Source organism: Emticicia soli, from assembly GCF_037860775.1.
GTDB lineage: Bacteria > Bacteroidota > Bacteroidia > Cytophagales > Spirosomataceae > Emticicia > Emticicia soli.
Window position 1 is genome coordinate 1 of sequence record NZ_JBBEWC010000006.1, and the last position, 115343, is coordinate 115343.

The following is a 115343-nucleotide window of genomic DNA, read 5'->3' on the forward strand; positions in this document are numbered from 1 at the left end:
ACAAAAATCAAAAATATAACGAAAATTATACTTTTTCACTTGTTTGAATCATAGAAATCGCGGTAGAAAGTTTAAATTACCTGATTACTAAAATCCCGTAGGGATGGTATATTCAATAATATATCATCCCTACGGGATTTTAGTTTCTACTTTAGCATTATTTTCTACCAATATAACATCCCTACGGGATTGAGCGCATTGAATCTATATAATTCTTACTTCAATACCCTTCTCCCCCATCAATACCTTTCAGAATAGCCACGCCTGATGATGTACCCAATCGCTCGGCCCCGGCATTAATAAATGCAATGGCCTGCTCATAGGTTTGTATCCCGCCTGAAGCCTTTATTTTTACATTTTCGGGCAATATCTGCCGCATGACTTCTACCTGTGCTAAATCGGCTCCTTTGGGGGCAAAACCTGTTGATGTTTTCACAAAATCGGCACCGGCTTCTTCGCAAATCTCACAGGCAATGCTTAAATCAAAATTATCTAGGTATGCCGTTTCGATGATTACCTTCAGCAGGGCATCTTTGCTATGCACCAGTTCGGCCATTGTTTTTATTTCTTCTTTCACCGTCAGGTAGGCCATTGATTTAAAAGCATTGATATTCATTACCATATCAAGCTCATTTGCACCATCAGCCAATGCTTGCCCGGCTTCTGCCAGTTTTATAGAAGTAGCATTATAACCCAACGGAAAACCAATAACCGTACAAACTTTTGCCTCGCTATACACCAGTATATCTTTCACAAAGCGCACATAGTGCGGCGGCACGCAGGCTGCATAGAAGTTATGCTTATAAATCTCTTCACACAACTTCCTGAAATCCATTTCGGTAGCCGTTGGTTTCAGTAGCGTATGGTCTATATATTGGGTAATGTTCTGCATTTTTAATGATTGGGTTTTAATTTTAACCACTGAGTTGCTCGGAGCGACCGACGCTCGGTTTTACACAGAGTATCACAGAGTATTTTATTAACGCTGTGATAAATGTTCTCAAAAAAACATCTTATCAGCCAAACGAAAAGTATTACAATGTGCATCCACAATATCGGCAATGCGTGGTGAATAGCCACCGCCCATCGAAACCACTATTGGTAACTTATGCTGTATTGCTTGCTCAAAAACAAAGGCATCACGGCGCTTGCAGGCATCCATCGATACTTTCAGTTTTCCTAGCTTATCAGATGCCAGAATATCTACACCCGAAATATAGAAAATAAACTGCGGTTTTACTTCTTCAATCAGCTTTGGCAATGTTTTGTAGAGCGTGCCAAGATACTGCTCGTCTTCGCAATACGTAGGGAGTTCGATATCTAAATCTGATTTTTCTTTTTTGAGCGGATAATTCTCTTTGCCGTGCATCGAAAATGTAAAAACCCTTGGCTCGTTTTCAAAAATAACCGCCGTGCCATTACCCTGATGCACATCTAAATCAACTACCAGAATTTTGTTTACAAGCTTATTTTGGAGCAGATAATTTGCCGCTACGGCTACATCGTTCAGCAAACAAAAGCCCTCGCCCCTATCGGCATAGGCGTGGTGCGTTCCTCCGGCAATATTCATCGAAATGCCCGATTCGAAAGCAAAAGTACAGCAATCAATTGTACCTTGGGTAATTATCCATTCTCGCTTTACCAACATTTCCGAAATCGGGAAACCAATGCGGCGTTCCATTCGGACATCAATCCGTAGGTTGAGCAAATCATCTACATATTGTTTATCATGCACACCCAACACCCATTTGGTACCTACCGAAGCAGGCACAAAAAAGTTTTCGGCCGTACAAGTGCCCTCGTACAACAATTGTTCATGAATCAATTCATACTTCATCATCGGAAACCGATGCCCTTCGGGCAACGGATGCGTGTAGATAGAATCATAAGCTATTTTAAGCATAGAAACTATTTAAAAAGGCGGGCGTCTAATGAGTATTTCCCGGGTCCTGTCAGAAAAATAGCAATAAAACCAATAAGATATAATAAAGACTGTTCTTTATCACCGAGCGGGTCTTGACCATGAATCACAAAGGCTATTACCAGCATACAAACAATAAGTATGAGGGCCGACAAGCGGGTAAATAAACCAAGGATGAGTAATAAAGCGCAGAAGAACTCTGCAAAAATGGTAAGTGCCTGCGAACCAGCAGGACTTATATGCAAAGGGTCGGGGAAGTCGTGGTCGCCTGCCAGAAAACTCTGCAACTTATTATAGCCGTGTGGAATTAATAATAAAGCGAAGCCTAGTCTTAAAATAAAAATGGCTAAACTTACCTGATTTGTTAGCACTATCGGTTTAAAAAACTTTTTAATCATTATTCAGTCTACTATTTAACTTCTTCAAAATCAACATATTGCCCGCCCTCGTAGCCACCTTTTTTGTCTGACTGCTGAGTTGGTTTTACTTTGATATCACCTTCTTTTCCACGCTGTTTTTCCATTATATCGTTATAGCGTTTTTGCTCTTTGGCAATTTGTTTACCTACCAACAGGTTGAACAGGAAGTTTCTGAACACCGGTACAAAAACTATCAGTAAGAGAAATATGAGAATGTATTTAAACATGACCTTAGTTCCCGTACGGGGAATTTAAAATAAAACTAATAAACTCTACAAATGTAATTTGTTTATGTAAAGATAATACAATCAATCACAAAAATTAATTCCCTATGCTTTACGCTTAAGAAACCCCTATCAGCTTCAATAAAATATTTAATGTTGAGGGGTCGCTTGGGCGAACGGCATCAGGCTGAACAATTGTTCCGTTTTTGTCGATTATCATATAACGAGGAATACCATTGATTTGGTATTTTTTTACTACTTCCGAAGCCCAACCACCTTCCGAAAAACCGTGGTCTCCGTTGTCTAGTTGTAGCTTTTCAACAGCATTTTTCCAGTTAGCAGGGTCATCGTCAATCGAAATATACAAAAACACAATGTTTTTCTTCTGCTTATCAGAAAGCGAACTATGTAGTTTTTTAGAGAATGGGAACTCCTGACGACAAGGCCCACACCAGCTTGCCCAGAAGTCGACATAAATAACTTTGCCTTTGTACTTGGCAAAATTAAACTGCTTGCCATTCATATCGGTCAGCACAGGGTAATCGCCTGTGTTAAGCAATTCTTTCTTGCTCTGCCCTTTTTCTTCTTTCTTTTTGCTGGCAACTTCTTCTTTCTTATTCAGTGTCTCCTGACAATGGCTTATCAGCAATTTACGGTAGCCTTCGGCTGAAACCTGACTAATCCAGTATTTAGCCGCTGAGGCTGTAATGCGCCCACAATTATCGTACATCAATTGTGAGAGTGTATAATCTAAAACTTTGCCTTTCAGGTATTTTAATGCATAATTGCTTTTGTCTGAAATGGCCTTCACTTGGTCAGCGTATTTTACAAACTTTTGCTCTTGCGAATTGAAATAGGTAACAAAAAACGGCAGGAAATTACGGTAACTCTCTGAAATCAACAGACTTTCGTCTTGTATCTTTTGTGGGTCTAAGTCTTCAATCATTACCGATGGCAACGAAACCACACGTGCCAGTTTGGTATCTTGGTTACTTCTGATGATTGAATAGGCCAGCAATAAATGCCAGTAGTTCCAGCGGATATTGCTTTCTACAAGTTTCTGGAAATCGGCTAAAAGTTTATCTTTTGCAGGATAATTATTCAGAAAACCCAATTGTTTTTTACGCTCATCGTATAGGCTCATTTCCCAATCATCAACATTGGTAGCCATGAGTTGCTTATAACGTGTATTTTTTTGGAACAACTCCGGGAATTGTTTTTTGAACTCAGCCATAAAAGTCTGGCTTTCCGGCGCTTGCATCAGGCCGTTGAGTTTACTAATCAGTTCGGTTTCACCCGATTGAGCAAATATATCTGTACTATCACCCTCTGAAAAGCCGATAGTTTGTGCCGAAGACAAAACGGGTATCAGTAAATATAAGAGTATTCTTTTTAGCATAGCGTTGGCATGTTAAATTATCTTGTCGGTTTCACTCAAAATAGAATAACAAATTAACGAAAATCTACGCCAAAGATTGAGAAGAATTGAATAAAATAAACTTACTACACCAAACTCCCCTCAACTTCAATCACTCTAAAATCGTCCTTATTGGTTTCGCAGGTTGGGCAGGTGTAGCTATCAGGTAGGTTTTCGAAAGGCACGCCCGCTGGAATATCATTCAGCAAATCGCCGAAGTCTTTGTCATAAATGGTGTAACAGCATGGGCATTGATGCACCAATTTTGTACTTGGGCTTTGTATTGCATCAAGCTTATGGTCGTCTTTTAGTCCGGCGGCTTTTATCTGGTTTTCGGCTATCAGATTGTTGTATTTCAATACGCAACGTCTTAATTGCTCGCCAACATTGAAGCGCCAAACCCCTTGGGCAAAATACTTTTTGGTACGGCCATTAGGGTTGAAATCTTCGGTGTACGAAATATCATAAACTTCATATAGCGGAATAAGATTAAAGAGTTTAAAGCTCCGTTTCATGAGCATTATTGATGCATAAACTTCTGTTCGTGGGCGGGTTTTGATACCAAAGCACAAGCCAAAAGTGCGTAAATCAATGGCATCGAAACCTCGCACAATAGCAGCTTTTAAACTTAGTGCTTCGTCTGAATCATCTTCTACCTGCCAGTTAAGTTCGTTGGCAGCGTGGCGCACATTGATATTAAATTCTGATAATACATTGCTCCATTTCCAGCGGTCGGTTTCTTGGATGCCTTTAATTATCAGCGATTTGAATGGCGTAAGACAAATCTCCCCTATTTTGGTTTCTTGGCACAGCGCACATATTTTTATCAGAAAATCGACCGAAAAAGATTCGTTCCTGCGATAAATGCCCAGCCACGTTTTTTTTCCATAACGGTTGAAGCCTTCATAATAAGGCAAACTGAAACGGGCAGGTACAAGCTCGGTTTCGATAGGTGCAGAAATGGCTATAGGCAGGTTTTCGAGCAGGCTTTCAATGGCTTTGTTTTCTGTGTGCTCATGCACCAATAGTTGCTCTTCTAAATGCTGACAAACCTTGGCAATTTCGTTCGAAAAAACCAGCCGTTTGAAACTCACCAGTTGGTTGCTTTTAGGAATACGCACATACAAATACCAGAAATTGGGCGTAGGCGAAGCGATAAAGTTAAGATGCCCCGAAAAAAACGGGCTAAAACTCTGGTCGGCATCAGAGATATTAATTTTTAACTGCGGACGGTACTCAAACGTATCCTGAATATCTTTGTAGATACCCTCTGTGAGCCAGTTGCCTTTCTGAAAAACCTCTTCGGCCACGTAAGAACTCACAATGTTGGGGTACTGATTACTATCGACCTGAAAATCGACACCCAGCGATTCCATTGCTTTACCAAATGCCTTCCCTAAATTGTGCGGCACATAAAACAACATTTGCTGGCGCAGGCCAAAACGCACACTTTCCACTTGTGCACGTCGGGCTGCTGTCAATATCTCTTTCATTTCGGCAGGCGATGCAATACCGCCTTTGAAATTGATTCGAATCAAATAGTAATCATGCATAATAAATCTGTTTAGTTTTCGCAGCCTCCAATGCCACTTAAAAACACACTGCCGACATCAACCCTGAAACCCGGCTTGAGTAAAATATGCTTTTCGGCTTTATAAATAACATTGGCCCCCGAGTAAATCAGGTTATTGGCCTGTATCGTTTTTGCGCCCTTAATACTTGCATTGCCACTTATCGGATTAGTGATAATATAAGGGTCGGCAATTGAAATGACACTTTGCTTACTTGTGCTTCCCTGCGGATTTCTGGTGGTAAGTGTTACGTTATAATTACCTGCCGTTGCATACTGATGTACCGGATTCTTTTCGGTAGAGGTAGTACCATCGCCAAAATTCCAGAGGTAGGTCATAGGCTCATTAGCTGATTGATTCTGAAAGCTGAACTTTCTCAAACAATTGTCAGACTGTATCGCCAGAAAATTACTGACTGGTGCTACCAGTTTAGGCAAGGTAACTTTCCATAGGTTAGCCGCTAAATCTACCACATAAATCACGTTGCCCACTTTTTCGGCATCGGTGAGTTTTATAAAACCCGTAATGAGCCTTTTGGTACTTACTTTATAATTGTTGCTAGCGGCATCATACACCAGTTTTAGCTGGCATAAATCACCGGCTCTGTCTTCGTCAGGCAAGTAACCGCCTTCTCCTTCGGGCGAATAGGCGAGCATAAAGCCCGAACCCGTGTAAGGCATTTGTAAGGTACTATCAATATCAAAAACCAAACCTGAGGGCGAGCGGTGCCCTGTAAAAGTTGTTATCTCCGCCGATTGATACATAGTTCCTGTTGATGGATTGCGAACCCAATTGGCATCGGGACCTATGTTTTTGATTGGCTCAACAAACGTAACGCCTGATGGCCTTGCCGGATAACCGGGGTCGTTATAGAATATATTTCGGGCAAGGGCATCGGCAGGTATCAGTTTATCCTGACTTGCATTGTAGGGCGTGTACTGCATAGGTGTATCGTTCCCGCCTATTCGCCACGGAAAACCGTAGTGTTTATCTTTTTGCAACCAGTTCATTTCTTCAGGGTCGTCTCTGTCGCCAGAGTTCTCAATGCCAAACAATCGGTTTTCGCTATTAAAAGCCATATCAAACTCATTTCGCACGCCTCGGGCAAATACAAAACCGCTGTTGGTTAACGCAGTTTCATCATTTGGAAGTTGAATATTTGTAGCATTGATAGGAATACGGAATATCTTGGCAGTGAGCGGCACTTCTCTTAAACCAATATAATTACCTGAGTTTTTTACCTCGCCGTGGTCGGTACGAGACCCGCTGGCTATATAAACAGAATCTTTGTTGGGCGACAAACAGATTCCGGCAAAGGCGTGGTCGAACAAAGTGCCTGACGATGGATAGACATCTGTTTTCAGCATGGTAGTCCATTGGCGCTCTCCGTTAGGCAAGATAGTACATTTCTCAACTACGCCATAGCCATCAGAGCTGTTTTCGTAGTTATGATTCCCGACAAGAATAAATGTATTATTATAAAAAACCATCCCCTGCAAATAGTTAATTTGGTGTTCGTTAGGCGGCAGAAAGCCACTTTCTTCGCCTGCTACGCCGTTTACAATCGGCACTTTAAAAACCCAGCCGTCAATATTACAGGTGTATAAAGTATTGGTGGCAGGGTCGTGTACAACCCGAACGGGCAAATGCCCCAGTTTCTTAAAAAGACTTATACTTACATCTGATTGTGTGGGGGTAATGGCCGACGGCAAAACGTCTTCGCCTTTTCCGCCTTTTTTGTATTCGTCATAAGATTTTTCTTGTGCACAAGCAATTAGATTAATAGAAGTCATTAGTACCAACAAGGTGTTTTTCATGCAGATAAGCGTATTTGTGTGAACACAAATTTAATTAAATACTGCATATTCAAAAGCATTTGCGCCGCTTCTTTATTAAATATTAAGCCTTATGCAGGCGCTATTTCTGCTGTTTTTATGCGCTCTAATACGCTTTCCAAAATCAATTTCACCTCAGGTCTACAAGAGCCGCAGCCCATGCCTGCGCCTGTTTTCTGGCATAGTTGGGGCATATCGTGGCAGCCGCCTGCAATGGCATTTTCGAGGTTGCCCTTGCCTACATTGTTACACGAGCATACTAGTTTACCAATTACAGGCTCAGCCGCTTTGCCTGAGCGCAACAAAGCCAGGCGTTTATCTGACAACTCAATGCCATTACTTATTAAATCTTTAAACTCCAGAAACTCCGACTTGTCGCCAATCAGTATTGCTCCTACCAATCGGTCGTTGTGAACAATGCACTTTTTGTAATAATGCTTGGCTTTATCAATAAACACAATCTCTTCGTAGCCTTCTCCACCCGACGGCACCTCAGCCATACCCAAAGAACAAAGATTAAGGCCATGCATTTTAAGAATATTCATCGATAGACTCCCCTGATAATAGGATGATAAATCGCCTGCCATAAACTTAGCTACAATAGCTGCCTGCTGCTCGGCAGCGGCCGTAATGCCCCACATTTGCGTTTCCCACTCGGCAATTTCACCACAGGCAAAAATATCAGGGTCAGAGGTCTGCATGTAGCTGTTTACCACTACCCCTCTGTTGCAGACCAATCCGGCACTCCGCACCAGTTCGATGTTAGGCGTTGTTCCTGCTGCTACAATCAGGGCATCACAATTGATTCTGACACCTGTTTTTAAACGTACACCTGTGATGCGTTCGCTACCGTAAACTTGCTCTACTTCGTCGTTATAATAGACATCAATGCCTCTGGCTACTATTTCCTCGTGCAGAATATCGCTGCCCAGTGCATCTAGTTGCCTATCCATAAAGCGGCTGCTACGTTGTATTACCGCCACATTTACATCAATTTCCCGCAGCGATGCCGCCATTTCTAAACCCAGCAAGCCACCGCCCACAATTACGGCCTGATTTCCGGCTTTTATATAGGGCATTAAATCATCGGCATCGTGGCGGCTGCGCATATTAAAAACACCACCGATGCGTGGGAAGTTTTTGGGCATAAACGCACGGCTTCCCATGCCTAAAAACAGTTTATCGTAGCTGTGCTCGTTGCCATTGCTATCAACCACCACTTTATTTTTTCGGTCGATGTGTTCAATACCTATGCCTTTATTTACTTTGATGTTTTTCTCTGCAAACTCGGCATCTTTTAGTTTTACTAGCTGCTCCCATGTTTGCGTACCACTGATATAGTCAGGCAGCATTACACGGTTATAGAACGGGTGAATTTCTTTTGAAAACACCTCAATTTCATCAGTTTGATTTAAGCTACGGTATGTTGAAATAAAACCTAAACCAGCCGAACCTGCGCCTATTACAATGATTTTTTCTTTAGGTTTTTGATATTTCACCACCTCAACCGCCGAATATTTAAAATCAGGCTCTTTCGATTTCGGGTCGACCAGATTATTTGTCAGGTTATTGGCACGTCCAAAATCATTGCCTAGTACTCGCCCCCAGTGCATAGGTAAAAACACATTGCCGGGCTTTACCTCATCGGTTAGTTTGGCTTTTACCTTTACGCTTCCTCTTTTGCCTTTTATTTCTACAATGGCTTCGTTTTCAATGCCTCTTTCTTGGGCATCGTGCGGATGAATCTCCAAGAATGGCATCGGGATATGCTGTTTTAGCTTGTTCACACGCCCTGTTTTGGTCATAGTATGCCATTGGTCTCTGATACGGCCAGTAAGCAGAATCAAGGGAAAATTGTTATTGGTTGATTCCGATTCGTTGGCATCGGGCACGCCATGAATCTTGGCTCTTTTGTTGGCTGTATAAAATTGATGGTCTTCAAACAAACGAGCAGTTCCTTTGGCATTCCTATCTTTAGCCGGATACGGCCATTGAACCGTATTCTGCTTAAGCAAATTGTAGCTTACGCCTGTTACATCAATGTTTGTGCCCTCGGTTGTACGTGTGTATTCCTGATAAATTTCGCCAAAGTTTTTATAGTTGAAGTGTGCCCCCCAACCCATCTTTTCGGCAAATCTGCAAATGATTTCAGCATCAGCTAATGTTTCGCCCGGTGCTTCACCAATCTTGTGCAGATAAGACACCCTGCGCTCTGCGTTGGTCATGGTGCCCTCTTTCTCTGTCCAGGCGGCGGCAGGCAATACTACATCAGCAAACTTGATGGTGTCAGTTCTGCTCGAAATATCCTGTACTACTACAAAGCGTGCGTTTTTCATGGCGGCTTCGGCCATACGGGCATCGGGCAGGCTCACCATCGGATTGGTGCAAGCTATCCAGATAGCTTTGAGTTTACCGCTTTCAAGTCCTTTAAACATTTCGGTAGCTGTAAGTCCCATTTTATCTGATATTTTAGTACCGCCCCAAAAGTTTTCCATTTCGGCTCGGTGCTCAGGATTCAGAATATCACGGTGCGATGCCAACATATTTGCTAGCCCACCTACCTCACGGCCACCCATTGCATTGGGTTGGCCTGTCAGTGAGAATGGCCCGTTACCCGGTTTACCAATCTTACCTGTAATTAGGCTCAGGTTTATTAAAGAAAGATTTTTATTTACACCAATCACCGATTGGTTTAAGCCCATTGTCCACATAGATAAAAAGCCTTTGGCTTGGGCAATCCAATAAGCTGCTTTCTGAATATCGTCTACAGAAACACCACATATCAGCGCCGATTCTTCGAGCGTGCGCTCAAAAACTTTGGCACTTAATTCTTCGAAACCATCAGTATGATTAGCTATAAAATCATTATCAATCCAATTGCGCTCTATCAGTACCCTTGCAATGGCATGGTTCAGCGTTACGTCTGTACCCGGATTAATCTGTAAATGTAGGTCTGACGACGTAGCCGTTTGTGTACGGCGTGGGTCAACGGTAATAATTTTTAAATCAGGATTTGCCGCTCTGTGGGCTTCTACCCTACGCCACAGTATCGGATGACACCACGCAGGGTTCGCCCCCTCTACCAATATACAGTCTGACGCCTCAATGTCATCATAACAAACCGGAACGGCATCTTCACCCAACGATAATTTATAAGCCACCACCGCCGACGACATACAAAGCCTTGAATTGGTATCGATGTTATTAGACCCAATAAAGCCTTTCATCAGCTTATTCCACAAGTAATATTCTTCTGTAAGGCATTGCCCAGATACATAAAAACCTACCGAATCGGGGCCATATTTAGCTATAAAAGTTTTAAAAACTGCGGCTGTGCGTTCCAATGCTTCGTCCCAGCTTGTTTGTTGCATGGGCATACTTCGGTTCATACGCATTTGTGGATACAGCAGGCGGTCGGTCTTGTCGTTTACTGTATAATGCAGATTCATGCCCTTAGAGCAAAGCATACCTCTATTTACAGGATGCTCTTTATCACCCTCTACATGAATCCTGCCATTGCCGGTATCTGTTACCACAATTCCGCAGCCCACCCCACAATAACAGCACGTTGTTTTATATTTTTTTAAGCTATTCATTATTATAGGGATTTAACCCCACTCCCCAACCCCTCTCCCCAACAGTGGGGAGAGGGGCTTTATCTCCCTTCCCCACTGTTGGGGAAGGGTCGGGGATGGGGTTTTTAATTACTATTATTAAAAAATCAACCCACCATCACACCAAATCCTCCACCAAAACAGGCTTCTCAACCTTCTCTTTGGCACCGAATTTTGTAACGGCAATCAGCAATGCTGCTCCTACTGCCGCTATGCCTATGTACTGAAAGGCATCGGCGTAAGTCAGATTTTCAGATTTGAACAGAAAGCCCATGAGCATACCGCCAATGTTGCCGCCTGCGCCCACAATACCAGCTACCATGCCCACATTTTTTGCATTAATGAAAGGCGTAAGTGCATAAGTAGCGCCATTAGCCATTTTCAGAAACAGCGCAAAAACTACCATTGAAACAATAGCGAAAGGCAAAGAAGCTGCTCCGGCGAAGAACACAAGCCCGATGCCCTCAATGGCAATCAATGCGGCTAGTAAACGGCCTTTGCCTGTTAAACCATTCTTTTTACCTACTTTATCGGCCCAGATACCCCCTAAGGCACGGGCAAAAATATTCATGAAGCCAAACAAGCCAGCCAGCAAACCTGCCATCTTCTGGTCGACACCGAAATTATCTACAAAGTGTAGTGCCGCCACGTTGTCGAAAGTAATTTCCATACCAAAACAAATAGAATAAGAGATAGCCAAAGCCCATACACGCCAGTCTTTTACAACCGCCATTGTATCGGGTTTATCTTTTTGCGCTACTTCACGACGAATATCCTCGTAGTTTCCGGCAGGTGTATCTTTTGTAAACTTGTAGTACAAAAAAGCACAAATTAACAGCAAAGTACCGGGCACAATCATAGCCAAACGCCATGCCTCGCCCTTGGTATAGCCAAGCCCTACAATACCTGCAAAAATCACAGGCATAAGCATATTGGTGATACCTCCGCCCAAATTCCCCCAGCCTCCGGCTACGGCGTTGGCTGTGCCCTTAATACTTGGGGCAAACATTACCGACGTATGGTATTGGGTAATTACAAACGATGCGCCTATTACGCCGATAGCTAAACGGAACAACAAAAAGGTTTCGTAACTATGCGCCAAACCCACCAGGTACACCGGAATAGCACAAATCACCAGCAAGGCCGTGTAAGTTTTGCGTGGCCCCCAGGTGTCGCATAAACGACCGATAATTAGACGTGCAACAATGGTGGCCGATACAGCCGCAATCAAGGTATTCCCTACTTGCGCCTTAGTTAAACCGAGGTCTTCCCTGATAGTAGGCATTAAAGGTGCCAGCCCGAACCAGCCGAAAAAACACATAAAGAATGTAAGCCATGTAACGTGAAACGTACGCATTTGTACGCTCGAGAAATCAAAAATATTTAGTTTTTCTAATGGTTTGTTTATAGTCGGTTTCATGATTTTCTTTCGTTTAGATAAATGAGAGAGATGATTATTTTTTGGCAGAAGCAAAGAACTCAGGGCGGATATTGAGCATCAGATAGCCCCATTGCCCCGTTTTACGGGTTTTATCCATCGAGTTTTGCTTTACATATTCAAGGCTGTTGTTGCCTTGCATCAGGGCGTAGCCTGCTTCAATGCTCGTAAACTTATTGAGGGCATAATTGAGCACTAAATCGTATTCTAAACCCAGCATTGGGCTGATTCTGGCGCTTGCAGGCGCATCGAGCATTTTGTTGGGCGTAGCAGCCGCCAATGCAAAATAATGAATATCAAGCGTGCTCGTAAGGCGTTTGTTTACGTGCTTAAACTTGAAGAAAGCATCTTGCAGCCCACCTGCCGGCGCCCCCGTGCCAACATAAAAATAATCCATATAGCCCCAGTGCTTATGTGGCGTGCCATAGAGTGGGTCGAAACGATGCGTTTCACCTGCTTTTTGCTTAAAACCATCATTGCCCGAAAGCACTTCATACCCCGGCCCGAAGCTCAATGCACCTCGCTGAATCATGAAATTAGCCCCATAATGGTAAGCACTTTTAATACTTAGCCCGTCACGGTCTTTGCCCGATTGCAAATAGCCAAATACCTGCCATTGTACTTTATTCAGCTTATTAAGGCTATTGCTACCCGTGAGCATTGCCCCATAAGTAAGGCGTGAATTTACGCCCGTCTGGTCGTAGCGGCGGCCATACGCATAGCCGTTGGCTGCATTACCGATACTGTCTATACGAAATTTTGAAAAATCATCTTTGAAAAACAAAACCGACAATTTGGTCTGTTGAAACTTGCGAGCCAGATAAGCCATCTGAAAAGATTTGAACTGCTGGTTCTGCCCGTTGGTACTTACGGCATTCAGCAAAACAGGTGCACCATTTTTGCCATTGGTAGGTAAAAACCCGGCAGGTGTATTAAGGCTTACACCTTTTGATGATAATACAGCCAACGGCACATTGCCGCCAACATAATAAGTACCATTTACACCAAATCCATCTGAATTCTGGTTGAAACCGCCGCCTATGTCTAATAACCAGCCCTTGTGTTGCGCTTTAAGCAATGCGGCATCGAATCGGCGGGCTTGTTGCAGCCAGTCGAGATTACCCAGCAGACGCACGTCGTCATAAACTAATTCCTGACGGCCGATTTTTAAGGAAAGATACTGTAAAGCCTTGAATTTAATGCTAGTATCGGCTGCATTGGCCAATACAAGCTCGGCCCAGGCTTCGTGCACGCCTAGTCGGGCACCATCGTTGCTTGAAATAGAAGAGGCATCTTGTCCCCACACCCGAATATCCTGTACCGATACACCCATCGTGAGTCTATCCCATTTGTAGCCAAAGGTAAGACGAGTACGTTGCGAAGTAAAAGCGGCTGGTTTGGCGTTTATCAAAGCCAGATTCCCTAATCCGTCTCTGATTTCGGTTCGGGTTCTGAGTTGGCCCGTTAGAGAAAATTGTGAATAAGAAACACCGCCAAAGAAAACAATGAAGAAAAGTGCAAGTGTAAATTTGCGTAATAGATTTTTTTTCATTTGCTTTGATGTTGAATTGTGAATAAATACCTACGTTTTGCGATTCATTGCCGATTCTGATACCCCCATATCAGGTCGGCTTTTTTGTTGGCCGAAAATCAGAGCCCCCACTCCGACAATCGACGTTTATCTGTGCTTTTGTTGCTTTTTTCCTACGTTTGCATCTTGTTTTGAATTGTTTATTGTTTGAAATACCAGCGAAATATAATACTTTGATAGCCCCCACTATCCAAATATTATCTAAGTAAAACTACTCATTTATTTGATAATTTTCTTTAGCTATTCAAATGTAAAAAATAATATTTTATACTCAAAATCATTTTATACATATTTTAGCCATTTTTTACACTTTTAATCAATATTCTTTTAAATCTGAAACTTGTTTTCGGAAAAATACAATTTCACACAAGAAAACAAGTCATTTTTTAAACCACAAAACCACATTTAACACATTTTCCTCAAAAGACAACCTACCTTTCTGTATCTATAAAAAATACAATTACCAAAGCCTATATCAATAAGTATTAAGGAGTCCTTTTAGGAAATATAAATTGATGAAGAAAGAAGAAAACTCACTACTATAGGTTTACCTCAGGGCGGCATACTTAAGTAGTGAGTCAATTAAAAAACCTGACAAATAAGCGTATGTAATAAATCTAATAAACTCTTGTAAACTAAGCCAACAAATGTTCGTCATAAGCAGCTACGTAGTCGGGGTGCAGGCTAACTACCTCGCCAATAATAATAACGGCAGGGTTGCTAATACCTGTTGCCTCTACATGTGCCTCAATGCTTTGTACCTGGCCAAACAAAGATTTTTGCCGTGTAGTTGTGCCATTCTGTATAATGGCAATTGGCGTTTCTTTTTTGCCGTTTTCGCTAAAAATCTCTACTATTTCGGCTAGTTTGCTCATACCCATCAGTATTACCACCGTTGCCGACGACTGCGCAGCCAGCTTTAAATCATTAGGTAAAAGGCCATCGCTGGTGTGTCCCGTTACTACCCAGAAACTACGGGCAATGTCTCGGTGTGTAATCGGAATCTGGTTCACGCCTGCCACGCCTACACTGCTTGATACCCCCGGCACTACTTCGGTTTCAATGCCAAAAGCACGGGCATATTCAAGCTCTTCGTAGCCCCGCCCAAACACAAAAGGGTCGCCCCCTTTTAAACGAACTACATGCCCGAATTTAAGGGCGTATTCCACAATCATCTGGTTGATTTCAAACTGTGCATAAGAGTGCTGCCCTTTGCGCTTGCCTACATTTACTATAATGGCGTTTTCGGGCACATACTCCAACAGCGAATGATTAGCCAGGGCATCGTATAAAACTACGTCGGCTTTTTGTAGTGCTTTTATCCCTTTGAGTGTAATGAGTTCGGCATCGCCTGGACCCGCCCCCACGAGTGTCAGTTTCGCTTGCATTTTAGTTATTTATATTTATCCGTAAAAATAAAATTGCATTAAAGCAAAAAGCATATATTTACATATACTCAATAAAAGTAGAAGATAATTTTATCAATACAAATATTTTCAGAATAATATTCGCATAAAATCAAATAATTCAAAACTAAAATAAGAAAAATACAATTAAGTATAAATACTCAATTTAATGAATAGTATTTTTTTGATAATTAATAAAAAACTATCAAGAATCTATGTATTTACATTGGAAAAAGTGTTTTTTTACACTAATTTTCTATGGAATCTGACAGATAAGCCTCGTAAAAATGCCTACACTCGAACAAGAAGTTACCCAGCGCCTGACAAAGTTTTATATACTTGCCCTGACAGCGGTAGCCGTGCTTTCGATAACGGGACAAATACTCATTCAGCAGTCGTTGAAAGATACACTCAACGATGCCCACGTGGTAAATATTGCCGGGCGCCAACGTATGCTGAGCCAGCGTTTATCTAAAATGGCTATTTTGCTGACCAATGCCGACAGGTTTTCGGAAGAGGCTCGTTTCTACCGCCGAGAGTTTGGAGAAACCCTTACGCTCTGGCGCAAATGCCATGAGGGCTTTGTGAACGAAAATCTGGAGACTGAAAGGCATCTGTTGGTGAAAAACTCGGATAAAATCAACAAGATGCTTCAGGAATTGGATCCTATTTTTCTGACAATCAAAAGCAAACTTGAGTTGATTCTGAATAACGAGGAATTTGACAAGAAGCAGGTTTTAGACGATATACTGATAAATGAGCGGCTTTTTCTGAACAAAATGGATAGCATTGTGTTTCAGTATGATTTGGAGTCGGAGCAGAAAGTAAACAGGGTCAGGAGCATTGAGTTTTTCTTGTTTTTTCTGACAATCGCCATTCTGATATTAGAGGGCGTGTTGATATTTAAGCCCCTGACCGAGTATATAAAGAAGGTAATAATAATGCTTACCGATTCGGAGCAAGCACTGCAACAGAAGAACCTAGAATTGAGCATTTCTAACCAGAAATTGCTAGAAATGCAGAAGAATCTGGTGAAGATTACGGAAGAGAAATATGAGTTGATGCGCAAAGAAGACAATGTGCGCTCGAGCGCATTAATGGAGGGACAGGAAGAAGAACGCCGCAGGCTTTCAAGGGAGCTACACGATGGCATAGGCCAAATGCTTACCGGATTAAAACTACACAGCGAAAAGCTAAAGAACATACCATTTGCAGATGATAAACAACGCAAAACCTTTGAACAACATAATAAACTGATTGAAGAAACCATAGAAGCAACAAGGGTTGTATCGTTCAACCTGATGCCTCCTGTTTTAAGCGACTTCGGCCTATCGGCGGCTATACGCATACTGGCTGAAAATACGCAACAAGCAAGTGGAATATTAGTGTTGTTTGAAAGCAATTTCGACAAAACAAGGCTTAATAGTAACCTAGAAGTAAACCTATACCGAATAGCGCAGGAAGCACTCAATAATATACAGAAACACTCGAAAGCCACCGAGGCTAAGGTTGTTTTACAAAAGCATAAAACAGCAGTTGAATTAAGTATAAGTGATAATGGTGTGGGATTTGAGCAGACAGGCGTAAAAAAAGCAACTATCATCAACAACGGACTATCTAATATGCAAACCCGTGTACACCTGTTGGGTGGACAAATAAAAATACAAGCAAAATCAACAAAAGGAACCCTGATAACTGTGAAAATACCGACCCAATATGGCAAACAAAATTAAACTGATGATTGTAGATGACCACGCAGTAGTGCGCAAAGGCATCATAAATCTTTTGGAAGACGAAGAAAACATTGAGATTGTAGGCGAAGCGGCTGACGGCGTGGAAGCCCTGGAAGGCATCAAAGACCTAAAACCAACCATTGTGCTGCTCGACCTATCAATGCCCCGCATGACGGGCTTTGAAGTGGCTAAAATTATCTCACAGAAACATCCAAATGTACGGTCACTTATTTTCTCGATGCATAACAATCAGGAATACATGGTGCAAGCCGTAGAAAACGGTGCGATGGGCTACTTGTTGAAAGATACCAGCAAAGAAGAAATTCTGAAAGCCCTTGATACAGTGGCGGCTGGCAACAAATACTTCCCTCCAACGGTTTCAGCCATGATTATCGACGGGCTGCTCAACCAAAAGAAAACCGGAGGCGCAAGTGCCAAAAAAGAAACTTCGGCTATCACAAACGTATTATCAAAGCAAGAAAAAGTAATACTCAACTACATTGTAGAAGGTCTGAACAGCCAGGAAATATCAGAAAAACTCCAATTGAGTGTGCGCACGGTTTCAAACCACAGAGCAAATATCTTGCGTAAAACCCAAGTTAAAAATACGGCTGAACTGGTTAGGTTGGCGGTGGAGTAAACCCTACCTGAAATTAACCCCAATACGCAAACTATATTTATCCATGTGGTAAGAAAATGCATTTCTGCTTGATTGTTGGCCGTTGATAGCATACGCATAAGCGGCCTCTATCCAGAATATCTGGCGGTGATTTACCTGCTTGCTCAAACGATACCCCGTGTAGGCATCAAATACAGGCTTTTCGCTAAAGCTGCTGCCTGCCTTAAAGCCCAGAATCAAATCGTGCATTGGTCGTATTTTATACATCAGGTCGTTTTGTATTTCAAGCACGTGCCATCGTTTTGATTCGGTCCTTGAATCATCGATGTTTACGTACCCGAATGTATTGTTATCGAGGCGTATAGTTTGCTGGCGGCCCGTAAATACATTATACTTGAAATTAGACTGGGTTGAGAAATAACTCAAACCAACTCTATAATTCATTCTTCTGATTTTAAGCGGATACACCGCTCCGGCTTGCACAGCCCAACCTACCCTACCGCCATTATTAGCCGCATTAAACTGGTTGATAGGCATAGTAGAAATCACCCGATAATAGTTTAACGAGGGCGTAAGCGATACATACAATTCGCTCGGCGCTTTAAAGAAACTTTCTTTTTTCTCTTCAGGTTTATACTCAGGCTCAGAAGCAATGGCAGTATTAAACGCTATCTCATTATCAAAAACAGCAGGATGCCCCGCCAAAGACGATAATCCCGAAAGTCTTTTGTTTTCCTCAGTTTGTGTTGGTTCAACTGCTTCCTTATCACTGGTTTCAGTAGTGTTTAGTGGTATGTGAGTGCTGTTATCAGAGTTTTCAACAGCTATTTGATTGGCTGATGTGCCATTCGATGATATTTGCGGCTTATCGGTTTTCTGTTTTGTGCCTCTTTGTGTATTTTGTGCTACAACTGCTTCGTTTGTACTGTTGAGTTTATTTGAAGCCTTATTTAGCTTTTGTTTATTTACTGTACTTGCAATGCTCGTTTTCTCCTTCTCTTCTACGCCTGCATAATCGCTTGTCTTATTCTTATCATTTCCAGCCCTTAGTGCCGCTGTTTCGGCTTGGCTAGTATAATCTCTTCCTAAACCTTCATTGGCTTTCTCAGGCTCGTTTTTTGTACTTTTCTGCGCCTCTTGGTTTTCTGAATCAGCATTGCGTTTTGATGTATTCTCTTTTTTACCAGCCAAATCTGTTTGCTGATTAGTGCCGTAAAACTCATACGCCACATAGCCCACCAACGAAAACAACAACAAAGCAGCAGCCAATCCCCAACGCCAAAGTCTGTAAACAGGCGTAGCAGGCGGAAGATGTGCCTCTATATTATCCCAAAGGCTATCGTCTGGCATTCTGTCAAAATCATCTGAATGATTCTGGAAGAGTTCTTCTATTTTATCTTTAGGCTTGTTCATTACTCTTAAATATGATTCATTTTTACCGAATTCATCACATTAAAACCCTTTTTTTTTAATTTTTCTTGTATATACTTCTTCGCAAAAAATAATTGCGATTTCGATGTCCCCTCGGCAATCTGTAATTGGGCTGCAATTTCGGGGTGCGTGTAGCCTTCCATCACATACATATTAAATACAATTCTGGCCCCGTTGGGTAATTCAGCAAGCACAGTGTTCAGTACCTCCATCAGTTCCTTGCTGGTTAATTGGTTCAGAATCTCATCGTGTGTATCAAAAGGCAGCAATACTTCGTCGCTTAGGTTTTCTACATCGTCAAATGTTACTTTTTTGCGGTAATGATTAATGGCAGTATTCACAATAATTCGCCGCACCCATGCCGACAAATCTTTGGCGTCTCGCACCTCTTTTATATGCTTAAATACCTTGATTAGTGCTTCCTGAAAAATATCTTCGGCGTCTTCTTTGTTATTTGCATAACGCCAGCAAACGCCAAAAAAACGACTTTTATATCGCTGATAAAAAGTCGCCTGCGCTTTGCGGTCGTTCTTCAAACAACCTCTGAAAACCTCCTCGTCAGTAAGCAAATCTAAATATTCTTAATACGAACTTGTCTGTTATTATTTTTCACCGAATTATTAGAATTCAAGAAATAAGCGCTCTTTAATTTTTTATAATATAATTTCACAGGGTGCGCAAAGTAGAGACAGGGCAGTGCCCTGTCTCTACAAAATCAGGCGTTCCAAAGAACGTTTATTTCTTGAATTCTAATAATTCGCTAGTACTAAAATCATAAAAAAATACTAGACAAGTTCTAAGTTTAACATATAATCATTTTATCGATACAGAAACTTTAGCCTTTACAAAATCTGTCTGGTTACGATACAATCCATAAGAAAAAGTATCATCTCCTTTAAACCCTTTATCGGCCTGATACAAAATAATGGGCGTATCGAAACTCGTAGAATCAATGCTTACCTTGCCATGTTGTGGCGGCAACACAATTCTGAGCCTTGCCTTGCTGTATAATGAACAAATAACATCGTTCTTCAAAATATCAATCGCTATGTTCGAGCCCTCCACATAATTGGTAATACTCAAATCATCGTCTTTCAAGCCTGTGGCGCAAGCAGCAGGCTCAACAATCGCCAACTCAACAGGGGCTACCGGATTTTTGTTGTTCGAGATATTTATCCGGTACAAAAACATATCGCTGCCTATATAATCTTTTTCGGGTATATAAATAATCGACTGCCCTTGTACGCTTACTATGCCATGCTTTGGCTGTACCTCAATTTGCACGCCCCCTATGGTGGTACAGGTTTTATCGTTGGCCGTAACATTGAGCGAAATGGGCGTCGATACCTCCACCTCTGCCCTATCGCCAATGGCTCCGGCATAGCAAGGTAAATCTTGTATCGAGGGCAGAATCATAATCTCCACTTGTTTATCGATGGTAGCCCCTGCTGAGGTTTTTCCTCTCAAAACCAGATTATCTCGGTTAACACTGCTTGTACTTGTGAGTTTATAATACACCAAACCATTATCAGTAAATTTTGCCTCGCCATACATGGGTTCTCGCAATATACTAACCTGACTGGCGTTTTCGAGCCCCTGCAAAGAGGTAGGGTTTATGGTTATGGCCTCGGTGGTTGTATTAAATACATTGTTGGGGTTTTCTACCGGTGCCTGGCTTGCTTCATCAAATTTCAGGTTATCGCACGCACCCAGCCCAAAAGCAAAAAGCCAGAAACTCAATAGCACTTGTGTTGTGATTGTTTTCTTTAAAAATATATGAACACTTTGAAACATGAAAAACAAGGTCTTTTTTAATGATGACACCAAAAACAGAATTGAGGTTTAAATTTATTTCAACTTTTTTGTAAAAATAGGCCACCTATTACATTTATTTATATTTATTCTGCATTAAGTACAATTACCAAAACAGAAGCGTAAAATTTATGATTTTTGCCAAATAAAAATTTGTATATTAGAAATACATAAGTATATTTGACAAGAAATTAAGTATTTATACTCAATTTCTTTAATCAATTAACACCATTTTAGCTCTGTATGGGGGAACGTCTTAGCTAAAAATGGGCAAACGTAGGTAAACATAATTCAAAATGACAAACGGAACTAAACGCCGTATCGTTGTGGTGGGCAACGGTATGGTGGGCTATAAGTTTTGCGAAAAACTCATAGCCAAGGCACCTGATTTCTTTCAAATCACTGTATTTGGTGAAGAGCCTCGTCCGGCATACGACCGTGTACACCTCAGTGAATATTTTGCAGGCAAAACCGCCGACGACCTCACACTCGCGCCGCTTGACTGGTATTTCGACAATCAGATTCAGATTCACCTCTCCGACCCCGTTACACACATCGACCGTGCACGCAAAACAGTCTTATCGCATCATGGGCTTTCTGTACCTTACGACTACCTGATACTAGCCACAGGCTCTGCGCCTTTTGTGCCGTCGATTCCGGGTATTGAAAAAGAAGGTGTATTTGTGTATCGCACCATTGAAGACCTTGAAATGATGCAAAGCCATGCTGGCAAAGCCCGTAAAGGTGCTGTAATTGGTGGTGGATTATTGGGCTTAGAAGCAGGCAAGGCCCTGATAGATTTGGGTCTTGAAGAAATTCACGTGATTGAATTTGCACCTAAACTTATGCCACGGCAGATAGACCAGGCAGGCTCTGATATGCTCAAAAGCAAATTAGAAGCCCTGGGGCTAAAACTTCATTTATCGAAAAACACACAAGAAATTACAGGCAATGAAGCCATAAAAGGCATGAACTTTGCCGATGGCTCGAAACTAGATGTTGATATGCTTGTGATTTCGGCAGGAATTAAACCCCGTGACGAGATAGCCCGCCTAGCGGGTTTAGAAGTAGGCAGCAGAGGCGGTGTTGTGGTGAACAATCAACTCCAAACATCAGACCCCGATATATTTGCCATTGGCGAATGCGCCTTGCATAATCAGATGATATACGGCTTGGTTGCACCGGGTTATGATATGGCCGAAGTGGTAGCAACTAACCTCACAAAAGCATTGGGTGCAGAAGGGAAATCTTTCCTTGCCTTTGATATGTCGACTAAGCTAAAACTCATTGGGGTTGATGTAGCCAGTTTTGGCAATCCGTTTGTACAAGAGCCCGACTGCCAGACAATTGTTTACGAAAACAAATCGAAAGGAGTATATAAAAGAATCAATATTTCGACCGATGGAAAAAGCCTGCTTGGTGGTATTCTGATTGGAGATGCCGAGCAATACAATATGCTCTTGCAGACCACCATTAACAATCTGGTGATTCCGAAAGACCCCGAAGACCTGATTTTAGGCAGCCGAGGCGGCGAAGCCGACAGCGGTGCAGGTATTATGTCATTACCCGATGAAGCCCTTATCTGCTCGTGCGAGGCCATTTCTAAAGGCCGTATCTGTCACGAAATTGTAGAGAATAAAGTTACCACGCTCGACGGCATCAAGAAATGCACCAAAGCAGGCACTGGCTGCGGCGGTTGCGTGCCTTTGGTAAAAGACCTCATACAAGGCACCATGAAGGCACAGGGGATTTATATCCGAAACATTCTGTGCGAGCATTTTGATTATACCCGTCAGGAATTATTTAATCTGGTAAAAATCAATAACCTCAGAACTTACGACGAGGTGCTTGACAAATTTGGTAAAGACGATGGTTGCGAAGTATGTAAACCAGCCATAGCCTCGATTCTGGCCAGTTTGTGGAACGAAATGATTCTGCAAAAAGATAATGCCACAGCACAAGATTCAAACGATAGATTTCTGGCGAATATCCAACGTGGCGGCACTTACTCGGTTGTCCCTCGGATTCCGGGTGGAGAAATAACTCCCGAAAAACTGATTGTGATTGGGCAGGTAGCACAAAAATATGGGCTTTACACCAAAATTACAGGCGGCCAGCGCATTGATATGTTTGGGGCTCATGTAGGCGACTTACCCCAAATATGGGAAGAACTCATAGCCGCAGGCTTTGAGAGTGGCCACGCCTACGGAAAATCGCTGAGAACCGTAAAAAGCTGCGTAGGCACTACCTGGTGCCGCTTTGGTGTGCAAGACTCGGTAAGTTTTGCCATCGAGGTCGAGAACCGCTATAAGGGGCTTCGTTCGCCGCATAAATTAAAATCGGCCGTATCGGGTTGTATCCGTGAGTGCGCCGAGGCCCAAAGCAAAGATTTTGGCATTATAGCCACCGAAAAAGGCTGGAATTTGTACGTATGTGGCAATGGAGGCTCAAAACCACAACACGCACAACTACTAGCTACCGACCTGAGCAGCGAAATGTGTCTGAAATTGATTGACCGTTTTCTGATGTTTTATATCAAAACCGCCGAACCGCTTACCCGCACCGCCACATGGCTCAACAAACTGGAAGGCGGCATAGCTTACCTGAAATCGGTGATAATTGATGATAGCCTGGGCATTTGTGATGATTTAGAGAAAGAAATGCAACTACTGGTAGACAATTACCTATGCGAGTGGAAAGAGGCCGTTGAAAAGCCCGAAATACGCAAAAGATTTGTGCATTTTGTAAATGCGCCAGAGGTAAAAGACCCCAACGTAAAATACGAGCCGCTCAGAGACCAGATAATGGCCACCGACTGGAATAAAGTAAGCGCATAATCTCATTAACTCATCAAAAAACCGAACAATCATGGTACTTACAGATACAGCCACAGCAGTGCAATGGAAACAAGCCTGCCGTGTAGAAGACATACCCGAAAACGGTGGTGCTTGCGTGCTGCTTGACGGCGAACAAATAGCCATTTATAATTTTGCCCGCCGCAACGAATGGTTTGCAACACAGAACCTTTGTCCGCACAAGCAACAAATGGTACTATCGAGAGGCATGATAGGCACACAGGGTGGCGAGCCAAAGGTGGCTTGCCCCTTTCATAAAAAAACTTTTTCGCTCGAAACAGGAAAATGTATGGGCGACGAAGACTACCAGATTGCCACCTATCCCGTAAAAGTAGAAGGCAACTTAATTTTTATTGGCTTGTCAGAAAAAAAATTAACATTTCCATAACAGGCTAAGTCACTAATCATAAGGCGTTTCGGGGGTATGTATGAAAGAAAGCAAAAAAAAATTTAAACTTTTTTTTAAATATTAGTTGACACGTATCTCTAAATCGACTACTTTTGCACCACGATTTCAGACAAAGGAATCACGGCAAAATAATCCCGAATAGCTCAGTCGGTTAGAGCATCTGACTGTTAATCAGAGGGTCGCTGGTTCGAGCCCAGCTTCGGGAGCAGAGTTAAAAGCCTCATAATCAAACGATTGTGAGGCTTTTTTATTTGCAATAACCCTATTTCTCTACTCCAGTTGCAATAAACAATTGATTTTCATTTGTTTTTTACTCGAAAAAATAAATCTATCTTAGCGGACTCATTTCAAACACACCTAAACAAAATTAAATAAGTGCTAGAAGAGAAAGCGTAAAACAAACTTGGCTGGCTGTGCAACCTAAAAAAGCTACAACATACGCAATGCCTATGTGCAAAACAGGCAGCACCCAATAATTTAATACTTTTTAAAATTGCCGCAATATTAGGTAAAACCATCAGATTTATTAAAAACAAAAAATGACAAGTACAACCCAAAGAGCAGAATTGCAAGCCAGAATATGGAAAATAGCCAACGATGTGCGTGGCTCGGTAGATGGATGGGATTTTAAACAGTTTGTTTTAGGAACACTATTTTATCGGTTTATTAGTGAAAACTTTACCAATTATATTGAAGGGGGTGATGATAGCATTGACTACGCAAACTTATCAGATGATGTAATAACGCCCGAAATAAAAGATGATGCCATTAAAACCAAGGGGTATTTTATCTACCCTAGTCAGCTTTTTGTAAATATTGCCAAAACTGCCAATACCAACGACAACCTTAATACAGACTTAAAAACTATTTTTGATGCCATCGAAAGTTCGGCAAACGGGTATCCGTCTGAAGAAGATATAAAAGGATTATTTGCCGATTTTGACACAACCAGCACACGGCTCGGCAATAGCGTTGAACACAAAAATAGCCGTTTGGCTGCCGTCATAAAGGGCGTTTCAGGGCTGAATTTTGGAAATTTTGAAGATAGCCAAATCGACCTCTTTGGCGATGCCTACGAGTTTCTGATTTCTAATTATGCAGCCAATGCGGGTAAATCGGGGGGTGAGTTTTTTACACCGCAAAGTGTATCTAAGCTGATTGCACAACTGGCCATGCACAAGCAGACTTCCGTAAATAAAATATACGACCCTGCTGCCGGGTCGGGCTCTTTATTGTTGCAGGCAAAAAAACATTTTGATAACCATATTATTCAAGAAGGATTCTTTGGGCAAGAAATAAACCATACTACCTACAACCTTGCCCGTATGAATATGTTTTTGCACAACGTAAACTACGACAAGTTTAATATTGCCCTCGGTAATACGCTCACCGACCCACACTTTGGCAATGATAAACCTTTTGATGCCATTGTTTCTAATCCGCCTTACTCAATACCCTGGATTGGGGCTGATGACCCTACGCTTATCAACGACGACCGTTTTGCACCTGCCGGCGTGCTTGCGCCTAAATCAAAGGCAGATTTTGCCTTTGTATTGCATGCCCTCAATTATCTTTCATCTACAGGCAGGGCGGCTTTGGTTTGTTTTCCGGGTATTTTTTATCGGGGTGGGGCCGAACAAAAAATCAGAAAGTATTTGGTTGACAATAACTACGTAGAGACCGTTATCTCTTTAGCCCCAAATCTTTTCTATGGTACTTCTATTGCCGTAACCATTCTGGTGCTTTCAAAACATAAGGCTGATACTAAAACGCAGTTTATGGATGTAAGTGGCGAAGAGTTCTTCAAGAAAGCAACCAATAACAATGTGCTTACCGATGAACACATTGAAAAGATTATGGCCATGTTTGATACCAAAGCGGATGTTGAGCATATAGCAAAATCTGTAGATAATCAGCTAATTGCAGCAAACGATTATAACCTTTCGGTAAGCTCTTATATAGAAGCTAAAGATAGCCGTGAGAAAGTAGATATTATACAACTAAACGCAGAGATTGCCACAACCGTAGAGAAAATAAATGCCCTACGTAGCAGTATTGATGCCATTATAAATGAAATTGAAGCATGAGTGAGTTAAATAAATTATTAGAAGGTGTTGAGGTGGAGTGGAAGACTTTGGGGGAGGTTGTTGGCTATGAACAACCGACCAAATATTTGGTACAATCAAATCATTATAATGATAGCTTTAAAACACCTGTTTTAACTGCTGGTAAAACTTTTATACTTGGATATACTGATGAAACTAATGGTATTTATAAAGCATCGAAATATCCCGTTATAATTTTTGATGATTTTACAACTGCCAATAAATGGGTTGATTTTGACTTTAAAGCTAAGTCATCAGCAATGAAGATGATTTCATCAAGTGATGAATCTAAGGTATTATTAAAATACATTTATTTTTGGTTAAATACTTTACCAAGTGGGTTAGTTGAAGGTGACCACAAGAGACAATGGATTAGTAATTATTCTAATCTCCAAATTCCCATCCCACCACTCTCCGTCCAAAAAGAAATTGTCCGTATTCTTGATACCTTTACGGAGCTAACAGCGGAGCTAACAGCGGAGCTAACAGCGGAGCTAACAGCTCGTAAAAAACAGTATGAGTATTATCGTGAACAATTGTTGAGCTTTGAAGAGGGAGAAGTGGAGTGGAAGAGTTTAGGGGAGTTAACAACATTGATAACAAAAGGGACAACACCGAAAAAATACACTAAAACTGGGATAGCTTTTATAAAAACAGAAGCGTTTGATGGCTCAAATATTAATTCTAAAAAATTGTCATTCATTGATGAAGATACACATAACAAAGAATTAAAAAGGTCAATTTTAAAACATAATGATATATTGATAACAATTGCAGGAGCAACAATAGGAAAGTGTGCAATTGTTCCAAAGGAAATTTTACCTGCAAATACAAATCAAGCTTTAGCAATAATCAGACTGAATGGTGATATAAATGTAAAGTATATATATTATTTACTAAAATCAAGCTATATGGTTAAGTATATAGAACTAAATATAAAAGGTTCTGCACAACCAAATCTGAACTTAGAACAGTTAAATAATTTTACTATACCATATCCACCACCAGAAGAACAAGCCCGCATCGTTTCTATTCTTGACAAATTCGATACCCTGACTAATTCAATCAGCGAAGGTCTGCCAAAGGAGATAGAACTACGTAAAAAGCAGTATGAATATTATCGGGATAAGTTGCTGACATTTCCAAAAGATAATTTAATGGCATAATATGGGGCAATAAACCAATAATCAATCTCTCAAGTCATTCTAAACATCATGGAGAAGAAATTTCAGTTATTGAAGAAAACGAATAAGAGAGTGTTAAGTTTCTTAGTAAATGAAGTAAAAAGCGTTTACCACTTCAATACAATTGTTAATAATAGCGAAACTGAATAAAATGTCACAGTACACTACCATAGCAGAATCTAATAATTTCATAGTGCTTGAGAAATACACCAAGTATTCAGAGCTGCACGAGGCAACTGTTAGTTACCAGACCGAAGCTGCTTTGGAGAGAGAATTCATACAGGATTTAAAAAATCAAGGGTACGAATACCGCTCCGACCTCGTCACGATGGATGCCATGTTTGCCAACGTAAGAGTACAATTGCAGGCACTCAACAACATGAAGTTTTCAGACAGCGAATGGAGGCGTTTTATAGAAGAATACCTTGACAAGCCAAGCGATAACCTTGTTGAAAAAACAAGGAAAATACATGATAACTATGTATATGACTTTGTTTTTGACGACGGCCACATCCAAAACATCTACCTGGTTGATAAAAAGAATATTACCCGTAATAAAGTGCAGGCAATCTCACAATTTGAACAAAAAGGCACACAAGCCAACCGTTACGATGTTACGATACTTGTCAACGGCCTGCCTTTAGTACAAGTAGAACTAAAAAAACGTGGGGTGGCTATCCGGGAGGCTTTCAATCAGGTGCATCGCTATACTAAAGAGAGTTTTAATAGTAAAAACTCCCTTTTTAAATATCTACAAATTTTTGTTATCTCAAACGGTACCGACAGCCGTTATTTTGCCAACACCGTAGAACGAAACAAAAACAGCTTTGATTTTACGATGAACTGGGCACGGGCTGACAATACCCTGATACGTGACCTGAAAGACTTTACGGCAACGTTTTTTCAGAAAAATACCCTTTTAAATGTGCTGCTTACCTATTCGGTTTTTGATACCAGCGACACGCTGCTTATTATGCGCCCCTACCAGATTGCAGCCACCGAAAGAATCTTATGGAAAATAGTTAGTTCGTATCAAGCTAAAAATTGGTCTAAAACCGAAAGTGGTGGTTTTATCTGGCACACCACAGGCTCAGGCAAAACACTTACAAGTTTTAAAGTGGCACGATTAGCCACCCAACTTGATTTTATTGATAAAGTATTCTTTGTGGTTGACCGTAAAGATTTGGACTATCAAACGATGAAAGAATACAAGAGATTCTCGCCCGATAGTGTGAATGGTTCAGAAAGTACGGCAGGTTTAAAAAGAAATATCGAGAAAGATGATAATAAAATTATTGTTACAACTATTCAGAAGCTGAATAACCTCATGAGAAGTGAGGGTGACTTAGCCATTTATCAGAAGCAAGTAGTTTTTATTTTTGATGAAGCCCATCGTTCTCAATTTGGTGAAGCACAAAAGAACCTGAAAAAAAAGTTCAAAAAATTCTGTCAGTTTGGTTTTACCGGAACGCCCATTTTCCCTCAAAATGCATTAGGTGCAGAAACTACGGCAAGTGTATTTGGTACAGAACTGCACTCTTATGTAATTACCGATGCCATCAGAGATGAAAAAGTACTGAAATTCAAGGTAGATTATAACAATGTTCGGCCCAAGTTTAAGGGTATAGAAACCGAACAAGACGAGACAAAGTTAAGTGCCGCAGAAAACAAAACGGCTTTGCTTCATCCGGCTCGTATCAAAGAAATCTCTCAATATATTTTGCAGAATTTCAGGCTAAAGACCCATAGAAATCAAGGAAGCAACAGGGGGTTCAATGCCATGTTTGCCGTAAATAGTGTTGATGCCGCCAAATGTTATTACGACGAACTAAACCGTTTACAAAAAGGTAGCAATAAGCCCTTAAAAATAGCAACAATCTTTTCGTTTGCAGCCAATGAAGAGCAAAGTGCCATAGGGGAAATAGTGGATGAGACTTTTGAGCCTTCGGCAATGGATAGCAGTGCAAAAGAATTTCTGACAAAAGCCATCGACGACTACAATACCCTGTTTAAAATGAATTATGGTATTGATAGTAAAGGGTTTCAAGATTATTACCGTGACCTTGCCAAACGTGTAAAAAATAAAGATATTGACCTTATCATTGTAGTCGGGATGTTCCTCACGGGGTTTGATGCCCCTACACTTAATACCTTGTTCGTTGATAAAAATCTGCGTTATCACGGCTTAATGCAGGCTTTTTCACGTACCAATCGTATTTATGATGCCACAAAGACATTTGGTAATATTGTTACTTTCAGAGATTTAGAAAAAGCAACAATAGATGCCATTACACTTTTTGGAAATAACAGCACCAAAAACGTAGTGCTTGAAAAGAGCTACAACGAATATCTGGAAGGCTTTACCGACCTTGTTACAGGGAACGCACACCGAGGGTATCAGGAGATAGTAAAAGAATTAAATGAAAAATTCCCTGACCCTGATGCAATCGTAACGGAGAAAGATAAAAAAGATTTCTCGAAGCTATTCGGAGAGTACTTACGGGTAGAAAACATATTACAGAACTTCGATGAATTTACGCATCTGAAAGCACTTCAAGCCATAGAGCCACACGATACGGAAGCTATAGCAGCATTTAAAGAAGCTAATTTTATAACGGATGCTGCCTTAGCTGGCATGCAAAAGATTGAGTTGCTAGCAGAACGAACGGTTCAGGATTATCGCTCTACATATAACGATATTCGTGATTGGATAAGACGTGAAAAAAGCGGCGCAGCAGCAGAAGAATCAAAAATTGATTGGGATGATGTAGTATTTGAAGTTGACTTGCTTAAATCACAAGAAATAAACTTAGACTATATTCTTGAATTGGTATTTGAACACAACAAAAAAACCAAAGATAAAGTAGAGTTAGTAGAAGAAATTCGTAGGGTTATTCGTGCCAGTATAGGCAATAGAGCAAAAGAAAGTCTGGTTGTTGATTTCATCAACGAAACAGAGCTTGATTCGATTAAAGATAAAGTCAACATTCTGGAATCGTTTTATGGATATGCACAAGGCAAATTAAAGGTAGAAGCGTCGGAATTAATTGTTGAAGAAAATTTGAATGTAGAAGAAGCCAAGCGATACATTACCAATTCTTTAAAGCGTGAATATGCCACTGAAAATGGAACAGAACTGAACGCTATTTTGCCAAAGATGAGCCCTCTGAACCCACAGTATCTGACTAAAAAACAAAGTGTTTTTCAAAAAATAACTGCATTTGTTGAGAAGTTTAAAAACATTGGTGGTCAGCTTTAAATCATAACTCATAAGGTGTCCGGATGCGCTCTTTCTGCCATGTATCATTAGCCTGTTTGAAGCATGGCTCTGCAATACAGATTAAAGGTCTTTGCTTGATACTGAAAGATTCTTAACGGTGATTTGAAGCAAAACTGAGTTAATTTACTACTAAGTGAGTACTAAAATGACAAAAACCGATAATTAAAAACACAAAATCTGTATTGCTACTTCATTGAAACAGGCAAAGCGTCAATGGTTATGATATATGGCGTGCGAACATTAATTGGAATTACAACAGACAAAAAATTTTTAGAAGAGAAAAAATTTAGCGGTTTTGGCGATTTAGTGTAGAATATTGGTAGGGGATTTAACATTTGCATTAATGTACTAGTATAGACAGGGCAGTGCCCTGTCTATACCCAATCAGGCATTTTTCAGACTAAATATTCAGTCTATCCCCCCTACTCTGTCATAAAATAATCAAACTCCCCTCTGTTATTACGGGCGCTTACGGTTTTATCGCAGTTTTCCCATACAAAATAGTCGCCTTTTAGCGTAAATTTCCCTTCATCTCGCATAAGGTCATCGTTCAGATAGATTGGTCTGGCTGGTAAAGCATTATAAAAGCCGTCGCCTTCAATGCTATAATAATTCCCGTCTGATAATTGCACCAACACAAAAAACACCGTTTTATCTTTGTTCTGATAATGCCCTACACGCAAAGGGGCATTTCGCACACTCATACTTGGTGCATCGCAAGAGCCTTTTAGTACCTGATTCATCAATGCAGGTTGGGTGCTTATGGCATTTACGATAATAGCCCTATAAGCAAATTCCAGGTTTTTAAGTTCGTAATAATCGTCTTTAATAGGCTTAAAAATCTTCTGGTATTTTTCCTGCTCGGCTTTATCGGTAGTTACATATTTTGCATACACATAACCCATATCGTCCAGATTGAACAAGTAACTCACAAAAGGGAAATCGCTCATAATTACCTTATAAAAAGCCCCCTGTTTTTCGTTAGAATACAGTTTTAGCTCGGCAAAAGTAAGTACCTCTTTGTTGTCTCTGCCCTTGGCTCTACCAAATAGATTCATGCTGCCCAATACTTTTCCGGTTTTATCCGACGATGTTCTTACCAACAATTCGTCGGTCAGTACATAAATATAGCCCAGTTTCGAGTAAGCAATAAATTTGTAAATCGTGTATGCCGATGCAAACAACAAAAACACAACAACACCAATACGCCAGAAATTATATTTATAGCGTGGTTTTACCACTGGCTCACGGTTGACAGGCGGCCTTGGCGGCACTGTATTTACTACGGTTTTGCTGGGCGCAGGTGCTGTATTTACCACAGGTTTTTCGGCAGGCACACTTACCGGAGCTACTGCAACCACAGGCTTAGCCACAGGCACGGGTGTTGTTTCTACTTTGGCAGGTACTTGTGGTTCTGTTTTTATTGGTTCTGGCTTAGGTTCAGGGCTTGCCTCAATCGGTATCGTGATTGGTGTTGGTGGCAGAGTTTTCTCTTCGTGCCGCTCAGGTAACACAACAGGCTCAACCTCTATCACCTCGGGTGTAATCGGCCTGAGGGAATCCTGAAAATTTCTTTCTTCATACACTCCGTTCAGCTCAAACTTCTGATACAACAATTGTAGATACTGGTTCATCTGCTGGTCGTTGAGTTGGCTCAGCTTATCCAATTTATCTTGCGAAAGCACCACCTTTGGGTATTTCCGGCCTAAGAATTTTAGAAATTCAATAAAATGCGTGTGTTCAATCTTAGTCATAAACATACTATTTGTTATAGGCTAATTCGGCTAATTTATAAACAACGTCGGTAGGTACAAAAGCGTATTGCTTTTCCTGAATGCGCTCAATCATAAAATTGGCTTCCAGACTATTACCTGTGCGCTTAATGGAAAATCGCTCATCTTTTACCTCAAGCAAGCGAGGATTATCGTTATAAAAATTACTGATTTCGTTACCCTGGTTTTGCACTTTTACTACATAAGCTTCACCATCAGGCATCGAGATTGTAGCCTCGTTGCCATACACTTGCTGAATAATGTTGGTAAGGCTATCAACCTGAATACGCACCATGTTTCGGTCTGATAATTCTTCTGTTGCATCAACTTCTTCAGGCACAAAAGCCTGTGGTTTCTGCGAATAAAACCACAGCATAATACCCGTTACCAAAGCAACAAGCCCCAAGGCAATACTTATTTTTGTGGTGTTTTTCATTCTTTCATATAATTTTTAAACGATTCCGACTCCAAAATCCGGTCGATGATGATTCTATAAGTAGCCCATTCCTGATTAATAGCTTCGTTGGCCGTGAAATAAACCGTATAGAATTTATTATGTCGCAAAGGGCTTTCCATCAGATTGTTTTTAGAAATTATCAGTGCCAAGCGTTTCGAATCATTCTGTTCGCCTTCCTTAATTGTACCGGTTTTGCCGTAGAAATAATAACCTTTATACACATTCCTTGCGCCAAACAGAGCCGCTGCCGTGCCGCTGGTCATTACTTGTTCCATGCCTTTTATCACGTTGTTGGTCATAAAATCATTAAAGCCGCCTCGCCACGTAGTGCTGTCTATTTTCCAGCCCGACTCCTGTCTGCCACGTTTTGTAAGATGCAGTTCATAGTCTTTGTTCTGGCTGAACATCTTCCCATACATTTCGGTCATTTTCAGCGGTGTAATGTTATACGGCGTACCACCAAGCGTTGGGTTTTTGAGGCCATTAAAGAAGTTGGTAAGCGCATTAGGGCTTTTACGCTCGGCCTGAATAAAAAACGATTGCTCAGGGAAACTCCACAAAAAGCCGCCTAATTGTTGCTTATAGAGTGTCTGATACACCATTGTATCGGCATAGTTTACTCTGCCTCTATCTTTAATATTGAAGTCGGTTTTATCTACGTCTTCAACAATCAGCCCCAGGTTTTTATCAAGCCCCTCGGCTAGTAACGATTTCTCGTTACCAAAATAAGTGTTTTCATCACGTGAGCTTTTCGGCCAGCCTTTGTCTTTATAAGAGCGCAGGCGATACCCGACTCCTGCCATTTCTATTGCCGGAAACTGATTGGTAGAATCGTTGAGCTTGCGTGATAATACGTTCTGTATGCGGTAGCTATCATTCAGCTTGAAATCGTTTCTGTGATACGAACCCAAAAACATAATTACTGAATGATAAAAATTGCTCGACTGCCGTATGTAATCTGGTGCATTGATATTGCCGTAGTGCTCGCCGTGTTCATCTATCCAGCCTTTGCGTTTTGGCAGTTTGTAGCCGGCATACTGGCCAACCGATTCCTTTTTGTTACCGGGTAATACTTCAAACTGATTTGATGCCTGTAAAATCAGGTTTTCCCACCCTGCATTGAGCCTTGATGCCAGCGAAGCAAAAACCAATGGCTTGATTGACGACCCCGGCCCATACGACAGATGCAGCAAATTGGTATTGCCCCATTGGTCTCGCTCGTTTTTGTTATTGCTGAAAAAGAAATACTTCTGGTTCATCTTGTCAATGGCTTGCGCATTGTTGGGGTCAATCAGGGTACGGTTTTTCACAAAATCCTGCATCAACCTTATATTGCCATCGCCATCGGCGGCCATTACGGCAAACTTGAAGTTAGGTATTTTGTTAACTTTATTAGTAAAAGTCCGCACAATGGTATCACCTACTTCTTTGTTCAGTTTATAATCGAGCGTAATGTTGGCATCTTTGCGCAAAAGGGTATCGGCTGTGTATGCACTTTTAAGCGCATTGGTGTAGTGATACACCCAGAATAACCTGTCGGCCATTGGGTAAACCATGCGTTGCTTGCCATTTACCCAATAACTGCCCATAAAGGCATAATTGTTATTGTTGGCGTACGACACCAGAAAATGATTTTTCCCTTCGCTTACTTTGGCAATTTCATCAAGCGTCAGTTTGTTTACAAAGCCACTCACCTGCTGGCTAAGGATTTCTTCTTTCTGGCTCGACACAATATCAATGCCCGAATTTGTGCGTTTTACCGTATTTTCAAGGTTCATCAATACCAGAGGCACGCTGGCATCGGCAAACCAATTGTTTGGCAAAACCGCTACTTTTAATGTACCACCTTGTGAACCTGCAAAATAAGGCATTCCCCGACCTGTAACAGGCTGGTTGTAGATGCTCAAAACAGGATATTGCAGCGAATCTAGGTTCTCTTGATACAGATTACCCTTCCACACCACACGGTCTTCGTAAGGTGGTAGTTCTAAATACAGGTGCTTGTTATAAACAGACTGATAACGGTCGTCGTCGAAGCGTAGATAAATCGGACTGTCTTGTTTGAAAGCCGTTGCGGGGTTTTCTTCCAATATAGCCAGAATACTTTGTGAGTATTTATCTGATTGCTCATACAGTTCTTTATATTCTTTCGATTTAATGAGTATCGTCAGAATCTTCGATAAATCCTGCGGGATTCGATTGGTTTGGTTAAACGTCGCCCTGCTGTCTATTCTGAGCGTATCCTGAATATTGTTCAGCAAGGTATTCAGTTTATCGTTAATAGTTTCCTCGGTTTTCTTTAAGGAAATCTGGAAATTGGTTTCTTGCAGATTATTGGAACGACCACTCAACAACAAGAAAACAATGATAATAACGAAGAAAATACCCATTCTTGAGAAATCGAATGTCGGCGAAATCGTTCTGATTTTCCGCTCAACAGGTTGATTAAGTAAGGGGATAAAAAACAGCGTAAGCGGCAACAAAAGGCTTAGCTTACTGGTAAGACTCAGGAAGGGGAAATCCTGCCCGAAAAACACAAAACGGTTTGTAGAAGCCAACCACACAAAGAAACCCAGCGTAAAGACCAGAATCAGCGCAACGCTGCCATTGTAAGAAGCAGGGGCAAAACTCACAAGCCCGTTTTTATCTTTTTGGTATAACTGATAGGCTATCAGATAAAATATCATAGGCATAGCCAGCACTACCAATATCCACACGATTATCCAGTTGCCAAACTCGGCAATAATATAGCGAGGCACAACCACGTCACGGGTTTGGGTTGAATAGTTTACACCCCTATTGAAATGCGGTTTGAAATCTATGCGTTTTGAGTCATTACGGGTTTTGTTCAGGTAACTGTTAATAAACCATTGCCCCTCGGCGGTTTCTACAATTTTGCGTTCGCTGAAAGAATCATAATCGCTTTGGCTAATCAAATCATCAACTGGCTGGTATATCAGCGAGGCACGATGCACCACATTTTTCAGTTCGTTGGCTACAAAAGCATCTATTTTACTCTTGGTAAACGGAATGAGCAACAAAGCAATAGCAACCAAGCCAGCTATCAGGAATTTGCTTTTGTGCTTATTTTGCGCCAGATATACATATACCACCACAAACACAATGGCAAGCATAAACAGCGCATCACGGTAAATAAGTAGTTTATGAAAAAGTGGCTTGTAGCCTATGAATAGCACATAGATAATGAACGACAGAATACCGTAAATCCAGTAATTGCTTGGTTTCCAGAACATAGCCCAGCGGCTGCCGCTTTTGGCAATGTAGGGTTTGCGCAAGAAATTGGTGAAGACATTCTTCAACAACAAAAACAAGAGAAACAAAACGGCAAAACCCCTGTCGAAAACAGCAAAGAAGACAATGGTAACCAATGTAAGATAAAACTCATTGTTTGCCGTAAGGTAATGCGAAAACTGGTGCAGGTAATTAAGTATTTTCAGCCGGAAATTCTTTGGCACAAACACTTGTTCGTTATGCTGCTGGTTGATTTTTGCCGAAAAGAACAAATACGAAAGCAATGGAATGAAAACACCGCAGATGCGATAAATAAGGTCAATACCTGTGGCCACCAGCAAAACTGCACAAATACCCAGCACAACACCATGATACACAAGGTATTTTTGTTGCGAATATTGCATTTTAGCCAATGCACTTGTGATAGCGTCTTTCTGCCAGCGATACAAATTGAGCAGGATAATAAATACTACCGGAAGTACGAAAGTGAGCGGAACAGCAAGTGTAAAATTAATAAGTGAGAAATCGAAACGGATAAGGGTGGTTTCGAGCTCGTATTTGTTGATGTTTTCGAGCGGTGGGAATGTAGCCACACGCCACAACAATATAAACCGATAGGTAAGTAAAGCATATACAACTGCGTAAATACAGGCTTCAATGCGCTCAAGCCCATGATTGGCGTTGAAAAGCAGCGTAAATGCCAATAACAAAAACAGAATTGATAAATAGAGCAGGTTGTGCTTAAAATCAAAGCCATTATCGGCAAAATCACGCACCTTAAAAAGCCATTCATATTCAGTATTCTGTGAATGAAGTGAGAAATTTTTTCCAAAAACTTCGCTTTGCTGGTCGTTTTTAAAGTTATCGGTTAACTCACTCGTAAAACCTACGCCTGTGGGGTTCAAGGTGTAAATCATTGTTCCCGAAAAAACGTTTGAGCGGGCATTGCGCAGGTCTTCATGAAACAAGAAGCCTTCTTTCAACGACGAATTAAGTAATTGGGTATAATGATTATCCAGAAAACGAATTTGCTTTGTGCCTATTTCGGCACCATCTTTCTGAGCCGACAACACAAAGTATTGCGGAAAATCAAAATTCAATACAGCCGTTTTAAGGCTTTTAGGGTACAGGTTTTTATCGAGCGTATTGAAAAAATACTGCTTGCGGGCATTATAAAAGCCTACAAAAAAGCGCTCACCTTCGGCAATACTCGCCGTTGATTGTAAACTTGGCACTTGGCGGCCACCATCGATACTCAAAGAAAATCTATTGCTAAAAAAATCATTGGTCGGGAATAACGTAATGTTTTTTTCTTCACTTGCTCCATTCGGGCTCGCCAACAGATACGCCTCGCCGATAGTTTGCAGCATTCGCTCCAATACCTGTTTAGACTGTGCTTTTTCCGACACAAAATTGTTGTTCTCAATCAGCATTGAGTACAGGCTTTTTCCTTTCTCAATTGGTCGGTCTTTTACTACAATCTCGTCCTGATAGGTAGCAGGTATATTCAATTGCCTTAAAATACTTTTGGCACTGCATCTGATGCTTATATGATATACTTTTCTGAGGCGTTTTTTCCAGAATGGGCCTTCGTCTACGGTTTCAATATTTTTGAAATTAATACTGATACTATCGTTAGCGATGACAAAACTTTTGCGGATAGGCGTTGGAAAAATAGCATTTACAGGGGCAAAATCGCCCTCATTACCTGTGCGGCTAAATACAGGCTCAAAGTATTTTTCAAAGCTCAACACAAAGCGGCCTTCGCTGGTTTTACGGGCTTTAAAAGTACCACTTTCGTTGCTCCATAAACCATTGGCTGTACTCTTCTGCTCATTGGTCGAAAGCACCAATGTCTGGTTAAATGCTACACCTGTATTGCTAAGAGCGTGGTGGTCGGCGTTGTTGAAATAAGGCTTGGCTTCGTTGGGTTGTTGAAACTTTTTGAGTACAAATACCGAGATTAGATAAATGATAGTAAGCAAACTCACACCCAATAGTGTAGTGGTATAGCGGTAAGCCTGTAAGCGTTTGCTGTTCAGTGCTGCAATGTCGAGCAAGGGAAAACGCTTTTTAAAGCCTTCGCCATCAATGTTTTTTTCGGCAATAATAACGCCCAAGAAACACAAAGAGCAAAAAACAATGACACTACAAAAAAACAGCGAAAACAGGTTTACATAAAAATAAAGCACCACCACTAAGCTAAGTGCCAGCAGAAAAAGAATCAGTGATTTTACTTTAGGCATCCGGTGTGTCGTTTTTAATGATGTATCCGTTGATATTTACCTTCTCTAGTTCGTCCACATGGTATGCTTTCAATAACTCTATTATATGCAACACCAATTTGTTGTCGGTATTGGTAACATTGGCCGAAAAATCGATTTTCTTCAATTGGCTTGATACAAACGCCGGATTCAGCAGTTGTTGCATATTCAGTTTGTCGTATTCTACACCTTCTTTGTTTTTCAGTTTTACAAAACTCATGAAATGAAACGCCAGCGGAATCAGGTTGGCAATCAGTTTTTGTTGCGTCTCTTCATCGGCTGGATACGGCGTATCATCTTTAAAGTGACGCACAAATGGCTTGATATATGCCTCTGATATAAGCCTGAAATATTGTTTTTCTTCTTCGTGCTCAGCGTTTACCTGTGCCATGTGGCTCTGGTAGCTTTGTTTGGTTTTTTCTAGTTCGGCACTTAGCTCGCTATAATCTTTATTGAGGCTTATCTGGTCGTAGTAGCGTTGGCACAGAATATCTACTACCTCGGCATCTGTTATATCTTTGTTTTGTTTTTCTTCTACCAGTTCGGCCTTAAAGCGCTTGATTTTGTCTTTTACCAGTTTTGTTTCGCTGGCAGGTTTCTTCGATTTTTCCATAGCATATAATATAATTAGCACAAGTACAGTAACACCCAATACACCTACCAGAATCCAGGCTATTTCGCTGGAGGCAAGTGTAGCAGTATCGGCCACAGCCAATTGCGGCATAATAACCATTGAAAGCTGATGTTGCGGCAACTGAAAAACCCTGTTGATGAGGTGATTGAAAACAATACTACCATAACGGGGGTCGGCCAGGTAATACTTCTCTTTCAGGTCAGACTCCTGGCAACCTAGCAAGCCATAGATGCGGTCGAGGGCATTGCGGCTCGAATCCTGCAAGCTAAAAATGGTATCGTTGGCTACTACCCTGCTATTAAGCACAATTCCGATACTGTCGTCTTTGGTCGAAATCCTCAACGTACCGTTCTGTATCTTCCCTTGATTCTGATTAACCTTTACTTCGAAAAAAGCAGTGCGGGGCACAAAGTCGGCCTCGGCACTTGTAATTTTCAGCGTGTCGGCCTCGGCCCAACACACCATTGGTATAACTGACAATATAATAATAACAATGTTTTTTAACATCTCTGTGGCAATTTCGGTTTTATGTACGCAAAAATCAATCAGGTAAAAGGCTCATCAGATTAGCCAACTCATGGTCGGGCTCGGGTACATCTTGTTTCAAAGCCTGTATATAGTTGGTATCTATCTTAGCCGGAAATAACGAAGGTATCAGATATTGCAGGGTTACGTTATCAATAGCCGAGTTTTGCACCAGATTCGAGTAGCCTTTCACCTTGTTGTCTTTATCAAGGTTGCGGGCATAAAAACCATCTTTCGTAAAAATCAAATCTACCGATTCTACCCATTTGTTATCATAAAATATATTATCGGCCACAGTATAAAGCGTGTTACCAATCAGGAATTTCAGCGAGTCGAGCTTATCTATACGATAGCTGTTCTTGGCTTCGTCGTAGTTGTCTTGTAAGTTAGCTAAACGCAGTATAAAATCAAAAAACGCCGGAAACTTCGGTTTGCTTGTATCGGCAACAGCTACTTGCGGCTTAGTTGAAATATGAATCGGGAAACCCACCAACTCGGGATGTATCACGTAGCCATTGGTAAAAATCCCATCAAGGCAAATTGCTTTTAGCTGGCTTGCATCCTCTGGCATTTTAATAAGATTGGCCGCAAAACCCAGCTCGCTTGTAAGGCGACCTTTCAGTTTTTCGAGCAATGGTTTAAACAGAAATCCCCTACCCGTTAGCAAGATACCATCACAGTCTAACGATTTATTGGTATTACTAATAACACCCTTGATGTTTTCGATGATATTGGCCGTAATGGCTTCGCAGGCGTTTTCAATATAACCACCCCAATCATAAAATCCATCAACTTTTTCGAGCAATAGGCTCAGGGTTTGCACGGCCGCCGTTATTTCGCTACTCGCAAAATTCTTCAAGGTTGCATCGCCACTTTCGGCGGCATTCCAGTTATTTTCAACGGTGCGCTGGGCAGTATTTGATTTATTGCTATACTGAAATTTTAATGACTCTAGTTTCTCAAAAATGCGATTCATCTGCGCTTTCTCCGACTTCTCTAAGGTCTGGAAAAACGCTTTTGTGGCCGCAGGGTCGTTTGCATTTTTTATCACGAAGTCTATCATCGACTCAAAAAATGCATAGCTTATCAGGTTACCGGCTCCGGCAAAACCATTGCGGTATAACGATTTTATCTTCTTGGCATTGTTGGCACTTGTCTGAATAATCGAAAAGTCGGTAGTACCTTTACCGCAGTCGATAATGATATAATACTTGTTTGGATTAATATGGTGCAAGCCTTGGTCGAAGTACCCAAGAAAAGCCGCATCGCTCTCCGAAACCGTTACAACCTCCCAGGCTCTTATTTGCCCTTCGTAGGCAGGCGTTTGCTGTAAACTACGGAAAATATCGTTGATAACTTCTTTTGTATTAGCAACCTCATGAATACTGTAAATATTAGGCACCAGAATGGTAAAGCGAATGTAGTTTCTGAGGCTGTCTTCTTCAATTACGTGCTGGATTGTAGCTTCTATAAACGATTTCAGAATGGTTGAGTACGCCTGATTCTTGAGGTCGTCTAAACTCAAGGAACGTACCCTTTCGCCTTGTATAGCCTGAAAATCCATAAAGCGTAGAATCTCGCCATGCTTATGGGCTAGTTTCAGGTTTGAAAGCTGGTGAAACTGATTGGTAAGCGTACTGTTCAGTTCGTTGTTTTTTACCAGAAATTTAAGTTCGTCTTCGTTCTTGATAAACTTATCTTTCAGGCTGAAATTTGTTAATTTCTTTTTCAGAAAGAAAATAGACTTGATGAAGTCGGTGTTTGATTCATGCTGAATAAACTCCTGATTTCCTTCGGTCATGCCTTTGAAGTCTTTTACCATTTCGAAAAGGTTTTTCGACTTCGTTCTTTTCTGGTAATTGTGCCCTACCGGTTGATAACCACTTACTTTAAGCTGAGAAGATTCAGACCCAAAATCGAGCCCGAAATGGTGGAAACAACTGGCATGAGCCAGATAAAAATGCAATTCGCTTTGGTAGGCTTTTGCATTTACTTCATATATAAACTGGCATCTGATGAAATCTTGTTCAATGGCTCCTTCCGCAATATGGTCAATATACGAGCCCTCAATTTTAAATTCAGAAGTATTGTCAACACAGGTATATTTTACCTGCCCTAATACAAAAGAAACCTGCTGTTGCGCTGCTGCCTTTTGTGCCTTAGGCTGTACTTTGCCTGGGTTTTTCCAGTCGTTTTCTTCTTCTAGGCTTTCAGTTACAAAACTCGTATTGACCGAGCTAGATAATTTTATGCTCAGAAGAGCATTTGTTTCATCAAAAGCAACCGAAAAATGCAAGTGGTGAAGCGGAACATCGCCGGCGTTGTTGATAAGTGCCTGCATATTTTTGCTCTTATCGACCGACAGAATCGTAAATGGATTATCCATTAAGGGCAATTCTATCACAAAAGACTCAGGTTCTTGTGAAACTCTGTTTTTAAGGTCGAGATAATTCGTTCGACGCCTATTGATTATCAGCGGAAGGATATATTTCATAATAAAAGGGTTATGTCAGTTTGATTAGTAAACGTAGATTTTCCGCTATAGGCAATTAAATCAATAGTTTTTCATAAGATGTGTACAAATATAGATATATAAGCAAAGGCAGACAATTTATTGCTATTGAAAGAGATGATTTTTATTTCATAATGCTGTAATTACAAGCAATAACGAATAAAACAGAAAATATTATAATGCCCGCTTTAAATATTTTCTGTTTTCGTTTCAACCTGCACGTCATTTATCGGCTATAAAAAACAAATCTGAATTTAATGCAGTTTGGTGTGAAATTTGCTTATAGATATTATTAAGTGGTCCCAAAAGTAAGCAGATGTATCCTTTTAATCTGCATTTAGAATCAAGAAACATTTTGAATTAAGCTTTATAACTCAAAAAATTATCATTTTTTGTCATTAAAGCCTATCTCATTGTGTTTGAATTAAACTTTTATTTTAACTGTCAAACGCTTGTCTTATGCATGGTAAACCGCTTAAACCCGTTTTATTAACTAAAAATAACTTTTGCGTGAGAACTACTATACAAACTCCAAACCAGTCGACGACTGATTTACACGACAACTTACTCAGGGAAATAACCAGAGTGAGAGAATTACTAGGTATTTATAATTCATTACCTAACAATGTGGGTATTGTAAGCGCCCAAAGGCTAAAGATACATTTGGCACAGGCCGAAAAAGCCCTGCGTGACAATGATGTGATACAGATGTTACAGATGTATAGTATTTTGCAAGAGTGCCAATAAGAAGAAAAATTTCTTGAATTTATAAATGAATTGTTAGAGATACTGACAAAGTATCTCTAACAATCTCTCTACACCATTCTACCCCAACACCTCATACCGCTCTTTAATAATATTGAGGTGCCAGCGTTGATGCCCTGTAACAATAAAGCCCAATGCCAATACAGAATAAGACCCTCTGAACGATAGCCCACTTCTTTGCAGCATTTCTTCAGTAAACGAATTAAACATGGCTAAACTTGAAGCCCTTACTAAACTCAGTTCATCAATCAGGTCTTCTAGTGTTCGGTTGCTAGCGTCGGTATGTCGGGCATAAGATTCTTCATCAAAAGCCGGAAGTCGGGCGTTTTCGCCACGGGCAATGCACAATGCTCTGTAGGTCAGAATCCTTTCGGTGTCTATCATGTGTTGCAAAATATCTTTTATAGTCCATTTGTCGGGTGCATACACTTTGTCGCCTATGGCTTCCCATTTATCAAGCGGCAATTGCTTCAATTCTTGCAGACTAATGGCAAATGCGTCTTTGAGCTCAACATCGTCGGTGAGGTTGATGTATCTCTCAAAAAATTCCGGCATTGGGTAGATGTCAGTTCTTTTCATTGGTTTAATTGTTTTGTAATAACTGGTTTACATTAAACATAGCTTTTTCATAATTTCAAGATAATTGCTTCAACAACCTCATAACATGCCTTTCGCTTTTCAGCCCGCAGGCTTTGGCAATCTGGCTGTGGGTCATGTCTGGCTTTTTAATGAGTGCTTTTATCTTCTCTTTCCGAATCAGGGTTGTAAAATCATTGACCGAAATACCCGTTTCTTTTCTGAATACCCTCGTAAAATTTCGCGTACTCATGCAGGCAATCTCAGCCAAATCGGTAAGCGAGGTTTTCTGATGAATGTTTTCCTGTAGCCAGTCCTGCACCTTGTGCACACCAGAGTGTATGTGGTTTCGGTATTGTAAAAAAATACTCTGCTGAGCATGGTGGCCTTGCCTGCGCATATAAATCACTAATTCACGCGCTACCTTATACGCAAAGAACTCGTCTTCCAACTGGCTTACAATGTGCAAGGCCAAATCAATACCCGAAGTAACACCCGCACTGGTAAGTATATTGCCGTCTTCTATAAACAGAATATTCTCTACCACTTCTACATCAGGAAACAGCGTTTGCAATTGCGCTGTGCGTTTCCAGTGAGTAGTGCATTTACGGCCATCAAGCAGCCCCGCAAGGGCTAATGCAAATGCACCTGTACACACCGAGCATAAAATTACGCCTTGATTGTGCGCCATTTTGAGCCACTCAAACAAATACTGTTTTGATTTGAATTCGTCAGATAAAAGATAAGACGTTTCAGCACCCGGAATAATCAGGTAATCGCCTGCTTTGAAGCTGATTTCATCTAAAGCCTTCACCTTACCAATCGGAAGTAAGGTAGAGGTATGAATATTAGTTTCGAAGGCACAATAGTCGATTTCTATGCCAGAACCATAACATTTGGCTTCGTAAAATACCTGGTCAGCCCCTGCTAAATCGAGCAGTTGAATCTCGGGTAAAATCAGAAACACGATTTTTGTAGTAGCCATTTAGCAATATTTTCTGCTACAAAATTAGTGTAAATACTCATATTGAAACAGACAACATTATGACATTTTGAGCCAAGAATTATTTAACCGATTGGTTAATGATTTCGTAGAACGCTTGTCGGTAACTATCCGAAATCGGAATAAGGGTAGTATTGATGCGGATACGGTCTTTTTCTATCGAATCTATTTTATCGATAGCCACCATATACGACTTATGTACTCGGCAAACAATGGCTGGCGGAATCTCCTGCTCAAAATCAGTAAAGGTCTGGAGCGTCATAATTTTTTTTGTGTGGGTATGTATGCGCCTGTAGTCGCCTTTGCCTTCAATAAAAAGCATTTCGTCGAACAGTACTTTTTCGAGCCTGTATTCGGTCTTTATAAAAATAAATTTCTTGGGTGTTATAATCTCTGTTTTAGTGAAAAAACCCTGCACCCTGTCTACTGCCTGCACAAAACGCTCAAAGGTAAAGGGTTTCAGCAGGTAATCGCTCACTTTCAAATCGAAACCCTTAATCGCGTATTCGTGGTAAGCCGTTGTGAGTATTACCTGACTTTTGATATTGGCGGTCTCTAATAGTTTAATGCCCGAAAAATCGCCCAGATTAATATCCAGAAAAAGCAAATCGACCGATTGGGTTTTCAGAAAAACCAGTGCATCAATCGCATTGTCGAAAGTAGCCAACAGATTCAGAAAAGGCAGTTTCTGCACATAATTTTGTAAGCGTTCGGCGGCTAGTGGTTCGTCTTCTACTATGATACACCTAATCTTCATGAATCTCAATTGTTAATTTCACACTATAAATATCAGTGTTTTTATTGATTATGAGCGAATGTTTTTCGGGATAAAGCAATTCGAGGCGTCTCTTTATCAATTCATTCCCCAAGCCGCCAAATTCCTGTTTCAGTTCCGATACCGAATACCTGTTTATACATTCAAATACAATTTGTGCTTGGTCTATTTCAATTCGTATCTTTATTATATTCTCATTCTTTTTGTTATCGGCATGTTTAAAAGCATTTTCAATAAACGGCAGCAGTATCATCGGCGAAATCTGTACCTGTTCGGCATTACCTTCAACCTTAAAATCAACAAAGTTAGGGTTAGCCGTTCTGATTTTTTGTAGGTCGATGTACTTTTCGATATAAGCCAGTTCGTTGCGCAGAGGTATTTTTTCGTTCTTGGTTTCGTAAAGCATAAAGCGCATAATATCTGACAACTTATTGAGATACAACGATGCTTTCTCGGCATTCTTCGTTATCAGCACATCAATATTATTGAGGGTATTAAACAAAAAATGCGGGCTAATCTGTGTTTTTATCAGTGCCAATTCCATTTCAAAATTCCTACGCATCAACTCTTCTTTCCACTTCAACTCGGCATACCATCTGATAAACCCTCTGGTGAGCAAACCCATGCCGCCATTCAGAATGGCTATTATTGCAATTACAATAAGAATGGTTATGATGGCCACTATGTTCTCATTAAATACGCCCGGCCCTATGCCATAATAATGCAGCAATGTAATAACAGAGCCACTAATGAGGCTACTTACAATAGCAGTTAGAATACCAAACACAAACAAAAGCAGAATATTGCGCTTAATTAAAAATCTATCAAAAAGCAGGCTATAGAAGGTATAAAAGCCTAATATAGCCGGCAATAAAGCAAAAGCTGCCAAGAATGCCACGAATCGATAATCTTTAAAAAATAGTTGAGATTGCAGCCGTGTTCCTATCTGGAGGCATAGTAAAATAATAAATAACAAAAATAAGTACAGCCCCCAATAACCCATGTGCAGCGATACAACAACTATTTTTTTCATACCATCAGCCTTTTTCTTTTTTGTTAATAAACAACAAATAGCTCAATAAAGTAAAGCCCACAAAATAGCCTAATGCCCAATAATGGAAATTTACCTGATTTGGGCCTATCTTTGTTTGTCGGAGCGAAAAGAAATAATAAGGACAATAGCTATATGGCATTGTATAGCCATATTGCCAATTCATGGCTATTAACGAAGCCAGCAATAAACCGATACCTAAGCCCAACGGCACCAGAAAGTTTTTGAATTGCAAACTTATAAGGTATTGAAGTGCTACAATGGGCAAACAATCTAAGAAGAAAAGCGATGTGGTTTTAAACATGAACGCAAACGGCAAAGTGCGTTGGTAGAAATCGGCCCCGCCGTGTATAAGGGCAGGTATGAGTGCCGACAGATAAATGCCGACATTAAATAATACAAAAAACTGCAAAAGCATAACGATAATAACCGCAAACTTGCTAAAAAATATTACGCTCAGGCTTTGTGGTGTGGTATTGAGTTGCTTCCATGTATTGTTTTTGAACTCTAGCTGTGTAACAAGGCTTGTTGCCATTACTACGCCTAGCGGCAAAAGCAAAAGCGCCATAAACTGCCAGCTACGATTCATGAGTACATCCCAGAACATTGGACTTTTCAGCTCGCCCAGAAAATCTTTCGGATAAAAAATACCTCTTGCCATAAAGATAAGCGGAATAAAAAAACCGCCTATAAATACCAGCCAGAAAGCCAACGTACCTTTCTTTTTGAGCCATTCGCTCTGAAAACTATGTATAAAACTCTGCATAAATCAATTGTTGGTTAGGTTCATAAAAATACTCTCGAGGTCGTTTTCTATTGCTCTGATGCCATACACCTCAATACTATTAGCCACTAAGGTTTGGTTAATTTGAGCAATAGCTTGTTTCGATAATTGCGCAGCTACAATGCGCTCTTTTTCAATCTGAGCTTCAATTTTTTGTTGATGCATCAGTTGCAAAGCCTGTGCATTGTTGTTGGTATCAAAATAAATGGTAGACGCTGCATGTTGGCGTTTCATTAGCTCGGTGAGCGAACTTTCAAAAAGCATTCGGCCTTTGTTGATAATGCCTACATCGGTAACCAGTTTTTCGATTTCACCCAACAAATGGCTCGAAATAATGATAGTAATACCATGCTGCTGATTAAGCGTTTTGAGTAATTCTCTCATCTCTACAATTCCGCTGGGGTCAAGGCCATTGGTGGGCTCATCAAGAATCAATAACGACGGATTATGCAGTAAGGCAACGGCAATGCCCAGGCGTTGTTTCATACCTAGTGAAAACTGCCCTGCTTTTTTGCGGCCTGTATGGGCAAGACCCACCATTTGTAGCACTTCGGCAATACGGTTTTCGGGCGATTGGTAAACTTTTTGCCAGACTTTCAGGTTCTCAACCGCTGTCAGATGCCCATAGAGCGAAGGACTTTCGATGAGGGAGCCTATCTTGCTCAGAATCTCAATACGGTGCTTATCAAAAGCCTTTCCGAAAATCTCGATTTCGCCTTTTTGTTTTTTAATGAGCCCCAGAATCAGGCGTAATGTAGTGGTTTTACCAGCGCCATTAGGCCCCAGAAAACCATAGATACTGCCCTCGGGCACATTGAGGTTAATGTTGTTTAAGACGTACTCCTGATTCGAAAACTGGTATGATACGTCTCGTACTTGAATGCTTGTCATAATAGCTTTTTTTATGATAAAATTAATCACTAAAGCAAGCACATGTAAACAATATTAGGTCAGTAGGTCGATTTCATCGGTTAAATGGGAAGTTTGTCAGGTAAAAATCTTATGGTCTGTAAATGCTTCGGAAGTAAATTTTAAAAATAATGCAAAAAAATTACAACCATTGGGCAGCTTGTTGCATCATAAAGTAAAAACACTTTTGTGTTTTTACCACTAATAGTACCAAAACCCTTTTATGAAAAAGCAATTACTTATAACAACCCAAAAGAGCGTGCGCTCGGCTATGCTGTTTGTTCTATTCAGCTTCGTTTATACAACAATTACACAGGCGCAAAAAGGTTTTAGTTATGGGCTCAAAGCAGGCTTAAACCTGTCTACTTCTTCATACAACCGTTTTTTTACCGACAAAAAAGTGCTTAAGCCAGGTTTTCAGATAGGCATTACTGGTGAATATGGCTTTACTGATGCCTTATTTTTACAATCAGAACTAGCCTTTACAACCAAAGGGGCTGAGTATCGTGGGGCTGAATCTTGGATTGGCGGTACTAATCCACCCATAACACATTGGCGAAATATTTTTACACAAAACTATGTACAGATACCGCTTAAAGTTGCCTACAAGTTCGATGCAGGTGCCGACCTCAAACTTTTTGTTAATGCCGGAGGCTATGCCGCCTATGGTATCAGCGGGACAGACAAAACCAAAAACCGCTACACAAAGGTTGATAGACCCGATGACGAAAGTGTCGCTTATCCGTTTAAAGAAGGGGCTTTGAAGCGATTTGATACAGGCGCACTACTAGGTTTTGGTGCTGAATATAAACGCTTTACCTTAGATATTAACTACGAGCATGGGCTTGCTGATATAGGTGCGCAGCTATCTAATAGTGTCTACGATTTTGAATATCACAACCGCAATATTGCTTTTACGCTAGGGTACAGAATCAGGTAGAATAAAAATTTTACTTGCATTCCAACTATTTGCTTACGTATAGTATCATTGTATAAAACCCCATCTATCATTCATGAAAAAGCTATTACTAGGCTTTAGCCTTTTGTCATTGTTATATTTAAGCTCGTGCAAACCATCTGACCAAGATGATGTGCAGGCACTAAAAACATTTAAGGCAGAATCTATTGTTGATTTCGACTGTCTTTATAAGTCGGCTGATGTACCATTGACAATTGCCGATGTGAAGAAGGAGATTTACGGCGAATGGCAAATGAAAGGTATCATTGCTATGGTACAGTCAGACGCAGAAATACCTGATGTAAAACTGGTTATTTCACAAAAAAGTGATGGCAAACAATTGGCCGAAATCTTGAACGACGGGAAGTTGGCTTACAGCTCAACTTTTGATTTAGAACAAAATAGCCATGAAAAATTAAAATGGGTAACCATAAAGCCAGACAGAGAATATTTTAATGATAGTACCTATAATTTTATCAGAGGTAGTATCAGAATTTGTCCGGGTGAGTTACTGATTGATAACGGAATGGCATTTGATGCCCCTGCGTTTCTGTTCAGAAAGAATAAATAATTGTACGTATTAATCTATTATATAAATGTTGGGAGACTCTGTAACAGGAAGCCTCCCTTTAGTTTTTATTCGTAGCCGTTTCTCACTACCAATTCCCCACCTTTTTCAAAAGTTAGTTCAAGCATATTGTTTGCCAATAGCTTGATTGTTACGCCTTTTCTGGTCTGAAAGAAATGTGCTTTAAAAGGCAGTTTCAAACGGGTTTTGCCGCCTTTTTCGGCCACTATTTTTATGGCATCAACCTGCCCTGCCTCTTTATTGGCACTTACCAGAAAAACCCCTTTTTTGTCGAGATGTGTAAAGCTAACCTCATGCCAATCTTTAGGCAACTGAATAAACTTCAAATCAATAATTTTACCTGAAACCTGCCCAAAAGTGGTGATAGCGCTTAAAAAGGATATGCTTATGAAAGTGGCTATTTTCATGTTCTTTTGGTTTAACTGTAATGAAAAATGTATTTCCGTAGAGATACCAAGCTGGCACCTCTACGGAAACATGATACTACGGCAAGGCAAACGCTACATATCTATCGCCTGATTTGCTTTTTAGTTTGCCGCCGCCGCAGGCTATTACTACGTATTGCTTCCCGTTTATAGCATATACACTTGGCGAAGCATATCCGGCGGCTGGGAGTTTATACTGCCACAGAATTTTACCCGTTTTACGGTCGAATGCCCTGAATTGCTCATCTTTTGAGGACGCAATGAATATCAGGCCTCCGGCTGTTACGGCGCCACAACCATAATTATCTGTTCCGGTTGGTGCAATTCCCTTGGCTGTTAGCTCCGGATATTCACCCAGTGGTACTTGCCATTGGCGTTTGCCTGTGTTCATATCTATTGCGGTGAGTGTTCCCCAAGGAGGCGTACTTACCGGATAGCCGTCTGTATCATACCAACGATTATACCCCGTATGTGTGTATGGCACAGTAGATAATTTCGACTGATTGTTACCTGCCTGCGCTGTTGAGTTTTTACCTCCCAGAAAATCGATAATGGCTTTGCGGTCTTGTTCTTTTATTTGGGTAAAAGCGGGCATCATGCCTCTGCCCTTTGCCAGAATCTGTAAAATACCTTCGTTGTTGTACTTATTTGTTATGCCCAATAAGCCCGGTATTGTTCCATCGTGGTTCCCCTCACGGTCGGCACCGTGGCAGGCAGCGCAATAGGTTTGGTAAAGTTGTTTACCCGTTATACTGGCTTTGCTGGCACTATAATTAGGCGCATCAATGATTGAACTGAAAACCGGATTCTCTTTGGCCGGCACATACATAATGCTGTTTTCGTCAACGGCTGCGCCGCCCCATTGTGCGCCTCCATCACTACCGGGAAAAAAGAGTGTGCGCTCCCGACCTAGTGGTATAAACGGGCTGCCTGTATTAGACTTTTTCAGTATTTCAATAATCTCATCTTTGTTCGATGCCAAGGGGTTTACATCGGCTACCGTAAAACGCTGGCGAGTAAAAGGCTCAGGCAAAAGCGGAATAGGTTGGGTTAAAGCCGCTTTTTCTCCTGGAATCTCCGATGCCGGAAATGGCCGCTCTTCAATCGGGAAAAGAGGCTTGCCTGTTACCCTATCAAAAACAAAAGTAAAGCCCTGTTTGCTTACTACTGAAACCGCATCTATCTTTTTGCCATTCTGGGTAATGGTAAACAAATTAGGCGGTGCCGGAATATCTCTATCCCAAATATCATGGTGCACCGTCTGGAAATGCCATAGACGCTTGCCCGTTGTGGCATTGAGTGCTATTATACAATTGGCAAACAGGTTATCGCCTTTGCGGTTGCCGCCATAAAAATCAAAAGCTGCCGAACCAGTGGGGATATACACGATACCACGCTGGCGGTCGATAGCCATGCCCATCCAGCTATTAGCACCGCCAATGTTCTGATAATTTTGTTTTTCCCATGTATTATAGCCATATTCTCCCGGCCGGGGAATTGTGCGGAATGTCCAGACTTTATGCCCTGTTTTTACATCATAAGCCCGAATATCGCCTAGCAATGCCGAGGCACTTTCTGATACCCTTGTGCCTACAATCAGAATATTCTTAAAAACCGTTGGCGGCGTATTAGCCACCACATAGTCATCGGCCCCGGGGCGTTTAATTCCATCTATCAGGTTAATTTTACCATTATTGCCAAAGGTGCTTATCGGCTGCCCATCTTTTGCATTAAGGGCATACATAAAAGCACCATAGGCAAAGAAAATCCGGGCTTCTTTTCCGTCTGTCCAGTAGCTTACGCCTCGGCTGGTCATGTTAAAAGTGTCATCGTTCAGGCGGGTTTTCCATATTTCTTTACCCGTAGCGGCTTCTAAAGCAAAAGCCTGCGAGCCTGCCGAAACGCCATACAGCACTCCTTTAATAATAATCGGGTTACACTGCATCTGAGTCGTATTTTTTACGGTATCAGCTCCACCCGATGCATACGCCCATGCGGGTTTCAGATTAGACACATTTTTGGTATTGATTTGTGTAAGCGGCGAAAAATGGTTCTTGTCGGCTCCACCATTATATTCTGTCCAATCGGTGTCGGGTACATTATTGTTGGTGGCACTTAAAGCGATAAAAGCAACAATTAATACAACTGCAAGGAGTTTAAGCGAAAAAGAAAAGCGCAGTTTTCGCTTGGGTTGTTGGTTTAGTTTCATAATAAATCAGGGTAATGGCAATATGCACGCACAGTTTTACAACTAGCTGCTGGCTAGCTGGTCTGTAAGTTCATATTTTATTTTTTGTTGAATAGAGTTCTCAAAATTAACAAAAATCGAAGCATATACTACTAAATTATTCGTGTAGTTTTTAACTCGCTACCAACAAAACCATGCACTATTCTATATATCTAAGGTCAAGTATTTTGCTCGATTAAAAATTTACAAATACCCCACAAAAATTTAAAATTCCGGTCATGTACAGTGGTATCTTTTTAACGATAAGCAGTATTGTAAATGTGAGTAGAAACTAGGCAGTTTACTCACAGTTATGTGGTACTAAACCCCATACAAAACACAAAAATATTTGAGCATTAATTAATCAATTACGCCATACAAAAACTATACACTGTTGGGTGTCGGACTTTATATATACCATAAAGCCTTATAGACCAATGGGCGAATAAATCTAAATACTATGAACATCGGGGTTGACTTGGGAGGTACAAAAATTAAAGCAGGAGTTGAGCTAAACGGCTCAGTTATTAAGCAGGAAACTATTTTGCTGAAACAGAAAGATTCTCTTTCATCTACACTACAACAATTAATCGATTTAATAAAGCCGCTAATGTCTTATTCTGTGAGCAGTATCGGCATTGGCGTTCCATCGGTTGTTGACATTGAAAAAGGCATTGTGTATGACGTGGCAAATATTCCGTCGTGGAAAAAAGTAGATTTGAAAGATATTCTGCAAGAAGAATTCAATGTTCCGGTATTTGTGAACAACGATGTAAACTGCTTTGCCTTGGGCGAATGTCGGTTCGGAGTAGCTAAAGAATATCGCTCGGTAGTGGGCGTAACTACGGGCACAGGCTTGGGCTCGGGTATTGTTATTGACAACGAACTTTATACAGGTGCTAATTGCGGTGCCGGAGAAATAGGCTTATTGCCGTATCTTGATAAAAACTTTGAGTATTATGCCAGCAACAATTTCTTTGAAGCTGTGCATGGAATTACGGCGCTTGAAGCCAACATGGCTGCTGCGGCAGGCGACACACACGCCATTGGTTTATGGGAGAAATTCGGTATTCATCTGGGCGCAACGCTCAAAGCCGTGATGTATGTATATGACCCCGAAGCCATAGTATTAGGTGGCTCGCTGGCTAAAGCTTATCAGTTTTTTGAAGAAGGGATGTATCAGGAATTAAAAGATTTCTCGTTTCCGCAATCATTAAAAAGTGTAAAGATTTTACAATCTACCGACGAAAACATTGCCTTACTTGGCGCAGCGGCTTTGATTCCGCAAGAATTAAAAAATTATGCGCTAAAAGACTAAGGCGTACTTATAAACTTGGTTTCAGGCAGCTTCATCGCATTGGTTTTTGATTTTAATCACAAATGCTTTACCTTTAAAAACCTTAACCGAACAAAACACCACTCTATGAAAAGTAATACATTTATTGTTATTCTTATTCTGTTTATATTCTTTGTTATTTCTTTCCTGAGTAATATTCTCGGGCCAATTATCCCTGATATTTCCAATAGTTTCGACCTAAGCCTTGGCTGGGCGGGTTTCTTGCCTTTTGCCTTCTTTGTGTCTTATGCAGTAGCATCTATTCCGGCGGGTATTCTGGTTGAGAAATACCGTGAGAAACGTGTGTTGCTTTGGGCGTTTATGCTGGCATTTGTGGGAGCTTTGCTCTTTGCACTTATGCCTACGTTTACAATTGCGTTGGTTTCTTTGTTTATTATTGGTTTAGGCATGGCAATGTTGCAAGTGGTGATAAATCCTTTGCTAAGAGTAGCAGGAGGCGAACCAAACTTTGCTTTCAACTCGGTGATGGGACAATTGTTTTTTGGCGGAGCGTCGTTCCTTAGCCCAATGCTTTATAGCTATTTTGTACTGAATGTACACAGTAACCCTGAGCCAAACTTTATTATTTCGACCCTCAATAATCTGGTACCTGCCGATTTGAAATGGGTATCGGTTTACTGGACATTTGCTATTATTGCCATTCTGATGGTTGTGATTATATGGTTTGTGCGCTTTCCGGAAGTAGTACTGAAAGACGATGAAAAAATAGATACAGGCAAAGCCTTTAAGGAATTGTTGGCTAATAAATATGTGTGGTTGTTTTTCTTGGGAATTTTCTCTTATGTTGGTACCGAGCAAGGCATAGCCAATTGGACTTCGAAATTTCTGCAAATATACCATAATGTAGACCCTACAACTTTGGGGGCATCGGTTATATCGTACTTCTGGGGTTTGCTTACTATCGGTTGTTTTTTAGGCTTGGTTTTGTTGAAATTCTTCGATAGCCGCAAGGTCTTGATTATGTTTAGTTTAGGAGCGATTGTGTCGCTGTTAGCAGGTTTATTCGGCCCGCTTAATGTAGCTTTAATTGCCTTCCCAGCTGCCGGATTTTTTGCCTCTGTTATGTGGTCGATAACAGTATCATTAGCGCTTAATTCTGTGCCGTATCATCATGGCACACTTTCGGGCATTTTGTGTACAGGTATCGCAGGCGGCGCAGTTGTGCCATTAATTATCGGTGGCCTCGGCGATTTATTCGAACTACGCTATGCCATGTTGTTTTTGTTGCTTACCTTGGGCTATATATTAAGCATTGGTATTTGGGCCAAGCCTTTGGTAAACAATGCCACCGTAAATAGCTGGAAGGATTTGTTGAAATAGCAGAGGGCAGAGGGATAAGGGCATGGGGTGTCCGTAGAGACGACATGTTGGCGTCTCCATTGGCCTTAGAACACTTTAAAATTATATTTAAGGAATAAAACCAATAGATAAATTTCTGGTTTAGACAGACCCTTGGAGACGCCAGCATGTCGTCTCTACGAATCGGTCTGATTTATTTTAGGAATATATATTTTTAAGCCCTGCGAGCCAGAAAATAATACAAAATCAATTATATCTTTATAGCGGGAGCGAAATTTGGTGATATGTATAAGATTATTCTTTTGATTGACTTTGCCGAAGAGTATAGTAAGGCATTATTGAAAGGCATTGCTAAATACTCGAAAGAGCACGGCCCCTGGATTTTCTGCAGGATGCCTCTCTTTCAGCGTGAAACCATTGGTATGGAGGGTATCCTTGAGTGGGCACAAGAATGGGGTGCCGATGGTATCATTGGGCAGTTGTACAACGACCCTGCCGTTGAGAAATTTGTAGAGGCGGGCATACCTGTTATTGCACAAGACTTTAAAGAGCGTTTCAGAGATATTCCGAATATTACCGGAGCACACAAAGAAGCCGGAGAAATGGGTGCCGAGTATTTTTTGCGCAAAGGCTTTAAAAACTTTGCTTTTTATGGTTTCCGAGACATTGTGTGGTCGAGAGAGCGTGCCGAGGGTTTTGAAGAGCGTATTAGCAAAGCAGGATATAAAGTACATTATTTTGAGCACGTAATGGCTCGCTCCACAGAGATTTGGTACTACAAACCAAGCTCATTGAGCCAATGGCTGAAATCGCTCCCGAAGCCCATTGCCCTAATGGCCTGCGACGATAACCAAGGGCAACACATTACAGAAGCTTGCCGACATTCAAACATACGTATTCCTGAAGAAGTAGCAGTTTTGGGGGTTGATAATGATGAGATGATTTGTGAGTTTTCAGACCCTCCGCTATCGAGTATCGGGCAAGATGCTGAAAAAGGTGGTTATGATGCGGCCAAACTGCTCGAACACATGATTAAGAACGGGAGTTCGAACTATTACGATATTATCGTAAAACCTACACAGGTTGTTACCCGCCAATCGACGGATATTTATGCTACCAACGACGATTACATTGCCGCTTCACTAAAATATATTCACCAGAATATTGATAAGAATCTACAAGTAGATGATGTTGTAAAACAAGTGCCACTCTCACGCCGTGCGCTTGAAAAACGCTTTCAGTACATCACAGGTTTACCTATCTACAAATACATTTTCAATCTTCGCATCGAAAAACTCACGCAAAAGCTTCGTGAAACCGACATGACTGTATTCGAAATTGCTTTGGATATGGGCCTCACAGACAGCAAAAACATAGCTCGCCAATTCAGACAAGTTAAAGGCTGCACACCTATTGAGTATCGGAATAGGTATTTGGCGGGAAAATAAAGAATTTAGTGAATGAGTGATTGAGTGATTTATGTGGAGAATTTAGTGAATTAGCGATTGAGCGAGTTAGTGATTACTATATTGATTCTGACTTACTCAATTTTACAAATCAAGCATTTGATAATCAAAATTGAATAAGTCAGAGCCTCTAAATCAATATCACAATCACTAAATCACTAATTCACTAATTCACTAAATTTCTTACCTCTTCAAAAGCCAAACATCAGAAACCTTTGAGTGTTTGCGCCAGTTCAGGTGTGATTCTTCCGGCTCGTCGAAAGTAACGATAATTTTACCGTCCTGACTTGCGTTTAAAGGCACAATCCACTCCTTGAAAGTCTCGTTTTCTCGGTTGTATAAAATCGGGATCAATCGCTTGCCATCTACACGCAAAAGTGCCTCACCCATACCAGCTACTCTGATAATATAACGGGCATCAGACTCCAGATTATCATAAACCAGTTCAGGGTTATTCTGGAATGTCTGGGTCGATAATCTGGCACGGCTAAAGCCATTATCCCACCAGGCAATATCAGTAGCATCGTCAACGATAGTTCTTACTCTCGGGCCTTTGCTGGTGCTTGATACATCGTCATAAAAACTCCCTGCACCCGGATTCTCCCACGTGCTTATCACATTCAGCCTTGCCAATACTTTGGCATTGCTATCGGCTATCATAGGTTTTAGCTTCTTAAACTCATCTTCAAGCCACCAACGATTATTGAGCGGATAATCTACAAAATCGAGCAAACAGCCTCTTTCATAACCTTTGGCCTGGTGTTTAGGCACACTCGTTTGCAAGCCAATAGAATTGTAAAGTGTCTGGCACAATTGCTCTATCCGTTTTCTTAAATCGTAAGCAATTGGTGCTTTTTCGGCTTTCTCTAGTACTCCCCAAGCCGATGCCATTGCTTTATCGGCACCTAATTGTGGTGCTTTTGCTAATACAATATTGGCTTGTTTTTCAAGGTCTTGTTCGTAGATTAAACGTCGACGGGTGTAAGTGTCATAATACGCTCTTAAAAGCAGAATCTGCCAACGCCAGTTTTCTGTCAGTTGAGGCGTAGCTGCGGCTTCCATGCCTTTCCAGAAAGCAAAGGTAGCTTCTACCCCACCGTTTTGCGCCAATGGGCCTTTCCAGTTATTTTCAAGGGCGGCAATGCCATCGGCTATATTATCAGCCAGATTTTTGCCGAAGAAGAAGTTGCCGTAATCGACCAATATTTCTCTTACATCGGTTTGTGTATCCCAAGCCCGCATACTCCAGATTACCTTGTTAATGTCATCATGACAACCGTCTGAATAAGAAACAAAACCATCGGTAAATGCAGCGTAAGTTTTATGAATAGCTGCAAACTCATAAGGGCGAGGGTTACACGCCTCACGACCAATAGTTAAAGCATAGGCTTGGTCCCACTGACGAACCGGAAATTCGCAACGTACATTATGTGTCAAGTCAGGATATTCACGGTGCTGATAGTTTTTTGGCAATCTGAAACGGGTTTCGGCCATCGGCGGGCTACTCGGGCCAGACACTACACCCTGCAACCATGTAGGCTTATTGTCTTTCAGATACTGATAGAAATAATCTATCTGCTCTACACTGAAACCCTGCAACGAAAGCCATATTTTGCCATTTGGGTGATATTTTACCAATCGCTCATGCAAGTCTTTCAAGAACGGCAATACCTCTCTTGGGTGATTATCGCCCGGGTCGCCGCCCGGTACAAAAATATGGTCAAGGCGTGGGCATCTTTTATACAGGTCTTCGTGTAGTTTTAGCTCGGCATCACGTTTGGCTTTGTCGTGTAATTCAAAAGTTACGGGTGTCCATACCCAATAATCCTGGTCATATGCCTGGCATATTTCACTAAGTTTTACATTCATTTCACGAGCCGGAATCTTGAAATGCGGACTCGGATTTTCGTCTTCATGAAACGGGATTCCCTCTACTGCATTCGAACCAAAAATTGCCAGTTCTCTTATGTATTGTTCAAATTGCGCTACCGTCCAGGCATCATACGAGTTTGCCGTATGACGATACCCCAATTGATGCCCCCTGATAGGGTATGCAGGCGATGCCGCTACATTTGTTTTTTGCTCTAGCTGAATACTCTTTGGGCTTAAACCAGCTTTGCGCAAAACCCAGCCTGCTCCAAACAATACGCCTCTGGCGTCGGCACCGATTACCCACAAAATGCCGCCTTTATCTGTCAGTTCTGATACAACTCTGTAACCTTCGGCTTTAAATTCTTCGCTGTTTTTATCGGCACTCACCGGAATAGTTTTTCCGCCTAAATCTTTATCACTCGATAAAACAAGTGCAATGGTAAATTCATTGCTTTTAAGCTGGCCACTAACCAGTTTCAAAGCAATAGATGTACGTTTCTGAATCTCTTCCGTCAGCATCCTAACGGTAGTTTCTTTTACCGGCGACGGAATAGTATTTGAAGCAATGATATTGGCACTTTTCATGCTGATAGGCTGCCCTACTGCCGCAAAAAAGCCCAGTATTAACAAACAAGTTAGGTGAATAGATTTTGTGCGCATTTTGTTTATAGAGACATAGGTTTAGATAGATTATAACCTTGCAACCTTACAGCAGGCGTGCCACCTTTCAGGTCTTTTTTATAATATTTTACCGTAATAGTCTTACTTTCTTTTGGCGGAATAGATACGTAATTATCAGACCAGAATACCGGAGTAACGGCTTCGCTATTCGGCCCGTCGGCCAATTCAGCCTCCACAAAGAATGCTAGTTTGTCTGATGTATTGGTTAGTTTTACCGTTAGCTCAAATTCGCCTTTAGCCAGTTCTTTTACACTCTTCTCGGCTTTTACATCTGCTTTTGCCAAGGTATTTAAGCCGCTGAAATCGGCATATTGTTTTTGTGGCGTATAGAACCAGAAATACTTCGACCAATCAAGCTGGTCTTTTTGTGTAGCCAGCCAGTAAAAATTATCAGCAATGGGTTTGTTATCGGCGCTTACCAATTTCAGGTCTAAGAAGTAAACCTCGTTTTTACCTTGTAACTCAGGTACGCTCAGCCATTTTTTATGTGTATTTTCGCCCAGTTCCAATGTCTCTGTTTTTTCGAATACCAGTTTTGAGTCTTTATCAAAAAGCCTTACTTGAGCTTTTACACCTGCTAAAGCCTGACGGGTATCGTTGCTCACATGCACAGTGTGGTCGTGGTAATTATAAATAATATTTATAGGCTGAGACGCTTTTTTGGTACCATAATAAGCACCCGTAGGCATCAGGTAATAATCATACAACTGCCAATAGAACTCAGGCCAGGGCGAGTTAAGCATCCATTGCACTACCCCCGTTGCCACAGGGCGATTGATAACAAAAGACTCAAACATTGGTCTGATGGCTTCGTAGTTCATCACCTGCGATTTAAACGCCAGTTCTTCCAGATTCTTAGATTCGCCATATTTCTTATTCATGGCCTTGAGGTACACCCCTATTGTGTTGAAATCTTTACGGCCCGAGTGGTAATTCCACATCTTGTTATCGGCAGGCCATAAATCAGCAGCAGGAATCATTTTTTTGATGCTGCCAATCGGTGGAATCTGTGGCCCTGGCCCTGTTTCACTATTAAAACCAAAGGCACCGCCTAGTTTTTTATCTTCAAACCAATACACAGGCGGTACATATTCATACGGCCCATTCATTTTCATACCCGATTTTCCGCTAATGGTACTCGTAAAGTCACCAGATGAAACCAAAAACGGACGAGTAGGGTCATATTGTTTTAAAGTAGCATTATAACGTGCTTCAAGCGATGGCTTAGGCATGGCATCGCTTCCGCCTGCCCATGTAAAAATACTTGGGTGGTTACGCAGCCACTTAACCTGGTCTCTTAAATAATTTGATAGCAAGGTTTCTTCGTCAGGCGTTAGTTTTACAGCATATAAATCTACACCTTCGTTAATCGGCAGGTTTTCGTCGCCCGGTTTCATTTTCAATTCCATGCCTAGGTAATCAGGCCACTCCCATTGGCAGCTCCAACCTACCATCAATAAGATTCCGTTTTCATCGCATAAATCATATATATGATGGTTATTGCCCCAAACACCCTCAAATCTTAGTGAGTTAAGGTTCATTTCTTTCACATAGCGAATCTGAGCGGCATCTTTTTCGGGCATATATCTTAAAAACAAATCATCAACCCACCCTGCACTCTTAATTAATACCTCACGGCCATTTACTTTATATACTCTCACTCCTTTATCGTTCAAATAAGTTTCTATCTTTCTGATACCGAATTTTGTGCTTTGTTTATCAAGTAGGTTCTGATTTTCACGTACCTCCAAATTCAACGTATATAGCTCAGGGTCGCCCAAGCCATTTGGCCACCATAATTTAGGATTCTGTATCAACAACTCTTTGGTATCGGCAGGTGTAAACTTCACTTCTTTGTGCTCATGTGGTGCCAAAGTAAAGCTTTTCTTAAATTCAAGCTCGCCGATATATCCGATTACTTCTACCGTTTTTTGTTCGCTGCTATGGTTGCTTAGTTCGGTGCTTACCGTTAGCGACGCTTTTGACAGGTCTTTAGGGTCAAGGTCAGGTGCTACAAAAGTGGCGTTCATCGATACCTTACCCGAGCGTTTCAGTCTGATGTCTCGGTAAATACCCATGTAGTGGTCGGGTGGTGTTGGCGCCCAATCCACAAAACCCATGTAGAAATCTCTTACTTTTGGCGGAAATACTTCTACCAACAAAATATTTTCGCCACTTTTGGCTGCATTGGTAATATCTAAGGCAAACTGGCGGAATGCTCCAAAAAGGGTATCCTGCGATGCTACCTGCACACCATTAAGCCAGAAATTAGCCCGATAGTTTACGCCATCAACTAGCAAAGCCAGTTGTTCTTCTTTGGTATCTAAATCATCTAATTGAAAAGTATTACGGAACCACCAGTTATCTTCAAATGGCGCACGAGGAATGCTCTCAAGGTTTTTGCCCATAAAAGGGTCTTTGTAAACACCTGCTTCTACCAGTGCACCCAATACAGTAGTTGGCACGGTGGCTTTTACCCATTTATCAGGGTTAATAAGTTGTGTTGAGATTGTTTTGGCATCGGTATTTGTCTCTTTAGTAGAGGCAATGGTCCAGTTATCGCTTAGGGTACGTTCTTCTACTTTTACTTTTGGACCGCAACTAAGCAAGGAAACAAAACCTAGCAGTCCTACCAGTAAACTCCATCTTTTATTCATATCTGTTTGTGCTTGATTTATTGTTCTTGTAATACTTGTAAAAATATATTTCGGACTATTACCATGCAAAATATCTGTTGTTAAATAGCCTTTTTATGAATGCCTGAAGTAATAGTAAAAAACCTCGTTTTACCTTATTACCTGAACACATGAAAAACAAACAATTATATTTTAGTATGCTTGTAGTTGGCATATCTTTAGGAACAGCCTGGGCCGTTCGTGGACAATTCGGGCACGAACATGGTGCAGCCTGGGCTGGTGGAATTGGCTGCCTGAGCCTGCTGCTGGTAGCCAAACGAGGCGACTGGTATGGCAAATTTCTGAGTGCAACTATGGCAGGCGCTTTAGGCTGGGGCGTTGGTGGTATTATGAGTTATGGTATAGTTGTTGGATATGGCCGTGCCGATGATTTTGTGAATGCTTATTACGGCCTTATGATGCTGTTTGTGATTGGTGGCTTATACGGTTATATTGGTGGTGGGCTTTTTGGCCTTGCTTTGGCTAGCACTGCTAAAAACCCTGTTAAATGGGCTAATCTGCTTGTAGAAATGGTAGCAGGCGCTGTTCTGTTTTATTTCTTTATGATTACCGAGTTTGAGTGGTTCATGACCCCGCCACGCTCCGAAATGTGGGCGGCTTGTTTTGGTATGGCTGTAGCTCTTACGTGGTTTCTGGTGCGCCATCAGCAAAGTTCGGCTTTAAGGGTAGCCATTTTCTCGGGTTTAGGCGGTGGCTTTGGTTTTGCTTTTGGCAATTTCTTGCAGGTATTGGGGAGCGTATCGGGTATAAAATTTAATTTCTGGAATGTAATGGAATATTCGATTGGCTTCTTTGGTGGCGCAGGCATGACCTACGGCACCCTGACTTCATCGTGGGAAAAATCAGAACCTACGCAAAACAAAAGCGCGCAACTATTTCCGCTTCTAATGCTTACCCTCCTTATTCCTTATACAATGTGGCAACAGAATTTTGATGCCGAAGGTGTTTACAAATTGCTCAGTAAACTTAATGTACCAGATGGTAGCCCACTCTTTGCTTTTACTAACTGGAGTGGCCTGGTTTTAATTTTGCTTAGTACTACTATATGGCTTTATAAGTATTTTGTAAGCCAACCAAGCAGTGTAAATTATGGTTACAAAGAAGTTTATACTTTTTTTGTGGGTCATTTAAGTTTGTATATCCTCTTTAGCCTTATTGATACAGGTGCATTTATCAGCACCTATCGGATCGAACAATACCTATACGTGGTAAATCTGGTTGTAATTTTACTACTCATCAATAAAACCCAGCCTGGCTTTACAAATCGAACTAATAATGTTAACAAATGGTCGGTAAATATGGTAGCAGTAGCTTTATTTATTGCCTTGCTGGCATTGGTAGCCAGTAATTCGCACGAAGAGCTAAAAGGTGCACAGAAAAGATTTGGCGCTGAACCTGTTGAAGAGGTTGCGAAGTAAAATACAGAAGTGTCGGTGAATAAATTCACCGCCTAAAATAACAAAGGTCTTTTTTATAGTGCCCGACTTAAGTCGGGTCACATATACAATATAATTCCTTTGTTATTTTAGTCACCGAATTTATTCGGTGAAACTCAAGTTTGTTACATACATGTATTTTTTAACAGCTTACTCCAACTTGCTGATAATCACCCTAAAACCTGACGATACTCATAATGCAGCTTTTGCCATTTGCCGACCTTTGCAAAAAGCAAACTTTTATGAAATCGCTCCTTAGCACAATCGCATCTATACTTCTCATATTTAATGGTTTAAGTGCCATTTATGGCGGCTGGCACCTGATTACCTCGCCCGACGGCAGTAGTTTACAAATGCCCCTAATTATATTAGACAAAAGCCCATTTACCGATTATTACATACCCGGTATTATTCTTTTTGTGGCTAACGGTATAGCCAGTTTAGCCGTATTTGTGGCTATTCTAGTCAAACCTCGTAAATTGGCCTGGCTCATTTCGGTTCAGGGCGCAATACTCACAGGTTGGATATTGATACAGGTAATTATGATACAAGCGGTATCTCCGCTACACTTTATTTATGGTGCTGTTGGTGTGGCCTTAATTGTTGTAGGCCGACAAATCACTCAATCAAGCAGAGTCTGATATACTTTTCTTACGTAGTCGGTCTGAATGAGGTCTATACCCATTGTTGTGGCCTTTTTATAGTTGTTCGGATTATCGAGTAGCCCTAGCACGTCGGTAAATATTTTTACTTTGTGCGTATGTATTTCTGCTACCAGGTTTTCGTTCAGTATTGTCCAGCGAACATCAAAGGCATAAGGATTCAGGCGTTTTACTTTATCAGCAATTTCTTCTGCCTTGTTTAATGAAGGCATAAGTTTAGCTTTCGGATACACCTTTTTCAAAGCCATCAGGAAATCATCAGACCCATAAAAAACGGCATCTTTCAGCAGTTTGCTTGCTTTCAATTGTTCTACTAATGGTTCGGGTGCTACGTCTTTACAATCAACGTATAGATTTGTTTTGTGTTTATGGGTTTTGTTCCAATTGGCTAGCAGTTGGGTTGTTTCTTGTAATGTAGGTATTCTCTCTTCTTTAAATCGCTCGTTGTAGCCTTTCCCTGCCGATAGCTGTTTTAACTCGGCCAGTGTAAAGTTTTTCATTGGGCCTTGGCCGTTTGTTGTGCGGTTTAGTGTGCCATCGTGCAAAATAACCAGTTGGCCGTCTTTGGTGGTGCGTACATCAATTTCGATATAATCTACACCCATTGCCAACACTGCATTAAAAGTAGACAGCGTGTTTTCGGGTGCTACAATAGAGCTACCTCTGTGCGCCGATAAGCCAAGCTTATATTTTTGTTTTAATAACTGAGATGAATCTGCGCCTGTCTGACTTTTACTAATTGAATTATGAGCAGGAATAAAAGAACTAAGGGCAATACCAATCAGGAGTGAAATTGTAATAGATTTTGTAAGCGATTTCATGAATTTACTTATTGGTCGTTTTCCGACGAAGTTTTTTTGTTTTGATTTGCTTCTGCAAGAAGCTGGTTAAAATAACGCTCAAGGATAGTTGAGTATTCGGGCGACATTTCGGTTTCTCCTATACCAGCCAACAGCTCTGCCAGTTCTTCGCTGGAGAGTTTATTGTTGATTAATCTATCCATTAAATAATCAGGACGAGTTCGCTCCATGCTTATTGTTGGTTGGTATTGAATGTCACACACATTGAAATTTGTTTGAATTCTTTAAGGTGCAGATGTATTGAAATAAAGGTAGAGAGTTTTATGTTGTGCGATAAGAACCCCATCCCCAACCCTTCCCCAACAGTGGGGAAGGGAGATTAAAGTCCCTCTCCCCACTGTTGGGGAGCGGCCGCCGCTGCGGAGGGATTTAGGGTGTGGGGTTTTCTTAACCATATAAACCCTTTTACTTTCATTCTTAACTTAGTTTTATCACTACAATAGATAAGCCCCTCATCACAATACCTTATTTCCATCAACCACAAATACCCTTGTGCTTACGGTATATGTACCGCCGTTAGGGTCTTTGTATTTCAGGTCTACATAAAATGCACCAAAACCTTTGGTTGGATACGGAACCGTAACTTTTACTACAGGCTCTTTGCTCAATTTAAGATTATTGCTCAACCACAGGTTATTACGGAAATCTCGGTCTGATGAAGTTGTGTGCCAAAGTGTTGCACCCACTAAATCGTCTTGCATGGCATTAATAGCAAGTTCTACACCCTCTTTGCCATTGGTGGTTGTCCAGGTATTGGCCGGAAACTCTTTGCCCATTAGAGTTAAACCAAAGAATGCCGTTAGTGATTGGAAAGCCTGTTTGCCTCCGCCTAAATCATGGCCTGCATTTGGGGTGTAATGAATCATGTTTTTACCCGGAATCTGGTCATAATAGTGTTTGATGGCATCTACTGTCCAGTATTCATCGTTAGTACCGATAAAGATAATTTTCGGAATCGTCAGTTTTGCTCTGTAAGAATATGGGTCAACCATAGTGGTAATGGCTCTCCCCTCTTTAGAGTCAGCACCTTGCGGAATACCCAATTTAGTATAATCTTCAATCTGAATGCTGTACTCGCCATAAGTTTTAAACTGATAGTCGAGTGTTGCAGGCATATTCAACATATCAATTACCATTGGCCCGATACCTACCACACGTTTGTCGTCGATAGCACTCGATAACCAGGTTGTCCAGCCACGTTTAGAAGCCCCCGAAATCACAAATCTATTAACCGCAAAATTGTTGTTTTTCTTGGCAAACTCCTGCACGGCATCCATTGCTTTCACTGCCGACTTCACCATCGGGAACAACAAAGGCCATGTGTAATCGTTGTCTTTTTTGAAATTATGAAGTGTGTACGAGATAAGCGCATCTTCGGTCAAATCGCCGTACAAAGGCTGATTAGGCACTTGTTTAATCAAGGCAACAATGGCCTTTGTTTTTTCAGAAACCTCAGCCAGCGAAGGCCACAGTTTATCTTCTTTACTCCAGTTTGGTTGTTCGTCTTTGTTTGAGCCACCTGTTATAAACAACAAAGCACCATCGTATTGTTTTACTTTTGGCACAAAAATAGACAATTGGTGTCTCCAGGTGTATTGTCTCCATTTTTGCGAGGTAAGCACAAGGTTATACATCGTTACGTTACCTTTTGTCAATGAGTCTTTCACTTCCCATTTAAAGGTCTTGTCGCCGTTGTTGATATAACTTTTAAGGGCAGTTTCTGGCGTAACAGCGTTTTGTGCATACACACAAACCGATGTGATTACCAAGGCTGTACAAATACTAAGCAATCTTTTTAAAGTACTTTTCATAATAAGATTTTATTCGGTTAATAAAAAGAGAGATGAAAATAATTATTGAGGTTTCGGGCTATCTTTTACAAGTTTTAGGGCTTGCTCGATATAAATTTCGCCTGTCATTTCGCCGAGGCTCGTACGGCTTACGTACTCATAGCGTTTAAAACTGTTAAAATCTACTTTGGTAAGCATATAGCCAAAGGCATCGTTTGTAAGCCCGAATAAAAACGGCAGTTTGGTTGCCATATTACGTTTTACATAATACCCGATATTCGGCAGAGCTTCGCCCGGAACTGTCAGAATCTGTGCAGGGCCAATATTCAGCAAATTTAATTGCGTGCTCACTACATTTTCTTTATTCAAATCATGTTTCAGCGGAGAGTTTTTCAGAATAAAACGCATTATCTCCGAATCAACCGGAAACTCTATTTTACGAGCCACACAATAAATATCAGGGTTTGGCAGTACTGCCGCTTTGTCAACAATACGCAGGGCTTCATCAGCCAGTAATTCACCTATTCTTATACATTCTTCCCATGTATTGGCTTCTTTCTGGCCTTCGCCTTCCTTGCCATATTCCAGGCGGGTATCGGCCGTTACCATGCCTCCTTGTGCACCATTCATAAACAAAGCTATGCCCCCTGCTTTAGCCTCAATACGGTCGTACAATGGCCCGCAGAGGTCAGGACTTAATATACCTCGACCAGAGCCTATTACTTCGGGGTGAACAGCGTAGTTTACCAACGTAGCAATGGCTTTTCCTTGTCTGTTTCCGGTAGTGGCAATGGCTTGTATTACCCCACATCGAGGGTCGTACAAAGCTGGTGCGTAATAGTTATAAGCAATTTTACCTTTGGCTTCATCAACAGCAATTTTAAGAGAAGCAGGTTCTAGTTTGCCAATGGCTTCGTTTACGGCATCGGCAATTTGTTGTACGCACCAGTCGAGGTATTTTAAATCGGCCGAGGCTTTTCCGCTGGCATCAGGAAAAGCATAAGCATCGGGGCCACTATGGGTATGCGTAGCGCCGATAAGAATATTTTCGGGTGCAATACCCTTTATTAAAGCCCTTGATTTATTACCCAGTATCGATGTCCAACCCAGGTTATCTACATTTACGATAGCAATACGGGTTGAGCCTTTTTCAAAAACCATTGCCCGTGCATACAAATCGCCTTTTTTCTCTTTACTGGCTTTAGGTGTACCTATTCCACCCGAAACAGGTAACAGCGGATTTGGCGTAATAACCCGAACAGCCGCCCCTACTTTCAGGGTCTGGGCTGATGCACTGACAAGGCAATAAAAAAGCAGGCAAACAAGAAGAGCATATTTTTTCATGCGTATTATGGGTAGTTTAAATACTAAAATGCACTTTTTAGGTCAGAATCAGGTACGAAATCATTCAATTCCTCAGCCGCTTGCTCTACTTTATACTAATTGTTCTAAAGAAAGTACTATTGCGTGTAGAAACATTTTTTGAGGACACTACCCACAAAATAAAAAAGGGACAAGAGTTGCCTCTCGTCCCCTACGTACGCCAATATATACAATCAATTCTTCTCAGGTGTTTTTGGAATTTTGTTTACCAGTTGGTTGGCTTTTCCGGCTCTTTTCTTCAAATCGAAGGCATCGTACAGTTCTCCGGTTGCAGTAAAGGCTTTGTAAGTCAGCATATCTCCTTCTACCGTCAGTAATTGGAACAACTGTGTGTTACTTGCCTTACGGCTCATCCAAGGGTCGTCTGATATATCATACATTTTCGGCCCTGATACAGATACTACATATACCGTACCCGATTGCTGGCTTTTGTTAGCCTCAACCTTTACCGAGTTACTTACCATACCTCGGCCATAGGCGTGGTCGTGGCCTTGTAATATTATATCAACCTTGTGTTTGTCGATGATTGGTTTGAATCGCTTACGCAATTCTATGTTATCACGGTTTGGTTTGGTTGAATAAAACGGATAATGAAGGGTTATTGCTGTCCATTTACGAGGGTTATGAGTCAATACCGAATCTAACCATTTGGCTTGTGCATTCGCAAAATGCTCTGACTCATCTATTTCTTCGGCATTCAACGAAATCACTTTTAGGTCTGAATAGTTCACCTCGTAGCAGGTTTCTTCAAGCCCTTTTGGCCCGTTGGTAGGCAAATTATATTGTTTTCTCCATTGTGGCGATAATTTCCCTTTGCCATATTCGTGGTTGCCGGGTGTCATTACGCTTGGCACAGTAGCATGAATATACGAGCCTGCATGAAACCACTCGCCCCACTCAACATCGTGGTCGTTGCGGTTTATTAGGTCTCCGGCGTGTAACATAAAAGCTACTTCGGGCATGGTTTTGTAAGCCTCTCTGACAACTCTCGACCAATGTGATTTTACATCATTCTGGGCATCGCCAAAATATAGGAACGAAAGCGGACGGCCCGCAGTGCTTTTAGGCATACGGAACTGAAACCATTCGCTAAAATGCTTATCATTCCCTACCCGATACACATATAATGCACCCGGAGTAAGGTTATCAATAATACCCGAATGATAATTGGCTTTTATCTCAGGCTCTTCAAGGTATTTTACTTTAAGGTATTCGGTAGTAGCCTTAATAGTGCGCACATTCTTTACAAACTGTGTGCCGTCTGTAGCCAAAGCTACCTGAATTTCTCCTTTCGTAACAGTGGTATCTGTACGCCAGTTTACTGCTATTGAAGTTTCGGGCGTTGCTGTCAGATTTAGTATGATGCGGTCGGGGTGTGCTGCGGGTAACAGAACTTTTACGTCCAGATTCATGGCCACAGCGTGGTCATGCGGGTGTGAGTGGTCGTGCGGGTGTGCGTGCTCTTGAGAAAAAGCTGTGTGGAAACTACTACTACAAATTAAAAAACAAAAAATCTTGTATATATCTCTTTTAATAAAATTCATATTCGGTGAGGTTATGTGAAAAATTAGAGGCGGCCATTAAGCACCGCCCCCAATCAATTTTTAAAACAATCTACTTTTACCAAGGTTTTCCGGTGCCTTGAATAAGCCAAGGTTTCGACCAAGCACTGTTTTTACCGTCAGCCTGAGAGAAGTTAGTTACTTCCAACTTATCAAGCGCTGCGCTAGTATTTGCTTTATTAATATTTAATTCGTCTTGCATGTAATAGAATCTAACTGGTAACGCCTGACGTTTTGCAGCAGGGCCGGCTTTCAATGCCGGGAAACCGGTTCTTCTGAAATCAAACCATGATTCAGTAGCGGCTGTCCAGCTTGCAATCCATTTTTGCTCTATTACTTGTTTGATAGTACCCTCGTAAGCAACACCTGCGTTAGCAAGGTATGTGTTAGCTGTACCGCCTACACCCCAAGTATTCAAAGATGCTCTTACACCAGCTTCGTAGCGAGCTTTTGCATCACCTGCATTCCAGCCTTTAAGAGCTGCTTCTGCAAGTATGAAGTTTACCTCTGCAGCAGAGATTAAACGTGCTCTCAACAACGGACCCGATGCCGCTTTATAAATATCGTTCAGGAACGAAACGTGCGGATTGAATGAGGTCTGGCCCGGAGTTGGGTTAAGGTTATATGCCGATGGCAATGCCGAGAATGCAGTAGGAAGACCTACATACTCAGGGTCAGTATCAATAACAGTAGCACCTACTTTATCTGGCGATAAATATCTTTTGCCACCTTCAATTTTATCAGTACCGGCTGGTAAAGTTGCATCAACTACTAACGGAATCTCAACTTTGTTTGCCCATACAGCCAAACGTGGATCTTTTAATGATTGAAGAGACTCAACCAAAGTACCTGCCATTTTGATACGACGGTAGTTGCTACCGCTCACATCAAATACCGCATTTGCAGGCCATGCAGTACCATCACTAGTACCAGGGAAGCCCATTGTAGCATCTTCAGTATTAACCGTAATGATTGGGTATTGAGCTGCATTACCTACAATTTTTTCGATACCTGCTTTGGCAACATCAGCTTTTTTAGCCGAAATACGCATATAATAACGTAATGCTAAAGAGTTAGCCATTTTTCTCCACTTGGTTGGGTCTCCGCCATAATAAACATCAACGTTATCAACAATACCAGAGTACTCAGCTTTTGATTTTGATAAAAGCGTGTTAGCTTTTTCTAAATCAGCCAAAATACCTGTGTAGATTGTCTCCTGGCTATCAAAAGCAGGCAATATGTCTTCTGTTTTACCCAGCTCCCCTTTCAAGGCAGTCGTATAAGGTGCATCGCCCCAAAGGTCGGTAATCAAACCAAACATAAAGGCTCTCATTACTAACGATACCCCTTGTTGAAACTCCATGTTCATGGCAACCGAGCGCTCATATACCAATTGGTTGTTACGCAAAATATCGTAGTATGCACCCCAGCTTTGGTTTCCACCCCAGTCATAATCGTTATGACCTGACGACCAAGCATCTTTTTGCGTGTGTTGTACAACACCTGCAATATCCTGATACCCAAGATTCACATATAATTTTGCCGCTTCTGTTAATACAGTAGGCAACACCAGATTCGGGTTCACCACGTCGGGCTGTAGCCCGTTCGGGTTAGTGTTCACTTCTGTCAGGTCTTCGCAAGAGAAGAAACTGGTAAACAGAAACACTAGTGCAATAATTTTTTTATAACTCTTATTCATTGATTTCAGAATTTAAGATTTTTAGAATGTCAGGCCAAGTTTGAAACCAACCGGAATAACCCAAGGCGTAACGTTGTATCTTTCGATACCTTGTTTAAATTGCGTACCTGCTTGTACACCTGCTTGTGGCTGGAAAGCCATCTCTGGGTCGATACCAATTTTAGCGGCTGTCCAAAGCATGATATTACGGCTGTAAACCGAGAAGTTTGCACTTTGCAAACCAAGTCTTTTTACAAAATTGCCTGGTAGCTCGTAGCCAAGAGAAACCTCTCTTAATTTAATGAATGAGGCATCAAACAGGGCAGCTCTTGAGAAATCCCAAGGGTAGTTGTCGCCGTAAGGGATAATCTTAGTACCAGGGCCACCAAGGTTTTCGGTATAACCTGTAATTTCTCCGGCTTCGTTGTATTGAGCAATCACACCAGGGTTAAATACACCATAAGCATAAGTGTTTCCACCGTATTCGAACGGATACCCGCCGTATTCTGCAGTAGGCCCACCAACAATGTTGAATTTATTGCCTTGCACTCTTACTAAATCATTATCAATTAAGTAGTTACGTAGTGCGTCACCCGTTAAACCGTTAGGATTAATCAAGTTATCAAGGAAACGTTGTGTTTTAAGGTCAGACTCGCCATAACGGTAAGTTTGAGAAATAAAATCACCACCTTGTCTCCAGTCGAATGTCATATTCAAGCTGAAGTTTTTGTAGCTCAATGAAGTCTGAAGACCTAAGATAAAGTCAGGGTTGAAATTACCAATTTTATTACGAGAGTTAGACGCTGAAATAGCTTGCCATGAACCGTTTTCGTCAAGAATCGGGTAACCAAAGTAAGGCGATGATGGGTCTTTTACAGTTACTAACTCTGAGTCATAGATATCGCCGATTGTTTCGCCAACGTATGTCCAGGCACCACCTTTAGCGTCTGTCCACAAAGTATAGAAATCAATCCCAGGAGAAAGTTCTTTAATCGTAGTTCTATTTCTATAGAAGTTGGCTGTTAAATCTAATCTCCAACCATTTTTCTCAAACGGAGTACCACCCACTGTGATTTCAGTACCTTTACTTACTAACAAACCTGCGTTGATGTTTTTCTGAGTATAACCAGTTGACGGAGGAAGTTTTGTAGGGATAATCTGGTTTCTGTTTTCAACCACATAGTATGTACCAGATACTCTCAACTTGTTTTTGAACATGGTTAAATCGCCACCAAATTCATAAGAAGTAGAAATCTCAGGTTTCAAATCAGGCAATAGAATAGTGCTAGATTTCGACAAACGAGTAAGGCCATTCCATGCTTCGTTGTTAGCAAGAACGTTAATCAAGCTATAAGGGTTTGTATCGTTACCTACTTGCGCCACACCAACTCTTAGTTTCAACATATTAAGATTCGGCGATGAGGTCTGGAACATTTCGTTTACAAGGAAACTCAATGAAGCACCAGGGTAGAAATACGAACGGTTTGCAGCAGGTAGTGTACTCGACCAGTCGTTTCTGGCTGTAAGGTCTAAGAATACCATATCTTTGAAACCGATATTTGCCATACCATAAAGGCTATACACTAATTTTCTCGACATGCTGCTAGTATATTGTAAGTTAGCAGGTGCAATGTTTTGTAGTGTATATAAACCCGGCATAATCAAACCGGTACCATTTCTACTTTTGTTTTCAGTATCTGAGAACTCAGTATTACGAACGTTACCACCGGCAGAAAGCGACAGAGAGAAGTTTTGTACATTCTTGTTATAAGTAGCCAAGAAGTCGGCATTGCTTTCAAAACGTTTCAAATCAACAATACCGTAAGCACCATTACGCTCGGCGGTGTAGCTTCTTGCAATTTTGGTTTCACGTTTTTCGCCGTAGCTATCAAGTGCATAACGAGCCATCAAGCTAAGTTCAGGTGTAATCTGGTAGTCAGCTTTTACGTTACCAAACAAACGATTTCTTTCAAAGGCATTTTTAACTTCATAAGCCAAAAACCAAGGGTTGTTGAAGTTACCGATTGATTGAGATCTTTGTTGTAAACCTTCCTGACCCGGCACCCAATAGTCTCTCAAGTCGTTGATGTCAATGTGTTGGCCCACCGCATAAGCCCATTGTAATGGGTTAGAACCTCTTTCACCCGCAGGGCGGTTGTTTGAGTTGTTGCGGCTTAAATCTATATTAGTGCTTAATCTTAATTTATTGCTTAATTTCAATGAAGTAGCAATAGCCAAAGAGTTTTTGAACAGGTCAGAACCAGGAATAATACCACGGTTTGTCATGTTTGAGTAAGCTACACGGTAGTTTACGTAGTCGTTGCTATTGGCAATTGAGATACCGTTTGTAGTAGTGATACCCGTTTGTACAAAATCTCTGATGTTATTTGGGTGAGAAACCAACTCAGTCGGGATTGGTTTACCGTTCGCATCTTTAGGGCTATTCCATTGAATCGCTTTGTAACCTTTGTCTAGCTCAGGGCCAACACCACCGGCCGAACCTTCGTCAATCATCAACACACCACCCGGATACGGGTTTTTGTCTGGCGTAAACGGAAGAATACCCGTAGCAAATTTAGAGTGCATATCAAGGAAACGGTAAGGCATATCGAAAACTGTATTTGTAGTAAGGTTTACAGTCATCTTCTTAGCTTTCGAACCATTTTTAGTAGTGATGATAACCACACCATTACCAGCTCTTGAACCATAAAGGGCAGCGGCACTTGGTCCTTTCAGAACTGTTACACTCTCAACGTTCTCAGGGTTTAAGTCAGAAATAGCATTACCGTAGTCAACACGGTTATCGCCACCTACCTGGCCTACGTTGTTTAAGCTGTTAATGATAGGTACCCCATCAATTACAAACAAAGGTTGGTTATCGTTGCTCAATGATTTAGCACCTCTGATAACCATACTTACCGACGAACCAGTACCACCGGTAGAGTTAATAGCAACACCGGCTACTTTGCCCGACATTGCGTTTAGTACGTTTTCGTTTGAGATACGGCTAAGGTCTTTGCCGTCTACTTTACCTACTGAGTAACCCAACGATTTTTCTTCACGTTTGATACCCAAGGCAGTTACAACCACCTCTTTCAGGCTTTCAGAACTTAAATCCATTGCAAGGTCTACTACGCTTCTGTTTCCTACCGGAACCTCAGCTGCTTCGTAACCAACAAATGAAAAAACTAAAACAGGATTACTTCCACTTACTTCGATAGAGTAAATACCGGAAGCATTTGTGCTTGTTCCTTTTTGAGAACCTTTTAGTAAGATGTTTACGCCAGGCATAGCGGCACCGTCGTCTTTAGACGTGACCTTACCTGTCACCGTCCGGGTCTGAGCCCAAACTGTCGGAGCACAAGCAGCCAACAGGATACCGAAAAAAACCAGCCCCCTAAGCATGCTTCGGAGAGTAAAGTTTAACTTCATAATATGTTTTTTTAAAGTGAAGATAGAATTGTAACTCAATTACTTGAATTTTACTGAATTACTGTTTAAGTGATAAAATGTACTACTGGGTTTGGTAATGATTATATAAATTTTACATTGAGAATTTACATTAGAGAGCAAGCGCAAGGTCTACGCTGCCACGCAGGAACTGTTTTGCCTTAACAAGCTGATTCTTAACGGTATTCTTAGAGATTCGCATCATTTCGGCAATCTCCTGATACGACTTCCCGTCTTCAACATTCAGCTTCAAAATCATCTTACGTTTGGCCGGAAGGCTATTCATTGCATTGCGTAGCAAAACAATTTTTGCTTCTTCGGCGTCTGAATTATTGTTGTGGTCTTCTTCCATCATTTGTAGATACTGATGTTGAAGCGACTGGCTTCTTTCAATCTTTTTGAGGTGATCGAAAGCCAGGTTGCGCAAGCAGGTAAAGATGTAAGAGTTGAAGTTCAGGTCGGGATTAATCTGTTCTCTACGATTCCAGATTTTAATAAAAACTTCGTGCAACATATTTTCGGCCTCCTCTTCATCTTTCACAATAGCCATTGAAAATCGGATACCGGGCTCTTTGTAATGGTTGTAAAGTTTGGTAAAAGCCGTACTGTCTCCTTCGGCGACTTTCATAATTATGCGATCGAGTGCTTCCATGAGTAAGCTAAATTTTTAGGATAGGTGTTAATTTAATAATGTAATAAAAAGAGTGCTTGGCCTTTCGTAAATAAGTACAAAATAATCATACTATAATACCAACCTGAAAGTATCATAATTGTCTCATTGCATTTGTCTGCTTAAAACTTTTTAGGGGCTATAAAACACAATGATTATTTACAATTGAGACTCTTAAATTGGCAGTTGAAACTCCGATAGATTTCTAATAAATTATAAGGCTGAATAATTATGAAATAAATGTACAAAGTTTTCCGTACACCATATTCGCATATTACGTAAAATAATCCTCAAAACACGCACACCCCTTATTTATTAACTTTAAGCTAAAATTGGAGGGTATAATAATAATAGTTTAATAAAATTGAAGGCATTTTTGCACCTCCGGTCAATAATTTTTCGGTATAGAATATTTCCGTTTATGCTCCGAAAAAATGTCTGTTTATCAGGTAAAAATATGTTCTTTTTCCTCCTGATTTTATCTGGCAGATAGGCAAGCAAGAGTATTAGATTTGGTACTATATATAATAAGGATATAGAGAAGAGATTTAGATGGTACTTTTGAAGTCTAAAAAAGTTTATCATTCAACCACTAATAGCAACTAAAAGATAGACGATGCTATGAAAAAAACTCCGTGCAACTCTGTGCTAAACTTCGTGATACTCCGTGGTTAAGACTATTTTACCACGGAGTATCACGAAGTTTCACAGAGGGTAGCTTCAAACTACTTCGCCGGATACACTTTCTGCAACCAAAGCGTAATTTTAGAATAAATACTAAAGAGGCTTTTCCGCATTTCATGCGTTTCGCCCGGATACAGTTCCAGTTGTGACTGAATACCTAGCGATTGTAGTTTTTTATACAATGCTTTGGCTTGCCCTACGTGCACCAGTTCATCGCTCTCACCGTGAAAAACAATAGTTGGCACGCCCGACTCTTTAGTTAAATAATGAATCGGGCTGGCTTCAACGGCAATAGCAGCTTTCGGGTTAGCATCACCCAGAAACTGCGTAATGATATTTCCACCTGATGGATTCTCTCTGAAAGTCTTATCCGTCAGGTCGGTTGGGCCTACAATATCTATTACGGTTCGTATCTGCTTCCCTTTATCATATTTATAGGTATATAATAATGAAAGATGCGCTCCGGCGCTTACACCCAGCAAAGCAAACTCGTTGCCATTGTAGCCATAGGTTGATGCCTTAGCCGATAGGAATGCCATCGCATTTTGCAAATCTTCAATTTGCGCAGGGAAACGGTTTTTGCCCTCTCTTAATAAACGATAATTGAGCGTCACAATCCCATAACCTTGCGAGGTAAGCGTATTTACCAATATTTTCGGAAAATCGTTTTTACTTCCCCATTTCCAAGAGCCGCCGTGCACATACACTATTAGTTTGGTAGATGCCGAATGCTTTGTAGGCAAATACAAATCGAGCAGATTGCCATTACCCTCAGCAGGGCCATAAGCCAGATTAAGATGTTGTGTATAGGTAGAATCCTGACGGAAACTATCCCTGCTATTTTTGCTCCAGACTTGTGAAGATGCCAGTAATACAAGGGCTATAGTCGATAAGATATAATTCATTCTTTTATGATAATTTATAGTTTAACAGCCGGGTATAAATATTACATTATTTCATACCCTTTACCCTCTCTACAAACTAAAAAACGCCTCGAATATTGTTTTTTTTATAAATCAATAGTCTTGAAACGGTGAATTGAAGTAATTAAAATATCAATCAACCTAAGCACTACCTGCTTTGCATGAACACCAGACCATACAAATACACAATCTTAAAAAAAACTTACAGCTTTTGGCTATCTGCCATTTGCCTTGTCGGCACAATAGCCATACAATCTTGCTCAAAGCGCTCAGGTAAAGAGCCAGCAGATTATGTTGACCCATTTATTGGTACCGATTTCTACGGCCATACTTTTCCGGGTGCAGTTGTGCCTTTTGGCATGATTCAACTAAGCCCCGACCACGACACCAAGGGCTGGACATACAGCAGCGGTTATAGTTATTCTGATAGCACCATTGAGGGTTTCAGCCATACGCATTTCAGCGGCGTAGGCATGACAACGGGCGGAGATATTCTGCTGATGCCGACTGTAAAAGACAAAATACAAACCAGCCCGGGCACAAAAGATAATCCTGATTCGGGCTACAGGTCAAGATACAATAAGGACGACGAAAACGCCACGCCGGGTTATTATAGCGTATTACTTAAAGACGATAACATAAAAGCCGAGCTTACCGCCACCAAACGTGTAGGTATGCACCGCTATACTTTCCCGAAGGCTCGCCGTTCAAATATCCTGCTCGATTTGGCGCATGAAATAGGCAAAGACGATAAAAGCGGCAAATCAGTATTAAAAATAGTCGGTGATTCAACCATTGAGGGCTACAAAGACGCCAACGGAACAATGGTTTATTTTGTAGCCAAATTCAGCCGTCCGTTCGATTACTACGGCACTTGGGATTCAGATTATAGCACACCAGAGTCGGCCGAAGGTTACTGGCCTTATAAAGACGAAGAAAAAGGGCTGAACGTAGGCGCATTTGTGAGCTACGCCACCAAAGAAGCCGAACAGATATTGGTAAAAGTGGCGGTTTCGTTTGTGAGTGTAGAAGGGGCAAGAAATAACCTCAAAACCGAAATTCCAGACTGGGATTTTGACAAAGTGAAAAACAATGCCCACAAGGCATGGAACGACGAATTAACAAAAGTGAGCGTTAAGATCAGCGATGAATCGAAAAAACAGATTTTCTATACGGCGGTTTACCGCAGCCTATTAGCACAATACATCGGGCAAGATGTAGACGGACAATATATGGGCATGGACAACAAGGTGCATACCGCCAAAGGCTATGACTTTGTTCCAAACTTTTCGTGCTGGGATACTTACCGCAGCCAGCACCCGCTGCTTACTATTATTGCACCTAATCACGTAAACGACCTTGTAAAATCTATTGCCGCCAAAACCTCAGAATTCGGCTGGTTACCTGCACAGCATTTCAGAAACGAGTTCGGGCAAGGCATGGTCGGCGACCACCTAGTGCCCGTAATTGTTGACGCCTATATAAAAGGATATAGAGACTGGGATATTGAAGGCTTATACAACGCCATGCGCCGCAAGGCATTAGAATTGCCAACTGCCCCACTTCCAGCCTCAGCGGGGCGTTCAGGTCTTACCGATTACATGAGTTTAGGCTATGCGCCTTGCGATGTCGTAACCGAATCTGTACCTAACACACTAGAGCTTGCCTACAACGATTGGTGTATTGCCCAATTGGCCGATGCCCTGGGCAAAAAAGAAGATGCAGCCTTGTTTTATAAACGAGCGCAAAATTACAAAAACGTGTACGACCCAAGCACACAATTTATGCGCCCACGCCGTAAAAATGGTGCTTGGCTTGAAGAAAAAGGCAATAACGAACAAAAGATAGATTCGGTAGGTGCGCACCATTATTACCGTTATTTCGACCCATTGCTAGTTGGCCGTCGCCCGAATCGCCATTATACAGAATCGAACGCATGGCAATACCTGTGGTCGGTTCAGCATGATGCCAAAGGCTTGGTAACTCTGTTGGGAGGAGACGAAGCCTTCAACAATCGTCTGGACACTTTCTTTACAATGGATGCCTCTATAAGCGAGCCTAAATATGTGGGTGTAGTAGGTACAATTGGGCAATACGTGCATGGAAACCAGCCATCGCACCATGTGGCTTATCTTTACAATTATGCATCAGCCCCTTGGAAAACCCAATACCGTACACGAGAAATCATGCAGAAATTCTACCGCACAGGGCCGGGTGGGCTGAGCGGCAACGAAGATATGGGTTCGCTTTCATCATGGTTTGTGTTGAGCAGCATGGGCATTTATTCGGTTACACCGGGTAGCAGCAATTACGCCATCGGTAGCCCGATGTTCGATGAAGTGTCAATCAACCTAAAAGACAACAAGACTTTCAGCATTATTGCTAAAAACAATAGCCCAGAAAACAAATACATTCAATCGGCAACACTAAATGGCAAGCCGTTTAACCGTTGTTTTATCGACCATGCAGAGATTATGGCTGGCGGTGAATTAGTTTTTGAGATGGGGGCAACACCCAATAAAACCTGGGGAGTAGGCAAAGACGCCCTCCCCTATTCTTTTAGTAAATAGTGAATAGTGTTTTCTGAAAATCACTGAAACGTAACATAACCATGCAAACCTCTCTGATTGATACCTGCAAAAAAACTATCGTTTGTTTAGCAATAAGCACAATGGCTGGTATTGGTATGAATGCCTGCAAATCGACAGAGAAAAAAGTCGACGATACTACCTATAAAGACGTACCATTCTGGCAGGAATACCACGAGGCGTACCCCATAAGCAGCAATGCCGAAGAAAATGATGTAAGAAGCATTACCGTTGACAAAGCCCAGAATGTATGGGCAGCTACGGCATCAGGTGTTTTTATGAAAAAGGCCAATGAATCAGGCTGGACGGCCATGCAAGACGAAGTCGACAAAGGCCCAGCTTTTGCCGTTGAAGTTGATACCGAAGGAAATGTTTGGCTAGGAACCTGGAATGGTATTTATCGCTACCAAAACAGCCAGCTAGAAAAAATAGCAGGTGCCACAGCCCCTGTGTCGGCTATATGTGTAGCTAAAGAGGGCGTTTATGCATTAGGGCCGCATGGAATATGGCTGTTTGATGGCAAAGTATTCAACAAACCACAGGCGGGTAAAGAAGGCTATCATCAACTCCCTCGTTCTATCCGTGATGTTATTTCTGATAATCAGGGCGGCCTCTGGATTGCCAGCGATGTAGGTTTATACCATACTTCGGCCAATGAAACCAAGTTCTTTCGTAATAGAGACAAAGTATCAAGCGGCTATATAAAAGGCATTGCGCTTGATAGTAACCAGAATCTCTGGGCTGGTGGCTTAGGCGGTGTAAGCATCATTCAGAACGATGTTAAACTAAAAGAAATCACAACGCAACAGGGTTTGCCTTCTGTTTTTGTTACTTGTATTGACAATGCCCCTGACGGTACACTTTGGGTTGGTACCGAACAAGGTTTGGTTCGTTATAAGCCTCATGGTAGCAATGCCGACAGCACTTATTCAATGCTGTTCAGCCGTCGCTGGTTGCTTGATGACCACGTAAAAGATATTGCCTTTGATGCCAATGGCAACGCATGGGTGGCTACTCCAAAAGGTATAAGCTCCATCAAAAAACGCCAGATGACGTTGGCTCAAAAGAATGATTATTTCATGGATGTACTCATGAAGCGCCACATTCGTGAGCCTTGGATTGCCGGACAATGCCATTTACGCATTCCGGGCGATACCACTTCCTGGCAACCCGAAGACGACGATAATGATGGCGAATATACCGGAAATTATCTGGCAATGGAGGCATTCAGATATGCCGCAACCAAAAACCCCGAAGCTAAAGAAAACGCCCGTAAAGCATTTGGTTTTCTGAAATTACTGCAAGAAGTAACCGATACTGAAGGATTTTTCGCCCGAACCATTGTGCCTTCGTCGTGGACTTCGGTGCATGATGGCAACCGTACTTTCAGCCCTCGACAATTGGCTGATGAACTGGTGAAAGAACCACGTTTTAAACCTGTAGAAGAACGCTGGCATAAATCAAAAGACGGTAAATGGCTCTGGAAAGGCGATACCAGCAGCGACGAAATGTGTGGGCACATGTTTGGCTATTTCTTTTATTACGAACTCGTAGCCGACGAGGCCGAAAAAGCGATTATCAGAACCCATGTAGCACGCATTGTTGATTATCTGATTGCCCATAATTTCAATTTTGTGGATATTGATGGCAAGCCAACCCGTTGGTCGGTATGGTCGCCGGAGCAACTCAACCGTGACCCAGAATGGGCACCCGACCAATATCAGAACTCAATGGAAATGCTGGCATTTCTGAAATTTGCGCATTACATCACCAAAAATGACAAATATCAGCAGCATTATGAGCGATTGATTAAGGAAGAGCATTACCTCGATAACATGGCGCAAGTGCCGAACCAGAACAAGGCATGGTTTATCTATTTCGATACCATGTTACAGGCTTATCTGTACCCTATTTTGTTGAAGTGCGAAACCGACCCCGAGCGACTGGCTTTTTACCAAAAACACCTGGATGAATGGTTTGAACGCCGCAAGGTCGACCACAATCCGCTTATCAACTTTATTTATTGCTATGCAAGTGGCAAGAAAACAGAAGTAAATAACTCGGTTGAATTTCTGGTCGATACACCGCTTGATTTGGTAGATTGGCACATTGACCACACCAAACGTGAAGATATTCAACTGGTGCGCAACATTGTGCTAGACGAGCTACAGGTATCAAAACTACCTCCGGCAATTATCCGAAAAACCGTGCGTTGGGATAAAAATCCATGGGATGCTCGAGGCGGCGACCCACAGGTGGAACGAGAACCCGTATTCTGGCTTTTGCCCTATTGGATGGGCCGATACACAAATATGATTCAATAAAACTATTATCAATAATGAGAAAGCTAACATTCAAATTATTAGCAGCCCTTATGTTTGCAACAAGCGCTTTTGCAGAGGCACAGGAAACCTACGCCGAAAAATTGGGCTTCCCGAAAGGCAAAAAAGTAGTGATTTTTCATGTCGATGATTGTGGTATGTCCTATTCATCAAATCAAGGGGCTATCAAATCTATTGAGCAAGGCGTGGCTACTTCTTGCAGCATTATGATGCCCTGCCCTTGGGCGCCGAGTTTCATTAAAAACTATATTCAGAAGAAAAACCCAAACCTTGATGCAGGTCTGCACCTTACGCTTACATCAGAATGGAAAGACTACCGTTGGGCGCCGCTGGTTGGTTTTATGAATGCACCGGGCCTGGTCGACGAAGAAGCCTGTATGTGGCATACTGTAGAGCAGGTTGTTAAAAATGCATCAGCCGACGAGGTAGAAAAAGAAATCAGAGCGCAATTGGCCAGAGCGCAGAAAATAGGCTTACAACCTACCCACCTTGATTCTCACATGGGTACGCTCTTTGCGCATCAGCCATTTTTGGAGCGATATGTAAAAGTTGGCATCGAAAACGGCATTCCGGTGATGTTTCCGGGTGGTAACAACAAGCTTCTGATTGAGTGCCTGAATGCACCACTTGTAAAAAGTCTGAAAGCCAAAGGTCAATGGAAAGAAGGCATGAAACTACCTGAGCCAGCCATTGCCAAACAAGCCAAAGGTGTTGGAGAAATGCTTTGGAAAGGCGGACTACCTGTATTAGACGACCTACACACCATCAGTGGCGACTGGAAACCCGAAGGTACCGACGTATCACCAGAGGCATGGGGTAAATACAAAGCACAAAAATTCATCGAAACCCTCAATAATATGCAGCCCGGCGTAGCCATGCTAATTGTGCATAGCAGCGACATAACCGATGCCTTTAAGCACATAAGCGGCTCGGGCGGCTCAAGATACGCTGATATGTTATCAATGATGAGCCCCGAACTAAAAGCCTATATCGAAAAAGAAGGCATTATTCTAACCACTTTCCGTGAGTTGATGGAGAGACGTAAGAAGGTGAAGTGAGAAGCCTTATCAGAGAATTTTAAATATATTATCCCTACAGGATATAATTTTCAAACAAGTGTAATTTCTTTCTACTGATATATCATCCCTACGGGATATTTGTAGCTCTAAGTCCTGTAAGGACGTTATATCGGTAGAAAATAAGTACCTAAAATAACTCTTGAGTCCCATCGGGACGGTATATTAAAATCTTATTTTGTAAACATATTGTCTTAATATTTATACTACTAAATTCAATAAAATCGGGCCAAACCTAGCCCAACAAACCACTAAACCCATATTAATGAAAAAACTATATAGCATTTGCTTACTCATTTTTGTAAACTTAGGTCAGGTTTTTGCCCAGAATACTGCTATACTTAACTCTATGCTTATTTTTCCGATGCAGGGAAAACACGTGCATGGCAGTAGCATTGTGAGCCTACCCAATGGCGATTTCCTGTCGGTATGGTTTGAAGGCAGCGGCGAACGCACCGCCGACGATGTGAAGATAATGGGCGCTCGCTTGAAAAAAGGGACTAATACATGGTCGGCCCCGTTTCTAATGGCAGATACGCCACATATCCCCGACTGTAATCCTGTTTTGTTTCTTAACCAAGACAACAAACTCTTTTTGGTCTGGATTGCCGTACAAGCCAATAAATGGGAGCAATCAATTTTAAGATTCAAAACATCAACCGATTATAACGGAAACGGTGCGCCAAACTGGAACTGGCAGGATAACATCTTGCTAAAACCAGGCGATGATTTTGCCAAAGAAGTAGCTGCCAAGTTCAAAGCCTTACCCGAAACCCACTTGGGCTGGGCGGGCTATGCCCCGCAGTATGATGATATGATTATCAGCGCCAGCACCGATGCCACCAAACGCAGCATCGGCTGGATGACCCGCATCAAACCCCTGTTATTCCCCGATGGACGCATTGTGTTACCGCTCTATTCTGATGGCTTCAATATGTCGATGATGGCTATTTCTGACGATAAGGGTACAAGCTGGCTTCCGAGCTTGCCTGTGGTTGGTCGTGGCCCTATTCAGCCTGCGGTTATCCAGAAGAAAAACGGCAATCTGCTGGCTTATATGCGTGATAGCGGCGATAGCCCAACCCGTGTGCACGTTAGTGAATCGACCGATAAAGGCCAAAGCTGGTCGGCAACAACTAAAACCGAAATACCAAATACGGCCAGCGTTGAGCTATTGGTATTGAACGATGGCCGCTGGGCATTTCTGGGCAATGATATTTATGACGGTCGTTATCGCCTGAGCTTGAACCTGTCAGACGACGAAGGGAAAACATGGAAATGGAAAATCAGAATGGAAGACCACAGCTCTACAAGCAAAGCAGGTTTTTCGTATCCATCACTTATTCAGACCAAGGATGGCCTTTTACACCTGACCTACTCGTATCATTTAGAGAAAGACAAAAAATCAATCAAATATGCCGTGGTCGACCCACAGAAAATCAAGTAACTCATTACGCACACATTAATCAATTACCTTAAATAATCATGAAATTTTCTTCTTACATTTTCATTGGTTTAGCTTTTGTAGGTTTTGCCTCCTACGCTCAAAAAGTTACACCTAAAGGCCAACCCGTTTATCAGGACAAACCTTTCTTGCAGGACTATAGCATCAAGTATTATATAAAATCGAATAATACCAAGCTCTTAAACGTAGCCAGCGACAGAAATGGCTCAATTAAAATCTTTTCTTCAGCAGGTTTATTGCATACCCACAACGGAGAGTTGATGTACCCCGGCACTTTAGAAGCCGATAAAACCTACCGCACCATTGGCGACAAAAAAATAGCAGGTATAGGTAGCTATCAGAACCAGTTTGTGTTGCTTGATGATAAAACCGTATTGAGCAATGCTTGGGCAGGTAAGCTATTCACCAAACACGATTTAGCTGATGCCAAGCTGTTTGTAGGGGGTAAAGATTTTGCTTTTCTGGTATCAGACGGCAAAAGTCTGCAACTTACCAAAGACTCTAAAACTATCTGGAAAGGTAGCTTACCAAACGACAAAGTTGTTGCGCTTCGTTACCAGGCATCTACCGATACATTCTGGATTTTGGGTCAGAAATCACTTTCAACATTATCAGGTTCAACACTTACCAAGGTGTTTGATGGTGCTGATTTCACAGCATTCGACACCAACGGCAAAAAGATTATCATCGGTACTACCGATGGTATTATTACGCTTGATGCCGCTACTAAGAAACAAATCGGTAGCAAAAACCAGAAATTGCCTGTAACTGAAATTACAGACGTAAAAGCCATTGGCGATAAATTCTGGTTTGGTACAAACAATGGTGCTTTTGCCTCACGCGCTGATGGCAAATTTGATTACTACAATGGTGAGCGTTGGCTACCGGGCAACACAGTAACCAACATTGCCGAAGGTCCTGAAAACTCTGTATTGGTATTAACTACCGAAGGTTTGGGGCAGATATGCTTCAAAAAAATGACTTTGCACGATAAAGCCGTGTTTTTCGACAAACAAGTGCGTAGCCGCCACATTCGTAATGGTTTCAATGCTGCATTGAGCCAAATGACAAAAGGTAACCTTAGCACAGGATTCTTGTCTGACTCTGACAACGACGGTTTATGGACATCGATGTATTTGGGTGGTGAGGTGTTCAGATATGCGGTAACAAAAGACCCTGAGGCACTTCAAAACTGCGTTGAGTCGCTTGATGCTATGGAACGTCTATTCACAGTTAATGGTATTCCGGGTTTCCCGTCACGTTCGTTCGAAAGAAAAGGATACATTGAGCAATTATCAGACCCTGAGCGTTGGCAACATTCCTCAGACCCTGAGTGGGACTGGAAAGCAACCACAAGTAGCGATGAGGCCATCGGGCACATTTTTGCCTATGGTGCTATGGCTGAGTTGATACAAGAACCAACGCTTAAAAAACGTGCAATTACGCTGATTGATACCCTGATGAGCCACATCATCAAAAACGATATGTACATGATAGATTACAACGGCAAACCTACACAATGGGGCCGTTGGAATCCGGAATACGTAAATGCATTCCCGATAAATGTGGGCGATAGAAAACTGAACTCATCGAACATAGTAGCTATGCTTCAAACAGCCTACCATTTCACCAAGAAAGAGAAATACAAACAAAAGGCGTTTGAATTGATGAAAAAACATGGGTATTACGAAAACCTGATGCGCCCGATGAGTGTAATTGGTAAAGCACCAGAAGACGCCGACGAACACAGCAAACACATGTCAGACGGCTGGAATCACTCAGATGATGAAATGTATTTTGTAGGTTACTGGGGCTTGTATCGTTATGCTTTTAATGATACGCTAAAAGCTGCTTACAAAAAAGCCATTATTGACCACTGGGAGGCTGAACGCCCAGAGAAAGAAGGTGCATGGAATATTTTCACGGCAATTACAGGCACTAAAACCTTTGACCTGAACGAAGCAGCCTGGTATTTAAGAGAATATCCGCTTGATATGATTAACTGGAACATCACTAACAGCCACCGTAAAGATATTGAGAAGATAGCGCCGAACTTCCGTAACCAAACAACGAAAGAAGTTTTACCGCCTGACGAAACGCCTATTCAACGCCACAACGGCAATACGTTCAGGCTTGACCGTAAGGGAGGCAACGGTACCTCAGAAGAGAGTGCAGGCGACATCTGGTTGTTACCTTATTGGCTAGGCCGATACCAAGGTATAATCAGCGCTCCGCAGAAATAAGCCAAATTAAAAACCTGATGAAATATCTGTGCCGAACGGGTATTTCGTCAGGTTTTTAGTTTTATTTTGCAGGATAAAAAAACACTACTCAATGAAAAGAATTCTACTATTTGTTTTGCTTTTGACTAATTATTGTGTGTTTGGGCAGGATTACCGTTGTAAAAGTGTGCTTTTATCTGTTTCAGCTGATTTTCTAAATGAAAAGACACGCATCCAACACCTAGAAGACAGTACACAATTATCTTCAAATCTACGTTTGCTACCTTCAGACATAACAGCATATGACACAATGCCGTTTATTTTCTGTCAAGGTTCTACTATGGAGCTAAGAGGATCTGTTGGTAATTCTTGGCTTTCTTTTCCTGGTGAGTATACATTCGAGTGGGAAGGCCCTAATAATTTGAAAGCAAGCGGCAACACACTTACTCTTAAGAATATCAATCAAAATACGATAGGAGAATATACGCTGAAAGCAAACATTAAAATGAATGGTTGCAGAGACACTATTTTGGTAGAAAAGTATCAAATTTTAGTAGCCACGCCAACGGTAAAGGTATCAGATAGAGAAACTTGTGAAGGGGGAAGTGTAAAACTAGAATCATCTAATAATAATGGTGGGTTTATTTATGATTCCTTCCAAAAAAGCAAAAATACCTACAATTGGACCGGGCCAAACAATTTTAGTAGCAGAGAAGAGAGCCCTGTTCTTACAAACATTAAAGAATCAGGAGTTTATACTTTAAATATTACGTTTTCTGATTTTTGTGTAGGCTCATACCAAGCAACTGCTAAGGTAAATATCAAAAAAGAAGCTTTAGTTAATGCGTCAGCAAGCTCTATATGCTTGAATGGGGAAGCTAGATTAAGTGCTTCTCCTTCATTATCAGGAGTAACTGGCAAATATACATGGAAAGGCCCGAATGGGTTTTCAAAAGAAGGTCAACAGGTTTTAATCAACAATATCAGTAAAAAAGATATAGGTGCGTATAAAGTCATTGCTCAATTTGAAGGTGGTTGCACCAATATTGATTCATCTTCTGTTACTTTAAATATTCCGGCTCCCATCTATAACTTTACTAAAATAGAAGAGCAATGTGAGGGAGAAACGATGACTTTTCCTCAAAAAAATTCTTGGAACCGTAATTATTTTGATGAGGGTACAAAAGCAATTTATTCATGGACAGGTCCTAAGGGATTCAAGAGCGATAAAGAAACCCCATCTATTTCCAATTTCGACAATAGTTTGGCGGGAGAATATAAACTTGAAATAACTTTTACAGGTGCTTGTGAGGCCAAATACAATAAAAGTTTTTTTATAAAAGCAGCTGATAAACTTAATCTCTTTCTCCATTTAACCTCAGCTAAAATCCCTTTAGGACAAAGTTTATCTATCTCACCATACGCCGTATGGTCGAATAAAAGTCAATATAGATACAGCTGGCAAGGGCCTGATAATTACTCAAGTAGTCGCCAATCAATATACATAGAAAATTTCGATGAGAAAAAAGCCGGTAAATATACCCTAACATTAGATGCTCCGGGTTGTAAAGAAAAATCTGTGGTGAGTGCTGACCTCATTTTAGAATCAGCAATCGAGGTTCCACCATTAAAAGTGTATACCGATTCCACTCAGGAAAAATACTGTAAAGGCTCAACAGTCAGGCTTGTAGCTCATGCTAATCCAACATCTTATACACCTGATTTAAGTTTCAATTGGACAGGACCTAATGGATTCAAATCTCATAAATCTGTTGCTTATGTCACAGATTTTGGAGAAAGTAAAAGCGGTATTTATACAATTACTGCTTCAAACCAGTATGGTAGCGCTACAAGTACTATTAATATTTCTCTTATAAAGACACCTCAAATCAGAATTTCAGATACCTTAAAAATATGCGAAGGCGGATCAGGAAGTAGTAATTACGTTAGCTTTATTCCAAGTAGCTATTATACTCAAAGCGTAAATGGTATTTTTGCCCCTTCTAACATGAGCCAAACTTATGAATGGACTGGGCCGAATAATTTTAAATCTAATGGACAATATATCTCATTTAAAAATTTCAGGAAAAGCCAAGCAGGTGAATATGAATTAAAAGTTACTTTTTCAGGTGGTTGCGAAGGTGTTGTCAGTAAGAAACTTCAAGTTCTTGAAAGTCAACCTGAAATCAATTTCTCAGTCGATAAATTATGTAATGGTAATTTTCTTATTACGCCATCAGTTGCTAACCAAAGTTATCTAAACTCGCTATTAGAATATAAAATTTTTAATTCTGAAAAACAGGAGGTCCGTAATCCTATTCAGTCAGGAGCAAGCAATATATATACCGTTGAAGCCTATTTAACCGGGATATGCACAGCAAACAAACAAACGCAAATAGACTTAAAAAATGCAAAGGAGTTCAGTATTAATATTCCAAAAACAGCCAATATTTGCGAAAGTAAAGGTCATATTTTATATCCTGATATAGTTGAGCCTTTTCATAATGAGATTATAGACAATACTTTTAAACAAACCTTTGTATCCCCTAATGTTTTCTATAGCTGGTCTGGACCTAATAATTTTACATTCCTAAGTTCTATACTTTACCTGTATCCTACGGAAAATAGCTCCATAACCCCAGGCATTTACAAACTAACCGCCACACTTAGCGGCGAATGCCAAGGAACCTACGAAGCTGAAACAGAAATAATTATAGACTCAGAAAGACCCAGAGTTGACTTTAATCTGGTTCAAAAAGACAATCTTATCATTCTGGAAAATACAACCTTGAGCGATAATAGTTCAACTTTCTTCTGGGACTTTGGAAACGGCCAACATAGCGAGCTTTCAACACCCGATACAATTGCTTATACCAATCCCGGCACTTATACTATCAACTTAACAGCTAGCAATGCTTGTGGCACGGCTTCTAACTTCAGAAAAATAACCATCACCAAAGAAGAAGTTGAAGAAGAAAATCCAGAGGAAGAAGAACCCGAAGAAGAAAACCAAATCCTAAGCAACGAAAAACCTACTGAGCTTTTAAGTTTCACCGTCTCGCCCAACCCATCAGCCGGAATGGTTGAAATCAGTAACCCGAATAAACTTGATGTACAAATATCTGTGCATTCGATGGATGGGAAAACGCTTGGTACTTTTAGCGTAGACAGCAGCCAGGCTACTGTTACGTACGATTTCAGCAATTATGTAGCAGGCGTTTATCTGATAAAATGTATGCAGAAAAACGGACAGGTGCGCACACGAAAGATAGTCATTCATAAATAACCTATCGCCTAATCTATGAAATACTCACTTTTAACCCTTATTTTTTCACTATCAGCTTGCACAACTATGGAGTATATGACCGAAAAACAGATTACTGATGATGCCAACTATCATCATGATTTAGATAATAACGATAATTTTTCGCCCGATAACCAATGGCTCGTATACGATACCCGTACCGACGATGGTGGCATTGCAGCCTCGGCACGTATCGAGAAAGTAAATGTTGAAACAGGCGAAAAGAAGATAGTTTATGAACTGCCCCACAATCAGGCATGGGGGCCGGGTGCTGGTGCAGTAAGCTACTCACCTGTTGAAAACGCCGTTGTGTTCATTCATGGCTTGCCTAGCGTTACCGAGGCAAATCCCTACCAACAATGGCGCCGCACGGGTGTGATTATCGACGAAAATCTGGCGGGCAAACGTATTTTTATGGATGCTCGTGATATTACCGCCCCTTACACCAAAGGAGCTTTGAGAGGTGGCACACACCGCCACGAATGGAGCGGCAACGGCCAATGGATAGGCTATACCTACAACGATGCCGTTATGAAAGCATTGGAAGATTCAACCGGAGAAAAACATAATTTGCGCACCATTGGTGTATCGAAAAAAATTAATGCCGTAGTGCTTGAAAAAGACGCAACAGGCGAAAATATATCAGGCGAATGGTATAGTGTGCTGGTAGTAAAAGTAACGCCTACGCCAACACCGGGCTCAGACGAAATAAGCCACGCAGCAGGCGATAGTTGGGTGGGTACAAATGGCTATCAGAAAACTGATGGCTCACGCCAGATGGCAAGGGCTTTTATTGGCACCGTAAAAGACAAAAACGGCAAAAATGTTGATGAGGTTTTTATTGTTGATATTCCAGAAGATATTACCATAGCAGGCGAAGCAGGCCCACTTGAAGGCACAGCCACCACCATGCCTATGCCCCCTAAAGGTACAGTTCAACGCCGCCTTACACATACAGCCGATGGCAATCAGCCAGGTTGTGTGGGTATAGTTCGTAGCGCCCCTGACGGGCAAACGCTGGCATTTCTGGCAAAAGACGATAAAGGTATTTTACAAATATTCACTATTGCCCCTGATGGCACGAAACTTACCCAACTTACGTTCCATGATACGCCGGTAGAGGGCTTCTTCCGTTGGCATCCATCAGGTAAAAACATTTACTACGTTTGTAATGGAAGCATTATGAGCTGCGAAACAGACCCTGAGGCGTTTGATAAGCGCGTGAAACAACTAACAAAACCAACGGTTCCGTCGCCCACAAACCTGGTTATTTCGCACGATGGCAAAACCATTGCATTTAACAGGCTTATTGGCAAAGCAAAGCAGGTGTTTATCGGAAAGCTTTAAAAGGAACTCTTCGGGCTTTTTTTCTTGTAACGTACTTAATATTCAGTTTACCGTTTTCGTCAACGGCTTTCAGAAAGATATTCGAGCCAATGCTTTCGGGGTCATATTCTTTAAACTGATACGTAGAATCTCTTTTTCGCAGATTACTGAGCGGTATCTGAATATTAAGGTCGGTTTTATCTCCAAAGCTATAAACACCATCAAGAAAAAACGTAATTACGTTGCTTTCTATCTGCATCTTTTTCACTTCTACCTCTTTGCCTTTAATCACAAAGTCTTGTACAATAGGCGCAAGTTGCACATGTTCAAGCGGACGGCTTTTGAAAATCATTTTTTTGATTTTCAGAAAAGGGTCAAAATCTACAATCTCGGCATCTCGCAAATCAACTGTCAAGTACCCATCAATCGAATTTTGTACCAACGAAACATCGTTTTTCAATTCAGCACTAATTTTAATTGTACTGGTCAGCTTTCCATTAATATTTCTATCGGTAATACTATATTGTCCAAAATTATTAAATGCCGAAAACACCGATTTCACATTGGTATTTAAAAGCTTGGCCTGTATATTCATCTGCGTAGGCTTGCTTGAACTTAAATTGTCAAGACTGCCCGCAACCTGAAAAGTACCACCAAAGGCATTCAGCGAAAAATGATGCAATTGAATCTTTTTCGTACTGAGCGTTATTTTACCCTTCATATTCTGGGCTGTAATACGGTTATATTTAAACCTCTTAGCCTCCAGGTTGGCCTCTATTTCAATATTATCAATGGCTTTGTCTACCAATGTAGAAAGCGTAAATCTTGCGTTTGTTGGTCTTTTTGCTCTGTTGCGGTCAAGGTTCAATAAAACCCTTAGCCAGTTCAATTCCCAATCAGGTATCTTAATATTTACTATGGCTTTCAGCGGGCTGTTTTCTGTGTACAAATACGGCATCAATCCCACTATATTTCCGTTGATATACAAGTTATTTATGCCATCAAATATCTGAATGCTCGGAATCCTCACTTCCTCACCCGTAAAGGCCACATCGCCTCTTATATTCTCAATCTTTACCTTTTGTGGTATATAAGTAAAAGCAAGTTCCTGCAACGATACACTCCCATACAACAAGCCATTCAGTTTTCGGGTAGTTTTATTAAACATTTCCTTAATATCTCCCTTATAGGTAATCTTCATTACGGCTTTGCCCTTATTGACTTTGTAACGCTCAGGGTCTAGTAAATCATTCAAAGAAGCAGGCGAAGCCTCTAGCGTGCAATCAATCTCGGCCAAGGTTTTGTCTAAATCATTGATTACTATGCTGCCTGTAATCGGGATACTCTCAAAGAAACCATGAATATTATTACCTACAATTCGGGTATTGGCGTCTCCGGTAGGTAGTTTATCATCGGCATGGTTAGTAAATGTACCCTGTGTGCTGAGGTCTTTCAGTAAGCCAACCCGAAGTTTATATTCAAAAGCCCGTGCATCAAAATTGATGTCTACTTGTGGTTTAGGTTCGCCTATCTTGGCATTAAGATGTACTTGTGCCGTAACTATGGGTTCTATTTTTATTCGTGTCAGAATAGTAGACAGGTGCTGCGTCAGTAATTTTCTGGCATTAGCCAAAGGGATTTCCTTAACCACAAAATCAAGTTTAATTGTTTTTGCATTTTCGTTGAAATCAACCACACCCGACAACAGGATTTTATCTTGCGTCTGCACCAATAAATCTGATGGATTTACGGTTAATTTCTTAGCTTCTTCGTCAAAAGTGAGGTCAAGGTTCAATACTACTTCCTGATTTTCAAGAAAAGTACCTTTATCTGTATCAAAAGTTAAGCCTTTAAAAAAGCTATGACCTTTGGCATTTACGTGCCAGATGTGGTCTTTCTGGTCTACCTTGTTTGTGAACTCATGAAAATCTACAGCATAAGATTTCTCTTTAAGCGAATCAACATACTGAACTTTAAATTCCTTAAATATTATCTCATCAAGATTTTCGAGCGCACCCGTTTTAGGCGCTTTAGCAGTAGTAGAATCTTTTTTTGGAGAAGCAAAAACCGAGAGGTTTGAAAAACCATCTTTTCTTCTGAAAATACTCATGCTACCATTAGCCAATTTTACACTATGTATTTTCACTTTGCCAACAAGCAAAGACGTTGTTTCTAAAGTAACATTAATTAAACCTGCATCTATCAGATGCGTATTATGCTGGTCGAAATACTTATCTTTCAGCTTTACATCTATCAGCGAAAAAGTAAACCCTATTCCATCTTGAAAAGGTGCAAACTTAAAATCACGCACCTCGAGTGTGCCGTCTATTCGGTCATTAACCAGCTCTTTCAAGCGTACAAAAAGTGAATCCTGATTATGATATATCCAAAATCCTACTCCGCTTAAGAGCAAAACAAGACTCCCGCAAATAATTAATGTTACTTTAAGAATTCTAGACATCATAATAGGTTTTTTATCAAATGTGTGAATCTGGGTTCCCACTTTGTAAAAGCACGATTGTGTGTCCGAAATTACTTAATAAGAATCTCCTTTACTACTGAACCATATTTTTTAATTAAAAACTAATCGTTTTTTTATTAATCGTATGCAACAACAGTTACACATATACCTTTACTGTACCGTATGTATATACGACACCTCTCTCTACACATACCCCTATTAAATGTAATTAAAAAAATTATGCCCGGGGTTTTAGTTCAAAGGCTTCGGCTAGTAATTCAAACGAACGGCGGCGTTTTTGCCAGTTATTAGCCATTGTTGCTACTATTACCTCGTCTACATCAAATTCGTTGGCAAGGGTCAGTAATTTTTCCTTTACTTCGTCTTTCGTTCCTGATATTACCCTACCTCGGTTACGGTGTATCCGTTCTTGCTCGGCTAATGAAAACTGGTATTTCTGAATAAACGCTTCATCGCCAAAATTATCGAACTTACCTTGCTCAAACTGCACCAATACATAGTCGAGAAACTTACGCATTTGTCGGGCATCTTCTTCGGTTTCGCCACATATTACCGAAATAGAAAGCAAAGCATGAGGTTTTGAGAATTGCGCCGATGCCTCAAAATTCTTACGGTATAATTCTACAATATCTGGCTGTGCAAAACCATTGATGAATCGGGCAATAGCCAGGCCAACGCCAAATTGGGCGGCAATTTTACTGCTTCCACCGCTCGAACTCAATATCCATTGGCTAGGAATCGTGGGCGATTGCGGTACAGCCAGAATCGGGCCATATTTGGTAGCGGCCGTATCGCCGAAAAAATGTTGCAGGTATTCTAGTTGTTGCAGGTAACTTTGCTCACTAAAATCGTTCGAAGGATTAAGCAATGCAGCCGTTATTCTATCGCCACCCGGTGCACGGCCAATGCCTAAATCGATACGACCCGGAAACAGCGTTTCAAGCATTCTGAAGTTCTCGGCCACTTTTAAAGCACTGTGGTTAGGCAGCATAATACCCCCTGAACCAATGCGGATATGCTTGGTTTCGTCGGCTAGTTTTACCATCAGTACCTCGGGTGTAGAGCCTGCAATAAAAGAAGAATTGTGGTGTTCTGATACCCAAAAGCGGCTAAAACCTAGTTTTTCACCCAGTTTTACCGTAGCTATTGTTTCTTCAACAGCATCAATAGCGGTTTTACCTTGTGTTACTATTGATTGGTCAAGTATGCCTAATTTCAATTTACTCATTTTCTGGTTTGTGTTTTAATCATGGAAGTTGTTGAGTATCTTAGTTTCTTTTCCAAAACACTACTATTTTTAGATTGATTAAGGGTACAAGGTAGAGACAGGGCAGTGCCCTGTCTCTACAATATCATGTACTTCAAAGAACATTTATTTTGCTAATCGTAATAAATTAAAATCCTCAACAACTTCATTAACACAAATCTTTCTTGATTCGTTACTTAAAGTCACTATACAAAACTATAGTAAGCACTCTTTGCGTAACAGAGAGTGAAAAGATTTTAATATATCGTCCCTAACGGGACTTAGAAATTTCGGATTATTTTTACTACCGATATATCATCCCTACGGGATATTTCCGAGTCCCGTTAGGGACGATATATCGGTAGAATGAATACGCTTTTTTGAATACCAATATCCCGTAGGGATAATGTATTGTAGTTTCCGATAAAAGTTTTGGTAACAACAAAACACAAAAAAGTCTCCGGCAAAATTTACCGGAGACAGGCTACGAATTCTAGTGGAAGGTGATTGTAAGTTCTTAAACCAAAGCGCTTGCTTGTTGATACGCAGGCTTTATGCCGAGTTCGTTATGTAAGTTATCTATGGTAGTCAATAGTTGGTCCATTCCTGCTTTCAGTTCTTCTGTAAGTGGGTCAACCGCACGGCGGGTATAGGTCGAAATCGGGAAACCTCTCTTCATCAGGCTATACTTAGCAATGGTCGGATAAGCCGAATGCACGATGTCCATTGAGTCATTAAAAAACTTTTGTACTTTTTCAACCTCTGCCGAATTCTCTCTGAAGTGCTCACATATCCACACCACCAATTCGGGGAAGATATTCCCCTGTATGCACGATAATCCCGCAGCACCTGCTCTTAATGATGATACCGCATTTACCATGTAGGCATCGTACAAACCAAAGTTATAACCCTGCCCTACTGCTAGGCGGCGAGCAACTTCAGCTTCATCAAGGCAAGTATCTTTGTGGTATATCAATCGGTTTGATGGTAATAGCTTTGCCAGTATCTCAGAGCTTATCAGGCGTTTATAAGGCACAGGGCACTCATAAAAACCTAGCGGAACATTTGGCGTAAGGTGCATTAGCTCTTCCATGCGCTCCAGAAACACAGCGTCCGACTCGTCGGCATTGGCAATCTGGCTTGTAATTACAATTACGGCCTGTACGCCTGTATCATAAATACGTTTCACAAAATCGGCCTGCTCGGCTATTGTTCCGCCCAGCGTACCTGTGGCTACAACCGGAATATGCCCTGCGGCTTGGTCTACTACTTGTTTGGTAACAGCCAGACGCTCGTCGTTCGTGAGTTCATACATTTCGCTCGACAAACAGTTTGCAAACAGCCCTGCTGAGCCTGCCTGCATATAATAATCGGTTAGTACAGAAAGCCCGGCGTAATCAACTGCTCCGGTTTCTGTAAAAGGCGTGAGCATAACAGGAATAAAACCCTGTGGTAACGAATTGGTGGAAGAAGCCATAATTCTAAAATGTTTTAATCGGTATTGTAGGGTTAGGATTTCGTTTTAAACTTAGTTATCAGCACCCCGGTAAGGAAAATACTCAATGTACCTATCACCATAATCATATTCTGGTGGAAAGGGCTACGCAAAGCCGCAAATTCGTCGGGTATCTGCTTCGAGAAAGTCATCCAGCAAATAACCAATATACCTATTATGGTAGCTATCACGGCCTCGGTATTCTTTGCTTTTTTGGCAATCATGCCTAGCAGGAATAAACCCAGCATACCGCCTGCAAAAATACCCGAGAGCATCCACCAGATATCAAGCACACTCTTTACGCCAATCATGGCAACGCCCGTAAGCATACCTAACAAGCCAAATACCGTAGTGGCAATGTAAAGCAGGCGCATTGTTTGGGTTGATGTTAAATCAGGCTTGATGTAGCGTTGGTAAATATCAACCGAGAAAACCGTAGCCGAGGCATTCATGCCCGAGCTGATGGTACTCATGGCAGCCGACATAATGGCGGCTACAATTAAACCTAATAAGCCTGCCGGAATTTTGTTTACCATAAAGTGCGGCATTACTTTGTCGCCAATGTCGGCGGCCGACAAGGTAGAGGCCAATTGATTTAACTCGCTGGTGCTTCCGTTAGGTAGACGCTCCATAACTACCTGCATCTGCACTTGGTGCAACAGCTCGGGGTTGGTTTGGTAATAGGCGTACAAACATGAGCCTATTATAAAGAATATCAGCGAAACAGGTAGGTATAAATAAACGCATAGCCAGATAGAACGAGTAGCTTCGCTGGCCGAGGTAGTGGTATGGTAACGCTGAACATAGTTCTGGTCCATACCAAAATTATTAAGATTCATAAAGAAACCATATAATAATACTACCCAGAATGTGGATTGAGTAAAGTCGGGAATTAGGCTGCCCAGGCTGAATTTATCGTCGGCCTGTCCGATTTCAATAATATGACTAACACCACCCGGCATGCCTTTTACGACCAATGCCAGAATGATTAAAGCGCCGATGGTTTTTATTACCCCCTGCACCACTTCCGTCCAGATGACGGCCTCCATGCCTCCCATTACTGTATAAATAATGATACAAATCCCTACTACAATCATGATACTCTCCATCGAATAACCCGTAAGTGCTTGTAAGCTAAGGGCGATACCGAAGAAAATAGAACCCATACGGGCCAATTGCGTAAGCAGAAAACAAACCACTGCGTAAGTTCTGGCCCATGCACCAAAGCGGTGCTCAAGGTGTGTATAGGCCGATACCTCGCCGGTGTTGCGGTAAAAAGGCACAAAATAACGAGATGCCACCCATGCTGCCAAGGGCATTGAAAGGCTGAACACAAACGAGTTCCAGTTGCTACCAAAGGCTTTACCGGGTACTCCCAGAAAAGTATTACTGCTCAAAAAAGTAGCATAGATAGAAAGCCCGATAGCCCAGCCGGGTATCTTGCCCGATGCCGTTGTAAACTGGTCGGCGCTTTTGTTTTTTCTTGAGAAATAAACTCCTATTATTACCATTCCGGCCAGATAACCAAAAATGATGAGTAGGTCAATAACAGGGAGTGTTGTAAGGTTCATGCGTTAAGGTTAAATGGTTCAATAGGACAAATAAGGCATTTGGCAGTATTATGATAAAAATATACATTGATTTTTGAGCCAATGTTGTTTTTTTATAATCTGACAAACATTTTATTTAACTTTACAAAGATAGTAGATAAAAAAATAGAAATTTTATAGACATTTTCCCAATCATTATACGATATTATCATAAATAATTTTTAGCAATGAAGCCCCATTTTCATAAAGTACCAATCAATACCGAGCAATCGTTCAGCATCAGGCACGACACTAAACCTAATTTTGGAACTATATGGCACTATCACCCCGAGCTTGAGCTCCACTATGTAATAAAAGGCGAAGGCGTAAGATTTATTGGTGATAACGTGAGTAATTTTTCGTCAGAAGAAGTGCTGCTATTAGGCGAAAACCTACCGCATACGTGGCGATGTAACAAAGAGTATTTTCAGGGGAATGCCGACCTGCAAGTAGAAGCCATTGTGATGCAGTTTATGCCTGATTGCCTCGGTGCTGATTTTCTGAGTTTAAGCGAGGCCTACGCCATCAGGAAACTGTATGAGAAAGCCAAACGTGGATTGCTTATAAAAGGAGAAACCGCCCAACAGCTAAAAGACCTGATGCACTCGGCACTATTGGCAAGCCCCTTGCAAAGACTTATTATTCTCTTATCAATATTAGATTCTTTGACCGAATCAGACGAGGTGGAAATGATAACGGCCGCTAATACATTTTATCAGTCGAACGAAATGGAAACTGTGCGGCTTAATAATGTTTGTAGTTATACACTTGCCAATTATGCTAAAGACATAAAGCTCGAAGACATTGCGGCCATTGCAAACTTGAGCACTACCTCATTCTGCCGTTATTTCAAACTCATGACCCACAAAACCTATAACGATTTCCTGACCGAAATACGGGTAAGCCATGCTTGCCGGGCGCTTATAGATAACCGATTAAGCATTGAGATTATTTGTTTTGAAAGTGGCTTTAATAACCTTTCAAATTTTTACAGGCACTTCAAAAACGTGAAAGGCATTACACCATTAGAATATAAGAAACAGTATCTGAAGACTGAGGCAGTAAGTTAATTTCTCATTTACCATGACAAACCGGAATCCCGTTTGCATCATGATGCGTAAAATTATTGGCGGGTAAATTAACCCCTTTGAAGATAAGCCAGATGGCCAGCATAATATAAGAGAAAGTATAAACAACTTTAGGCTTAAAGCTAATCAGCTTGCGGATACCATTACCCAGAAAAGCAAAACTGAGCATCATGGGCAGCGTGCCTAAGCCAAACAAAGCCATAAACAAAACACTCTCCCAGGCTTCGCTCATCAGAAATGCGCCGCTTAGGGCAGCATAAACCAATCCGCAAGGCAATAGGCCATTAAGTACGCCAAAAACCAGTTGTGCAAAGAGCGAATGTTTTTTGTAGAAAACACCCAGCGAAGATTTAATAAAATTGGTAAAACGGCTTACGTAAGGCAATACATCTAAAGATTGTCGCCAGCGGGCAGGTACAACAAAAGCCAATAGAATAAGGCTGCCAACAATAATAAAAAGTGCTTTCTGAGAAGTAAACAGGGCGATTTGCTCACCTACCAGGCCCACCATAAGCCCCAAAAGGCTATAGGTTAAAATACGGCCAAGGTTATAAACCACGCGGCCCAGTATATAGCGGCCACGTTTGCTTTTATCGCCGGGTAAAAGCATAGAGATAGGCCCACACATACCCATGCAGTGCAGGCTTCCGGCTAATCCTATCATAAATGCTGAGTACAACATCTTAAAGCACGATTTTTTCTTCTGTCTGATAAACCTTTCCGGCTTTTTCCCACTCTATTTTTACTACCCACAAGCCTTTTACGAGCTTGTTTACCTCAATATTTTGTACGGTGTTTTGCTGTAAGGCGAGGTCTACCGTAAAATCTTTTTTAGCATCAGACGGCCGATAAAATTTTACTTTGCCTACTGCCCCTTTTTGTTCGGCAGGAAAACTGATACTTACTTCTTGTTTTTCACCTGCATAGCTTATCTGTACAGGCGTTGCCAATTGCTCAGCATTGCGTTGCTTTTCAATTTCAGCCTGATACGCAATCTCTTGTTTGTAGTAGTCGTTGCTCACCAACGATATATCTTTTTGTTTTACACAAAGCGTAACCAGCGTAATCATAAAGATTACAAAAAGTGTGTAAACAATACCGATTTTATGTCCGAAGTTCATGATTGTAATTGATTAATGTCTTGAACTTTGATTTAGCGGTTCGCCGCCGCGGCTGATTTTTGGATTTCACTGATTTCAGTTCTCTAGAAATCAGTCAAAAAACGATTACATGCTTCTATAATATCAGTAAAATCATTTAATCAGGTAAATCAAAGTTCAAGACTACTCCTCCCTAAATCCCAAAAAAGTTGTTTTGATAGTTTCCAGCTTATCGTCGCCCTGCCATACTTCTATGGCCAGATTGGTTTTGATTTTTTTGATAGCCGACTTATCCATATCCAGAAAGAAAACTACATCGGCTTTACCTTCTTTCGGAACAATTATTTTCTTTTTACCGTCAATCAGTCTTATAGTTCCCTCGTTATCCTCAACTTTCAGGTAAACCTCCATAGCTTCGTTGCTTTTGTTCACAATCTGGGCATTATACAGGTTACTGATTTTGTTATTGGCTTGCTCCTGATACATTTGGCCCGGCACACGCATCACCGTTGTTTCTATGGCTTCACGGCTCATCAATAAAAACGCCTCAACCCCTACCAGCAATACCAGCACCGCCGAATAGGCATAAGCTCTTGGCGATAATTTATAAGGAATCCGTTTTTCAACACTCTCGGCCGAGCCATATTTAATCAGACCAATCGGTTTATTTATTTTGGTCATCACGTCGTCGCAGGCATCAATACAAGCTGTACAGTTTATACATTCAAGCTGCGCACCATTGCGGATGTCGATACCAGTAGGGCATACCTGCACACAAAGTTTACAATCTATGCAGTCTCCTTTAAGCGTTGGTGTTGCGGGTGTTTCATGTTTGCTGAGTTTACCTCTTGGCTCGCCTCTTACCCAATCATAAATAATATTAATTGTATTACGGCCTATTAATACCCCCTGTAAGCGGCCATACGGGCAAATAGAGACACAAACCTGCTCACGCAGAACCGTAAAAACATAGTAAAAAATGCCTGTGAAGGCAACTATACCAATAAACCCGGTCAGGTGTTCAGCGGGCGGCTGTGTAATAATCTGTTTGGTTGCTTCAATCCCTATCAGATACGCCATTGTTGTATGAGCAATCAGAATAGAAATAAGCAGAAACACCAGTCGTTTACCACCTTTCTTTATAATTTTCTCGGCTGTCCAGGGGGCTTTATTTAGCGCCATCTGCTGTTTGCGGTCGCCCTCAATCCAGTATTCTATTTTACGGAAAACCATTTCCATGAATACCGTTTGCGGACAAGCCCAACCACACCAGAAACGCCCATATACTACCGTAAACAAAGTAATAAATATAAAGAATGTAATAAGACCAACACTAAAAATAACAGAGTCTTGTGGCAAAAATAACTGACCAAACAATACAAACTTCCGTTCGAAGATGTTTATCATCAGTAATGGCTGTCCGTTGATTTTAACAAATGGCCCAACAAAAAACAGTCCTAAAAATACCAGCGTAGCAATAACACGGTAATTGTGGTAACGGCCGCTTGGTTTTTTCGGATACACCCATATCCTCTTTCCATCGCTGTCTACCGTGGCAATACTGTCGCGATAGGCTTCATCTATAAAATCTAAATTGCTCACTTGGCTCTGTATTTTAATCTACTTATTTCTATCTAATTCAACTCATGTCATCAGCAAAACATTATCGTATTTTATAAAGCAGCCACTGGTTTTGCACTGGTCGAATCAGTAGCAGTAGCAGCACTTTTTTCTCCTTGTGGAGCCTTGGCATTTGGCGGATTTGTACCCTGAATCGACAAAATATAATTACTTACACTTTGTATTTCGTTAGGTTTCAGCGTAGCCTGCCATGCAATCATTCCTTTTTCGGGCACACCGTATTTCACGGTTTTAAATATATCGTTAATAGTGCCACCGTGTAGCCAATATTCGTCGGTCAGGTTTGGCCCTACCCCACCTTCTCCGGTTTGTCCGTGGCAGGCAGCACATTTCGATGTAAATATTTCTTTGCCGCTGTTTACAGTTTTGCTATCGTCTACCAGGAGTTTTACTGTTTTTTCGTCAATGGTATTTGCCATTTTCGATTGAAACAACTCTACCTCTTTTTTGGCTTCGTCCATAGCTAACTGGTACTCTTCTTCTTGCAAAGGTGTGATGTTCCAGACATGGTAAGCACCCAGGTAAACAACCGCAAAAGCAATAGTTGCGTAAAACATTTTTACCCACCAAGGTGGCAAATGGTTGTCGAGTTCTCTGATACCATCATAATCATGGTTCAATAGAATATCTTCTTCTTTTTCAACAGGTATGGTAGTTCCTGCTTCTTTTTGCCACCATTTACTAAAACTAAATGGCTCTATCACTCTTCCTTCTTTGTGAGCAATAATTTTATTGATAACGCTATACATATTAAGTACCACCACCAATAAGATAATTGCCGTGAGAATCAATACGATAAGTATCAATACCTGAATGAGTTCATCGCCTGATTTGATAAATTGTCCCATAACGGATTAGTATATTAAATTTCTTAAAAGCTTTTTTGTTATACCACAGAGACCTACTCTTTGTCTAATGGAAGGCTCTCAATGTGCTCCTGTTTCTTTTTATCAAATCTGAACACATGCCAGCCCAGACCAACAAAAAACAGAAAGAAAACCAGTAGTGAGAAGATCGGGTAGATACTAACCCCGTCCATCTGCTCAAAATAATGTTTAAACATTGTCGTAAGTGTTTATAAAAGTAGGTTTTTAGGCCTACTTTGTTGTTTTTATATCGGTACCTAGTCTCTGTAAGTAAGCAATCAGTGCTATGATTTCTTTGTCTTTACTTGTTTTGATTTTGGCATCAGCCAGGCGTTGAGTAATTTCTGCGGCCTGTTTTTCGGCTTCTGCTACTGCTATATCTTCGTAGCCTTCAGGGTATGGTACGCCTAGCGTGCGCATGGCCTTGATTTTGGCTGGTAGCAGTTCTTTATCATAATCGTTTTCTAAAAGCCAAGGGTACGGAGGCATGATTGAGCCCGGCGACATGGTGGTTGGGTCCATCATGTGGTTATAGTGCCAGCTATCAGGATACTTACTACCTACACGGTGTAAGTCTGGGCCAGTACGTTTAGAACCCCACAAGAACGGATGGTCATACACAAACTCTCCGGCTTTTGAATACTCGCCATAACGCTCAGTTTCTGAACGGAACGGACGAACCATCTGCGAGTGACACCCTACACAACCCTCTTTTATATATATGTCACGTCCGGTCAGCTCAAGAGGGGTGTAAGGTTTTACAGCATCAATTGTAGGTATATTTGACTCAATGAGCGCCGTTGGTACAAACTCTACTACTCCACCTATTGCCACAGCTACAATTGCTAAACCAGTGAATATAACTGGTTTACGCTCTAATACTGCATGCCATGTTCCGCCTGTTACTTTTACGTTTTTCTCAAGTGCTGGTGCTTCGGCGTATTCTGCCGGTACAAACGCCCCTTGTTTAGCTGTTTTAATAAGGTTGTATATCATTACCAGTGTACCAATCAGGTACATAGTACCCCCCACGGCTCTAATCATATACAATGGCACAATCTGCGTTACTGTTTCCAGGAAGTTCGGGTATGCAAGGAAACCGTCTTGTGTAAACTCTTTCCACATTAAGCTTTGTACAAAACCAGCCCAATACATTGGCAAGGCATAGAAAATAATACCTAAAGTACCCAGCCAGAAGTGCGTATTGGTGAGGGTTTTAGAGTAAAGCTGTGTTTTATACATACGTGGTATCAGGTAATATAAGATACCAAATATCATGAAGCCGTTCCAGCCTAAAGCCCCTACGTGTACGTGAGCGATTGTCCAGTCGGTAAAGTGAGAGATGGCGTTTACGTTTTTCAACGAAAGCATCGGTCCTTCAAAAGTGGCCATACCATAAGCTGTTACGGCTACCACAAAGAATTTCAGAACAGGGTCTTCGCGTACTTTGTCCCATGCACCACGTAAGGTTAATAACCCGTTTAACATACCACCCCACGATGGCGCAATCAGCATAATTGAAAACACCGTACCTAAACTCTGTGCCCAGTCTGGCAACGAAGAATAAAGCAAGTGGTGAGGCCCAGCCCAGATGTAAATAAATATCAAAGACCAGAAGTGTATAATTGATAACTTATATGAATATACGGGTCTGTTAGCTGCTTTAGGCAAGAAGTAGTACATCAGCCCAAGGTAAGGCGTTGTAAGGAAGAACGCCACCGCATTGTGGCCGTACCACCATTGCACAAGGGCATCTTGCACACCTGCATAAAGCGAGTAGCTTTTGGTTAAGGATACAGGTATTGCCAAAGAGTTAACAATGTGTAACAAGGCAACCGTAACCACAGTACCAATGTAAAACCAAACGGCTACATACATGTGTCGTTCGCGACGTTTGATGATTGTACCAAACATATTAATGGCAAAAACCACCCAGATTAAAGTAATAGCTATATCGATAGGCCATTCAAGCTCGGCGTATTCTTTACTGGTTGTCATACCCAAAGGCAGGGTAATAGCCGCAGCAAGAATAATTAATTGCCAACCCCAGAAGTGAATCCACGATAAGGCTTTGCTGAACATAGGTGCTTTCAATAGCCTTGGCAGGGAGTAATAAATACCTGCAAACATGGCGTTACCTACAAAAGCAAAAATAATGGCATTGGTGTGTAAAGGTCTTAAACGCCCAAATGTTACATGAGGGTTTTCAAAATTGGCTCCGGGCCAGAAAAGCTGTACAGCCAAGGTTAGTCCGGCTAACATACCGACTAAACCGAAGATGACTGTTACGACCAGAAAGGCTTTCACGATTTTGTTATCGTATTCGAATCGTTCTAGGGTCCCTACTGGTTCGGGCTGCGTAATATACTGCATAAAAAATTGAGTTTTAGAAACTTTGATGGCGTAAAATTACTGCTGGCTATATGTGTAAAACATGACCACAGTTTGATAGAAATATGACATTCGTCATATATTTCAGGGCATTATCAGAAACCTGATTTTAGTCTACTTTTTCCGGCTCTGATTGTGCTATAAAAGCCCTGAACTTACCTTTGACCGACCTGTAATCTTGTTCAAAATAGTCTATCTCTTCTTTAAAATACTGGTGGTCAAGCTTTTGCTCTTTGTCTAAACCCTTATCTTGAAGTGCTCCTTCGGCCAGTGCTTTTTCTATACCGAGCAATTCGCCTTGCAGTTGCTTTATTAATCTTTGAAAATGATGAAACTGATTAATAAACCATCCCTGCTCCGATTGTGGTGCAGGCTCTTGTGCGCCTATCAGTTCTTCAGTTATACTCAAAAAGAAATCGGTTTCTTTCTGCATCATTTCAAGCTCATTACGCCAGATTCTATACTGAAAATGCGTATGGCTTAACTGTGAATACTTGTTCATGTTTACGGTTGTTTTAGAGTAAAGGTGAGATGAGATTCAGGTGTCAGAAAGTAACCAGTTCGTTGTCAGGCACTACAATAGTTGCTTCGTCGTAAATACTTAGTAAAGGAAGAGTAGGATTGAAAGCAAACTTACGGGTAAGCGAACGGTTGAAGATTACATCAAAAAATGTATGGTGGCGGGTAAGCATCACAAGCATATCGGCCGTGTGCAAACTCAGGTACTCAAAAATACCCTCTTCAACGCTGTCTCCACGAAGTTGGTAATCAATAATATGTACGCCTTTGAAATAGTCATGGTATTGAAATTTCATTGAGCCGTCTAGCTCTGTTGGCAACTGGCCGTCTTTCAATACGGTCAATAGTGTTAACGTAGCTTCTTTTTCTAATAATAGCTCTTTTAGGCCATCAAATTCGCTGAATGAACAAACCGACTGATAGTCAACCGCCATTACTATGTTTCTGATGGGCGTTGTAGTAATGCTTGTAGGCACCACAAGCGAATTGGCCGATACATTGCGCACAACATCGGTAGCCGTGCTGCCAAATAGTATATCGTTGCCTCTGCCGGTTGCGCCTACTACCACAAAATCATAATCGTGTTTCTGGTTAAGAATCTGGATTGCACTACCAACCGAAGCCGATACCAGCTCGGTTCTGAAAACATGAATATGCTTTGTATCGAGTTGTTTGAGTTCTTCAATTTGCGCCGCAAGGTCTTTTCGGGAGCGGTTAAACATTTCATCTATGAGTGCATAGCCAATCTCAGGCGAGCCACCTACCGGAAAAGTATCGTAGGCGTGCATAAGGGTAAACTCGCAGGGAGTATCGCCAAATAAATTAATTGCATATCTGATGGCTTTATCTGATGCCGGAGAGAAGTCGGTTGAAAGGAGTATCTTTTTCATGCTGGAGTTCGTTTAATTTTGACAAAGCAAAACTATTGAACTCTCAGATGGTAATTTATGAGCATATACAGGGCTTAAATATGATATATATCACAAAAAAAAAGACAAGCATAGCCTGTCTTTTTTTTACGAACCTAAATTTATTACCCTAGCTTTATTTTAAATTCTTTTGTAAATGCTGCCCAACAATTGGTTGGTTAAACTCCTGACAGGTTTTGTTTCGCAGCCTGTTTGCAAAGCATGGCTCCAGCATATTTTTTACTTCGTCTAGCCTGAAACGCAACACCACGCCTTTGCTGTTGTTGAGTATATCGTTGTTGAGATACACAACCAGATTATTGTTATCTAAACCCACTTGACGGGTATAAGCCTTCCAGTCGTTTACCAGATTCAGTTTTTGTTTAAGTACTTTTTTCTCTATAGCTGCAAAAAACGCAGCCTGTGCTTTTGTATCCTGGCTTATAATATCGCCTTCCTGTAAAAAACGTTTCTCTTTCAGGTCATAAATCTCCCAGTCCTGATTTTCGAGGCAGTACGATTTCTCGTCTTTACAATTACCTTCTTGCAGATAAAACCCTAGTAAATCGTTGCGCAGATGGGTTACTCTTGTAAGTTTATAATAATAATGATACGACTGAAAATCATAGCATTCTTTGTCGCCCTCACAATTACCGAAATAAGTCATGCCCGACAGCCAATCGTTCAGAAAATCCTGTGTTTTGGTATCTAGCATGCCACTTATCTGTGCATGAGAGGTTTTCCAGGTACAATCCAGTTCTTCATCACGTTGTACCAGTAGCACATTCTTTACTGCAATAGCAGCTCTATTGTTAGTGAATTTGTCTTCAGCTGGTATCTTCGAAAAATCAACCTGCGCATTGCAGTTGCGGGCAACAAAAAATAGCAGCACCAATAAAACTATGCCTACCATAGCGCCCGACTCAAGCACCAGACTAACCGATTTACGGATATACTCGTATAAACTTCTGTGTAATTTTTCTTTCATGAATGTAATGATTGAACGAACAAAGCTACACCGCTTTGCTTGCTTAAAATCTATTACAACTCATGAGGTTTTATGATTTTCGGCAGGTTTTTCTTCATCGAACAAAATCCTGACCGCTGGCGTATAGGTATCATCAAACTGTCCATCGTTGGTAGCCCAGAAGAACGAGACCAAAAAGCCCCCTGCTACCAATAACGCCGCTATAACTAAAAAAATAATGACTGCCATAACTAAATAAGTTTTTTGATTCGGGCAAAGAGGTAGGTCATACCCACTGCAAATAATACTACCGATAGCGAACTCAAAGGCATAAAGATTGCTGCCATAACAGGCGACAACTGCCCCGATACCGCCCAGCCGATGCCAATAAAATTATAGACCACCGATAACACGAAACTGGCTTTTACGATTGTAAGCGCAATTTTGCTGAATTTCAGAAAATCGGTAAGGCGACTAAACATTGAGGCATCGAGTATAGCATCGCAAGCCGGAGAAAAAGCCTGTACATCTTCGCTCAGGGCAATACCTACATTGCTTTGTCGCAACGCCCCGGCATCGTTCAGCCCGTCGCCTATCATCAGTACATGATACCCCGCCTCTTGCTCTTGCTTAATAAAATTGAGTTTGTCCTGAGGTTTCTGATTAAACAACAGTCGACCTTTATCAAAAAACGGGCTCAGGTTTTCTTTTTCCTCGTCATTATCGCCTGATACCAGAGCCATTTTAAAGTTCCCCTTCAATTGTTTCAGTACCTCTTTCCAGTTTTTGCGGTAGTCGGCTTTTATCGTAAAATAGCCTCTGTATTCACGGTTTATTTCTACATTTACCTGGCTTGTGCGCACACCGCCTGCCGCCAGCCCGAGGTATTCGGCATTACCAAGCCTGATGAAATTTCCATCTACTACGCCTTCAATCCCCATTCCTTTTATTTCATCAAAATAACTTATATTGCCTTTGCCAATACCCAGATGTTTATATATCATCTTACTCAGCGGGTGCACCGACTGCGCTGCTAACTGACCAACCCAGTTTTTCTCCTCATCATTCAATTGTCCATCTTCAAAATGCAATTGGCCGTTTTTGTTTTCGGTGAGTGTTCCCGTTTTGTCAAAAACCACTTGGTTTATTTCGGTCAATAGCTGAATCACCGCCTGATTTTTCACAAAAAACTTGTTTCGGCCAAAAATACCCATGGTGGTGTTCATTGTAAAAGGCATCGAAAGTGTAAGCGCACAAGGGCAAGCTACCATCAAAACCGCCGTAATGCTCGACCACACCAAAGCCGGATTGTTGAAATACCAATAAATGCCCGTAATTGTCGCAATTACTAAGGTTACATAGGTAAAATACTTACTGAAAGCATTGGCGAGGTCGGTGGTAACGGTTTTCTTTTCTTTCTTAAAGGCATCGTTGTTCCACAATTCGGTCAGGTAGCTTTGCGATACCTGTTTTTGCACAGTCAGGCTTGCTCTTTCGCCAATCAGCCTGCCGCCTGCATATATCAACTCGCCTTTTTCTTTTTTAATCGGCTCCGACTCGCCCGTTACGAAGCTATAATCAATATAACCTCTTTCCGAAAGCAATATCGAGTCGGCCGGAATCAGTTCTTGGTTATGTATATCTATAATATCGCCTTTTTGTAATTCCGATACGTTTTTGTAGCCGTTTTTCACCTTTACAGCCAGCGGGAAATACGATTTATAATTACGCTCAAACGACAAATAATTATAAGTAACCTGCTGTACCCATTTGCCTGTCAGTAAAAAGAACACAAGTCCGGCAAGACTATCCCAGTATCCGGCTGAATGATTCACAAAAGTTTCGAACGTACTTCTGATAAACAAAGCCGAAATACCCAGAGCAATCGGAATATCAACACTCAATACGTTAGTTTTCTTCTGAATATTCTCTCTTAGTGAAATAAACGCACCTCTAAGGTAATCGGAAGCACCAAAAAAGAATACAGGCAGCGACAGCAGAAAATTAAGATATAAGAAAAATCGCTGATAAGTAGCATCAACCAGATTGTTGAGGTCGAGCTTGAAATACTCAGGAAAACTGAGCAACATTACGTTACCCATACAAAAGCCCACTACCCCAATCTGCAATATCAGTCGTCGTTGCACTTTATTCTGTTTTGGCTGATGCTCGGCACTTTGCAGGTTTATCAAAGGCTCGTACCCAAGCGTAGCCAGCAATTCTACAATTGTTTGCAGGCTTACTTTTGATGGGTCGTAACTTAATGATAATTCTTTTTTCAGAAAATTGAGCCTTGCTGTAAATACGCCTAGCTGAATCTTGTTGAAGTTTTCGAGTAGCCAAACGCACGAGCTACAATGAATAGCCGGAATAAAGAGCGTAACCTTATTAATAGTATCACTCTGAAAATCGAGCAATTGTGCTTGTATTGTATCGTCGCTCAGGTAATCATATTTACCGCTGAAATTAGCCGCTTTCAGGCTCACACCAGCGTGCTGGTTCAGGTCGTAGTACGAGCAAAGGTTATTATCTTGCAGAATCTCATAAACTGTCTTACAGCCATGACAACAAAAGTGTTTTTCTTCCAGCACAATCGGGCTGTCGGCACATTCATCACCACAGTGGTAGCATGCTATTTTGGTTTCATTGAGTGTCATAGCTGTAATTATTAAGGATTCTACATATAGTTCAAATCGTTATTCAATTTGAGCTTTATAATATGTAGTTTGTTGAGTACTAAAATGATTGGGTACGTAGGGTCAAACTCGTGCCACTTAATACCGAAATTTGCCCTACCGCCCAATTTATGGTGATTGTTGTGGTAAGATTCTCCCATCATCAGAAAATCGAACGGCAACAGGTTTTTGGCTGTATCGTTTACTTTAAAGTTTACATAACCATATTTATGCGCAAACCAGTTGATAATTACGCCATGCACCGGCCCCATCAGGAAATGAATAGGCAACAAAAGATAAACCCAAGGATTAGTAGCAAAGTAGATATAAAACAAGGTATATAATACCCCCCAACCTATGCGGCAAACCCACAAGTCGCCCAGGCGCTCCATAAACATCCAGTTCGGTACACCTTTCTTAAATTTAGGCTCAATATTGGCTCTATCGTTCAGTATATCGTTATAATAATCTTTGGTTTTCCACATCATGTGAAACAGGTTATCCGAGTAGCTCGGCGAATGCGGGTCTTTCTCGGTATCGGCATAGGCATGATGCAAACGGTGCATGATACCATAAGCCTTAGGGCTTAAAAACGATGAACCTTGTGTTACGAAAGTGAATACGTAAAAAAACTTCTCCCAGCCTTTCGACATCGTGAACATCTGGTGAGCTGCATAGCGGTGCAGAAAGAAGGTCTGTGAAAATAGGGATAAATACCAATGAGCCAGGAAAAAAATCAGAATTGCCATTTAAGAATAGTGTATGTATTGATTGAGGCTCAAAATTAAGGCTCAGGCAACGGCGCATTTATGACCAAACTCTGCCAAAAAACTGATATTTATCATAATTGTAGAATCGCTATCGGTTTGCGCACCATAAAACAAATTTTAAGAATTTATTTTATAGGTATATATAGCTAGTATTGAATAAGTATTATATTTACGTACGCATTGCGGATATTACTTAACTGTTCAACTTCTATGAAAACTTACTCACTTACCAAGCCTTTTTTGAGGCTATTCCGATGGCTTATTATTTCTAGGTTTACACAAGCCAATCCCCCTGTTTATTACGCTAGCCCCTGTTGATTTTGGTGCTATTCCTCCATAATTCGTTCCTTAATTCAAATGGCAAGACATTACCTGTTTTTGCAGTAAAAGGTGTATATAATCAATAGCTTTTTACTATGTAAAGGGTATCTGAGGCTGGTGTTTGATATGCTTTTGATTTAATTGAACTTAACCATGAGCCCCTTATTATACATCACAAAACAATCAACTTAAATTTTTACACTATGAAAAAACTCCTTAGTATCTCATTTCTACTTTGTCTAAGCTGGATAAATTCACAAGCACAGCAAGCAACAGACAACACAGAGCAAGGCGACCCAACGGTAATTGTTGTGAAAAAAAACAAAGGGCAGTCAGACGTATTTTTGCAATACCCAAGCGCTTTCGGCGAGTATAAGACCTATACTTTAGACAAAAATAAAATTGATACTGTGGTATTCATAGAAAAGTATCCTTTCAGAATAATATCGAACGATGTTAACAAAGACTATAAAAACGGTCGTCAACTTTCGTTTTTACTATACCCTGGCGAGAAGCTGTATATATGGAAAGACAGTAAAGGTGTAACGCAAATTAAAAGCCTTACAGATAGTATCAGAACCAACGAATTAGCGTTTTTTAATGAATACGAAAAACAATGCGGCGAATTTGAAGGATATGCGGTAGAAGGCGTAAATTCTTCTATTTTAGGAAAAGAAAGAATACAAAAAATGCAAGCCATACATCAGAAAAGAGTAGCGTTTCTGGAGGGGTATAAAAACAGAAAAAACATCAGTGAAACGTATTATGAATACCTGAAATCGCTCTTTTTGAATAATTATCTATTAGAGCTTACATGGCCTTATTATTCTCAATACATACAAAAACGTGCACCGGTCGATAAAGAAACGGCTGATATATTTGCCAAGGAAGTACGAGTGAGTGATCAGTTTTTTTATGAATCTCATTATAGAGGTACTATGCTCAGATATTTGATTATACAATCAGGGCAGCCGCTTGATGGCCCCGAAATCAACTATTTACCTGTATTTGAAACTGCCTTAAAAACACTCTCAGGTAGTACCCTTGAAGCAGCATTGTTAGACATTATAGATAACAACAAACAGAATGTTGACAAAAGTATTAACCTTAAAGTAGTAGAAAAATTGGCTGAAATAGCTCAGAATCCTGACATAAAAGCTATTGCTGATAATCTTCTGCCATTTTATAGAGCCACCGCCCATCCTGTTGGCGATAATATGCCTGTTCTCAATAGTAATTACGAAACTCAGGAATTCAACACCGTTTTTACAAAGCCTGATTCAGAATACAAATATTTCTATGTCGATTTCTGGGCAAGCTGGTGTGCGCCTTGCCGTGCACAGATGCCTGCCTCTAAGAAATTAAAAGAAGAATATGGCAAAAAAGGCATCGGCTTTATTTATGTTTCAACCGATGAAGACGCAAACGCATGGAAAAAAGCCGCTACGCAATTAAATCTTTTGCCTCAGTATTCTTATGTGTTGCCAAGTGGTAATGAATCGGCCGTGGCACAAAGATTCAACATTACTTCCATACCTCGTTACCTAATAATTGATTCAAAAGGCAATGTAATTTCTGACCAGGCACCGATTCCGTCAGACCCAAAAATTAAGCAGATGTTTAATAAACTTTTGAAGATGTAGGGTATTGTTTGTTCCATATACTCAATCCACCATTCCATTAAATTTTAAGAAAGAAGGGATTTAAAAAATGGCAAAAAAAACACAATTTCCGTAGAGCCGTATTGATTAGGTTTCACAATATAAACGTTCTTTGGAATGCCTCGTTTTGTAGAGACAGGGCAGTGCCCTGTCTCTACTTTGCGCACCTTGAGAAATTATCGTGTAAAAAATTAAAGAACGCTTATTTCTTGAATCCTAATCAATACGGCTCTACAAAAAATACAATTTCATAAATTCCCCTAGAGCTTAAATTAACAAATATTATGTGCTTTATAATTCAGAAATTATGTTCTTTGTGAACCAATATATAAAACTAATGAATCTAAGAAACACACTCAAATCATTTGCTTACACCATCACAATGTTTATACTACTAGCGGCTTGTAGCAATGGCACTGAAAGCACTACCGAATCAAACAATGTTGATTCTTCAACAGTAGAGAATAAACCCTCTGCTACAAAAGCAGAAAATGAAGAAGTACTCAATGCACAAAATGAAGCCAAACCCTTCACCCAGCTTCATGACAACAAAATCACCTATATCGATTTCTGGGCGTCGTGGTGTGGGCCGTGTCTGGCCGAAATGCCCAACTCTGAAAAACTAAAAGAAGAATACAGCAAACAAGGAATAAATTTTATTTATCTCTCGGTCGACGAAAGCCCAGACGATTGGAAACAAGCCGCACAAGACCTGGGTTTGCCTGACGCTGAAAACTATCTATTACCTAAAGGCCCTTACTCTCCCATAGCCCAGCAATTTAAAATAAATGCTATTCCACGCTATATGATTATGGACAAAACAGGCAACATCATTAACGATGATGCGCCTCGTCCTTCATCTCCTGAAATCAGGCAATTATTTGATAAGCTACTAGCAGCAAAGTAAAGCAGTTAATTTTAGTAATCAGAGCAGTTTTCAGCAAAACAAAAAGGCCGATGCCTTAAAAGCGCATCAACGATATGATACATGAGTATTTTAGAAGAATAAATACTCATGCTATTGCACCAAATATGTTCTGGCCTGTGCGGTTTTGCCGCTCGAGCGTCCAGTTATTTGTAAAAGCCGTGTGTATCCACGAGTTACCCACTTTTCTGAAAACAGCCACCTGCAAGCCCAGTTCTTCCCAGAAAAACTGCTCAATTTCCTGAATAGTCAGGGTTGGCGAAATAACAAACACCGAGGGTGTTTTCATACTCGAAATCTCTTCCAAAGTATGAAAACAGTCGGTACTTACTTCATTACCCTTATGATACACCTCAATTCTCAGGAAAGGATAAACCTCGTTGAATACCTTTGCCAATTGATTGACGGTCATTTCTTTGTCAACGACAATATTCATAAATATCAATATTTTTATATTCTTATTGTATAGCTAAAACCGGCACCTCGGCATCAAACACCAAACGGCGGGTATTCTGAGTAAAAAATATTTTCTCAAAAAATCCATGATGCTGCGGAAACGTAATCAGTAACTGGGCTTTGCGCTTTTTAGTAAAGCCATTAATAGCCTCAAGCCGCTTTTTATCTACCAGCGTCTGAAACGTATGCGGCACATTTTTCATCAACTCACGCAGGTTCAATGTTGCTTTGCGTATTGCTTCGCTAGCGGCCTCTTCTTCATCCTTTGCCACAAATACCACATCAACCACGGCATCAGCATCTCTCAGAAAATAAATTGCCTTGCCAAAAGCTGCGGCATCAATAGGTTTGGTAAGGTCTATACCCATTACTGCATTTTCAATATTTTTCAGCCTGTATTTTGGTGGCAAAACCAGCATCGGGGTTTTCAGTTTATCTATCATTTCAGTAGCAACACTACCAAAGAAACCCGCCCCAAGTGGCGTATCGCCAACGCTACTCATAATAATCAAATCGACACCAAACTCAGCAATTACCTCTTTTACTGTATCAAGCACAAAACCACGCCTATTACAAATCTCAATTTCAAGCGGTTGGTCAACTTTAGCAAGAATCCGTTTTTTCAGGTCAGCCAGTTTCCTAGCACTTAGTTTTTTCAGTTCATCAATCGGAATCCCATAATTATCATCATAGGTATTCATAAACCTGTACGCATGAAACAATATCAGGCGTGCTTCTTGTTTAATAGCTATCTGGCTTGCCAGGTAAATAGCCTTATTGGCTGCCTTCGAAAAATCTGTTGCTAAAAGTATTGTTTTCATAAGTGGAATTCGAATAGTTTTTTGATGCAACAAAATTCAGCATTTTTGCAGGCAATGAATATGAGTATTATCATAAGAACTTATGATAATACCAAAAAAAATTAGGCTTATGGTTCCAGAAAACTGATTTTTGTCATATTTTTAGCTGTCGAAACTTCTCTTCTTTGCTGATGAAAAAGGATACTGGTATTCTGTCAACCGTAGCAGAAATGGATATATTACACCAATCAGAGGCGATTTTTTTATTTGCCACTGAAGGAATTTTAATAGCAGATCAAGAAGGCAATA

82 protein-coding genes and 1 tRNA gene (1 of these 83 running past the window's edge) are annotated in these 115343 nt (G+C 41.1%); 27 read left to right on the forward strand and 56 right to left on the reverse strand.

Annotation, left to right across the window (positions count from 1 at the left end; translation table 11 throughout):
* Nucleotides 1-220: 220 nt before the first annotated feature.
* From deoC to cobA, 11 genes are all read right to left on the reverse strand, one after another.
* Entirely contained in the window at nt 221-892 is a 672-nt protein-coding gene (deoC, locus tag WAE64_RS10195) for a deoxyribose-phosphate aldolase (protein WP_340236264.1), read from the reverse strand.
* 108 nt (nt 893-1000) lie between these two features.
* Nucleotides 1001-1903 carry a histone deacetylase family protein gene (locus WAE64_RS10200; RefSeq protein WP_340236265.1) on the reverse strand — a complete coding sequence of 301 codons (903 nt, stop codon included), beginning with the start codon at nt 1901-1903 and terminating at the stop codon, nt 1001-1003.
* 5 nt (nt 1904-1908) lie between these two features.
* Nucleotides 1909-2319, reverse strand: a complete 411-nt coding sequence (locus WAE64_RS10205; protein ID WP_340236266.1) for a DoxX family protein — start codon at nt 2317-2319, stop codon at nt 1909-1911.
* Nucleotides 2320-2330: 11 nt separating this feature from the next.
* Nucleotides 2331-2567 carry a DUF4834 domain-containing protein gene (locus tag WAE64_RS10210; protein ID WP_340236267.1) on the reverse strand — a complete coding sequence of 79 codons (237 nt, stop codon included), beginning with the start codon at nt 2565-2567 and terminating at the stop codon, nt 2331-2333.
* Nucleotides 2568-2682: 115 nt separating this feature from the next.
* Entirely contained in the window at nt 2683-3963 is a 1281-nt protein-coding gene (locus WAE64_RS10215) for a TlpA family protein disulfide reductase (RefSeq protein WP_340236268.1), read from the reverse strand.
* Between the two features lie 104 nt (nt 3964-4067).
* Complete coding sequence (locus WAE64_RS10220; RefSeq protein ID WP_340236269.1) at nt 4068-5534, reverse strand: rubredoxin; 1467 nt, start codon at nt 5532-5534, stop codon at nt 4068-4070.
* Nucleotides 5535-5545: 11 nt separating this feature from the next.
* Nucleotides 5546-7369, reverse strand: a complete 1824-nt coding sequence (locus tag WAE64_RS10225; RefSeq protein WP_340236270.1) for a PKD domain-containing protein — start codon at nt 7367-7369, stop codon at nt 5546-5548.
* An 89-nt stretch (nt 7370-7458) separates the two neighbouring features.
* Nucleotides 7459-10983: a molybdopterin-dependent oxidoreductase gene (locus WAE64_RS10230; RefSeq protein WP_340236271.1), complete on the reverse strand. Its 3525-nt coding sequence runs from the start codon at nt 10981-10983 to the stop codon at nt 7459-7461.
* 136 nt (nt 10984-11119) lie between these two features.
* Nucleotides 11120-12421: a NarK family nitrate/nitrite MFS transporter gene (locus WAE64_RS10235; RefSeq protein WP_340236272.1), complete on the reverse strand. Its 1302-nt coding sequence runs from the start codon at nt 12419-12421 to the stop codon at nt 11120-11122.
* 34 nt (nt 12422-12455) lie between these two features.
* Nucleotides 12456-13991, reverse strand: a complete 1536-nt coding sequence (locus WAE64_RS10240; RefSeq protein WP_340236273.1) for an alginate export family protein — start codon at nt 13989-13991, stop codon at nt 12456-12458.
* Between the two features lie 674 nt (nt 13992-14665).
* Entirely contained in the window at nt 14666-15418 is a 753-nt protein-coding gene (gene cobA / locus WAE64_RS10245) for a uroporphyrinogen-III C-methyltransferase (protein ID WP_340236274.1), read from the reverse strand.
* Nucleotides 15419-15723: 305 nt separating this feature from the next.
* Here cobA and WAE64_RS10250 point away from each other — a divergent pair, with 305 nt between their 5' ends.
* Together WAE64_RS10250 and WAE64_RS10255 are read left to right on the forward strand one after the other, a co-directional pair.
* On the forward strand, nt 15724-17169 hold the full coding sequence (locus WAE64_RS10250; RefSeq protein WP_340236275.1) for an ATP-binding protein: 1446 nt from the start codon (nt 15724-15726) through the stop codon (nt 17167-17169).
* Complete coding sequence (locus tag WAE64_RS10255; protein ID WP_340236276.1) at nt 17153-17809, forward strand: response regulator; 657 nt, start codon at nt 17153-17155, stop codon at nt 17807-17809. The genes WAE64_RS10250 and WAE64_RS10255 overlap by 17 nt, the downstream gene beginning before the upstream one ends.
* Nucleotides 17810-17812: 3 nt before the next feature.
* On the opposite strand, the gene WAE64_RS10260 is transcribed toward WAE64_RS10255, so the two are convergent.
* The 3 genes from WAE64_RS10260 to WAE64_RS10270 form a co-directional block, all read right to left on the reverse strand.
* Complete coding sequence (locus WAE64_RS10260; RefSeq protein WP_340236277.1) at nt 17813-19201, reverse strand: hypothetical protein; 1389 nt, start codon at nt 19199-19201, stop codon at nt 17813-17815.
* A gap of 5 nt (nt 19202-19206) precedes the next feature.
* Nucleotides 19207-19788 (reverse strand): RNA polymerase sigma factor, encoded by a 582-nt coding sequence (locus tag WAE64_RS10265; protein WP_340236278.1) that lies wholly within the window; start codon nt 19786-19788, stop codon nt 19207-19209.
* A 244-nt stretch (nt 19789-20032) separates the two neighbouring features.
* Nucleotides 20033-21013 carry an Ig-like domain-containing protein gene (locus WAE64_RS10270; RefSeq protein WP_340236279.1) on the reverse strand — a complete coding sequence of 327 codons (981 nt, stop codon included), beginning with the start codon at nt 21011-21013 and terminating at the stop codon, nt 20033-20035.
* 314 nt (nt 21014-21327) lie between these two features.
* Between WAE64_RS10270 and nirB the strand changes: the two genes are divergently transcribed.
* The 6 genes from nirB to WAE64_RS10300 all read left to right on the forward strand — a co-directional run bounded on the left by nirB (nt 21328) and on the right by WAE64_RS10300 (nt 30843).
* Nucleotides 21328-23868, forward strand: coding sequence for a nitrite reductase large subunit NirB (gene nirB, locus WAE64_RS10275; protein ID WP_340236280.1), 2541 nt, complete (start codon nt 21328-21330; stop codon nt 23866-23868).
* A 31-nt stretch (nt 23869-23899) separates the two neighbouring features.
* Nucleotides 23900-24274 (forward strand): nitrite reductase small subunit NirD, encoded by a 375-nt coding sequence (gene nirD, locus WAE64_RS10280; protein ID WP_340236281.1) that lies wholly within the window; start codon nt 23900-23902, stop codon nt 24272-24274.
* Nucleotides 24275-24427: 153 nt separating this feature from the next.
* Nucleotides 24428-24501 (forward strand) — tRNA-Asn (locus WAE64_RS10285).
* Between the two features lie 333 nt (nt 24502-24834).
* Nucleotides 24835-26382 carry a type I restriction-modification system subunit M gene (locus WAE64_RS10290; protein ID WP_340236282.1) on the forward strand — a complete coding sequence of 516 codons (1548 nt, stop codon included), beginning with the start codon at nt 24835-24837 and terminating at the stop codon, nt 26380-26382.
* On the forward strand, nt 26379-27566 hold the full coding sequence (locus WAE64_RS10295; RefSeq protein ID WP_340236283.1) for a restriction endonuclease subunit S: 1188 nt from the start codon (nt 26379-26381) through the stop codon (nt 27564-27566). The genes WAE64_RS10290 and WAE64_RS10295 overlap by 4 nt, the downstream gene beginning before the upstream one ends.
* Nucleotides 27567-27735: 169 nt before the next feature.
* The gene (locus tag WAE64_RS10300; protein ID WP_340236284.1) at nt 27736-30843 is read left to right on the forward strand and encodes an HsdR family type I site-specific deoxyribonuclease; all 3108 of its coding nucleotides are present in this window, start codon (nt 27736-27738) and stop codon (nt 30841-30843) included.
* Between the two features lie 443 nt (nt 30844-31286).
* Here WAE64_RS10300 and WAE64_RS10305 read toward each other — a convergent pair whose 3' ends face one another.
* The 5 genes from WAE64_RS10305 to WAE64_RS10325 are packed head-to-tail and all read right to left on the reverse strand — an operon-like array spanning nt 31287 to nt 42262.
* Nucleotides 31287-32618: a hypothetical protein gene (locus WAE64_RS10305; protein WP_340236285.1), complete on the reverse strand. Its 1332-nt coding sequence runs from the start codon at nt 32616-32618 to the stop codon at nt 31287-31289.
* A gap of 7 nt (nt 32619-32625) precedes the next feature.
* Nucleotides 32626-33072 (reverse strand): hypothetical protein, encoded by a 447-nt coding sequence (locus WAE64_RS10310; protein WP_340236286.1) that lies wholly within the window; start codon nt 33070-33072, stop codon nt 32626-32628.
* Complete coding sequence (locus WAE64_RS10315; protein WP_340236287.1) at nt 33069-38591, reverse strand: penicillin-binding transpeptidase domain-containing protein; 5523 nt, start codon at nt 38589-38591, stop codon at nt 33069-33071. Before WAE64_RS10315 ends, WAE64_RS10310 begins: the two co-directional genes overlap by 4 nt.
* Nucleotides 38584-39750: a hypothetical protein gene (locus tag WAE64_RS10320; RefSeq protein WP_340236288.1), complete on the reverse strand. Its 1167-nt coding sequence runs from the start codon at nt 39748-39750 to the stop codon at nt 38584-38586. Before WAE64_RS10320 ends, WAE64_RS10315 begins: the two co-directional genes overlap by 8 nt.
* Before the next feature lie 34 nt (nt 39751-39784).
* Nucleotides 39785-42262 (reverse strand): hypothetical protein, encoded by a 2478-nt coding sequence (locus tag WAE64_RS10325; RefSeq protein ID WP_340236289.1) that lies wholly within the window; start codon nt 42260-42262, stop codon nt 39785-39787.
* 528 nt (nt 42263-42790) lie between these two features.
* Between WAE64_RS10325 and WAE64_RS10330 the strand changes: the two genes are divergently transcribed.
* Nucleotides 42791-43027, forward strand: a complete 237-nt coding sequence (locus WAE64_RS10330; protein WP_340236290.1) for a hypothetical protein — start codon at nt 42791-42793, stop codon at nt 43025-43027.
* A gap of 78 nt (nt 43028-43105) precedes the next feature.
* On the opposite strand, the gene WAE64_RS10335 is transcribed toward WAE64_RS10330, so the two are convergent.
* The 6 genes from WAE64_RS10335 to WAE64_RS10360 form a co-directional block, all read right to left on the reverse strand.
* Nucleotides 43106-43624, reverse strand: a complete 519-nt coding sequence (locus WAE64_RS10335) for a DinB family protein (protein WP_340236291.1) — start codon at nt 43622-43624, stop codon at nt 43106-43108.
* Nucleotides 43625-43679: 55 nt separating this feature from the next.
* Nucleotides 43680-44606 (reverse strand): GlxA family transcriptional regulator, encoded by a 927-nt coding sequence (locus WAE64_RS10340; RefSeq protein ID WP_340236292.1) that lies wholly within the window; start codon nt 44604-44606, stop codon nt 43680-43682.
* Between the two features lie 79 nt (nt 44607-44685).
* A complete protein-coding gene (locus tag WAE64_RS10345) occupies nt 44686-45381 on the reverse strand; it encodes a LytR/AlgR family response regulator transcription factor (RefSeq protein ID WP_340236293.1) in 696 nt (231 codons plus the stop codon).
* Complete coding sequence (locus WAE64_RS10350; protein WP_340236294.1) at nt 45371-46432, reverse strand: sensor histidine kinase; 1062 nt, start codon at nt 46430-46432, stop codon at nt 45371-45373. Before WAE64_RS10350 ends, WAE64_RS10345 begins: the two co-directional genes overlap by 11 nt.
* A gap of 4 nt (nt 46433-46436) precedes the next feature.
* Nucleotides 46437-47216, reverse strand: coding sequence for an ABC transporter permease (locus WAE64_RS10355; protein ID WP_340236295.1), 780 nt, complete (start codon nt 47214-47216; stop codon nt 46437-46439).
* A gap of 3 nt (nt 47217-47219) precedes the next feature.
* Nucleotides 47220-48125, reverse strand: coding sequence for an ABC transporter ATP-binding protein (locus WAE64_RS10360; RefSeq protein ID WP_340236296.1), 906 nt, complete (start codon nt 48123-48125; stop codon nt 47220-47222).
* 241 nt (nt 48126-48366) lie between these two features.
* Here WAE64_RS10360 and WAE64_RS10365 point away from each other — a divergent pair, with 241 nt between their 5' ends.
* Together WAE64_RS10365 and WAE64_RS10370 are read left to right on the forward strand one after the other, a co-directional pair.
* Nucleotides 48367-49083, forward strand: coding sequence for a porin family protein (locus tag WAE64_RS10365; RefSeq protein ID WP_340236297.1), 717 nt, complete (start codon nt 48367-48369; stop codon nt 49081-49083).
* A gap of 73 nt (nt 49084-49156) precedes the next feature.
* Complete coding sequence (locus WAE64_RS10370; RefSeq protein ID WP_340236298.1) at nt 49157-49672, forward strand: hypothetical protein; 516 nt, start codon at nt 49157-49159, stop codon at nt 49670-49672.
* Nucleotides 49673-49737: 65 nt separating this feature from the next.
* Here the strand turns inward: WAE64_RS10370 and WAE64_RS10375 are convergent, their stop codons facing one another.
* Nucleotides 49738-50097: a glycoside hydrolase family 95-like protein gene (locus WAE64_RS10375; RefSeq protein ID WP_340236299.1), complete on the reverse strand. Its 360-nt coding sequence runs from the start codon at nt 50095-50097 to the stop codon at nt 49738-49740.
* 76 nt (nt 50098-50173) lie between these two features.
* Entirely contained in the window at nt 50174-52324 is a 2151-nt protein-coding gene (locus WAE64_RS10380; RefSeq protein WP_340236300.1) for an outer membrane protein assembly factor BamB family protein, read from the reverse strand.
* 478 nt (nt 52325-52802) lie between these two features.
* On the opposite strand from WAE64_RS10380, the gene WAE64_RS10385 reads away from it, so the two are divergent.
* From WAE64_RS10385 to WAE64_RS10395, 3 genes are all read left to right on the forward strand, one after another.
* Nucleotides 52803-53660, forward strand: coding sequence for an ROK family protein (locus WAE64_RS10385; protein WP_340236301.1), 858 nt, complete (start codon nt 52803-52805; stop codon nt 53658-53660).
* 105 nt (nt 53661-53765) lie between these two features.
* Nucleotides 53766-55019: an MFS transporter gene (locus WAE64_RS10390; protein ID WP_340236302.1), complete on the forward strand. Its 1254-nt coding sequence runs from the start codon at nt 53766-53768 to the stop codon at nt 55017-55019.
* 263 nt (nt 55020-55282) lie between these two features.
* Nucleotides 55283-56446 carry an AraC family transcriptional regulator gene (locus WAE64_RS10395; RefSeq protein ID WP_340236303.1) on the forward strand — a complete coding sequence of 388 codons (1164 nt, stop codon included), beginning with the start codon at nt 55283-55285 and terminating at the stop codon, nt 56444-56446.
* A gap of 201 nt (nt 56447-56647) precedes the next feature.
* Here WAE64_RS10395 and WAE64_RS10400 read toward each other — a convergent pair whose 3' ends face one another.
* A complete protein-coding gene (locus WAE64_RS10400) occupies nt 56648-58996 on the reverse strand; it encodes a hypothetical protein (RefSeq protein WP_340236304.1) in 2349 nt (782 codons plus the stop codon).
* A gap of 5 nt (nt 58997-59001) precedes the next feature.
* Nucleotides 59002-61674, reverse strand: coding sequence for a glycoside hydrolase family 2 protein (locus tag WAE64_RS10405; protein WP_340236305.1), 2673 nt, complete (start codon nt 61672-61674; stop codon nt 59002-59004).
* A 149-nt stretch (nt 61675-61823) separates the two neighbouring features.
* On the opposite strand from WAE64_RS10405, the gene WAE64_RS10410 reads away from it, so the two are divergent.
* Both WAE64_RS10410 and WAE64_RS10415 read left to right on the forward strand, forming a co-directional pair.
* Nucleotides 61824-63131 carry a photosystem II biosynthesis protein gene (locus tag WAE64_RS10410; RefSeq protein ID WP_340236306.1) on the forward strand — a complete coding sequence of 436 codons (1308 nt, stop codon included), beginning with the start codon at nt 61824-61826 and terminating at the stop codon, nt 63129-63131.
* 260 nt (nt 63132-63391) lie between these two features.
* Nucleotides 63392-63790 carry a hypothetical protein gene (locus tag WAE64_RS10415; RefSeq protein ID WP_340236307.1) on the forward strand — a complete coding sequence of 133 codons (399 nt, stop codon included), beginning with the start codon at nt 63392-63394 and terminating at the stop codon, nt 63788-63790.
* Here the strand turns inward: WAE64_RS10415 and WAE64_RS10420 are convergent.
* From WAE64_RS10420 to WAE64_RS10460, 9 genes are all read right to left on the reverse strand, one after another.
* Entirely contained in the window at nt 63772-64632 is an 861-nt protein-coding gene (locus WAE64_RS10420; RefSeq protein WP_340236308.1) for a glycerophosphodiester phosphodiesterase, read from the reverse strand. The genes WAE64_RS10415 and WAE64_RS10420 overlap by 19 nt on opposite strands.
* 8 nt (nt 64633-64640) lie before the next feature.
* On the reverse strand, nt 64641-64841 hold the full coding sequence (locus WAE64_RS10425; RefSeq protein WP_340236309.1) for a hypothetical protein: 201 nt from the start codon (nt 64839-64841) through the stop codon (nt 64641-64643).
* A gap of 285 nt (nt 64842-65126) precedes the next feature.
* Nucleotides 65127-66482, reverse strand: coding sequence for a PhoPQ-activated pathogenicity-related family protein (locus tag WAE64_RS10430; protein WP_340236310.1), 1356 nt, complete (start codon nt 66480-66482; stop codon nt 65127-65129).
* 42 nt (nt 66483-66524) lie between these two features.
* The gene (locus WAE64_RS10435; protein WP_340236311.1) at nt 66525-67805 is read right to left on the reverse strand and encodes a hypothetical protein; all 1281 of its coding nucleotides are present in this window, start codon (nt 67803-67805) and stop codon (nt 66525-66527) included.
* Nucleotides 67806-68017: 212 nt separating this feature from the next.
* The gene (locus WAE64_RS10440) at nt 68018-69388 is read right to left on the reverse strand and encodes a purple acid phosphatase family protein (RefSeq protein WP_340236312.1); all 1371 of its coding nucleotides are present in this window, start codon (nt 69386-69388) and stop codon (nt 68018-68020) included.
* A gap of 76 nt (nt 69389-69464) precedes the next feature.
* The gene (locus WAE64_RS10445; RefSeq protein WP_340236313.1) at nt 69465-71105 is read right to left on the reverse strand and encodes a SusD/RagB family nutrient-binding outer membrane lipoprotein; all 1641 of its coding nucleotides are present in this window, start codon (nt 71103-71105) and stop codon (nt 69465-69467) included.
* A 21-nt stretch (nt 71106-71126) separates the two neighbouring features.
* The gene (locus WAE64_RS10450; protein ID WP_340236314.1) at nt 71127-74516 is read right to left on the reverse strand and encodes a SusC/RagA family TonB-linked outer membrane protein; all 3390 of its coding nucleotides are present in this window, start codon (nt 74514-74516) and stop codon (nt 71127-71129) included.
* Nucleotides 74517-74646: 130 nt separating this feature from the next.
* Nucleotides 74647-75186, reverse strand: a complete 540-nt coding sequence (locus tag WAE64_RS10455) for an RNA polymerase sigma factor (RefSeq protein WP_340236315.1) — start codon at nt 75184-75186, stop codon at nt 74647-74649.
* Nucleotides 75187-75929: 743 nt separating this feature from the next.
* Nucleotides 75930-76793: an alpha/beta hydrolase fold domain-containing protein gene (locus WAE64_RS10460; protein WP_340236316.1), complete on the reverse strand. Its 864-nt coding sequence runs from the start codon at nt 76791-76793 to the stop codon at nt 75930-75932.
* 179 nt (nt 76794-76972) lie between these two features.
* Here WAE64_RS10460 and WAE64_RS10465 point away from each other — a divergent pair, with 179 nt between their 5' ends.
* The 7 genes from WAE64_RS10465 (at nt 76973) to WAE64_RS10495 (ending at nt 91155) form a co-directional block, all read left to right on the forward strand.
* Nucleotides 76973-79381: a GH92 family glycosyl hydrolase gene (locus tag WAE64_RS10465; RefSeq protein WP_340236317.1), complete on the forward strand. Its 2409-nt coding sequence runs from the start codon at nt 76973-76975 to the stop codon at nt 79379-79381.
* 41 nt (nt 79382-79422) lie between these two features.
* Nucleotides 79423-81723, forward strand: coding sequence for a ligand-binding sensor domain-containing protein (locus WAE64_RS10470; protein WP_340236318.1), 2301 nt, complete (start codon nt 79423-79425; stop codon nt 81721-81723).
* Between the two features lie 14 nt (nt 81724-81737).
* On the forward strand, nt 81738-82799 hold the full coding sequence (locus WAE64_RS10475) for a polysaccharide deacetylase family protein (protein ID WP_340236319.1): 1062 nt from the start codon (nt 81738-81740) through the stop codon (nt 82797-82799).
* Nucleotides 82800-83082: 283 nt separating this feature from the next.
* Nucleotides 83083-84264 (forward strand): sialidase family protein, encoded by a 1182-nt coding sequence (locus WAE64_RS10480; protein WP_340236320.1) that lies wholly within the window; start codon nt 83083-83085, stop codon nt 84262-84264.
* A gap of 38 nt (nt 84265-84302) precedes the next feature.
* A complete protein-coding gene (locus tag WAE64_RS10485) occupies nt 84303-86525 on the forward strand; it encodes a hypothetical protein (RefSeq protein ID WP_340236321.1) in 2223 nt (740 codons plus the stop codon).
* A 91-nt stretch (nt 86526-86616) separates the two neighbouring features.
* Nucleotides 86617-89790: a T9SS type A sorting domain-containing protein gene (locus tag WAE64_RS10490; protein WP_340236322.1), complete on the forward strand. Its 3174-nt coding sequence runs from the start codon at nt 86617-86619 to the stop codon at nt 89788-89790.
* Nucleotides 89791-89805: 15 nt separating this feature from the next.
* Nucleotides 89806-91155 carry a DUF3748 domain-containing protein gene (locus tag WAE64_RS10495; RefSeq protein ID WP_340236323.1) on the forward strand — a complete coding sequence of 450 codons (1350 nt, stop codon included), beginning with the start codon at nt 89806-89808 and terminating at the stop codon, nt 91153-91155.
* On the opposite strand, the gene WAE64_RS10500 is transcribed toward WAE64_RS10495, so the two are convergent.
* The 4 genes from WAE64_RS10500 to WAE64_RS10515 form a co-directional block, all read right to left on the reverse strand.
* Nucleotides 91139-93598, reverse strand: a complete 2460-nt coding sequence (locus tag WAE64_RS10500) for an AsmA-like C-terminal region-containing protein (RefSeq protein WP_340236324.1) — start codon at nt 93596-93598, stop codon at nt 91139-91141. The two genes, WAE64_RS10495 and WAE64_RS10500, sit on opposite strands and share 17 nt — an antisense overlap.
* 235 nt (nt 93599-93833) lie before the next feature.
* Nucleotides 93834-94844 (reverse strand): LLM class flavin-dependent oxidoreductase, encoded by a 1011-nt coding sequence (locus WAE64_RS10505; protein ID WP_340236325.1) that lies wholly within the window; start codon nt 94842-94844, stop codon nt 93834-93836.
* A gap of 535 nt (nt 94845-95379) precedes the next feature.
* On the reverse strand, nt 95380-96339 hold the full coding sequence (locus tag WAE64_RS10510) for a dihydrodipicolinate synthase family protein (protein WP_340236326.1): 960 nt from the start codon (nt 96337-96339) through the stop codon (nt 95380-95382).
* Between the two features lie 32 nt (nt 96340-96371).
* On the reverse strand, nt 96372-97928 hold the full coding sequence (locus WAE64_RS10515; protein ID WP_340236327.1) for a sodium:solute symporter family protein: 1557 nt from the start codon (nt 97926-97928) through the stop codon (nt 96372-96374).
* Nucleotides 97929-98134: 206 nt separating this feature from the next.
* Here WAE64_RS10515 and WAE64_RS10520 point away from each other — a divergent pair, with 206 nt between their 5' ends.
* On the forward strand, nt 98135-99016 hold the full coding sequence (locus tag WAE64_RS10520; protein ID WP_340236328.1) for an AraC family transcriptional regulator: 882 nt from the start codon (nt 98135-98137) through the stop codon (nt 99014-99016).
* Between the two features lie 4 nt (nt 99017-99020).
* Here the strand turns inward: WAE64_RS10520 and WAE64_RS10525 are convergent, their stop codons facing one another.
* The 12 genes from WAE64_RS10525 to WAE64_RS10580 all read right to left on the reverse strand — a co-directional run bounded on the left by WAE64_RS10525 (nt 99021) and on the right by WAE64_RS10580 (nt 110850).
* On the reverse strand, nt 99021-99716 hold the full coding sequence (locus tag WAE64_RS10525; RefSeq protein WP_340236329.1) for a sulfite exporter TauE/SafE family protein: 696 nt from the start codon (nt 99714-99716) through the stop codon (nt 99021-99023).
* Between the two features lies 1 nt (nt 99717).
* The gene (locus WAE64_RS10530; RefSeq protein WP_340236330.1) at nt 99718-100155 is read right to left on the reverse strand and encodes a FixH family protein; all 438 of its coding nucleotides are present in this window, start codon (nt 100153-100155) and stop codon (nt 99718-99720) included.
* A gap of 162 nt (nt 100156-100317) precedes the next feature.
* Nucleotides 100318-101736 (reverse strand): cytochrome c oxidase accessory protein CcoG, encoded by a 1419-nt coding sequence (ccoG, locus tag WAE64_RS10535; RefSeq protein ID WP_340236331.1) that lies wholly within the window; start codon nt 101734-101736, stop codon nt 100318-100320.
* 71 nt (nt 101737-101807) lie between these two features.
* Nucleotides 101808-102623 carry a cbb3-type cytochrome c oxidase N-terminal domain-containing protein gene (locus tag WAE64_RS10540; RefSeq protein ID WP_340236332.1) on the reverse strand — a complete coding sequence of 272 codons (816 nt, stop codon included), beginning with the start codon at nt 102621-102623 and terminating at the stop codon, nt 101808-101810.
* 53 nt (nt 102624-102676) lie between these two features.
* Nucleotides 102677-102838 carry a CcoQ/FixQ family Cbb3-type cytochrome c oxidase assembly chaperone gene (locus WAE64_RS10545; protein WP_340236334.1) on the reverse strand — a complete coding sequence of 54 codons (162 nt, stop codon included), beginning with the start codon at nt 102836-102838 and terminating at the stop codon, nt 102677-102679.
* A 34-nt stretch (nt 102839-102872) separates the two neighbouring features.
* Nucleotides 102873-105014 (reverse strand): cytochrome-c oxidase, cbb3-type subunit I, encoded by a 2142-nt coding sequence (ccoN, locus tag WAE64_RS10550; protein ID WP_340236335.1) that lies wholly within the window; start codon nt 105012-105014, stop codon nt 102873-102875.
* Nucleotides 105015-105141: 127 nt separating this feature from the next.
* Nucleotides 105142-105534: a hypothetical protein gene (locus WAE64_RS10555; protein ID WP_340236336.1), complete on the reverse strand. Its 393-nt coding sequence runs from the start codon at nt 105532-105534 to the stop codon at nt 105142-105144.
* A gap of 43 nt (nt 105535-105577) precedes the next feature.
* The gene (locus WAE64_RS10560) at nt 105578-106441 is read right to left on the reverse strand and encodes a universal stress protein (RefSeq protein ID WP_340236337.1); all 864 of its coding nucleotides are present in this window, start codon (nt 106439-106441) and stop codon (nt 105578-105580) included.
* Between the two features lie 154 nt (nt 106442-106595).
* Nucleotides 106596-107447 carry a hypothetical protein gene (locus WAE64_RS10565; protein ID WP_340236338.1) on the reverse strand — a complete coding sequence of 284 codons (852 nt, stop codon included), beginning with the start codon at nt 107445-107447 and terminating at the stop codon, nt 106596-106598.
* A gap of 60 nt (nt 107448-107507) precedes the next feature.
* The gene (gene ccoS / locus WAE64_RS10570; RefSeq protein ID WP_340236339.1) at nt 107508-107675 is read right to left on the reverse strand and encodes a cbb3-type cytochrome oxidase assembly protein CcoS; all 168 of its coding nucleotides are present in this window, start codon (nt 107673-107675) and stop codon (nt 107508-107510) included.
* A gap of 2 nt (nt 107676-107677) precedes the next feature.
* On the reverse strand, nt 107678-110083 hold the full coding sequence (locus WAE64_RS10575) for a heavy metal translocating P-type ATPase (protein WP_340236340.1): 2406 nt from the start codon (nt 110081-110083) through the stop codon (nt 107678-107680).
* A gap of 20 nt (nt 110084-110103) precedes the next feature.
* Nucleotides 110104-110850 (reverse strand): acyl-CoA desaturase, encoded by a 747-nt coding sequence (locus WAE64_RS10580; RefSeq protein WP_340236341.1) that lies wholly within the window; start codon nt 110848-110850, stop codon nt 110104-110106.
* A 545-nt stretch (nt 110851-111395) separates the two neighbouring features.
* Here WAE64_RS10580 and WAE64_RS10585 point away from each other — a divergent pair.
* Together WAE64_RS10585 and WAE64_RS10590 are read left to right on the forward strand one after the other, a co-directional pair.
* Nucleotides 111396-112835: a TlpA family protein disulfide reductase gene (locus WAE64_RS10585; RefSeq protein ID WP_340236342.1), complete on the forward strand. Its 1440-nt coding sequence runs from the start codon at nt 111396-111398 to the stop codon at nt 112833-112835.
* 355 nt (nt 112836-113190) lie between these two features.
* Nucleotides 113191-113760, forward strand: coding sequence for a TlpA family protein disulfide reductase (locus WAE64_RS10590; protein ID WP_340236343.1), 570 nt, complete (start codon nt 113191-113193; stop codon nt 113758-113760).
* A gap of 106 nt (nt 113761-113866) precedes the next feature.
* Here WAE64_RS10590 and WAE64_RS10595 read toward each other — a convergent pair whose 3' ends face one another.
* Both WAE64_RS10595 and WAE64_RS10600 read right to left on the reverse strand, forming a co-directional pair.
* A complete protein-coding gene (locus tag WAE64_RS10595) occupies nt 113867-114214 on the reverse strand; it encodes a hypothetical protein (protein ID WP_340236344.1) in 348 nt (115 codons plus the stop codon).
* 22 nt (nt 114215-114236) lie between these two features.
* Nucleotides 114237-115055 (reverse strand): universal stress protein, encoded by an 819-nt coding sequence (locus WAE64_RS10600; protein WP_340236345.1) that lies wholly within the window; start codon nt 115053-115055, stop codon nt 114237-114239.
* A gap of 170 nt (nt 115056-115225) precedes the next feature.
* Between WAE64_RS10600 and WAE64_RS10605 the strand changes: the two genes are divergently transcribed.
* Nucleotides 115226-115343, forward strand: the 5' portion of a protein-coding gene (locus WAE64_RS10605) for a PAS domain-containing sensor histidine kinase (protein WP_340236346.1). It continues 1118 nt past the right edge of the window; 118 of the gene's 1236 nt are visible here — the first part of the coding sequence; its start codon is at nt 115226-115228; the stop codon falls past the right edge of the window.

Coding starts and splice junctions, on each gene's coding strand:
- deoC (WP_340236264.1), bottom strand. CDS start 892: ATGCAGAACATTACCCAATATATAGACCATACGCTACTGAAACCAACG.
- WAE64_RS10200 (WP_340236265.1), bottom strand. CDS start 1,903: ATGCTTAAAATAGCTTATGATTCTATCTACACGCATCCGTTGCCCGAA.
- WAE64_RS10205 (WP_340236266.1), bottom strand. CDS start 2,319: ATGATTAAAAAGTTTTTTAAACCGATAGTGCTAACAAATCAGGTAAGT.
- WAE64_RS10210 (WP_340236267.1), bottom strand. CDS start 2,567: ATGTTTAAATACATTCTCATATTTCTCTTACTGATAGTTTTTGTACCG.
- WAE64_RS10215 (WP_340236268.1), bottom strand. CDS start 3,963: ATGCTAAAAAGAATACTCTTATATTTACTGATACCCGTTTTGTCTTCG.
- WAE64_RS10220 (WP_340236269.1), bottom strand. CDS start 5,534: ATGCATGATTACTATTTGATTCGAATCAATTTCAAAGGCGGTATTGCA.
- WAE64_RS10225 (WP_340236270.1), bottom strand. CDS start 7,369: ATGAAAAACACCTTGTTGGTACTAATGACTTCTATTAATCTAATTGCT.
- WAE64_RS10230 (WP_340236271.1), bottom strand. CDS start 10,983: ATGAATAGCTTAAAAAAATATAAAACAACGTGCTGTTATTGTGGGGTG.
- WAE64_RS10235 (WP_340236272.1), bottom strand. CDS start 12,421: ATGAAACCGACTATAAACAAACCATTAGAAAAACTAAATATTTTTGAT.
- WAE64_RS10240 (WP_340236273.1), bottom strand. CDS start 13,991: ATGAAAAAAAATCTATTACGCAAATTTACACTTGCACTTTTCTTCATT.
- cobA (WP_340236274.1), bottom strand. CDS start 15,418: ATGCAAGCGAAACTGACACTCGTGGGGGCGGGTCCAGGCGATGCCGAA.
- WAE64_RS10250 (WP_340236275.1), top strand. CDS start 15,724: ATGCCTACACTCGAACAAGAAGTTACCCAGCGCCTGACAAAGTTTTAT.
- WAE64_RS10255 (WP_340236276.1), top strand. CDS start 17,153: ATGGCAAACAAAATTAAACTGATGATTGTAGATGACCACGCAGTAGTG.
- WAE64_RS10260 (WP_340236277.1), bottom strand. CDS start 19,201: ATGAACAAGCCTAAAGATAAAATAGAAGAACTCTTCCAGAATCATTCA.
- WAE64_RS10270 (WP_340236279.1), bottom strand. CDS start 21,013: ATGTTTCAAAGTGTTCATATATTTTTAAAGAAAACAATCACAACACAA.
- nirB (WP_340236280.1), top strand. CDS start 21,328: ATGACAAACGGAACTAAACGCCGTATCGTTGTGGTGGGCAACGGTATG.
- nirD (WP_340236281.1), top strand. CDS start 23,900: ATGGTACTTACAGATACAGCCACAGCAGTGCAATGGAAACAAGCCTGC.
- WAE64_RS10290 (WP_340236282.1), top strand. CDS start 24,835: ATGACAAGTACAACCCAAAGAGCAGAATTGCAAGCCAGAATATGGAAA.
- WAE64_RS10295 (WP_340236283.1), top strand. CDS start 26,379: ATGAGTGAGTTAAATAAATTATTAGAAGGTGTTGAGGTGGAGTGGAAG.
- WAE64_RS10300 (WP_340236284.1), top strand. CDS start 27,736: ATGTCACAGTACACTACCATAGCAGAATCTAATAATTTCATAGTGCTT.
- WAE64_RS10305 (WP_340236285.1), bottom strand. CDS start 32,618: ATGACTAAGATTGAACACACGCATTTTATTGAATTTCTAAAATTCTTA.
- WAE64_RS10310 (WP_340236286.1), bottom strand. CDS start 33,072: ATGAAAAACACCACAAAAATAAGTATTGCCTTGGGGCTTGTTGCTTTG.
- WAE64_RS10315 (WP_340236287.1), bottom strand. CDS start 38,591: ATGCCTAAAGTAAAATCACTGATTCTTTTTCTGCTGGCACTTAGCTTA.
- WAE64_RS10320 (WP_340236288.1), bottom strand. CDS start 39,750: ATGTTAAAAAACATTGTTATTATTATATTGTCAGTTATACCAATGGTG.
- WAE64_RS10325 (WP_340236289.1), bottom strand. CDS start 42,262: ATGAAATATATCCTTCCGCTGATAATCAATAGGCGTCGAACGAATTAT.
- WAE64_RS10335 (WP_340236291.1), bottom strand. CDS start 43,624: ATGAAAAGAACTGACATCTACCCAATGCCGGAATTTTTTGAGAGATAC.
- WAE64_RS10340 (WP_340236292.1), bottom strand. CDS start 44,606: ATGGCTACTACAAAAATCGTGTTTCTGATTTTACCCGAGATTCAACTG.
- WAE64_RS10345 (WP_340236293.1), bottom strand. CDS start 45,381: ATGAAGATTAGGTGTATCATAGTAGAAGACGAACCACTAGCCGCCGAA.
- WAE64_RS10350 (WP_340236294.1), bottom strand. CDS start 46,432: ATGAAAAAAATAGTTGTTGTATCGCTGCACATGGGTTATTGGGGGCTG.
- WAE64_RS10355 (WP_340236295.1), bottom strand. CDS start 47,216: ATGCAGAGTTTTATACATAGTTTTCAGAGCGAATGGCTCAAAAAGAAA.
- WAE64_RS10360 (WP_340236296.1), bottom strand. CDS start 48,125: ATGACAAGCATTCAAGTACGAGACGTATCATACCAGTTTTCGAATCAG.
- WAE64_RS10365 (WP_340236297.1), top strand. CDS start 48,367: ATGAAAAAGCAATTACTTATAACAACCCAAAAGAGCGTGCGCTCGGCT.
- WAE64_RS10370 (WP_340236298.1), top strand. CDS start 49,157: ATGAAAAAGCTATTACTAGGCTTTAGCCTTTTGTCATTGTTATATTTA.
- WAE64_RS10375 (WP_340236299.1), bottom strand. CDS start 50,097: ATGAAAATAGCCACTTTCATAAGCATATCCTTTTTAAGCGCTATCACC.
- WAE64_RS10380 (WP_340236300.1), bottom strand. CDS start 52,324: ATGAAACTAAACCAACAACCCAAGCGAAAACTGCGCTTTTCTTTTTCG.
- WAE64_RS10385 (WP_340236301.1), top strand. CDS start 52,803: ATGAACATCGGGGTTGACTTGGGAGGTACAAAAATTAAAGCAGGAGTT.
- WAE64_RS10390 (WP_340236302.1), top strand. CDS start 53,766: ATGAAAAGTAATACATTTATTGTTATTCTTATTCTGTTTATATTCTTT.
- WAE64_RS10395 (WP_340236303.1), top strand. CDS start 55,283: ATGTATAAGATTATTCTTTTGATTGACTTTGCCGAAGAGTATAGTAAG.
- WAE64_RS10400 (WP_340236304.1), bottom strand. CDS start 58,996: ATGCGCACAAAATCTATTCACCTAACTTGTTTGTTAATACTGGGCTTT.
- WAE64_RS10405 (WP_340236305.1), bottom strand. CDS start 61,674: ATGAATAAAAGATGGAGTTTACTGGTAGGACTGCTAGGTTTTGTTTCC.
- WAE64_RS10410 (WP_340236306.1), top strand. CDS start 61,824: ATGAAAAACAAACAATTATATTTTAGTATGCTTGTAGTTGGCATATCT.
- WAE64_RS10415 (WP_340236307.1), top strand. CDS start 63,392: ATGAAATCGCTCCTTAGCACAATCGCATCTATACTTCTCATATTTAAT.
- WAE64_RS10420 (WP_340236308.1), bottom strand. CDS start 64,632: ATGAAATCGCTTACAAAATCTATTACAATTTCACTCCTGATTGGTATT.
- WAE64_RS10425 (WP_340236309.1), bottom strand. CDS start 64,841: ATGGAGCGAACTCGTCCTGATTATTTAATGGATAGATTAATCAACAAT.
- WAE64_RS10430 (WP_340236310.1), bottom strand. CDS start 66,482: ATGAAAAGTACTTTAAAAAGATTGCTTAGTATTTGTACAGCCTTGGTA.
- WAE64_RS10435 (WP_340236311.1), bottom strand. CDS start 67,805: ATGAAAAAATATGCTCTTCTTGTTTGCCTGCTTTTTTATTGCCTTGTC.
- WAE64_RS10440 (WP_340236312.1), bottom strand. CDS start 69,388: ATGAATTTTATTAAAAGAGATATATACAAGATTTTTTGTTTTTTAATT.
- WAE64_RS10445 (WP_340236313.1), bottom strand. CDS start 71,105: ATGAATAAGAGTTATAAAAAAATTATTGCACTAGTGTTTCTGTTTACC.
- WAE64_RS10450 (WP_340236314.1), bottom strand. CDS start 74,516: ATGAAGTTAAACTTTACTCTCCGAAGCATGCTTAGGGGGCTGGTTTTT.
- WAE64_RS10455 (WP_340236315.1), bottom strand. CDS start 75,186: ATGGAAGCACTCGATCGCATAATTATGAAAGTCGCCGAAGGAGACAGT.
- WAE64_RS10460 (WP_340236316.1), bottom strand. CDS start 76,793: ATGAATTATATCTTATCGACTATAGCCCTTGTATTACTGGCATCTTCA.
- WAE64_RS10465 (WP_340236317.1), top strand. CDS start 76,973: ATGAACACCAGACCATACAAATACACAATCTTAAAAAAAACTTACAGC.
- WAE64_RS10470 (WP_340236318.1), top strand. CDS start 79,423: ATGCAAACCTCTCTGATTGATACCTGCAAAAAAACTATCGTTTGTTTA.
- WAE64_RS10475 (WP_340236319.1), top strand. CDS start 81,738: ATGAGAAAGCTAACATTCAAATTATTAGCAGCCCTTATGTTTGCAACA.
- WAE64_RS10480 (WP_340236320.1), top strand. CDS start 83,083: ATGAAAAAACTATATAGCATTTGCTTACTCATTTTTGTAAACTTAGGT.
- WAE64_RS10485 (WP_340236321.1), top strand. CDS start 84,303: ATGAAATTTTCTTCTTACATTTTCATTGGTTTAGCTTTTGTAGGTTTT.
- WAE64_RS10490 (WP_340236322.1), top strand. CDS start 86,617: ATGAAAAGAATTCTACTATTTGTTTTGCTTTTGACTAATTATTGTGTG.
- WAE64_RS10495 (WP_340236323.1), top strand. CDS start 89,806: ATGAAATACTCACTTTTAACCCTTATTTTTTCACTATCAGCTTGCACA.
- WAE64_RS10500 (WP_340236324.1), bottom strand. CDS start 93,598: ATGATGTCTAGAATTCTTAAAGTAACATTAATTATTTGCGGGAGTCTT.
- WAE64_RS10505 (WP_340236325.1), bottom strand. CDS start 94,844: ATGAGTAAATTGAAATTAGGCATACTTGACCAATCAATAGTAACACAA.
- WAE64_RS10510 (WP_340236326.1), bottom strand. CDS start 96,339: ATGGCTTCTTCCACCAATTCGTTACCACAGGGTTTTATTCCTGTTATG.
- WAE64_RS10515 (WP_340236327.1), bottom strand. CDS start 97,928: ATGAACCTTACAACACTCCCTGTTATTGACCTACTCATCATTTTTGGT.
- WAE64_RS10520 (WP_340236328.1), top strand. CDS start 98,135: ATGAAGCCCCATTTTCATAAAGTACCAATCAATACCGAGCAATCGTTC.
- WAE64_RS10525 (WP_340236329.1), bottom strand. CDS start 99,716: ATGTTGTACTCAGCATTTATGATAGGATTAGCCGGAAGCCTGCACTGC.
- WAE64_RS10530 (WP_340236330.1), bottom strand. CDS start 100,155: ATGAACTTCGGACATAAAATCGGTATTGTTTACACACTTTTTGTAATC.
- WAE64_RS10540 (WP_340236332.1), bottom strand. CDS start 102,623: ATGGGACAATTTATCAAATCAGGCGATGAACTCATTCAGGTATTGATA.
- WAE64_RS10545 (WP_340236334.1), bottom strand. CDS start 102,838: ATGTTTAAACATTATTTTGAGCAGATGGACGGGGTTAGTATCTACCCG.
- ccoN (WP_340236335.1), bottom strand. CDS start 105,014: ATGCAGTATATTACGCAGCCCGAACCAGTAGGGACCCTAGAACGATTC.
- WAE64_RS10555 (WP_340236336.1), bottom strand. CDS start 105,534: ATGAACAAGTATTCACAGTTAAGCCATACGCATTTTCAGTATAGAATC.
- WAE64_RS10560 (WP_340236337.1), bottom strand. CDS start 106,441: ATGAAAAAGATACTCCTTTCAACCGACTTCTCTCCGGCATCAGATAAA.
- WAE64_RS10565 (WP_340236338.1), bottom strand. CDS start 107,447: ATGAAAGAAAAATTACACAGAAGTTTATACGAGTATATCCGTAAATCG.
- ccoS (WP_340236339.1), bottom strand. CDS start 107,675: ATGGCAGTCATTATTTTTTTAGTTATAGCGGCGTTATTGGTAGCAGGG.
- WAE64_RS10575 (WP_340236340.1), bottom strand. CDS start 110,083: ATGACACTCAATGAAACCAAAATAGCATGCTACCACTGTGGTGATGAA.
- WAE64_RS10580 (WP_340236341.1), bottom strand. CDS start 110,850: ATGGCAATTCTGATTTTTTTCCTGGCTCATTGGTATTTATCCCTATTT.
- WAE64_RS10585 (WP_340236342.1), top strand. CDS start 111,396: ATGAAAAAACTCCTTAGTATCTCATTTCTACTTTGTCTAAGCTGGATA.
- WAE64_RS10590 (WP_340236343.1), top strand. CDS start 113,191: ATGAATCTAAGAAACACACTCAAATCATTTGCTTACACCATCACAATG.
- WAE64_RS10595 (WP_340236344.1), bottom strand. CDS start 114,214: ATGAATATTGTCGTTGACAAAGAAATGACCGTCAATCAATTGGCAAAG.
- WAE64_RS10600 (WP_340236345.1), bottom strand. CDS start 115,055: ATGAAAACAATACTTTTAGCAACAGATTTTTCGAAGGCAGCCAATAAG.